At 65.5% G+C, this 111787-nt stretch carries 110 protein-coding genes and 1 riboswitch (2 of these 111 cut by a window edge); of the genes, 67 read left to right on the top strand and 43 right to left on the bottom strand.

What is annotated here, in order from left to right:
- A protein-coding gene (locus ACZY1F_RS01350) for a redox-sensing transcriptional repressor Rex (protein WP_463939874.1) crosses the window boundary here: on the top strand, window positions 1–498 show its 3' portion. Its footprint begins 246 nt before the window's first position; the window shows 498 of its 744 coding nt (coding positions 247–744); its start codon lies off the left edge, out of view; the stop codon is at window positions 496–498.
- Between the two features lie 58 nt (window positions 499–556).
- Here ACZY1F_RS01350 and ACZY1F_RS01345 read toward each other — a convergent pair whose 3' ends face one another.
- The 3 genes from ACZY1F_RS01345 to ACZY1F_RS01335 all read right to left on the bottom strand — a co-directional run bounded on the left by ACZY1F_RS01345 (window position 557) and on the right by ACZY1F_RS01335 (window position 2968).
- Window positions 557–1363 (bottom strand): MFS transporter, encoded by an 807-nt coding sequence (locus ACZY1F_RS01345; protein WP_463939873.1) that lies wholly within the window; start codon window positions 1361–1363, stop codon window positions 557–559.
- Between the two features lie 248 nt (window positions 1364–1611).
- Entirely contained in the window at window positions 1612–2313 is a 702-nt protein-coding gene (locus tag ACZY1F_RS01340; RefSeq protein WP_463939872.1) for a hypothetical protein, read from the bottom strand.
- A gap of 106 nt (window positions 2314–2419) precedes the next feature.
- Window positions 2420–2968 (bottom strand): YceI family protein, encoded by a 549-nt coding sequence (locus ACZY1F_RS01335; RefSeq protein WP_463915948.1) that lies wholly within the window; start codon window positions 2966–2968, stop codon window positions 2420–2422.
- 202 nt (window positions 2969–3170) lie between these two features.
- On the opposite strand from ACZY1F_RS01335, the gene ACZY1F_RS01330 reads away from it, so the two are divergent.
- From ACZY1F_RS01330 to ACZY1F_RS01285, 10 genes are all read left to right on the top strand, one after another.
- The gene (locus ACZY1F_RS01330; RefSeq protein ID WP_463939871.1) at window positions 3171–3851 is read left to right on the top strand and encodes a histidine phosphatase family protein; all 681 of its coding nucleotides are present in this window, start codon (window positions 3171–3173) and stop codon (window positions 3849–3851) included.
- A gap of 31 nt (window positions 3852–3882) precedes the next feature.
- On the top strand, window positions 3883–4488 hold the full coding sequence (locus ACZY1F_RS01325; RefSeq protein WP_463940379.1) for a TlpA family protein disulfide reductase: 606 nt from the start codon (window positions 3883–3885) through the stop codon (window positions 4486–4488).
- Between the two features lie 15 nt (window positions 4489–4503).
- The gene (locus ACZY1F_RS01320) at window positions 4504–5259 is read left to right on the top strand and encodes a cytochrome c biogenesis CcdA family protein (protein WP_463939870.1); all 756 of its coding nucleotides are present in this window, start codon (window positions 4504–4506) and stop codon (window positions 5257–5259) included.
- Window positions 5259–7001 (top strand): cytochrome c biogenesis protein ResB, encoded by a 1743-nt coding sequence (resB, locus tag ACZY1F_RS01315; RefSeq protein ID WP_463939869.1) that lies wholly within the window; start codon window positions 5259–5261, stop codon window positions 6999–7001. The genes ACZY1F_RS01320 and resB overlap by 1 nt, the downstream gene beginning before the upstream one ends.
- Window positions 7001–8149, top strand: a complete 1149-nt coding sequence (gene ccsB / locus ACZY1F_RS01310; RefSeq protein ID WP_463939868.1) for a c-type cytochrome biogenesis protein CcsB — start codon at window positions 7001–7003, stop codon at window positions 8147–8149. The genes resB and ccsB overlap by 1 nt, the downstream gene beginning before the upstream one ends.
- A 154-nt stretch (window positions 8150–8303) precedes the next feature.
- Window positions 8304–10751 (top strand): Hsp70 family protein, encoded by a 2448-nt coding sequence (locus ACZY1F_RS01305; protein ID WP_463939867.1) that lies wholly within the window; start codon window positions 8304–8306, stop codon window positions 10749–10751.
- Window positions 10752–10754: 3 nt separating this feature from the next.
- Window positions 10755–12824, top strand: coding sequence for a LuxR C-terminal-related transcriptional regulator (locus ACZY1F_RS01300; protein WP_463939866.1), 2070 nt, complete (start codon window positions 10755–10757; stop codon window positions 12822–12824).
- Between the two features lie 165 nt (window positions 12825–12989).
- Entirely contained in the window at window positions 12990–13940 is a 951-nt protein-coding gene (locus ACZY1F_RS01295) for an IniB N-terminal domain-containing protein (RefSeq protein WP_463939865.1), read from the top strand.
- Between the two features lie 177 nt (window positions 13941–14117).
- Entirely contained in the window at window positions 14118–16007 is a 1890-nt protein-coding gene (locus ACZY1F_RS01290; RefSeq protein ID WP_463940378.1) for a dynamin family protein, read from the top strand.
- Window positions 16004–17491 carry a dynamin family protein gene (locus ACZY1F_RS01285; protein WP_463939864.1) on the top strand — a complete coding sequence of 496 codons (1488 nt, stop codon included), beginning with the start codon at window positions 16004–16006 and terminating at the stop codon, window positions 17489–17491. The genes ACZY1F_RS01290 and ACZY1F_RS01285 overlap by 4 nt, the downstream gene beginning before the upstream one ends.
- Window positions 17492–17502: 11 nt before the next feature.
- Here the strand turns inward: ACZY1F_RS01285 and ACZY1F_RS01280 are convergent, their stop codons facing one another.
- Both ACZY1F_RS01280 and ACZY1F_RS01275 read right to left on the bottom strand, forming a co-directional pair.
- Window positions 17503–18096 carry a hypothetical protein gene (locus tag ACZY1F_RS01280; protein ID WP_463939863.1) on the bottom strand — a complete coding sequence of 198 codons (594 nt, stop codon included), beginning with the start codon at window positions 18094–18096 and terminating at the stop codon, window positions 17503–17505.
- Between the two features lie 7 nt (window positions 18097–18103).
- Window positions 18104–18493 (bottom strand): PLD nuclease N-terminal domain-containing protein, encoded by a 390-nt coding sequence (locus ACZY1F_RS01275; RefSeq protein WP_463939862.1) that lies wholly within the window; start codon window positions 18491–18493, stop codon window positions 18104–18106.
- A gap of 60 nt (window positions 18494–18553) precedes the next feature.
- On the opposite strand from ACZY1F_RS01275, the gene ACZY1F_RS01270 reads away from it, so the two are divergent.
- Window positions 18554–18880, top strand: coding sequence for a DUF4229 domain-containing protein (locus ACZY1F_RS01270; RefSeq protein WP_463939861.1), 327 nt, complete (start codon window positions 18554–18556; stop codon window positions 18878–18880).
- On the opposite strand, the gene ACZY1F_RS01265 is transcribed toward ACZY1F_RS01270, so the two are convergent.
- The 5 genes from ACZY1F_RS01265 to ACZY1F_RS01245 form a co-directional block, all read right to left on the bottom strand.
- On the bottom strand, window positions 18877–19758 hold the full coding sequence (locus ACZY1F_RS01265) for a 1,4-dihydroxy-2-naphthoate polyprenyltransferase (protein WP_463939860.1): 882 nt from the start codon (window positions 19756–19758) through the stop codon (window positions 18877–18879). The two genes, ACZY1F_RS01270 and ACZY1F_RS01265, sit on opposite strands and share 4 nt — an antisense overlap.
- Window positions 19759–19837: 79 nt before the next feature.
- Window positions 19838–21046 carry an AMP-binding protein gene (locus tag ACZY1F_RS01260; protein WP_463939859.1) on the bottom strand — a complete coding sequence of 403 codons (1209 nt, stop codon included), beginning with the start codon at window positions 21044–21046 and terminating at the stop codon, window positions 19838–19840.
- Between the two features lie 81 nt (window positions 21047–21127).
- Window positions 21128–22093: a 1,4-dihydroxy-2-naphthoyl-CoA synthase gene (locus ACZY1F_RS01255; protein WP_463939858.1), complete on the bottom strand. Its 966-nt coding sequence runs from the start codon at window positions 22091–22093 to the stop codon at window positions 21128–21130.
- A gap of 21 nt (window positions 22094–22114) precedes the next feature.
- Window positions 22115–22555 carry a VOC family protein gene (locus ACZY1F_RS01250; RefSeq protein WP_463939857.1) on the bottom strand — a complete coding sequence of 147 codons (441 nt, stop codon included), beginning with the start codon at window positions 22553–22555 and terminating at the stop codon, window positions 22115–22117.
- 136 nt (window positions 22556–22691) lie between these two features.
- Window positions 22692–23453, bottom strand: coding sequence for a CPBP family intramembrane glutamic endopeptidase (locus tag ACZY1F_RS01245; RefSeq protein WP_463939856.1), 762 nt, complete (start codon window positions 23451–23453; stop codon window positions 22692–22694).
- A gap of 160 nt (window positions 23454–23613) precedes the next feature.
- On the opposite strand from ACZY1F_RS01245, the gene ACZY1F_RS01240 reads away from it, so the two are divergent.
- The 3 genes from ACZY1F_RS01240 to ACZY1F_RS01230 are packed head-to-tail and all read left to right on the top strand — an operon-like array spanning window position 23614 to window position 26324.
- Window positions 23614–24627 carry a metal ABC transporter substrate-binding protein gene (locus tag ACZY1F_RS01240; RefSeq protein ID WP_463939855.1) on the top strand — a complete coding sequence of 338 codons (1014 nt, stop codon included), beginning with the start codon at window positions 23614–23616 and terminating at the stop codon, window positions 24625–24627.
- Window positions 24624–25442: a metal ABC transporter ATP-binding protein gene (locus ACZY1F_RS01235; RefSeq protein WP_463939854.1), complete on the top strand. Its 819-nt coding sequence runs from the start codon at window positions 24624–24626 to the stop codon at window positions 25440–25442. Before ACZY1F_RS01240 ends, ACZY1F_RS01235 begins: the two co-directional genes overlap by 4 nt.
- Before the next feature lie 3 nt (window positions 25443–25445).
- Complete coding sequence (locus ACZY1F_RS01230) at window positions 25446–26324, top strand: metal ABC transporter permease (RefSeq protein ID WP_248758922.1); 879 nt, start codon at window positions 25446–25448, stop codon at window positions 26322–26324.
- A 12-nt stretch (window positions 26325–26336) separates the two neighbouring features.
- Here ACZY1F_RS01230 and ACZY1F_RS01225 read toward each other — a convergent pair whose 3' ends face one another.
- Together ACZY1F_RS01225 and ACZY1F_RS01220 are read right to left on the bottom strand one after the other, a co-directional pair.
- The gene (locus ACZY1F_RS01225) at window positions 26337–27200 is read right to left on the bottom strand and encodes a DUF4097 family beta strand repeat-containing protein (protein ID WP_463939853.1); all 864 of its coding nucleotides are present in this window, start codon (window positions 27198–27200) and stop codon (window positions 26337–26339) included.
- Entirely contained in the window at window positions 27200–27715 is a 516-nt protein-coding gene (locus ACZY1F_RS01220; protein WP_463939852.1) for a histidine kinase, read from the bottom strand. Before ACZY1F_RS01220 ends, ACZY1F_RS01225 begins: the two co-directional genes overlap by 1 nt.
- A gap of 221 nt (window positions 27716–27936) precedes the next feature.
- Between ACZY1F_RS01220 and ACZY1F_RS01215 the strand changes: the two genes are divergently transcribed.
- The 5 genes from ACZY1F_RS01215 (at window position 27937) to ACZY1F_RS01195 (ending at window position 34790) form a co-directional block, all read left to right on the top strand.
- Window positions 27937–29682, top strand: a complete 1746-nt coding sequence (locus ACZY1F_RS01215; RefSeq protein ID WP_463939851.1) for an ABC-F family ATP-binding cassette domain-containing protein — start codon at window positions 27937–27939, stop codon at window positions 29680–29682.
- A gap of 244 nt (window positions 29683–29926) precedes the next feature.
- Window positions 29927–30274, top strand: coding sequence for a molybdopterin oxidoreductase (locus ACZY1F_RS01210; protein WP_463939850.1), 348 nt, complete (start codon window positions 29927–29929; stop codon window positions 30272–30274).
- Window positions 30274–32790: a nitrite reductase large subunit NirB gene (gene nirB / locus ACZY1F_RS01205; protein WP_463939849.1), complete on the top strand. Its 2517-nt coding sequence runs from the start codon at window positions 30274–30276 to the stop codon at window positions 32788–32790. The genes ACZY1F_RS01210 and nirB overlap by 1 nt, the downstream gene beginning before the upstream one ends.
- Window positions 32787–33140 (top strand): Rieske (2Fe-2S) protein, encoded by a 354-nt coding sequence (locus ACZY1F_RS01200; RefSeq protein ID WP_463939848.1) that lies wholly within the window; start codon window positions 32787–32789, stop codon window positions 33138–33140. The genes nirB and ACZY1F_RS01200 overlap by 4 nt, the downstream gene beginning before the upstream one ends.
- Window positions 33141–33329: 189 nt before the next feature.
- A complete protein-coding gene (locus ACZY1F_RS01195) occupies window positions 33330–34790 on the top strand; it encodes an amino acid permease (RefSeq protein WP_463939847.1) in 1461 nt (486 codons plus the stop codon).
- Between the two features lie 182 nt (window positions 34791–34972).
- On the opposite strand, the gene ACZY1F_RS01190 is transcribed toward ACZY1F_RS01195, so the two are convergent.
- Both ACZY1F_RS01190 and ACZY1F_RS01185 read right to left on the bottom strand, forming a co-directional pair.
- Window positions 34973–35698, bottom strand: coding sequence for a dienelactone hydrolase family protein (locus tag ACZY1F_RS01190; protein ID WP_463939846.1), 726 nt, complete (start codon window positions 35696–35698; stop codon window positions 34973–34975).
- 103 nt (window positions 35699–35801) lie between these two features.
- Window positions 35802–35981, bottom strand: coding sequence for a CsbD family protein (locus ACZY1F_RS01185; RefSeq protein ID WP_463939845.1), 180 nt, complete (start codon window positions 35979–35981; stop codon window positions 35802–35804).
- Window positions 35982–36115: 134 nt separating this feature from the next.
- Here ACZY1F_RS01185 and ACZY1F_RS01180 point away from each other — a divergent pair, with 134 nt between their 5' ends.
- From ACZY1F_RS01180 to ACZY1F_RS01140, 9 genes are all read left to right on the top strand, one after another.
- Complete coding sequence (locus ACZY1F_RS01180) at window positions 36116–36574, top strand: SRPBCC family protein (RefSeq protein WP_463939844.1); 459 nt, start codon at window positions 36116–36118, stop codon at window positions 36572–36574.
- A gap of 20 nt (window positions 36575–36594) precedes the next feature.
- Entirely contained in the window at window positions 36595–37236 is a 642-nt protein-coding gene (locus tag ACZY1F_RS01175; protein ID WP_463939843.1) for a pentapeptide repeat-containing protein, read from the top strand.
- Between the two features lie 90 nt (window positions 37237–37326).
- Complete coding sequence (locus tag ACZY1F_RS01170) at window positions 37327–38538, top strand: thiolase family protein (RefSeq protein ID WP_463939842.1); 1212 nt, start codon at window positions 37327–37329, stop codon at window positions 38536–38538.
- Window positions 38538–39371, top strand: a complete 834-nt coding sequence (locus ACZY1F_RS01165) for an enoyl-CoA hydratase/isomerase family protein (RefSeq protein ID WP_463939841.1) — start codon at window positions 38538–38540, stop codon at window positions 39369–39371. Before ACZY1F_RS01170 ends, ACZY1F_RS01165 begins: the two co-directional genes overlap by 1 nt.
- A complete protein-coding gene (locus ACZY1F_RS01160; protein ID WP_463939840.1) occupies window positions 39368–40228 on the top strand; it encodes a 3-hydroxyacyl-CoA dehydrogenase family protein in 861 nt (286 codons plus the stop codon). Before ACZY1F_RS01165 ends, ACZY1F_RS01160 begins: the two co-directional genes overlap by 4 nt.
- Window positions 40229–40237: 9 nt before the next feature.
- Window positions 40238–40846 (top strand): GNAT family N-acetyltransferase, encoded by a 609-nt coding sequence (locus ACZY1F_RS01155; RefSeq protein WP_463939839.1) that lies wholly within the window; start codon window positions 40238–40240, stop codon window positions 40844–40846.
- A 74-nt stretch (window positions 40847–40920) separates the two neighbouring features.
- The gene (locus ACZY1F_RS01150) at window positions 40921–41637 is read left to right on the top strand and encodes a tyrosine-protein phosphatase (protein WP_463939838.1); all 717 of its coding nucleotides are present in this window, start codon (window positions 40921–40923) and stop codon (window positions 41635–41637) included.
- Window positions 41634–41882, top strand: a complete 249-nt coding sequence (locus ACZY1F_RS01145; protein ID WP_463939837.1) for a hypothetical protein — start codon at window positions 41634–41636, stop codon at window positions 41880–41882. The genes ACZY1F_RS01150 and ACZY1F_RS01145 overlap by 4 nt, the downstream gene beginning before the upstream one ends.
- A 22-nt stretch (window positions 41883–41904) precedes the next feature.
- Window positions 41905–43977 (top strand): S1 family peptidase, encoded by a 2073-nt coding sequence (locus tag ACZY1F_RS01140; protein WP_463939836.1) that lies wholly within the window; start codon window positions 41905–41907, stop codon window positions 43975–43977.
- Between the two features lie 62 nt (window positions 43978–44039).
- On the opposite strand, the gene ACZY1F_RS01135 is transcribed toward ACZY1F_RS01140, so the two are convergent.
- Window positions 44040–44486 (bottom strand): PaaI family thioesterase, encoded by a 447-nt coding sequence (locus ACZY1F_RS01135; protein ID WP_463939835.1) that lies wholly within the window; start codon window positions 44484–44486, stop codon window positions 44040–44042.
- A 131-nt stretch (window positions 44487–44617) separates the two neighbouring features.
- Here ACZY1F_RS01135 and paaZ point away from each other — a divergent pair, with 131 nt between their 5' ends.
- Together paaZ and ACZY1F_RS01125 are read left to right on the top strand one after the other, a co-directional pair.
- Window positions 44618–46720, top strand: a complete 2103-nt coding sequence (paaZ, locus tag ACZY1F_RS01130; protein WP_463939834.1) for a phenylacetic acid degradation bifunctional protein PaaZ — start codon at window positions 44618–44620, stop codon at window positions 46718–46720.
- A 179-nt stretch (window positions 46721–46899) separates the two neighbouring features.
- Window positions 46900–47295, top strand: a complete 396-nt coding sequence (locus ACZY1F_RS01125) for a VOC family protein (protein ID WP_463939833.1) — start codon at window positions 46900–46902, stop codon at window positions 47293–47295.
- A gap of 89 nt (window positions 47296–47384) precedes the next feature.
- Here the strand turns inward: ACZY1F_RS01125 and ACZY1F_RS01120 are convergent, their stop codons facing one another.
- The 5 genes from ACZY1F_RS01120 to ACZY1F_RS01100 all read right to left on the bottom strand — a co-directional run bounded on the left by ACZY1F_RS01120 (window position 47385) and on the right by ACZY1F_RS01100 (window position 51236).
- The gene (locus ACZY1F_RS01120) at window positions 47385–48128 is read right to left on the bottom strand and encodes a hypothetical protein (protein WP_463939832.1); all 744 of its coding nucleotides are present in this window, start codon (window positions 48126–48128) and stop codon (window positions 47385–47387) included.
- 169 nt (window positions 48129–48297) lie between these two features.
- Window positions 48298–48591: a hypothetical protein gene (locus ACZY1F_RS01115; RefSeq protein WP_463939831.1), complete on the bottom strand. Its 294-nt coding sequence runs from the start codon at window positions 48589–48591 to the stop codon at window positions 48298–48300.
- 112 nt (window positions 48592–48703) lie between these two features.
- Window positions 48704–49309, bottom strand: a complete 606-nt coding sequence (locus ACZY1F_RS01110) for a TetR/AcrR family transcriptional regulator (RefSeq protein WP_463939830.1) — start codon at window positions 49307–49309, stop codon at window positions 48704–48706.
- 90 nt (window positions 49310–49399) lie between these two features.
- Window positions 49400–50755, bottom strand: a complete 1356-nt coding sequence (locus ACZY1F_RS01105) for an AMP-binding protein (protein ID WP_463939829.1) — start codon at window positions 50753–50755, stop codon at window positions 49400–49402.
- A gap of 7 nt (window positions 50756–50762) precedes the next feature.
- Complete coding sequence (locus ACZY1F_RS01100) at window positions 50763–51236, bottom strand: hotdog fold thioesterase (protein WP_463939828.1); 474 nt, start codon at window positions 51234–51236, stop codon at window positions 50763–50765.
- Window positions 51237–51388: 152 nt separating this feature from the next.
- Between ACZY1F_RS01100 and pta the strand changes: the two genes are divergently transcribed.
- On the top strand, window positions 51389–53467 hold the full coding sequence (gene pta, locus ACZY1F_RS01095) for a phosphate acetyltransferase (RefSeq protein WP_463939827.1): 2079 nt from the start codon (window positions 51389–51391) through the stop codon (window positions 53465–53467).
- A gap of 16 nt (window positions 53468–53483) precedes the next feature.
- Here the strand turns inward: pta and ACZY1F_RS01090 are convergent, their stop codons facing one another.
- Window positions 53484–53978: a DUF1801 domain-containing protein gene (locus ACZY1F_RS01090; RefSeq protein WP_463939826.1), complete on the bottom strand. Its 495-nt coding sequence runs from the start codon at window positions 53976–53978 to the stop codon at window positions 53484–53486.
- A gap of 118 nt (window positions 53979–54096) precedes the next feature.
- Here ACZY1F_RS01090 and ACZY1F_RS01085 point away from each other — a divergent pair, with 118 nt between their 5' ends.
- The 3 genes from ACZY1F_RS01085 to ACZY1F_RS01075 all read left to right on the top strand — a co-directional run bounded on the left by ACZY1F_RS01085 (window position 54097) and on the right by ACZY1F_RS01075 (window position 57982).
- The gene (locus ACZY1F_RS01085) at window positions 54097–56865 is read left to right on the top strand and encodes a winged helix-turn-helix domain-containing protein (protein ID WP_463939825.1); all 2769 of its coding nucleotides are present in this window, start codon (window positions 54097–54099) and stop codon (window positions 56863–56865) included.
- A gap of 122 nt (window positions 56866–56987) precedes the next feature.
- Window positions 56988–57677 (top strand): hypothetical protein, encoded by a 690-nt coding sequence (locus ACZY1F_RS01080; RefSeq protein WP_463939824.1) that lies wholly within the window; start codon window positions 56988–56990, stop codon window positions 57675–57677.
- Window positions 57674–57982, top strand: a complete 309-nt coding sequence (locus ACZY1F_RS01075) for a DUF8691 family protein (protein ID WP_463939823.1) — start codon at window positions 57674–57676, stop codon at window positions 57980–57982. Before ACZY1F_RS01080 ends, ACZY1F_RS01075 begins: the two co-directional genes overlap by 4 nt.
- Window positions 57983–57988: 6 nt before the next feature.
- Here the strand turns inward: ACZY1F_RS01075 and ACZY1F_RS01070 are convergent, their stop codons facing one another.
- Entirely contained in the window at window positions 57989–58273 is a 285-nt protein-coding gene (locus ACZY1F_RS01070) for a hypothetical protein (RefSeq protein WP_463939822.1), read from the bottom strand.
- Window positions 58274–58436: 163 nt separating this feature from the next.
- Between ACZY1F_RS01070 and ACZY1F_RS01065 the strand changes: the two genes are divergently transcribed.
- The 4 genes from ACZY1F_RS01065 to ACZY1F_RS01050 all read left to right on the top strand — a co-directional run bounded on the left by ACZY1F_RS01065 (window position 58437) and on the right by ACZY1F_RS01050 (window position 61016).
- Complete coding sequence (locus ACZY1F_RS01065; RefSeq protein ID WP_463939821.1) at window positions 58437–58880, top strand: hypothetical protein; 444 nt, start codon at window positions 58437–58439, stop codon at window positions 58878–58880.
- The gene (locus ACZY1F_RS01060) at window positions 58877–59182 is read left to right on the top strand and encodes a winged helix-turn-helix domain-containing protein (protein ID WP_463939820.1); all 306 of its coding nucleotides are present in this window, start codon (window positions 58877–58879) and stop codon (window positions 59180–59182) included. The genes ACZY1F_RS01065 and ACZY1F_RS01060 overlap by 4 nt, the downstream gene beginning before the upstream one ends.
- Window positions 59183–59282: 100 nt before the next feature.
- Window positions 59283–60449, top strand: a complete 1167-nt coding sequence (locus ACZY1F_RS01055) for an acetate kinase (RefSeq protein ID WP_463939819.1) — start codon at window positions 59283–59285, stop codon at window positions 60447–60449.
- Between the two features lie 9 nt (window positions 60450–60458).
- Window positions 60459–61016, top strand: a complete 558-nt coding sequence (locus tag ACZY1F_RS01050; protein WP_463939818.1) for a GNAT family N-acetyltransferase — start codon at window positions 60459–60461, stop codon at window positions 61014–61016.
- 35 nt (window positions 61017–61051) lie between these two features.
- On the opposite strand, the gene ACZY1F_RS01045 is transcribed toward ACZY1F_RS01050, so the two are convergent.
- Entirely contained in the window at window positions 61052–62716 is a 1665-nt protein-coding gene (locus ACZY1F_RS01045; RefSeq protein WP_463939817.1) for a PucR family transcriptional regulator, read from the bottom strand.
- Window positions 62717–62846: 130 nt separating this feature from the next.
- On the opposite strand from ACZY1F_RS01045, the gene ACZY1F_RS01040 reads away from it, so the two are divergent.
- The 6 genes from ACZY1F_RS01040 to ACZY1F_RS01015 all read left to right on the top strand — a co-directional run bounded on the left by ACZY1F_RS01040 (window position 62847) and on the right by ACZY1F_RS01015 (window position 67870).
- Window positions 62847–64139 (top strand): alpha-hydroxy acid oxidase, encoded by a 1293-nt coding sequence (locus tag ACZY1F_RS01040; protein ID WP_463939816.1) that lies wholly within the window; start codon window positions 62847–62849, stop codon window positions 64137–64139.
- Window positions 64139–65092, top strand: a complete 954-nt coding sequence (locus ACZY1F_RS01035) for an ABC transporter substrate-binding protein (protein ID WP_463939815.1) — start codon at window positions 64139–64141, stop codon at window positions 65090–65092. Before ACZY1F_RS01040 ends, ACZY1F_RS01035 begins: the two co-directional genes overlap by 1 nt.
- 12 nt (window positions 65093–65104) lie before the next feature.
- Window positions 65105–66076: an amino acid ABC transporter permease gene (locus tag ACZY1F_RS01030; RefSeq protein WP_463939814.1), complete on the top strand. Its 972-nt coding sequence runs from the start codon at window positions 65105–65107 to the stop codon at window positions 66074–66076.
- Window positions 66073–66837: an amino acid ABC transporter ATP-binding protein gene (locus ACZY1F_RS01025; protein ID WP_463939813.1), complete on the top strand. Its 765-nt coding sequence runs from the start codon at window positions 66073–66075 to the stop codon at window positions 66835–66837. Before ACZY1F_RS01030 ends, ACZY1F_RS01025 begins: the two co-directional genes overlap by 4 nt.
- A gap of 50 nt (window positions 66838–66887) precedes the next feature.
- Entirely contained in the window at window positions 66888–67268 is a 381-nt protein-coding gene (locus ACZY1F_RS01020) for a RidA family protein (RefSeq protein WP_463939812.1), read from the top strand.
- A 134-nt stretch (window positions 67269–67402) separates the two neighbouring features.
- Window positions 67403–67870, top strand: coding sequence for an SRPBCC family protein (locus tag ACZY1F_RS01015; protein WP_463939811.1), 468 nt, complete (start codon window positions 67403–67405; stop codon window positions 67868–67870).
- A 34-nt stretch (window positions 67871–67904) separates the two neighbouring features.
- Here ACZY1F_RS01015 and ACZY1F_RS01010 read toward each other — a convergent pair whose 3' ends face one another.
- Window positions 67905–70145, bottom strand: coding sequence for a S9 family peptidase (locus ACZY1F_RS01010; RefSeq protein WP_463939810.1), 2241 nt, complete (start codon window positions 70143–70145; stop codon window positions 67905–67907).
- Window positions 70146–70678: 533 nt separating this feature from the next.
- Here ACZY1F_RS01010 and ACZY1F_RS01005 point away from each other — a divergent pair.
- Window positions 70679–71056, top strand: a complete 378-nt coding sequence (locus ACZY1F_RS01005; RefSeq protein WP_463939809.1) for a hypothetical protein — start codon at window positions 70679–70681, stop codon at window positions 71054–71056.
- Window positions 71057–71079: 23 nt separating this feature from the next.
- Here ACZY1F_RS01005 and ACZY1F_RS01000 read toward each other — a convergent pair whose 3' ends face one another.
- On the bottom strand, window positions 71080–72207 hold the full coding sequence (locus ACZY1F_RS01000) for an LCP family protein (RefSeq protein WP_463939808.1): 1128 nt from the start codon (window positions 72205–72207) through the stop codon (window positions 71080–71082).
- Between the two features lie 175 nt (window positions 72208–72382).
- Between ACZY1F_RS01000 and ACZY1F_RS00995 the strand changes: the two genes are divergently transcribed.
- The gene (locus ACZY1F_RS00995) at window positions 72383–72580 is read left to right on the top strand and encodes a hypothetical protein (RefSeq protein WP_463915838.1); all 198 of its coding nucleotides are present in this window, start codon (window positions 72383–72385) and stop codon (window positions 72578–72580) included.
- A gap of 88 nt (window positions 72581–72668) precedes the next feature.
- Here the strand turns inward: ACZY1F_RS00995 and ACZY1F_RS00990 are convergent, their stop codons facing one another.
- On the bottom strand, window positions 72669–73775 hold the full coding sequence (locus ACZY1F_RS00990) for an LCP family protein (RefSeq protein WP_463939807.1): 1107 nt from the start codon (window positions 73773–73775) through the stop codon (window positions 72669–72671).
- Between the two features lie 161 nt (window positions 73776–73936).
- Between ACZY1F_RS00990 and ACZY1F_RS00985 the strand changes: the two genes are divergently transcribed.
- Window positions 73937–74326 (top strand): hypothetical protein, encoded by a 390-nt coding sequence (locus tag ACZY1F_RS00985; protein WP_463939806.1) that lies wholly within the window; start codon window positions 73937–73939, stop codon window positions 74324–74326.
- 46 nt (window positions 74327–74372) lie between these two features.
- On the opposite strand, the gene ACZY1F_RS00980 is transcribed toward ACZY1F_RS00985, so the two are convergent.
- From ACZY1F_RS00980 to ACZY1F_RS00970, 3 genes are all read right to left on the bottom strand, one after another.
- The gene (locus tag ACZY1F_RS00980) at window positions 74373–75014 is read right to left on the bottom strand and encodes an arsenate reductase/protein-tyrosine-phosphatase family protein (protein ID WP_463939805.1); all 642 of its coding nucleotides are present in this window, start codon (window positions 75012–75014) and stop codon (window positions 74373–74375) included.
- Between the two features lie 111 nt (window positions 75015–75125).
- A complete protein-coding gene (locus ACZY1F_RS00975; protein ID WP_463939804.1) occupies window positions 75126–75485 on the bottom strand; it encodes an ArsR/SmtB family transcription factor in 360 nt (119 codons plus the stop codon).
- Between the two features lie 4 nt (window positions 75486–75489).
- Complete coding sequence (locus ACZY1F_RS00970; protein WP_463939803.1) at window positions 75490–76719, bottom strand: MFS transporter; 1230 nt, start codon at window positions 76717–76719, stop codon at window positions 75490–75492.
- A 210-nt stretch (window positions 76720–76929) separates the two neighbouring features.
- On the opposite strand from ACZY1F_RS00970, the gene ACZY1F_RS00965 reads away from it, so the two are divergent.
- The 7 genes from ACZY1F_RS00965 (at window position 76930) to ACZY1F_RS00935 (ending at window position 83631) form a co-directional block, all read left to right on the top strand.
- On the top strand, window positions 76930–78336 hold the full coding sequence (locus ACZY1F_RS00965; protein WP_463939802.1) for a DUF6421 family protein: 1407 nt from the start codon (window positions 76930–76932) through the stop codon (window positions 78334–78336).
- The gene (locus tag ACZY1F_RS00960; protein WP_463939801.1) at window positions 78333–79064 is read left to right on the top strand and encodes an SDR family NAD(P)-dependent oxidoreductase; all 732 of its coding nucleotides are present in this window, start codon (window positions 78333–78335) and stop codon (window positions 79062–79064) included. Before ACZY1F_RS00965 ends, ACZY1F_RS00960 begins: the two co-directional genes overlap by 4 nt.
- 55 nt (window positions 79065–79119) lie before the next feature.
- Entirely contained in the window at window positions 79120–80049 is a 930-nt protein-coding gene (locus ACZY1F_RS00955) for an ABC transporter substrate-binding protein (RefSeq protein ID WP_463939800.1), read from the top strand.
- Window positions 80046–81029, top strand: coding sequence for an amino acid ABC transporter permease (locus ACZY1F_RS00950; RefSeq protein WP_463939799.1), 984 nt, complete (start codon window positions 80046–80048; stop codon window positions 81027–81029). Before ACZY1F_RS00955 ends, ACZY1F_RS00950 begins: the two co-directional genes overlap by 4 nt.
- Before the next feature lie 17 nt (window positions 81030–81046).
- Window positions 81047–81814 carry an amino acid ABC transporter ATP-binding protein gene (locus tag ACZY1F_RS00945; RefSeq protein WP_463940377.1) on the top strand — a complete coding sequence of 256 codons (768 nt, stop codon included), beginning with the start codon at window positions 81047–81049 and terminating at the stop codon, window positions 81812–81814.
- A 156-nt stretch (window positions 81815–81970) separates the two neighbouring features.
- On the top strand, window positions 81971–82639 hold the full coding sequence (locus ACZY1F_RS00940; RefSeq protein WP_463939798.1) for a DsbA family protein: 669 nt from the start codon (window positions 81971–81973) through the stop codon (window positions 82637–82639).
- Between the two features lie 353 nt (window positions 82640–82992).
- Window positions 82993–83631, top strand: coding sequence for a sigma factor-like helix-turn-helix DNA-binding protein (locus tag ACZY1F_RS00935; protein ID WP_463939797.1), 639 nt, complete (start codon window positions 82993–82995; stop codon window positions 83629–83631).
- A 168-nt stretch (window positions 83632–83799) separates the two neighbouring features.
- On the opposite strand, the gene ACZY1F_RS00930 is transcribed toward ACZY1F_RS00935, so the two are convergent.
- From ACZY1F_RS00930 to helR, 10 genes are all read right to left on the bottom strand, one after another.
- Window positions 83800–84249, bottom strand: a complete 450-nt coding sequence (locus tag ACZY1F_RS00930) for a cupredoxin domain-containing protein (RefSeq protein WP_463939796.1) — start codon at window positions 84247–84249, stop codon at window positions 83800–83802.
- A 49-nt stretch (window positions 84250–84298) separates the two neighbouring features.
- Entirely contained in the window at window positions 84299–84928 is a 630-nt protein-coding gene (locus ACZY1F_RS00925; RefSeq protein WP_463939795.1) for a hypothetical protein, read from the bottom strand.
- A 49-nt stretch (window positions 84929–84977) separates the two neighbouring features.
- The gene (locus ACZY1F_RS00920; RefSeq protein ID WP_498049652.1) at window positions 84978–85673 is read right to left on the bottom strand and encodes a sortase domain-containing protein; all 696 of its coding nucleotides are present in this window, start codon (window positions 85671–85673) and stop codon (window positions 84978–84980) included.
- Window positions 85674–85697: 24 nt separating this feature from the next.
- Complete coding sequence (locus tag ACZY1F_RS00915) at window positions 85698–86462, bottom strand: hypothetical protein (RefSeq protein WP_463939793.1); 765 nt, start codon at window positions 86460–86462, stop codon at window positions 85698–85700.
- Window positions 86463–86640: 178 nt separating this feature from the next.
- Window positions 86641–87114 (bottom strand): hypothetical protein, encoded by a 474-nt coding sequence (locus ACZY1F_RS00910; RefSeq protein WP_463939792.1) that lies wholly within the window; start codon window positions 87112–87114, stop codon window positions 86641–86643.
- On the bottom strand, window positions 87111–87503 hold the full coding sequence (locus ACZY1F_RS00905) for a cupredoxin domain-containing protein (RefSeq protein ID WP_463939791.1): 393 nt from the start codon (window positions 87501–87503) through the stop codon (window positions 87111–87113). Before ACZY1F_RS00905 ends, ACZY1F_RS00910 begins: the two co-directional genes overlap by 4 nt.
- A 257-nt stretch (window positions 87504–87760) precedes the next feature.
- A complete protein-coding gene (locus tag ACZY1F_RS00900) occupies window positions 87761–88684 on the bottom strand; it encodes a F510_1955 family glycosylhydrolase (protein ID WP_463939790.1) in 924 nt (307 codons plus the stop codon).
- A gap of 83 nt (window positions 88685–88767) precedes the next feature.
- Entirely contained in the window at window positions 88768–89397 is a 630-nt protein-coding gene (locus ACZY1F_RS00895; protein WP_463939789.1) for a DUF305 domain-containing protein, read from the bottom strand.
- A gap of 688 nt (window positions 89398–90085) precedes the next feature.
- The gene (locus tag ACZY1F_RS00890; protein WP_463939788.1) at window positions 90086–90472 is read right to left on the bottom strand and encodes a dihydrofolate reductase family protein; all 387 of its coding nucleotides are present in this window, start codon (window positions 90470–90472) and stop codon (window positions 90086–90088) included.
- A gap of 318 nt (window positions 90473–90790) precedes the next feature.
- Window positions 90791–92980: an RNA polymerase recycling motor ATPase HelR gene (helR, locus tag ACZY1F_RS00885; protein ID WP_463939787.1), complete on the bottom strand. Its 2190-nt coding sequence runs from the start codon at window positions 92978–92980 to the stop codon at window positions 90791–90793.
- Between the two features lie 248 nt (window positions 92981–93228).
- A riboswitch (glycine riboswitch) is annotated at window positions 93229–93326 on the top strand.
- Between the two features lie 160 nt (window positions 93327–93486).
- Between helR and gcvP the strand changes: the two genes are divergently transcribed.
- The 9 genes from gcvP to purU all read left to right on the top strand — a co-directional run bounded on the left by gcvP (window position 93487) and on the right by purU (window position 105301).
- Window positions 93487–96339, top strand: a complete 2853-nt coding sequence (gene gcvP, locus ACZY1F_RS00880; RefSeq protein ID WP_463939786.1) for an aminomethyl-transferring glycine dehydrogenase — start codon at window positions 93487–93489, stop codon at window positions 96337–96339.
- A 22-nt stretch (window positions 96340–96361) separates the two neighbouring features.
- Window positions 96362–97474: a glycine cleavage system aminomethyltransferase GcvT gene (gene gcvT / locus ACZY1F_RS00875; RefSeq protein ID WP_463939785.1), complete on the top strand. Its 1113-nt coding sequence runs from the start codon at window positions 96362–96364 to the stop codon at window positions 97472–97474.
- A gap of 255 nt (window positions 97475–97729) precedes the next feature.
- A complete protein-coding gene (gene gcvH, locus ACZY1F_RS00870; RefSeq protein ID WP_160673887.1) occupies window positions 97730–98113 on the top strand; it encodes a glycine cleavage system protein GcvH in 384 nt (127 codons plus the stop codon).
- A gap of 11 nt (window positions 98114–98124) precedes the next feature.
- Window positions 98125–99447 (top strand): serine hydroxymethyltransferase, encoded by a 1323-nt coding sequence (glyA, locus tag ACZY1F_RS00865; protein WP_463939784.1) that lies wholly within the window; start codon window positions 98125–98127, stop codon window positions 99445–99447.
- A gap of 225 nt (window positions 99448–99672) precedes the next feature.
- Window positions 99673–101070, top strand: coding sequence for an L-serine ammonia-lyase (locus ACZY1F_RS00860; RefSeq protein WP_463939783.1), 1398 nt, complete (start codon window positions 99673–99675; stop codon window positions 101068–101070).
- 13 nt (window positions 101071–101083) lie between these two features.
- Window positions 101084–102094 carry a lipoyl synthase gene (lipA, locus tag ACZY1F_RS00855; protein WP_463939782.1) on the top strand — a complete coding sequence of 337 codons (1011 nt, stop codon included), beginning with the start codon at window positions 101084–101086 and terminating at the stop codon, window positions 102092–102094.
- A gap of 41 nt (window positions 102095–102135) precedes the next feature.
- Window positions 102136–102966, top strand: coding sequence for a methylenetetrahydrofolate reductase (locus ACZY1F_RS00850; RefSeq protein WP_463939781.1), 831 nt, complete (start codon window positions 102136–102138; stop codon window positions 102964–102966).
- On the top strand, window positions 102956–104446 hold the full coding sequence (gene cycA / locus ACZY1F_RS00845; RefSeq protein ID WP_463939780.1) for a D-serine/D-alanine/glycine transporter: 1491 nt from the start codon (window positions 102956–102958) through the stop codon (window positions 104444–104446). Before ACZY1F_RS00850 ends, cycA begins: the two co-directional genes overlap by 11 nt.
- Complete coding sequence (gene purU, locus ACZY1F_RS00840) at window positions 104447–105301, top strand: formyltetrahydrofolate deformylase (RefSeq protein WP_463939779.1); 855 nt, start codon at window positions 104447–104449, stop codon at window positions 105299–105301.
- Window positions 105302–105402: 101 nt separating this feature from the next.
- On the opposite strand, the gene ACZY1F_RS00835 is transcribed toward purU, so the two are convergent.
- Entirely contained in the window at window positions 105403–106143 is a 741-nt protein-coding gene (locus ACZY1F_RS00835; RefSeq protein ID WP_463939778.1) for an ANTAR domain-containing protein, read from the bottom strand.
- A gap of 135 nt (window positions 106144–106278) precedes the next feature.
- Between ACZY1F_RS00835 and ACZY1F_RS00830 the strand changes: the two genes are divergently transcribed.
- The gene (locus ACZY1F_RS00830) at window positions 106279–106410 is read left to right on the top strand and encodes a hypothetical protein (RefSeq protein ID WP_463939777.1); all 132 of its coding nucleotides are present in this window, start codon (window positions 106279–106281) and stop codon (window positions 106408–106410) included.
- 7 nt (window positions 106411–106417) lie between these two features.
- Here the strand turns inward: ACZY1F_RS00830 and ACZY1F_RS00825 are convergent, their stop codons facing one another.
- The 3 genes from ACZY1F_RS00825 to ACZY1F_RS00815 all read right to left on the bottom strand — a co-directional run bounded on the left by ACZY1F_RS00825 (window position 106418) and on the right by ACZY1F_RS00815 (window position 108510).
- Window positions 106418–107152, bottom strand: coding sequence for a GAF and ANTAR domain-containing protein (locus tag ACZY1F_RS00825; RefSeq protein ID WP_463939776.1), 735 nt, complete (start codon window positions 107150–107152; stop codon window positions 106418–106420).
- An 80-nt stretch (window positions 107153–107232) separates the two neighbouring features.
- Entirely contained in the window at window positions 107233–108213 is a 981-nt protein-coding gene (locus tag ACZY1F_RS00820) for an alpha/beta fold hydrolase (RefSeq protein WP_463939775.1), read from the bottom strand.
- 96 nt (window positions 108214–108309) lie between these two features.
- Window positions 108310–108510, bottom strand: a complete 201-nt coding sequence (locus tag ACZY1F_RS00815) for a hypothetical protein (RefSeq protein WP_463939774.1) — start codon at window positions 108508–108510, stop codon at window positions 108310–108312.
- A gap of 111 nt (window positions 108511–108621) precedes the next feature.
- On the opposite strand from ACZY1F_RS00815, the gene ACZY1F_RS00810 reads away from it, so the two are divergent.
- Together ACZY1F_RS00810 and ppsA are read left to right on the top strand one after the other, a co-directional pair.
- Window positions 108622–109440: a pyruvate, water dikinase regulatory protein gene (locus ACZY1F_RS00810; RefSeq protein WP_463939773.1), complete on the top strand. Its 819-nt coding sequence runs from the start codon at window positions 108622–108624 to the stop codon at window positions 109438–109440.
- Between the two features lie 151 nt (window positions 109441–109591).
- On the top strand, window positions 109592–111787 hold the 5' portion of the coding sequence (gene ppsA / locus ACZY1F_RS00805) for a phosphoenolpyruvate synthase (RefSeq protein ID WP_463939772.1). 198 nt of this gene lie beyond the right edge of the window; the window shows 2196 of its 2394 coding nt (coding positions 1–2196); it begins with the start codon at window positions 109592–109594; the stop codon falls past the right edge of the window.

Below are 111787 nucleotides of genomic sequence, written 5' to 3'. Positions count from 1 at the left end.
GACCTTTCCTATGTGGGTTCCTACGGCACACGCGGCGTGGGCTACGAAGTGCAGTACCTCAGCCGCCACATCTCCGCAGCCCTGGGGCTGACCCATGACTGGAAGGTCGCCATTGTTGGCGCGGGTAACCTGGGCAAGGCCCTGGCCCGCTACGGCGGCTTCGAGTCCCGCGGCTTTGACGTGGTGGCAATTTTCGACGCCGACCAGATGGTGGTGGGCAATGAGGTGGGCTGGCTGCGCGTCAGCGACGCCGCGGACATGGAGGCCGTGCTGCAGCGGACGGGCGCCAACATGGTGGTCCTGGCGCTTCCGGCCACCGTGGCGCAGGCCGTGTGCGACCGTGTGGTGGCCGCCGGCGTCCACAGCATCCTCAGCTTCGCCCCCGTTATGCTCCAGGTCCCCGAGGGCGTCAACCTCCGCAAGGTTGACATGGCCACCGAGCTGCAGATCCTCGCCTATCATGCACAACGGGCGCAGACCCCGGACCAGACCGCCTAGTTCGTTGGCAGCTGGTGGGGTCCACGCCCGTTAGGGTGTGGATTGGAGCTAGGTGGTGCTACTGGCCGTAGGGGTTGCCAGGCGTTGTGCCCGGGGCCCCGTACGGGCTGCCGAATACCTGCTGCCTGCGGAAATAGGGTGCTGCCGCCGGCAGGTAGAGCAGCACGATGGCCGCGATCCCCGCCAGAGTTCCCAGAGTTCCGATGCTCGGCGGTCCGAAGAGGCCGAAAATGGACAGTGCCGCGAAAACGGTGCCGAGGATACGGGCCCAGTTCTTGCCCTTGCGGACGAAGAAGGCAACGAGTGCGTACAGTCCCGCACCGATGATCGCGAAGACTACGAGCGATCCGGCAATGACGCCCTTGAAGTCGTCGAACGCGAATTCGGCACCAGTGGCGCCGCTGCTACGCATGGCATCGTCGAACGCATCCCGGATCTGAGGATCGTCAAGCATGCCGATGCCCATCAGAAGGCTGATGACATACACAACACCCGCGCCGATCAGCAGCCAGAACGAGATGTTGACAAGCTGGGGAATCCCGTTGGATCCCGCGGCCTGGGGCTGTTCGGACGGGTACTGCGCGTACGGAGACTGTCCGTGCGGCTGCTGGCCATAGGGCGGAGGAGTGGGCTGGCCGAACTGCGGCGGGTTGTTCTGCCCGTACTGCGGGGCAGGGGGAGTCTGCTGGCCGTACTGCGGCGCTGGGGGAGTCTGCTGGCCGTACTGCGGGGCGTTCTGCCCGTACTGCGGTGCCGGGGGAGTGGGCTGCCCGAACTGCGGGCTGTTCTCGCCGTATCGGGGCGCTGGCGGCTGGTTGCCGGGCTCGGGCTCGTTCGGGACGGGAGGCGGGACAGGCGTGCTCATGAGCGGTCCTTTGCAGGTCGGATGTCAGTTCGGCTGCTGGGTGCAGTCCAACTGGCCTGCCCCCAGTACGGCTTAGTTCCCACCGTACCCCCGGCGCGTGCCGCGGGGGATCATTCCAGAGAGGTATTCCGGCGGAACTCAGCCCGGTTGATTCAAGACCCTGTGTCCAGGGGATATTCGTGCACGCGCGGCTGTCTATTCGCGGCCCTCAGCGCCCATCACAGCCCTGCAGGCCGGGTGAGATCCGGCTATGCGCGTCCCTTGACGGAGTTGAACCAGGCCTGCGAGTTCGGCAGCCACATCAGGACGGTTGCCGCGGCGGAGATGAGGAAGCCGAGCCAGTTGTTGCCGATCCCGCTGCTGCCGCCCACACTGCCGCCGATCACGGCGAGCACCAGTGAAACTCCGGCCACGATTGTGAGGGCCAGGCGGGCCCACTCCTTGCCTTCTTTCATTTTCAGGACCAGGACAATCTGGGCCGCGGCCAAGGCGAGGGCCACCAGGACGAGAAGGAGGACCACGGCAGCCAATCCAGGTGCGACGGTGAACAGTGCAAGGGTGGCAAGCAGTCCGAAGAGGCCACCAAGGACTCCCAGCATGCCGCCGATGAGCCAGATCCAGTACGAGACCTTGAGCTCGGTGGGAAGCCCGGTCACGCTGAACATGCCGGAGAAACCGCCCTTGGGCATAACGTCATTGAAGTTGTGGGGGCCGTCGGTGGGCATCGCAAATTGGAAGCCGCCCGGCTGGCCCGGCTGCGAGTAGGCCTGGCCGGGCTGCGGGTAACCCTGCGGCGGCTGGTAGCCAGCGGGAGGAACGTTGCTGGCCGGAGGAGTGCTGCCGGCCGGCGGCTGAGTGGCAGCCGGCTGAATCACAGGCGGCTGGGCCCCGGGCTGGTCAGCGCCGGGCTGCTGGGGCTGCTGGGGCTGTGGTACTTCACTGTTGCTCATGGGTCTCACTGTAGACCGCGTATCCGCCTGTATCTAGGGGACAAAACAAAGCACCCCGGCCGCCAGATTCCAGGGAATGGCGGCCGGGGTGCTTCAGGATGAAAAACTATGCTGCGGGTGCGATGAACGCGAGCTCCAGGTTGATGGCAACCTTGTCGCTGACCAGCACGCCGCCGGCTTCCAGTACGGCATTCCAGGTCAGGCCGAAGTCCTTGCGGCTGATGGTGGTTTCAGCGGAGACGCCGGCGCGGGTCAGGCCGAACGGGTCCACGGCCACGCCGTTGAACTCGGTCTCGAGGGCAACGGGGCGGGTGACGCCCTTGATGGTGAGGTCCCCGGTCAGCTCGTAGCTGTTGCCCTTGGCCACCAGGCCGTTGGACACGAAGGAGATTTCCGGGAAGGTCTCGACGTCGAAGAAGTCCTCGCCGCGCACGTGGCCGTCGCGGTTGACATCGCCGGAGTCGAAGCTGGCCGTCTGGATGGTGGCGCTGATCTTGGAATCGGCCACATTGTCGGCGAGGTCCAGGGTTGCCGCGGCATCCTTGAACTGGCCGCGGACCTTGCTGATGCCTGCGTGCCGGACGGTGAAGGCGATCTCGCTGTGCGAGTTGTCGAGGGTCCAGGTGCCGGTGGTGACGTCTGCGGGAAGAGCCATGGTGTTTCTCCTTGGGTTTGTCGGGTGGTACTTCCGGATAGCTTGACGCTTCATTTATTGAATCCTCAACTATCCGCTGCATCCAGTATAAACATGCATTTGCATGTTTTGTTCCCGGTCCCGGAACATTTTTCAAAAAAATTGAGTTCTACTGGATGTAGAAGATTTCGGATCGCACGCCATCTTTGAGAAACTGGTAAACATGCCCCAATCCACTGTCCATCTGCTCCGCCACGGCGAGGTCCACAATCCTGACCGCGTTCTGTATGGCAGGCTGCCCGAATTCCATCTCTCCGAGCTGGGCCGGGAAATGGCGCAGATGCTGGCCCACCACTTCGCCGAGCGTGCTGCGCGCGGGTCCAGGATCGTCTACTTGGCGGCTTCGCCGCTGGTCAGGGCTCAGGAAACGGCGGCTCCCACGGCTGAGGCGCTTGGCCTGGAAATCCACACGGACGGCCGCATCATCGAAGCGGAAAACTACTTCCAGGGTATGAAGGTCACCAAGGCCGAGCTTCGGAAGCCCAAGCACTGGCCGCATCTGGTCAACCCGTTCCGGCCGTCCTGGGGCGAACCGTATAAGGCACAGGCTGCGCGCGTCAGGGCAGCAGTTGAGGACGCCCGGCTCCGAGCCATCGAACTGGCCGCCGGGGACTACGGCACCGACGGCCCGGAAGCCATCATGGTCAGCCACCAGCTCCCCATCTGGGCCACCCGCCTCAGCGCCGAGGGTAAGCCGCTGTGGCATGACCCGCGCAAACGCGAGTGCACGTTGACGTCCATCACCTCACTGGTTTTCGACGACGACGGCTCGCTCCTGCGTGTTGAGTACAGTGAGCCCGCTGCCGCACTCCTCCCCGGCGCCGCCAGCACCCCCGGAGCCTGACGTGACAGACAACCGAACGATATCCCGCACAATGGCCGGCACCGCATCGCGCCGTGCCGTACTCGCTGCCGGCGGCGCAGCCCTGGCCGCCCTGACACTGGGAATGTCCGCCTGTGCGCAGGAAGACGCCCTCGCCAAGCAGGCAAAAGCCGGCGACAACAAGAACTACGTTGCCGGAGACGGCTCGGTGACCGAGTTCACCGCGGCGGACCGGAAGGCTGCCATCGCCATCAATGGCACGCTGTTCAACGGCACCGCAATAGCCCCTGCGGACTTCCAAGGCAAGGTGACGGTCCTGAATTTCTGGTTCGCCGCCTGTGCACCCTGCCGGGTTGAAGCCCCGATCCTGGAAGAGCTGCACCAGGACTTCAAGGACCAGGGCGTGCAGTTCTTCGGCGTCAACCTCCGCGACGAAAAAGCCACCGCAGAGGCTTTCGACAAGACTTTCAACCTGACCTACCCCAGCTTCGACGACAAAAACGGCGCCGTGCTCCTGGCCGTCTCCGGCCTAGTCCCGCCGGGAGCGGTCCCCACCACGCTGGTCCTGGACAAGCAGGGCCGCGTGGCCTCGCGCGTGCTGGGCGAAATCCAGAAGGGCACCCTCAAAGCCCTCATCACCGCCGCCGTGGCAGAGTAGCGGCGGCCCCGGACCGTGAACAGCCCCTTCGCCGAAACCATCCTGAACGGCTCGCTCCTGCTTGCCATCCCGGTGGCGCTGCTCGCCGGCCTGGTGTCCTTCCTGTCGCCGTGTGTGCTGCCCCTGGTGCCCGGCTACCTGGGCTACGTCACCGGCCTGAGCGGCGTGGACCTGGAGAAGCAGAAGCGCGGCCGGATGCTGGCGGGTATCGGGCTTTTTGTGTTGGGATTCTCGGTGATTTTCGTCCTCCTGGGCGGCGCGTTCGGCCAGCTTGGCACGCTGATCACCGGCTCGCAGAATGCTTGGATCACCCAACTGCTGGGCGTCCTGGTGATCCTCATGGGCGTGGTGTTTATGGGCGGTTTCGGCTGGCTGCAGCGTGATGCGAAGATCCACGCCAAGCCACCCGCGGGCCTGTGGGGCGCGCCGCTGCTGGGCCTCACATTCGGGCTGGGCTGGGCCCCGTGCATCGGGCCCACCTACTCCGCCGTCCAGCTCCTGAGCCTGTCCGGCGGTTCCTCCGCCGCCAAGGGTGCCTTCCTGGCGTTTGTCTACAGCCTGGGCCTGGGCATCCCGTTCCTGCTGATTGCCCTGGCGGTCCGGCGCGGCATGGGCGTGATGTCCTTCTTCCGTACGCACCGCCTGGCCATCCAGCGGATCGGCGGCGGGATCCTGGTGGTGCTGGGCCTGCTGATGGCCAGCGGCGTCTGGGGCACCTGGGTCACCGAATTGCAGTACTGGTTCCAAACCGATGTGAAGTTGCCGATCTGATGAGCGAGCGCGTGAAAGCAAAGAAGAAGTCCCCGGCCCCCGTTGCCGCAGCCAAAACTGAGGCGGCGCTGCCTGTCCTGGGGCCGGTGGAGATGCTGCGGTGGGCCTGGACCCAGCTGACCAGTATGCGCACGGCGCTGTTCTTGCTGCTGCTCCTGGCCGTCGCCGCGGTGCCCGGGTCCCTGTTCCCGCAGCGCCCGGCCAACCCGTCCATCGTGACGCAGTACATCAAGGACAACCCGGACTACGGGAAGCTGCTGGACACTCTGCAGCTTTACGACGTCTACTCCTCGGCCTGGTTCTCGGCCATCTACATTCTGCTGTTCATCTCGCTGATCGGCTGCGTGGTCCCGCGTGCCATCGCCCACTACAGGGCCATGCGCTCCCAGCCGCCGCGAACCCCCAAGCGTCTCTCCCGCCTCCCCGAGTACGGCACCCTGGTGGTTCCCGCCGACGCCGGCCTCCCGGCGTCGGACGCCATCCGCAGTGCCGCCGGGGTGCTGAAGAAGCGCGGTTACCGCGTTGACGTGAGGGACGACGACGGCGCGCGGCCGTCTTTGGGCGCCGAGCGCGGCTTCGCCAAGGAAGTGGGGAACCTGGTGTTCCACACGTCGCTGATCGGCGTGCTGGTGTCCGTGGCCGTGGGCGGCCTGTTCGGCTACAGCGGCCAGCGCATCCTGGTGGAGGGCGACACCTTTGTGAATACCCTGGTGGGCTACGACCAGTTCACCCCTGGCACCAACTTCCAGTCCAGCCAGCTGCAGCCCTACTCCATCCAGCTGGACAAATTCGACGTTTTGTTTGACCGCGAATCACCGGGCAAAATCGGCCAGCCTATCGACTTCAACGCCCAAGTCACCACCCGGGAAACCCCGGACTCGCCTGCCAAGCAGGAAGTCCTGAAGGTCAACGACCCCGTGACCCTGGGCGGCACCAGCATCTACCTCACCGGCAACGGTTACGCGCCTGTGGTGACCATCCGCGACGGCGCCGGCAACGTGGCCATGCAGGGTCCCGTGGTGGCCAAACTCCAGGGTGAGAACTACTACTCGTCCCTGGTGATCAAGGTCCCGGACGCCAAGCCGGACCAGCTCGGGTTCCAGGGGTTCTTCCTCCCGACGGCGTTCGTCAACGATAAGGGCGTGTCCTTCAGCGGCGACCCCGATCTGTTCAACCCGCGGCTGACCCTGAACTCCTACTTCGGTGACCTTGGCCTGGACACCGGCTCGCCGCAGAACGTCTTTGAAATCGACGTCAAGGACCTCACCCCGCTGAACGCCCGCAACCTGGAGGCCGGCGGCATCACCCTGGCGCCGGGCATGAGCTACACCCTGCCGGACGGCAAGGGAAGCATCAGTTTCGACGGCGTGAAGCGATACGTGGGTGTGGACATCCACCACAACCCCGGCCAGCTGTACGTCCTCATCTTCGCTTTGCTGGCCGTGACAGGCCTGATCACGTCCCTCTACGTCAACCGGCGCCGCGTCTGGGTACGGACCGGGACCCACGAGGACGGGCGGACCATGGTGGAGTACGGCCTGCTTGCCCGCGGTGAGGACCACCGGCTCGCCGCGGAAGCCGCTGCCGTCAGGAAGCTGCTCTCCGAAGAGTGGCAGCTCGAGGCTGACGATGCCGATCCTGATTCCGGCGTCACCCAGGAAATTCCCAGCCGCCAGGACGATAATGGCGCAGTCTCGCTCACCACCCCAGCTGGCCCCATCGGGCCGAAAAAGGACCAGTAATGCCGTTCGCCATCAACGAAACCATGGGCCAGTACAGCGAGCTGTTTATGCTGCTCGCCGCCGGCACGTACACCGTGGCCTTTATCGCCTTCGCCTGGGACCTCGCGAAGAGCAGCAAGGCGCTGCGCGCGGTTGACCTTAAGGCGGCCGAAGCTGCCGGGACCAAGGTGCCCGCGATGGCCGGTGCCCGTGCACCTTTCGGTGCTTCGGCTGGCATTTCCGTTGAAGCGGGCTCAGCAGCGGACAGCGTGGCAGTGGACCGGGTGGACTCGCACCTGGCCGGACCGGTGGGACGGGCCGAGCGGCCGTCGTCGTCCGTTGCCAAGCGGGGCGGCGACGCTTCCGGGGCCGGGCAAACCGCTGACGCCGATATGCGCTACGCCGCGGAACGGCGTGTTCCGGCGCGCGTTGCTGTTGCCCTCACCGTCCTCGGCGTTCTGATTCATGCCGCCGGCGTTCTCACGCGCGCCATCGGGTCCGGCCGCGTGCCGTGGGGCAACATGTACGAGTTCCTGACCACGGGAGCTTTTGTGGCCGTGGCTGTGTTCCTGCTGGTACTGATCCGCCGTGACCTGCGGTTCCTTGGCACATTCGTGGTGGGCCTGGCCATCATCATGCTGGTGGCCGCCTCCGTGGCCTACTGGACTCCGGTGGGCCACCTAGTTCCGGCGCTGCAGAGCTATTGGCTGATCATCCACGTGTCCATCGCGGTGATGTCTTCGGCCCTTTTCACCCTCACGTTCGCGATGTCCGCACTGCAGCTAGTCCAGTCCCACCGGCAAAAGACGGTGGCTGCCGGCGGGACTGACAAGCTTGGCTTTATGCGCCTGGTTCCCTCGGCACTGAGCCTGGAAAACCTGTCCTACCGGATCAACGCCATCGCCTTCATCGGCTGGACGTTCACACTGATGTTCGGTGCCATCTGGGCCGAAAAAGCTTGGGGCCGGTTCTGGGGCTGGGACACCAAGGAAGTCTGGACCTTTGTGATCTGGGTGGTTTACGCGGGCTACCTACACGCCCGTGCCACGCGTGGCTGGACCGGCACCCGCGCCGCCTGGCTGTCGATCGTGGGCTACCTGTGTGTTGTCTTCAACTTCACCATCGTGAACCAATTTTTTAATGGCCTGCATTCCTACTCGGGCCTCTGAGCAGGGGTTTCTCCGGCGCACCGATTCAACGCTCACCTAATACACCAATCGATGTACGAATGAGGGTGTTGCCGGGCAGGCGGTGATGCTACCTTGGTTGAAGCTCGTCGGTGATGAAGCTCGCTGACGGCACGCTGCGTTTTTCGAGGTACCCATGAACTACGTTCTCGCCATAGACGTCGGGACCAGTTTCACAGCTGCTGCCCTCCTCCGAACTGATCTGAACGCTTCGCGTGTTCCGGAGAGCCTCCCGCTGGGACTCCGCAGCACGGCAGTTCCCTCTGTGGTCTACTACCCGGAGGAAGGTCCCATTCTGGTGGGAGAGGCTGCCGAACGCCGCGGCCTTGATTCCCCCGAGCGGGTGGTGCGGGAGTTCAAACGCCGGGTGGGCGATGAGGTACCGATCTCGGTGGGAACCCTGCAACTTCCCGCCCAGGACGTGTTCGCCACGATGGTCCGCTGGGTCGCCGACCGCGCTGAAGAGCGCGAGGGCGCACCGCCGTCGGCCATTGTCCTTTCCCACCCTGCCTCGTGGGGCGCTCACCGGACGCAACTCCTCCTCGCGGCCTTGGCCGCAAAGGGCCTCGACCACGTCACGCTGGTCAGCGAGCCGGAAGCCGCAGCGCTGCACTATGCCAGCCAGGTGCGGGTAGAGGACGGAACCACCATCGCCGTTTACGACCTCGGTGGTGGGACTTTCGATACCGCAGTCCTGAGGAAAACCGATTCCGGCCACTTCGAGCTCCGGGGTCGTCCGGTGGGGATCGAGGGCATGGGCGGGGCCGACTTCGACGCTGCTGTCCTGCGGCACGTAGCCGCTCACACCGGGCAGGCACTGGCCGGCCTTGATCCCGCGGAGCCGGGCGCCCTTGCGGCACTGGCGCGGCTGCGGCGCGAATGTGTGGAGGCCAAGGAAGCGTTGTCCGCCGACAGCGAGGCCAACATTCCGGTCCTGCTGCCGGGGATCCAGCAGCAGGTACGGCTGGTCCGTGCCGAGTTTGAGGCAATGATCAGCGAGCAGATCCGGGAGACCGTGGACGCTCTTGAACGTTCCCTGCAGGACCTTGGGCTCACTCCGGAGGACCTCTCTGCCGTGCTGCTGATCGGAGGCTCGTCCCGCATTCCGCTGGTGGCACAGCTGATTTCCGAAGAGCTGGACCGGCCAATCGCCGTGGACGCCGATCCTAAGGCATCCGTCTGCCTCGGCGCCACAGTTGCCGCGCTGCGCGCGCGGCCGGAGCTGACCGCACAACCGGACGTGGCCGCACAGGCGGACGCCGCCGTCGTGCTTCTCGAAACGGGTGGGCACCTTGCCGCCGCTGTGCATGGCGACGCGGTGCAGGGCGGGACAGTCCAGGGGGCCGCCATGGCAGCCGCTGTCCATGAAGCCAACCGTCGAGCCAGTTGGTCCCGGAAGCCGGGGGCCGCTTTTGGTTCCATCGCTGGCGCCTCCGCCGCTGGAACTGGCGCCTCCGCCGCTGGAACTGGCGCCGGAGCCAAGGGACACACGGGTGCCCATGCGGGCGCCCACGCACCTCGCGCCGGACTGCACGGAACGCGGCCCACGGCGCGGCTGACTGCGGTGGCCGCTGCAGCGGCTCTATTTACCGTGCTCAGCGCTACCGCTGCCCAAAGTCCCGGCGGGCTGGAAAGCCTCACGGCCATGTTCGCTCCTCTGGTGCCCGCGGCTCCCACACCCGATGCGCCGGGTGGCACGGATGCCGGCGGGTTAGTGGCCGGAGGAGCTGGCGGCGGCGCGGGAGCCGCCGCCGGTGAAGCCGGGGCCCCGCAGGAACCGAGTGTGGGCATTGAGGTCAGCGCGCAGAAGCCTGCGGCCACTCCCGCCAGCGGGGCCGGAATAGAAGCTGCGGCGTCGCCCGCCAGCAAGCCGTCGGCGTCACCGTCGGCAAGCGGCGCAGCCCCGGGTTCAACCCCCGGTGGTGCAAGTGATCCCACCCGGGCTGCCGCCGGGGCCGGCCCGGGGACGCCCACCGTAAATCCTGGTCCCACAACGCCGGCGCCTGGTACGACCACGCCGACCACCCCGCCGACGACCCCGCCGACGACCGTACCGCCTACCGTTCCGCCGACGACGGTACCGCCTACCGTTCCGCCTACCGTTCCGCCGACGACGGTACCGCCTACCGTTCCGCCTACCGTTCCGCCGACGACGGTACCGCCTACCGTTCCGCCGACGACGGTTCCGCCTACCGTTCCGCCGACGACGGTTCCGCCTACCGTTCCGCCGACGACGGTTCCGCCTACCGTTCCGCCGACGGTTCCGCCTGCGACGACGGTACCGCCTACCGTTCCGCCTGCGACGACGGTACCGCCTACCGTTCCGCCTGCGACGACGGTACCGCCGGAGCCCCTGCCAACAATTGTGCCGGCGTCGGAACCGCTGCCGACGATTGTACCGACAATAGCGCCGCCGCCACCGACGGCTGAACCCCCGGCCCCGGCCCCGGTGCCTGTGCCTGTGCCTGTGCCTGTGCCGACAATAGCGCCGCCGCCACCGACGGCTGAACCCCCGGCCCCTGTGCCTCCACCAGCAACTGAACCCCCGGCCCCTGTGCCTACCGTGACAGTGCCGGCGGCCTGACGCATGGTGACGGGACAGCCTCACATCACGCCCCCTGCAGCAGCCGAACTGGAGCCGGTCCCAACTGAAAGCCCCCAGTACCTGGCGCAGCAGCTTCGCGGTGAGAATGCCACCGTCCGCGAACTCCTGCTTGCCTTGTCGGTGGGCTTCACCCTCCCCGGGCCTTTGCCACACGAACTCGAGCGCAAGGTGACCGGCGACGGCCTGGACTCCCTGGTGGCCAGGGCGGAATCGTCAGGACTGCTCCAGCCCGACGGAACCGTGGTGGGCACCGCCCGGCACGCTCTCCTGACGGCAACGCCGCCGGCCCGCATCCACGCGCTGCAGCGCGAATTGGTGGGATGCTTTGCTGCGGAGGGCCTCCCCTTGGGCGATCTTGCCCGTGATCTGGCACGCAGCGGGCTCGTCGACCAACGTGTTGCAGCTGAACTCGAAAAATCCGGCGACAGGGCATTGGAACATGACCCGGTCCTGGCCGTCCAACTGTTCGATGAGGCCCTGCTGGCGGGTGCCGATGAGCTGGGTACCGCGTCCCGACGGGCACAGGCTGCTTCAGCCACGGGTGATCTGGATGCCGCCGGACGGATCATCGACGGGCTGCTTGTGTGCGCTGACCCGCCGGACCTGCGTGTCGGTGTGGACGTTGCAGCCGCCGTATGGGCCCAGCGCGGGTTGCTGGCCCGTAGTGCGGACGTCTACGCCTGGTTGGGGCCGGAACGGGTTGGCCCGTCCGCGGCATCCGCCGCGGTGGCCATGGCCGGCAGCGGCAACCGTGCCGGTGCCGAAGCGATGTTTCCGGCCGGCTCCGCCCCGACGTCGCCCACACTCCTGGCCGTGGCCCAAGCGCAAACGGGCCAGGGCATCCTTGAGTCACTGGCGAGTGACCCGCACCAAGGCCTTCCGATCCTGATCCACGCATCTGACATGATGAACGCCTCAGGGTCAGCCCTCCCGCTGACGGACACTCCTGGTGCCCTCGCTGCGCTGGTCGCGTTGCACAGCGGCGAACCCCATCTGGGGGAAACCATCGTGCGCGCCGCCACAACTGCCTGCCAGGGCGGCGACGCAGCAAAGCCACGGCTGTTCCTACTCCAGGCCTGGTCCGCAATGCAGCAGGACAACCCGGACGATGCGCGGTTGGCCGTCAACGAGGCCTGCAAGGCCAACCACTGGCCATTGGTTCCCCGCGACGAATTCCTCTGTGCCGCATTGGAAGTCGGCCTGGCACGCCGCAGTGGCGAAGTCCATGACCTGCTCTTGGCGTGGGATCGCGCCCGCGAAGCCATGTTGCACACCTCGGTGGACCTGTACAGCCTCCTGCCGTGGGGGGAACTGATGATCACGGCCGCCCGGCTGCGCGAGACCCGGCGGATCTCGCTCTACCTTGACGAGGCGTGGAAGCTCCTCGAAGACCTTGGGCAGCCACCGCTATGGGCCGTGCCCATGCACTGGGCCGCCGTCCAGGCAGCATTGCTGAGTGACAGCCCGGCGGATCTTGCACCCCATGCAGCGGCGCTGGCACGGGCAGTGGACCATAGCCACCTCGCGTCGGTACTGGCTGCGGCCGGCAAGGCCTGGGTGTCGGTCCTTGCCGGAAAGTTCCGGGCAACGGACGTCGAGATGGCCGCCCGTGGACTCAACGCCGTCGGGATGCCCTGGGAAGGTGCGCGGCTCGCCGGCCACGCCGCCGCCCGCGCGGATGAGCGCAAGGACATGGTGCGCCTGCTCTCCTGCGCCCGGGACCTTCATCCGCAGGGCAGCACCGCCGGAGCGAACGCTGCGGGGGCGAACGCCGCCGGGCAATCCGAGGCGGCCAGCGCGGCTGCAACGGAACAGGGCAACGGCAGCATCCAGCCGGACGGCTCGATGCTGAGCGAACGCGAAAAGGACGTCGCGAGGCTGGTGTTGGAGGGAAAAACGTACCGGGAAATCGGGGAGGCAATCTACATTTCTCCGCGGACCGCCGAGCACCATATTGCCCGGATGCGCCGTCGTCTGGGTGCTGAAAACCGATCCGATCTGTTGGTCCGGCTCCGGCTTGCCCTGGGATCTGAAAACCCCCAACGGGAGTGATCCCCTAGTACCCCTAACAGGACGGCAGGCGGACCCCCGGCGGGGGCCCCGCCGGCAGGGGGAACCGACCCGATGCCCGGTCCGTGGGCCGAACCGTACTTTTGATTCAAGCCCGGCAACGACGCCGGGCTACCCACAACTCAGAGAAGATTTGAGGATCATCCCATGCCTACACTCGCAAACGACCTCGTCCTGTTCCTGATGAGCCTCTTCGGAAACCAGGAGGCGGCAAAGGAATTCCTGGACGATCCAGAGCGGTCCCTCGAGGACCACGGCCTCGGCGGCGTCTGCTCTGCGGATGTTGACGCAGCATTGCCCGTTGTCCTGGACTACGCACCCATCACGGTCAACGCCTCCTCCTTCGACCGTTCGTACAACACGGGCGGCAACGGCGCTACAACCGGCGGTGGCGGCGCCGTTGCCGTCACCCCTCCTCCGACAGGTGGCCACAGCGACCATGAACTTGCTGTTAATCAGCTGACCAACGTGGTGAACAACTACTCGTACACATCATCGGTGGATGACCGGGACACCATCACCGACCAGTCCGTCAACCAGAACATCTGGGCTGACGGCGACGTCGAGCAGTGGTTCGATAATGACTCTGTTGTCGCTTCCGGTGACCGGGCAGTGGCTGCCGGCGACGACGTCGACATGGACGACTCCAACAACATTGAGGACTCCTACAACACGGACAACTCGAATGACAGCTCGACGGACAACTCCGTCAATGCCGGCCGTGACGCCGAGGTCGGCAACACCGATACGGACATTGACGACTCCTTCAACACCGACCTGGATGTCGACGTTGACGATTCGTTCAATGACAACTCGGACAACAGCGTCGACAATTCGGAAGAGACCGACGTGGACGTTGAGGATTCGTTCAACGACAACTCCGTGGAAGTAACGGACAACTCGGACCAGTCCGTCAACACGGACGTCGACGTGGATGTTGAGGACTCCTTCCAGGACAACTCGGAGGTCACCACGGTCCAGGACAACGTCGTTGTTGCCGACAACGAGCTCGAGTTCACGGAGGACAACTCCACCAACGTCGAGGTCGAGGACGTCGGAAACACCGAGATTAACGCCGAGGACGACGTCAACCTTTAGTCAAGTCACAGGTATCCAGGCAGTGTCCGGCAGGAATCAAACCTCCTGCCGGGCCCTTCCCGGCCCACCCCAACGTCCCCTATTCGGGACCTGACCAAAGGACTGGCAGTGGTTCAAACGCAACGACCCGGGCTTCCGGCAACGACGGCAGACTCCCCAGGACCGGCACGGTCCCCGATGCCCACGACGGCGGCACAACTGATCGAGCTGGTGGAACAGGGCATCGAAATCGTCCGCGACGGCGAGCGCACCGATTTGCGGAAGCGCCTGGACCAGACCCTTCGCAGGCTGCGCGATCCGAGCATCCGCGTGATTGTGGTGGGTGAATTCAAGCAAGGCAAAAGCAAGCTCATCAACGCCCTGATCAACGCACCGGTCTGCCCCGTCGACGACGACATCGCCACCTCGGTGCCAACCATCGTCCGGCACGGTGAGCCGGCGTCGGCGTCTGTCCTATTGCCTCGCGCAGACGCTGAACCGGGCGAAGAAGCGGGACTTGAACGCCAGTCCATCAACATTGGGGAGCTCGCCGCCTATGTTTCGGAGCGCGGAAACCCCGGCAACGCCAAGAAGCTGGTGGCCGCGGAAGTGTTCCTGCCGCGTAAATTGCTGGCTGGCGGCCTGACCGTTGTTGACTCGCCCGGCGTCGGCGGCCTGGGGTCCACCCATACACTTTCCACCCTGACTGCGTTGCCAACGGCCGACGCCATGCTGCTCGTTTCGGATGCGTCCCAGGAATACACCGAGCCGGAGATCAGGTTCCTGCGCCAGGCCATGCGCATCACCCCGAGCGTGGTGGGGGTCTTGTCCAAGACGGACCTGTACGCGGACTGGCGCCGAGTGGCTGAACTGGACCGGGGGCACCTCTCCCAGGTTTCGCCTGACATCCCGCTGATCCCCTTGTCCTCGGATCTTCGGCTGGAAGCCACACGGCTCCAGGACGCAGAACTGAACAGCGAATCGGGCTTTCCTGACCTGATCGGCTATCTCCGGAATGAAATCGTGGGAAAGGCCCAACGGATCCAGCGGCGCTCGGTGAGCCAGGACCTCCTCTCCGTCACGGATAACCTTCGACTTTCCCTGCAGTCTGAATTGGCTGCGCTGGAGGACCCTGCGGGGACACCCGCGATGATCGCCGGCCTCGAGTCGGCGAAGCTGGAGGCCGATGACCTCCGCAAACGCTCTGCCCGCTGGCAGATCACGCTCAACGACGGCATCGGCGATCTGATTGCCGATATGGAATACGACCTGCGGGACCGCTTGCGGCGGATCCAACGCGAGGCCGAGACGGCTATAGACCAGGGGGATCCCGGGCCCACGTGGACCGCGTTCACGGCTTGGCTCGAAGAGTGCACGGCAGCGGCGATTTCTGACACTTTCGTGTGGACCAGCGAGCGGGCCCAATGGCTGGCTGCCCAGGTGGCCGAACACTTCTCCGAGGATGAGGTGGCGCTTCCGGTCCTGCGGGTCTCCGATACAGGGGACGCCCTGGACCCCGTGGACGACATGCCGGGCCTGGATGACGGACGGATCAATCCCGTGCAGAAAGTCCTCATCGGCATGCGGGGCTCCTACGGAGGCGTGCTGATGTTCGGCCTGCTGACAGGGATCTTCGGTATGGCCCTGATCAATCCGTTGTCCGTTGGGGCTGGCCTCCTCCTGGGCCGCAAAGCATACCGGGAGGACAAGGAAGGCAGGCTCAAACGTCGGCAGATGGAAGCCAAGGCCCTGGTCCGCCGGCAGGTGGACGACGTGGTGTTCCAGGTGGGAAAGCAGCTTAAGGACAGGCTCCGCCTGGTCCAGCGGTCCACCCGCGACCACTTCACCGAGATTGCCGAGGAGCACCACCGCTCGCTGTCCGATTCGGTGGCAGCCGCGCAGAAGGCCGCCACTACTTACAAGCTGGAAAAAGAAATGCGTATCCGGGACATCAAGGCCGAGCTCAAGCGGGTGGACGCGCTCCGGCAGGCCGCTGTGAAACTGGGCGTCAGCGAACCGGTTGCCAGGGCTGCACAGGGTGCCGCGTCGGTGCCCCGTCGCGTACCGGCGGTGGTGTCGGCCGGATGAGGGAATCTACCATCGCGGGAGTGGCGGACCTCATCCAGGATGCCCTGGCCGTCTACCGCGATGATCCTGCTGCGGCAGCGGCTTTGGAAAGCTACGCGGGCCGGCTGGCTGAACCCCTGCGGATCGCCATTGCGGGAATGGTGAAGGCAGGAAAGTCAACCCTGCTCAACGCCATCATCGGCGAAGAGATCGCTCCGACCGACACCGGTGAATGCACCCGGATCGTCACTTGGTACCGGCATGGCCACACGCCGAAGATCACCCTCTATCCGGTGGCCGGCGAACCGCGCACCCTGCCGCTCAAGCGGGAGAACGGGCGGCTGGTCTTCGTTCTTGGCCGGCACCGTTCGGATGACGTGGAACGGCTGGTGGTTGAATGGCCGGCGGAGAGCCTGCGGGAGGTCACGTTGATCGATACCCCGGGAATTGCCTCGCTGACCGAGGACGTGTCAGCCAAGTCCCTCAGTTTCCTCACGCCGGCCGACTCGCCGTCAGAGGCCGACGCCGTCATCTACCTCATGCGCCACATGCACGCCTCCGATATACGGTTTCTGGAGTCGTTCAGGGACACCGAGACGGGGCGGTCCGGCACCGTCAACGCGTTGGCCGTCCTGTCCAGGGCCGACGAGATCGGCGCGGGGCGGATTGATTCCCTGCTTTCTGCGGGCGAGATCGCGGAGCGGTACCGCCGGGACCCCAGCCTGCGAAAGCTGGCATTGGGGGTGGTCCCGGTAGCCGGTCTGCTGGCCCAAAGCGCGCGGAGCATGCGCCAGGCAGACTACCAGTCGCTGGCCCTTCTTGCAGCCTTGGACCGAGCGGCCCGGGAACGGCTGCTGCTCTCCGCTGACCGGTTCCTGCGCGCCGGTATTCCGGAAGGCCTTGGTCCAGACGCGAGGGCTTCGCTGCTGGAGCGGTTCGGGCTGTTCGGGATCCGGCTGGGCGTGGTCCTGATCCGGGCTGGCTTTACCGACCCCACACCCTTGGCGCGCGAGCTTGCCCGGCACAGTGGACTGGACCCGCTTTTGGCCATGGTGGCCGGCCAGTTCCACGCCCGCGCCGACGCCTTGAAGGCACGCACTGCCCTGGTGGGGGTGGAAACCCTTCTCCGGGCATCCCCGCGGGAAGGCTCCGGGCACCTCGCGGCGGCCCTGGAACGCCTCCAGGCAAACGCCCACGAGTTCCGCGAGCTGCACCTGCTGGCCACACTGCGCACCACCGGAACATCCCTCAGCCATGATCTGGCCGAGGAAGCGGAGAGGCTGATCGGCGGCGTCGGCACGGCGGCGCACCTGCGCGTGGGCCTGGAACCGGAATCATCGCCGGAGGACATCAGCGCAGCGGCCCGGGAGTACCTGAACCGGTGGCGGCTGGCCGCGGAGAACCCCTTGACCGACCGGTCGGGGCTGGACGTGTGCCGCGTTGTGGTTCGCAGTTGCGAAGGTGTGCTGGCGGAGTCCAACGCCCTGCAGCGGCAGGGCGCCTGAAAGCTGAACCGCTACGGGGCTTTCCGTTTCTCCTTGAGCCACCTGCCGGCCGACGGCATAAACAGCGCCACCAGGCCGACGAAGGCCAGAAGCAGCTGGGCTCCCCACAGGAGAAGGACGTTCCGTCCGGCGTCTCCCTCGGGCACGAGGAAGGCGGCAGCCAGCACCATGACCAGGATCTGGCCGGCCAGCAAGAGGATCATCAGCCAGCGGGCCCAGCCGTGGCGTGCAGAGACAACCGCCAGCATGGCCGCCTGCAGCAGGATCACGAGGAGCGACCCGCTGAGGCTGCCCCAGAAAACAATGGCTGCCGACGTGGTCACCGCGTTTGCGTCCCCGCCCGGGGCCATTTGCTCCACCACTGTACGGAGGCGCTCAAGGTGGGAGGTGCGGGTGAGGAAGGAGCCGATGATCACGGCGAGGCCTGCAACGAAGCCGAGCAGCCAGAGTGACCGGGCCAGGCGGACGCTCCGTGGTGTTGGTGGAATGACCACGATGGGCGCCGGCGCGGCGTAGGACAGCCCGGGCCGCGGCGGAGGAGGGGCCGCAGCTGCCCCGGCGGGTGCAACTGGCTGCTGGGATTCTCCGTCGGGGTGCTGGGCCATATGTCTCCTACTTCATGTCGCCGGTATCGCGGGTGTCCGCGTCTCCCGTGCTGGCATCGCCGTCGTGCTTGGCCTTCGACTCAAGGTCATCCTTGAGCTTCTTCAGGCGGGCAGCCTCGGCCTGGTTGCGGCGGCGCATTTCCAGGTTGCGGAGGAAATCGGGATCGTCATCCGGCGCGGTGGGGTGGCTGCGTGGTTGGCGGACCGGTGCTGAGTCACGCGGACGGCCGATCAACAGCCACAGGATGGCGCCGAGCACGGGAAGGACGATCATCACCACGATCCAGGCCGGCTTGGAGATTCCGCGGGTGAGGCGGCCGTCAGTGCGGATCACGTCCACCAGGCCATACACAAAGATGACGAGAACTGCGACGGCGAGAACCACACGGAAGAGCATGCCATCAAGTCTATCGTCCGAAGGTGGGGGGCGTTCAGGCAGGGCGGCTAAACTTGGACCGTGGCTTTTTTGAAATACTCCCTGATCCGGCTGGCGCTGTTTGCGCCGCTCTTTGTGCTTTTTATGTTCCTGCAGCTGGGGGCGGTGCTGTCAGTCATCTGCGCAGCGCTGATCGCGTTTGCGGTCAGCTACCTTTTCTTCCAGAAACAGCGCGACGACGCCGCTGCCGCCATTCATGGCCGGCTCTCCGGCAACGCCAAGCCGCTGCGCAGTGAAGGCGAGGTGGCCGATGCCGAAGCCGAGGACAGCCTCCTTGACGCCAACCCGGACATCACCATCCGGAACAGCGGCCCGAAGGCACCCGAAACGAAGGCGCCCGAGGCCTAAAATCCGTGGCTGAGGACCAGTCCCAGTGAGAACAGCAGGCTGTAGCCCAGGTTGATCAGGCCGGTCTGCTTGAGCACGGGGATCAGGCTCTTGCGCTTGCGGCCGTTGATCATCAGCCAGGCGGGCATCAGGCAGGCCGGGATGAGCAGCAGCACGATCAGCATCCACGGCCGTCCGGGAGCCAGGACAACCACCAGCAAGATGGCCACGGCCAGCATCAGCACGTAGCTTTCACGGGCGTGTTTGTCGCCCAGCCGCACTGCCAGGGTCTTTTTCCCGGCCTGGATGTCCGTGGGGATGTCGCGGACGTTGTTGGCCATCAGCAGGGCGCACGCAATCAGGCCGGTGCCGATCGCGCCGATCACGGCCGGCAGGTTGACCTGGCCGGCCTGGGTGTAGGTGGTGCCGAGCGTCGCCACCAGGCCGAAAAAGACAAACACAAAGACGTCTCCCAGGCCCATGTAGCCATAGGGGTTCTTGCCGCCGGTGTAGCCCCAGGCGGCCATGACGCAGCCAACTCCCACCAGGATCAGCCACCAGCTCTGGGTGATCACCACCAGCGCCAGGCCGAACAGCATGGCCACGGCGAAGGCGCCGAACGCTACGTATTTCACGTGTTGCGGCTCGGCGGCGCCGGAGCCCACCAGCCGCAGCGGCCCTACCCGGTCCTCGTCGGTGCCCCGGACGCCGTCGGAGTAGTCGTTGGCGTAGTTCACGCCGATTTGCAGCAGCAGCGCCACCAGGGCGGCCAGTACTGCATTAACCGGGCGGAACGAATCCAGCTCGTAGGCCGCGGCGGTGCCGATCAGTACCGGCGCGATGGCGGCCGGCAAAGTGCGGAGGCGGGCGCCTTGGATCCATTGTGCGGCTGTGGCCACGGTCAGTACCTCGTGTTGGGTCGGGAGAACGATGAAACAGTCGTGGCGGCCGCGAACGGGCCGCCGGTGCAGGTCTACTCTACTTTCCCTGATGCAGGGCGTTGAGCCGGTCGATCATCGCCAGGCGGTCCGGCTTGCCATTGGGAAGCATCAGCAGTTCCGGGCCGGCCAGCACGGTTTTCGGTGCCACGAGGCCCAGCCGCCGGTGCCATTCCTCTTTGAGTACGACGGCGTGATCCCCCGTTGGGGTGCCGGTGGCACCGGCACCAGAACTGGCACCGGCACCAGAGCTGGCGCCGTCGAGGGCAACAAAGGCGGCCACGGCCTGGCCCCATTCCGCGGACGGGACGCCCGCCACAAAAGCCGCCGCGACGCCGTCGGACTTTTCCAGCTCTTCCTGCACATGCGCGGCGGAGACCTTGACGCCGCCGGTGATGATGACGTCGTCGGCGCGGCCCAGCACGGTGAGCCGGCCGTCCGCGTCCAAAGTGCCGAGGTCATTGGTGCGGTACCAGCGGACGCCGTCCTCCTCGAAAAAGGTGTCCGTCGCTTCGGGCGTATCCACGTATCCGGCGGCCACGGTGTCGCCGCCGAGCAGGATGCGGCCGTCCTCGGCCACCCGGACCTGGACGCCTTCCAGCGGCACGCCGTCGTACACGCAGCCGCCGCAGGTTTCCGCGGACCCGTACGTGGTGATCACCCTGACGCCGGCCTCGCGGGCCGCGTCCAGCAGCCCGGCCGACGCCGGTGAGCCGCCCAGCAGGATGCCGTTGAACCGCCGCAGGACGGCCAAAGTCTCCGGCGACGGCGCCTCCAGGAGGCGTTGGAGCTGTGTGGGAACCAGCGACGTGAAGCGGAACTTGTCGGTCAGCTCCAGGGCGCCGGCCGTGAAGGCTTCGGGGGTGAAGCCGCCGGACATGTCCATGACCCACGGCCGGGTGCCGGCGAACAGCGACCGCACCAGGACCTGCACGCCGGCCACGTACTGCACCGGCAACGCCAGGAGCCACTGGCCCTCACCCTTGAGCGCCAGGGCGGTGGCCATGGATGAGGCCGCCAGCGCCTCGACGGTCAGGATGGTAGCCTTTGGCGCGCCCGTCGAGCCGGACGTGCGGACCACCGCCACTGCGTCATCGCAGCCGGGCGTCTCGGTGTGTCCCACCACCAGTTCGCCGTTGGGGCCTACGGAAAGTTCGACGGCGGGTCCCTCACCGTGGAGGGCGGCGGCCAGGGCTTTGAGCACCGGGTCGATGTCCGTGGGACCGATGGTCTGGGTTCCGAGATTCATGTGCCGTCCTGCCTTTGAAGTCAGCCGGGGCCTGGAGGCCGGCCGGCTTGGAAGTTTTGTGCCTGGGAGGTGCCAGGGTGCCTAGAAGTAGTGCGGGAAGCGGGACCAGTCCGGGTCCCGCTTCTCCAGGAAGGCTTCCTTTCCTTCCACCGCCTCGTCCGTCATGTAGGCCAGGCGCGTGGCTTCGCCGGCGAAGACCTGCTGGCCGGCCAGGCCGTCGTCGGCAAGGTTGAACGCGAACTTCAGCATGCGGATGGCCTGCGGTGACTGCCGGGCGATGTCCGCGGCGTATTCCAGCGCCACCTCTTCGAGGCGCTCGTGGTCGACGGCCTCGTTGACGGCGCCCATGCGGACCATGTCGTCCGCAGAGTACTCGCGGGCCAGGAAGAAGATCTCGCGGGCGGACTTCTGGCCGATCTGGCGGGCCAGCAACGCAGAGCCGTACCCGGCGTCGAAACTGCCCACGGTGGCGTCCGTCTGCTTGAACTTGCCGTGCTGGCGGGAGGCGATGGTGAGGTCCGAGACCACGTGCAGGGAGTGTCCGCCGCCGGCAGCCCAGCCGTTCACTACCGCGATGACCACCTTGGGCATGGTGCGCATCAGCCGCTGGACCTCGAGGATGTGGAGGCGGCCGGCGCGGGCGGGGTCGATGGTTTCCTGCGTCTCGCCGTCGGCATACCTGTACCCGTCGCGGCCGCGGATGCGCTGGTCCCCGCCGGAGCAGAAACTGTGTCCGCCGTCCTTGGGCGAGGGGCCGTTGCCGGTGAGCAGGACTGTGGCGACGTCTGGCGTCATGCGGGCGTGGTCCATGGCGCGGTAGAGCTCGTCCACGGTGCCGGGGCGGAAGGCGTTGCGGACTTCCGGGCGGTTGAACGCGATACGGACGGTGGGCAGGTCCCTGGATTCCGTTCCGGTTGTTGAGCCCGTCGAAACACGCTCGACCTGCCGGTGGTAGGTCATGTCCTGGAAGTCGTCGAAACCGGACACGGTGCGCCAGCGGGTGGGGTCAAAGACATCGGACACCTTGGCGGGAAGTTGGTTGCTCACCGGACAAGTCTAGTAATCGGCTCAGCTGATGCAGAACTCGTTGCCCTCGGGATCGGCCATGGTGTGCCATTCGTGCGGGCCCTGGCTGGCCGTCCACAGGAAGCTGGCGCCGCGGGCTTCCAGCTCTTTTAGTACGTCAGCCTTGTCCCGGCCATCCAGGCGAACGTCCCAGTGGACGCGGTTCTTGACGGTCTTTCCTTCAGGTGCCGTTTGGAACAGGATGCGTCGGGCGGGGGCGGCTGCGGCGATTTCCTCCGGCGGGCGGATGGCCTGACCTGTCCGCCACACGAGTCTGCCCTTGTGGACCAGCGTCTCCGCTTCCGTGGCATAGCCCTGGCTGATCATCGACCGGATGAAGCCCTCGTCCTGCGGTTCCACCGCCCAGTCCAGGGTTTCCGCCCACCAGTCGGCGAGCTCATGCGGGTTCTTGCTGTCCACAACGATCTGGATGTTTAGTCCCATCCCACCAAAATACGACGGCGGGCGGCTGGTGGGTAGGGTGGGCGGCCCCATCACTGCAACGCGGGGTCACTTACGGCCCATCTGGAGGCTACGCAGCGGCTATATCTGACCCCGCGTTGGTTGGGTTGACATGCTGTTAGGGCTGAACCTGCTGGAGCTGCTCGAAGACCTCAGGCGGGATGGCGTAGATGAAGATGACCGCCAGCAGGTTCTTGGCTGCGTGCACAAAGTAGGAGAACATCACGTTCTTCCCGGTCCACACATATACAAAGACCAGAGTGGCGCCCATGGCCAGATACGGCAACAGGGCGGTGAAGGTGATCTCCTCCTGGCCCGCGATGTGGATGCCGGCAAAGAGGACCACGGACAGGGCGCAGCACAGCCAGATGTTGAGCCGGTGGCTGAGCTTGCCGATCAGCAGGTGCCGGAAAATGTACTCCTCCACAAATGGGCCCACCACCACCAGGACCGGCACTATCAGCCAGGCAGGCACCTGTTGCATCAGCGCCTGCAGACCGGCCTGGTTCGCGGAGGTCTGAACCCCGCCGCTGGCCGCCACCACCACGGCCGTGAAGATCATCATGGCCACCACCGCCGCGGGCACCATCAGAAGCGTGAACCACGGGCGGGTGGCAAGTACGCGCAGGTCCCGGGCCACCACCCGGCGGGCGGCGGTCAGCGCCAGGATCCCGATCGAGCCATAGAAGATGAGGTTCACGGCGTACGAGGCCGCGGCCGGGCTGGGGGCAAGCTGGCGGATGAACGGTACCAGCAGTTCCCCGGCAACGGCGAAGAGTCCGGCCACGGCCACGTAGAGGCCGACCGCGGTGAAATCAAGCGCGGAAAACCGGTACAGGTCGGGCTGCGGCGCGGGTGGTTTCCGGTGTGTGGTGGCCATACGTTCAGCCTAGCTCCAGCCCAACTGGGTAGCAGTAGGTGTCGTTTTGAGCGCTGAAAACGACATCTGCTGCTACCTAGTTGGGAGGGGAGGGGCTGAGGGTGGCGGCGGGTGGGCGTCACATTGCGGGGCCAGAACGGCGTCCCGTAGAATATTCGGCATGCCTAACTTTTTGTTTCGGCGCGCCAAAGTAGCCGCCCGAACCCTCGCCCGGGGATCAGCGGCGTTCCGCGCTGCTGGCGCCGCCGTCGTCGTCGTCGTTCTGTCCCTCTCCCTGACGGCGTGCGGGGGTGACGCGTCAGGCAACAGCGACAGTGACAAGCCAGTGGTCCTGACAACGTTCACGGTGCTGGCCGACGTCGCCCGGAACGTTGCGGGGGACAAGCTCACCGTTGAATCGATCACCAAGGCGGGCGCCGAGATCCACGGCTACGAACCCACCCCCGGCGACATCCGCAAGGCCGCCAAAGCGGACCTCATCCTGGACAACGGCCTGAACCTCGAGGCCTGGTTCGGCCAGTTTGTGGAGGGCCTGGACGTGCCGCACGCGGTGGTCAGCGACGGCGTGGAGATCATGTCCATCAGCGAGGACTCCTACCAGGGCAAACCTAACCCGCATGCGTGGATGTCGCCCGTGAACGTACAGATCTATGTGGACAACATGGTTAAGGCGTTCAGCGAGCTTGACCCGGATAATGCAGCGGTGTTCAAAGCCAACGGTGACGCCTACAAGGCCGAACTGCAGGGTGTGCAGGACGAGATGAAGGCAAGCCTCGCCGGCCTCCCGGAGAACCAGCGGGCCCTCGTGACCTGCGAAGGAGCCTTCTCCTACCTGGCCCGCGACGCCGGGCTCAAAGAGGTCTACATCTGGGCGGTCAACGCCGAACAGCAGGCCACGCCGCAACAGATCACCCGCGCCATCGAGTACGTCAAGGCCAACCAGGTTCCCGCCGTGTTCTGTGAATCCACGGTGTCCGACGCCCCCATGCGGCAGGTGGTGGGCGCCACCGGAGCGAAGTTCGGCGGCACGCTCTACGTGGATTCGCTGTCCGAGGCTGACGGCCCGGTACCCACCTACCTGGACCTGATCAGGCACGACGCCGACCTCATCACCAAGGCACTGGCCGGGACCTCCGCCAGCGCCTCCACAGGGTCCCCGGGAGCGAAATCATGAGCACCCCAGCCATCCTGGTTGAAAACGTCACGGTCCACTACGGCGAGTTCCTGGCGCTCGATTCCGCCTCACTCACCGTAGATGCCGCCCGGATCTGCGGTCTGATCGGCATGAACGGGTCCGGTAAATCCACCCTGTTCAAGGTAATCATGGGAATGATCAAGCCCGACGCCGGCCGCGTGCTGATCGGCGGGCAGTCACCTACCAAGGCGCGCAAGGAGGGCGGGATCGGCTACGTGCCGCAGAGCGAGGACGTTGACTGGCAGTTCCCGCTGTCCGTCCGCGATGTGGTGATGATGGGCCGCTACGGGCACCAGGGCTTCACCCGGCGCCCCTCCAAGGCCGACCGCGCCGCCGTCGACCAGGCACTGGACCGCGTGGAACTGGGCGAGTTTGCGGACCGGCAGATCGGTCAGTTGTCCGGCGGGCAGAAGAAGCGTGCCTTTGTGGCCCGCGGCATCGCCCAGGGCGCCACCATGATGCTCCTGGACGAACCGTTCGCTGGCGTGGACAAACGCTCAGAGGCCACCATCACGCGGCTGCTGCGCGAGCTCGCCTCCGACGGCTGCACTATCCTGATCTCCACCCACGACCTGCACGCGCTCCCAGGACTGTGCGACGAAGCCGTTCTACTTATGCGTCGGGTCCTGATGCACGGCGCCCCCGAGCAGGTGCTGCAGCCGGAAAACCTGGCTATGGCGTTCGGCTTGGACGTGCTGAACCGCGACCTCCCGGAACCTGCCCATCCCGCCGTCGCGGCCGCCGTCGTCCATCCCGCTGCCGCCAGCGCCGCCACCACCGAGAGCAGGGGCTGACCCATGGAACTCCTCGACATCCTGCTCGAACCGCTCAGCTACGACTTTATGGTCCGCGCCATCGTCACCACCGCGCTCGCCGCCGTCGTCTGTGCCGTCCTCAGCTGCTGGCTGGTGCTGATCGGCTGGTCCCTGATGGGCGACGCCGTCTCCCATGCCGTGCTCCCCGGCGTGGTGCTGGCCTACATTGTTGGCGCCCCGTTTGCGCTCGGTGCGCTGGTGTTCGCGCTGATCGCGGTGACCCTGATCGGCGTGGTGCGCAACACCAGCCGGGTGAAGGAGGACGCCGCGATCGGCATTGTGTTCACCTCGCTGTTTGCGCTGGGTTTGGTGCTCATCTCCGTCACACCCAGCCAGACTGACCTGAACCACATCATTTTCGGCAACCTGCTGGGCGTCAGTATCCCGGACCTCATCCAGGTGCTGGTGCTCGGTGTCGTGGCCTTCGTCATCCTGATCCTCAAGCGCCGCGACCTGACCCTTTACGCGTTCGATCCCACTCACGCCCACGCGATCGGACTCTCGCCGAAACGGTTGGGGGCGCTGCTGATGGGGCTGCTGGCGCTGACTTCGGTGGTGGCCCTGCAGACCGTGGGCGTGGTGCTGGTGGTGGCCATGCTCATCATCCCGGGCGCCACCGCCTACCTGCTCACGGACCGCTTCAACCGGATGCTGGTCATCGCCCCGGTGATTTCAGCCGTGTGCTCCATCGCGGGCATTTATTTCAGCTACTACCTGGACACGGCTTCGGGCGCCATGGTGGTGCTTACGCAGGGCGTGGTGTTCGCCGCCGTCTACCTGTTCAGCCCGCGGCAGGGACTGATCGGCACCCGGCTGGCGAAGGCCCGCCGCAGGAAAGCCGCCGCGGTCCTGGTCGGCTAAACCCCGCGTTGCTCACCTGGTGGGAACGGGGGAGCGCCGCACAGTAATGTCGCCGTAGGCACTGCGGGCGCGGATCTCCACCTTGGCGTCCGTCTCGCTTGGCCCGGTGGTGGCATCGAGCCCGTTGCGGACGCGCCCGTACTTGGTGCTGAGATCCAGCCACGCGGCGCTGCCTTCGCGGACGCCGATGGCCAAAGAACCCGCGGCGGTCTGGACGGTAAGCGTTCCGCGAGCCACTTCGCCTACCGTGATGTCACCGCTGGAGGCCCTGATGGTGGTCGTGTCGCCAGCGCGTTCAACGGATACGTCCCCGTTGGCGGCACTGACCTTGAGTTCACCGGCGGCATCCACGATGTACGTGCTGCCGTTGCCGTTCTTGACGTTGGCGGTCCCGTCGATTTCCCGGATCCGGATCTTGCCCGAGCCGGTCTTGATTTCGGCCCGCCCCGCGACGCGTTCCACGGTCACATCGCCCATGCCTGTGTGGGCGCGGAGTTCGGTGCAGTGATCGAGGTGGACGTGGCCCATGTCCGTCTTCAGTTCGGCGGAGCTGAATTCGCCCTCGCAACGGAGGTCGCCCATGCCGGACTTCAACTCCAGGCTGCAGCCGATGGGCACTTCAACGGTGATGTCCACGGCGCCGCCGTCGCCGAACCAGCTGTGGCGGCGCTGGGGACGCAGCCGTACCTGCAGGCGTCCATCCGCATAGTCCACTGTGGTCTGCTCCGCAGCCTTGATGTCCATGGCCCGGGTTACCTCGCGGGGCCGGATGTTGACCGCGGTGTCGGTGCGGTTGCCGGCGACAACCATGATGTCGGCACGGACGGAGACGTCCACCACGACGGCGATTGGTTGGGGGGTCTCGAAAGTTGTCATTAGCGTGCCCATCCTGTGAAGGTCTGCTCGCCCGGATCGCGGCGAATGGTGCGTTGGGTGGTTTGGCTGCCGTTGAGGGCGTCCGCGACGGCCCGGATCAGCCAGGAGTTTACGGACAGGCCTTCGAGGCCGGCGGCCTCTTCAACCTGCTGCTTGAGGTGATCCGGAAGGCGGAGCGTCGTACGGGAGGTGCTGGCGCCGTCGAACTCTTCCGGGGCCGGCCGTGCCGGCGGGGCGGACCGTTCCGTCACCGCTTCGAAGTCGCTGGCGGCGGGCGGGCTGGTGACCACAAACTCCGGATCGCGGCCCCGGAGCCGTACCTCCACCGACGCCGGGGCAAGTTCGAGGGTGATCTCGCTGGCGGCGTCGGAGAGGGCTTCGAGGAGGACGAGCCGGACGGTGGACTCGAGCGCGGCCGTGAGGCGTTCGCTGAGTTCCCGGGCCTCAGGGCCACCGGCTTCGGCGGCGACGCCCAGCTGGTGCTGGACGGCTGAGACGTACTGGCTGAGTTGCATGACACCATGTTGACGTCATTCTGGTGTCACGTCAATACCTTCTGGCAGATTATGGTGTCAGCGATGGCGTCCCGGCTTGACGCTGCGGCTTCCGACGGGGAAGCTGGAGCGATGAAGTCCTGAGCAGCGGCCCGGCAAGACCGGGCTGTTTCCCCGAATCCAGGGCCGCCGTCGAGCATCAGTTCCGGCGGCCACACTGCGGAATCTTGCGAGGACTTGTCTTGACTGAACACCTGAACCTTTCCGGCGTCTCCCATGGCTATGGCGACCGGCAGCTGCTGGACGGAATCGGCCTGATCATCACGGCGGGCGAGCATGTTGCCATCGTCGGCGAAAACGGCGCCGGCAAGTCGACGCTGCTCCGTATCCTGGCCGGGCTGGAAGCGCCTGACGAAGGAACTGCGGTCAGCCACGGCCGAGTTGGCTACCTTGCCCAGACGCACGGGCTGCCGGAATCCTTCACCGTGGGGGCCGCCGTCGACTCTTCACTGGCCTCACTGCGGGGCCTCGAAGCCGAGCTTGACCGGCTGGAGGCTGGCCTCGCCGATGCCGAGGACGACGAGCTGGAAACCTACGGCCGGCTGCAGACCGAGTACCAGCTGCGCGAGGGCTACGCCGCGGAATCCCGTGTGGAGGCGGCCCTCGACCGGCTGGGCCTGGGTGGCCTGGACCGGAAGCGGACGCTGGGATCGCTCTCCGGCGGCGAGCAGGAACGCGTGGCGCTGGCCTGTGTCCTGGCTGATCCGGCAGACGTCCTGCTCCTGGACGAACCCACCAACCACCTCGATGCCCGTGGAACTGCCTGGCTGGAGGACCGGCTGGCTGCCCATCGCGGGACGGTGGTGGTGGTGTCCCACGACCGCGTGCTGCTGCGAAAAGTTGCCAGCACGGTGATTGAGGTTGACGCCGAGCGCCGTGCTGTGACCCGCTACGGCAACGGTTACGACGGGTACCTCCGCGAGAAGGCCGCCGAGCGCCAGCGCTGGGTCCAGCAGTACCACGAGTGGATCGATGCGATGGATGCCGAGCAGCGGCAGGCGGACACTGTGGCCGGGAAGATGGGCTACGCCCGCCAGCGCGACAATGACAAGGTGGGCTTCGACTTCAAGGCCGGCACCTGGCAGAAGGCGGCGAGCAGCAAGGTCCGCAATGCGCAGGAACGGCTCCGTCGGCTGGAAGCGAGCCCCATCGACCGCCCGCCGGTGCCGCTGCGGCTTGCGGCCGAGCTGGCAGTGGATCCTGAGACTCTGTCTGCGGCGCCTGGTGCGGCTGCGCGGTCCGGGGCGGCTGGAGCCCCCGGGGCGGCTGCGGGAACCGGGGACTCGCTCCTGACCGGTCCGGCGGTCCTCGCGGCCCGCGGCGTCGCTGTTCCCGGCCGCCTGGGCGTCACCGATTTCGCGGCCCGCACGGGCGAGAAGATCCTCATCACCGGCCCGAACGGCGCCGGAAAATCCACGCTGCTCTCCGTGCTGGCGGGAACCTTGGAGCCGGTCGAAGGGTTGGTCCAGCGGCCGGCGCGGGTCGGCTATCTGCAGCAGGAACTCGAACTGCCGCAGCGGCCCACCCTCCGCCTGCTGCCGGCCTTCGCGGCCGGTCTTGGGGGCAACATTGATAAGCATGCCGAAGCCCTCCTGCGCCTGGGGCTGTTCCGCACCAGCGAGTTCCACGTCCCGGTGGGCAGCCTGTCTGCCGGCCAGCAGCGCAGGCTTGCCCTGGCCCGCCTGCTGCTGGGCGGCTACGGCACCCTCATTGTGGATGAACCCACCAACCACTTGGCTCCGGTTCTGGTGGAGCAGCTCGAGGAGGCGCTCGCCGGCTTCACGGGGACCCTGGTTATGGTCAGCCACGACCGCGCCCTCCGGGACTGGTTTGCCCGGTGCGCGAAGAAGAGCGACACCTCGCGCACGGACGAATCCGGCCGCTGGATCCGGTACTCGATGGACAAGGGCGTTCTGGCCCCGGCCTGACACCGCACTGCCCGTTTCGACGGTTCCCTGCCCGCTCGACGTCGGCGGCCATCGTACCGGCAGGGAACCGTCGAAACGGCGCCGCCAGCAGGGCAGGGCAGGCCCGCCTACCCGCCCACACAGCGGCGCCCCGGAAACGGTGAGTTTTGCGTAAAGGGATCGTTACGCACGGACCGGCGGGTGGAAACATCGGCGGCGGAAGATTGGCCTATGCCAGTTTCCCGCCGGCCGAAAGGATCTGTCCGTGATCACCAAGAACCTTTTCCTGCAGGGCATCTTCCCGTTTGTGGGCACCGGCCTGGAAAAACCCGTCCCTATCCACCGCGAACTCTCGCACTACGTTCCGGATGGCGTCATCAACCAGACGCTGTATTTCCGGGGTGGCAACTCCAGCAGTGAGCTCATCACGGTGGTCCTGATGCGCAACGGTGTGCCCATGCGGTACTTCCCCATAGGCGCCAAGAGCGAAGTCCATGTGCCGCTGCGGGTGGTGGAGGACATCGACGGCGGCTCGGTGGTGGAGCTCTATCTCGCCGCCCCGGATGGTGTTGGGGGATCCGTGGTGGTGGACCTGGGCATGGTGGAGCACTGATGACCAGCGTGCTGGACCGGCAGCAGGGCAGGCACGCAGGTGCCGCGCCGCGCCGTCGGCTGGTGGTGGTGGGCAACGGGATGGCTGGCGCACGGGCGGTGGAGGAGATCCTCGCCCGGGGCGGCGCCGGCCAATTCACCATCACCATGTTCGGGGACGAGCCGTATGGGAACTACAACCGGATCATGCTCAGCCACGTCCTCTCCGGTGAGGAAAGCGACGCCGACATCTTCCTGAATGCCCTGTCCTGGTACCGCGAGAACAGCATCACCCTGCACGCCGGCGTCCGTGTCGACCGGATCGACAAATTTACCAAGCATGTCTTCTCCAGCGACGGCCGCGTGACGCCGTACGACACCCTCATCATCGCCACCGGCAGCCGCTCCCACATGCCGCCGATGGATGGCCTCTACACGCCGGGTGGGTCCGTGAAGCACGGTGTGTTCGGGTTCCGCACCATCGACGACACCCGCAAGATGGTCCAGCATGCCCAGCAGGAACACCACCGGCGGGCGGTGGTGATCGGCGGCGGCCTGTTGGGCCTGGAGGCGGCGTACGGCCTGAAAAGCCACGGGATCGAGGTGGAGGTGGTGCACTCCGGCGGGCACCTCATGAATGCGCAGATGGGGCCCGACGGCGGTGCGGTGCTGCGCAGGAGCGTGGAGGCCCTGGGCATCCGGGTGCACACGTCCAGCCGTACCACTGCTGTCCTCGGTACGGACCGGGTCACCGGCGTCAGCCTCCGCGACCGGGACGACATCGCCTGCGACATGGTGGTGGTGGCCGCCGGGATCCGGCCGAACGTGGACGTGGCCGTGCTGAGCGGGCTGCCGGTGGAGCGGGCCATCGTGGTGGATGACCGGCTGCGCGTCCAGGACGAGGACGACATCTATGCGGTGGGGGAGTGCGTCCAGCACCGCGGCGAGGTCTATGGCCTGGTGGCGCCGCTGTGGGAACAGGCCGTGGTGCTAGCCAACCACGTGACCGGCGCCGATACGTCGTCGGCCTACCTCGGCTCGCGGACCGCCACGAAACTGAAGGTTGCCGGCGTCGACGTCGCATCCATGGGACTACACGGTCCCGAGCTCGACACGGATGAGCACATCGTCTTCTCGGAGCCGAGCCGCGGCGTGTTCAAGTCCATCGTGGTCCGAGACAACAAGATGGTGGGCGCCACGCTTCTGGGGGACAGCCGGAAGGTGGCCTACCTGACGCAGGCCTACGATCGCGGGCTGCCGCTGCCTGAGGAGCGGATCGCGCTGATGTTCGACGTCGGCGGGCCGGGTGAGGACGTGGGTGTTGCCGAGCTCGACGACGGCGCCCAGGTCTGCAACTGCAACGGCGTTTCGAAAGGGGCACTCGTGGACGCCGTGAAGGGCGGCTGCACCTCGGTCTCCGGCGCCATGGACGCCACCCGGGCCGGCAAGGGCTGCGGTTCCTGCAAACTCCTGGTCAAGCAGGTGGTGGAGTGGGCCGCGGACGGGGCTGTGGTGGAGGACCCGGCCGCCAGCTACTACGTGCCCGGGATCCCGCTGGACAAGCCGGCCCTGATGGCCGCCATCCGCAAGCAGGGCCTGCGCTCCGTTTCCCAGGTGTTCACGGCACTGGCTCCCGGCAGCACCGAGGACGCAAAGTCCAAGATGGGCCTGGCCTCGCTGCTGAAAATGATGCTCGCGGACCGGTACATCGACGAGCGCGACGCCCGCTTCATCAATGACAGGGTGCACGCCAACATCCAGCGGGACGGCACGTTCTCCGTGGTCCCGCAGATGAAGGGCGGCGTGACGAGCGTGCAGCAGCTGCGCCGCATCGCCGACGTCGCCGAAAAGCACAACGTACCCCTGATCAAACTGACCGGCGGGCAGCGGATCGACCTTTTGGGAATCCCCAAGGAGGACCTCCCCCAGGTGTGGGCGGACCTGGACATGCCCTCCGGGTACGCCTACGGCAAGAGCTTCCGCACCGTGAAGACCTGCGTGGGCAAGGACTTCTGCCGTTATGGCACGGGTGACTCCACCAAGCTGGGCATCGAGATCGAGTCGCGGTTCCAGGGGATCGAGTCGCCGGCCAAGCTGAAGCTGGCGGTGTCCGGCTGCCCGCGGAACTGCGCCGAATCCCTGGTCAAGGATGTAGGCGTGGTGGCTGTGGAAGGCGGCCGCTGGGAACTCTACGTCGGGGGAGCAGCGGGGGCCCACATCCGCAAGGGCGATTTGCTGGCCACCGTGGATGACCCGGAGGAGGTGAAGGTCCTGACAGGCCGCTTTATGCAGTACTACCGGGAGAACGCCAACTGGCTGGAACGGACCTACTCCTTTGTGCCTCGGGTGGGAATCGAGCATCTCCGCGCGGTGATCGTGGACGATTCCGAAGGCCTCGCCGCTCAGCTGGATGCCGCCATGCAGGCGTCCGTGGACAGCTACGTGGACCCCTGGAGCGAACGCGACGATCCGCTCACGCCGGGCCAGTTCCGCACGTCCCTGCCGCTCACCGTCCTGCCCCAGGTGCCGGTCCGATGAGCGCCGATCCGGTCACCACCACCAGCCACATCCTGGGCCCGGTGGACCAGATCCCGTTTGGCGAAGGGCGGGCCTTCGGAGTCGACGGCGAGCAGGTGGCGGTCTTCCGGCTGAGGGACGGAACCCTGCGCGCGCTGTCCGCCGTCTGTCCCCACCGGGGCGGTCCCATCGCGGACGGAACGATCGACCGGCAGGTGGTGATGTGCCCGCTGCACCAGCACGCGTTCAGCCTGGAAACAGGCTGCTCCAGCACCGGCGCCGAACCTCTGCGCACGTACAGCGTCCAGGCGGATGCTGAACAGAATATTGTTCTGGAGTTTCCCCATATACGTGGCAATAGTTTGGCTTAACCGGGCCCGGGTGTAGCCCGCGTCACTAGCTGCGGTTCGGATCTTGTAGGATGGACAGGCCGCGCGAACCTTCGACGCCTGAGAGTTTTTGTCCACATAAGTACCCATAATGCGGGATTATCCCGAATTATCTGGCCAAAAACTCGGGGTTTCCGGTGCCGGCCAATCCGCTACCCACAAGGAATTGTTGTGCCTCAAAGTACCCCCACAGACCTCGAGAGCCCGACGGCGCAATCCGCCGTTGTCGACTCCACCCTCAGCGCCGAGGGCTACAAAAAATCCCTGAGCGGCCGCCAGGTGACCATGATTGCCATGGGTGGCGCCATCGGCGTCGGCCTCTTTATGGGTGCCGGCGGACGGCTGGCCTCCACTGGCCCCGCCCTCATCTTCTCCTACGCCATTGCCGGCGTCATCGCCTACCTGCTGATGCGGGCCCTCGGCGAGCTCATCATGTACCGCCAGACGTCGGGTTCCTTCGTCAGCTACGCCGGTGAGATGTTCGGCAAAAAGGGCGCCTACCTGTCCGGCTGGATGTACTTCATCAACTGGGCCATGACCGGGATCGCAGAGCTCATTGCGATCGGGCTGTACTTCCAGTTCTTCTTCCCCAACGTGCCTGTTGAACTGTCCGCCATCGCAGCGCTGCTGCTGCTCGTGGGCGTCAACCTCCTGAGCGTCAAGGCGTTCGGCGAATTCGAATTCTGGGCTTCCTGCCTCAAGGTCGGCGCCATCCTGATCTTCCTGGCCGTGGGCACCTTCATGGTGGTCACCAACGCCCAGGTGGGCGGCGGCCACGCCTCCGTGAACAACCTCTTCGCGGCCGAAGGCGGTATGTTCCCCAAGGGTGCCCTGGTGATGATCCTGGTCCTGAACGCGGTGATCTTCGCCTACAACGGCATTGAGCTCGTCGGCATCACGGCCGGTGAAATGCAGGACCCCGCCAAGGAAGTTCCCAAGGCGATCCGCGCCGTCGTCTTCCGCATCGTGGTGTTCTACGTCGGTTCCGTGACCCTCCTGGCGATGCTGCTGCCCTCTGACCAGTACGTTGCCGGTACCTCGCCGTTCGTTACCGTGTTCGGGCAGATGGGCCTCGGCTGGATGGGCGACGTCATGAACATGATCGTCATCACCGCCGCACTGTCCTCCTGCAACTCGGGCCTGTACTCGATCGGCCGCATCTTCCGCACCATGGCCAACAACGGACATGCTCCGGAGTGGCTGACCAAGATGTCCAAGAGCCACGTGCCGTACGCCGCCATCCTGGCCATCGGCGCCGTCTACCTCGTGGGCATCCTGCTGAACATCTGGCTGGGCGGCTCACACGCCTTCGACCTCGCGCTCAACTCCGCATCGATCGGCGTGATTTTCACCTGGGGCGCCATCTTCGCCAGCCAGATCGCGCTGCGCAAGAAGAAGGGCAAGGTCTCCTCTCTGCCCGCGCCCGGCGGAACCTGGAGCAGCTGGGCCGGCCTCATTGCGCTGCTGGCCATCACGGTGCTGATCGGCTTCGACACCATGACCAGCAAGACCGGCGAGGTCTTCCACCTCGGTCTCTGGACCCTGGCCACCATCCCGTTCTTCGCCCTGGTCCTGTGGCTGGGCTGGCAGAAGGTCCGGAACAACGAGCCCAAGAGCGAGCTCTTTTGCTAGGACTTTTCGCTTCAGCGACGGGACGCTCAGCGGACTGACGCTAAGAAGTCCCGACGTCGGCGGCGGTCACCTACCAAGGTGGCCGCCGCCGTCGTCGTTCTCCCCGGGAGGAGCGCGAACGTACAGTTGGGGCCCTCCGCGCAGGGCCCCAACTGTACGTTCGCGCCGAGGCCTTCAGATGCCTAGTTCTTGAGGTGCCGGGCAAAGTGGTCTTCTATCCGCTGCCAGGCTTCAGGGGCGGATTCCGGGTCCGGGCCGATGCCCATGACCCGCACCAGCGGCCGGAACACTGCCGGGCCGAGGTCTGTTTCGTTGAGGAACGCGTGCCCTGCGGTGGGGAATTCCTTGACGCTGTTTTCGATGCCGAGGTTGTCCAGGGCAGTCTCGAGCTTGTCCGCCGCGCCCTTGAGGGTGAGGTCCCGGCCGCCGAAGTTGGCCACGACGGGGCAGGCGCCGCGGAGGGCTTCCTCGAGGTTGCCGGGCAGGCGGCCGTAGTTGACCGAGGCCGCGTCGAAACCGTCGCGGGCCACCAGCAGCGCGAATCCGCCGCCCATGCAGAAGCCGATCACCCCGGTTTTTCCGGTGGACAGCGGCGAATTGGCGAGCCAGGTCCGGGCGGTGGCGAGGTCGGTGAATGCCCGGCCGCTTCCCCTGACCATGCTCCGCATGGTGCTGACCAGGCAGCGGCGCGGGCCGCCGTCGCTGAACAAGTCCACCGCCAACGTCAGGTATCCGGCGCGGGCCATCCGGTCCGCGTGACCGCGCACCAGGTCGTTCAAGCCGAAGGCCTCGTGGATCATCAGGACTGCGGGGAAGGGGCCGGGTCCGGCAGGTGTGGCGAGATATCCGCCGAGCGAAGGGGAACCGCCGGCAGCGGAACTCGGGGTACTAAGGTCCACATCAGTCATGGGCCAAGGCTAGCCGCCGCCGTCAACAATCGTCGGGGTGGGCAGACACAGGAACGGCGGCAGAACCCCCATGGGAATCCGCCGCCGTTCGAATGTGGAAGGACTAGTCTTTGTCCTTGAAGGTGTCCTTGACGTTTTCGCCCACCTTCTTGGCGTCAGCCTTGACCTGGTCCGCCTGGCCTTCGGCCTTGAGCTTGTCGTTGTCCGTGGCGTTGCCGGCTGCTTCCTTGGCCTTGCCGCCCAGGTGCTCTGCTTCGTTACCGATCTTGTCTCCGAGGCCCATGAGTCTGGCCACCTTTCGTTTCCCGTTGAACTGACAATGCATTTTCAGCCTAACACAAAGCATGCTTACCATTTCAAGAAATTTCGGAAATGAGCTGCCTGTCGAATGTCAGTACCCCCGACTAGGCTCGATGCATGGAACACAGCACAAGCCTGACCCAGCACATCCATGCCACTCCGGAAAAGGTCTGGGCGGTCATCTCGGATATCCCGGGTTCCGCAGCCACCCTGTCCGGCATCGACGCCGTGCAGATGCTCAGCGACGGGCCCTACGGCGAGGGGACGCGCTGGAAGGAAACGAGGACCATGATGGGCCGCTCGGAAACAGTGGAGATGTGGGTGGCGCAGGCCGATCCTCCCTGCAGTACCACGGTCAAAGCCCTCCAGGGCGGCGCCGACTACACGTCGCGCTTCAGCCTGGCCGAGCGCGACGGCGGCACGGATCTGACGCTGACCTTCGGCGCCGATGTGGTCAAACCAACGCTCTTCAGCAAGGTCACCATGGCTCTCTTCGGCAAGCTGGGCATGAGCATGACGCGCAAGGCGCTCGCCAAGGACCTGGCGGAAATCGCGGCCAAAGCGGAATCGCTCTAGTGGCGGCAAAGGCCCCCAAGGTGACGGCTCCCCGGCTCTCGCCGGTCAGCCTGGAGGATGTCACGGATGATCCCGCCCCGGACTTCCAGCGTGGTGAAAGGTACGACGGCGTCCGGTACAGCCGGGCGGCCGCCGACGGCCTGGAGTTAAGTGGCACGGACTTCGCCGAGTGTGAGTTCCAGGGCGTCTCCTTCAACGACACCCAGCTTCGCGGGGCAACCTTCCGGGACTGCATCCTGTCCGAGCTGTACGCGCCGGTGTTCCGCGCCGCCCGCTCCACATGGCGGGACGTGCAGCTGAACAATCCGCGGCTGGGTTCCGCTGAAATGTACGAGACCGGCTGGCAGTCCGTCCGGATCGACGGCGGCAAACTGGACTTCCTGAATCTGCGCGGGTCCAAGCTGACCGACGTCGTCATCAGCGACTGCATCATTAACGAACTGGACCTCGGATCTGCCTCAGGGACGCGGGTGGCGCTGAAGAACTGCACCATCGGAACCCTGGATCTCACTGGCGCGCGACTGAAGGACTTTGACCTTCGCGGCACGGATTTCCGGACCATCAGCGGCCTCGGGAGCCTGGCCGGCGTGGTGATCGACGACTATCAGCTGAGCCTGCTGGCGCCGCTCCTGGCCGGGCACCTCGGCGTCGTTGTTCTGTGAGTGTACTCTTTATAGAACGAACGGTCGGTAAATAGGACGGTCACTGGACGGTCCCGAATATTCCGGCTCCCTGGCGTAAAGGATGTTCTGATGGTCGAGGCTTTTCTTGTTGGCGGCGTCCGCACTCCCGTGGGCAGGTACGGCGGTGCGCTGTCGGCGGTCCGCCCGGATGATCTGGCTGCACTGGTAGTGCGCGAGGCCGTGTCCCGCGCGGGCCTGGATCCGGAGAGCATCGAGGAAGTCATCCTGGGCAACGCCAATGGTGCGGGTGAGGAAAACCGGAACGTCGCCCGGATGGCAGTCCTGCTGGCGGGACTTCCCCTCCACATCCCGGGCATCACGGTCAACCGGCTGTGCTCGTCGGGACTGAGCGCCATCATCCAGGCCAGCCACATGATCAAGTCCGGCGCCGCGGACGTGGTGATCGCCGGCGGCGTGGAGTCCATGAGCCGCGCGCCGTGGGCCCAGGAAAAGCCGGCCACGGCGTTCGCCAAACCGGGACAGATCTTCGATACGTCCATCGGCTGGCGCTTCGTCAACCCGCTCTTCCAGAAGGGCCAGCTGGCGCGGGACGGCAAGATGACCTACTCCATGCCGGAAACCGCGGAGGAAGTGGCCCGCGTGGATGGCATCACCCGCGAGGACGCCGACGCCTTCGCGGTCCGCTCCCACGAGCGCTCCCTCGCCGCCATCGCCGCAGGGCGCTTCAGGGACGAGATCGTCCCGGTGACGGTCAAGTCCCGCAAGGCAGAAACGGTGGTGGATACCGATGAAGGCCCGCGTGCCGGCACCACCCTGGAGGTCCTTGCCGGGCTGCGCCCCGTGGTTCCAGGCGGTTCCGTGGTCACGGCCGGGAACTCGTCCACGCTGAACGACGGTGCTTCGGCCATCATCGTCGCGTCCGAGGCCGCCATCGCCCGGCTGGGCCTGACGCCGCGGGCCCGGATCATCGACGGCGCCTCCGCTGGCTGCGAACCCGAGATCATGGGCATCGGCCCGGTCCCGGCGACGCAGAAAGTGCTCAAGCGGAGCGGTTTCAGCGTCGGTGACCTGGGCGCCGTCGAGCTTAACGAAGCGTTCGCCACGCAGTCCCTCGCGAGCATGCGCCGGCTCGGGCTGGACCCGGACACCGTGAATAACGACGGCGGCGCCATCAGCCTGGGGCATCCGCTCGGTTCCAGCGGATCACGGATCGCCATCACCCTGCTGGGCCGGATGGAACGCGAGGACGCCAGGATCGGCCTGGCAACTATGTGCATCGGCGTGGGCCAGGGCACCGCGATGCTGCTGGAGCGTGTCTGATGCCCGCCCCGGAAAGCGCGAACGGACAACGCGCGAACGGACACTTGAGCACCCTTGACTTCAGCACCCTCCTGGTCGAGGAGCGGGAGGACCGTGTGGTGGTCCTCCTCAACCGCCCGGAGGTCCGGAACGCCATCGACCAGCAGATGGTGGACGAACTGCACATCGTCTGCGCTGCCCTGGAACAGAATCCGAAAGTCCTGATCATCTCAGGGGTCGACGGCGTCTTCGCCTCGGGTGCGGACATTGCCCAGCTGCGCGAGCGGCGCCGCGATGATGCACTGCAGGGCATTAATTCCAGCATTTTCGTGCGGATCGCGAAGCTGCCCATGCCGGTCATTGCCGCCCTGGACGGGTTCTGCCTGGGCGGCGGCGCGGAGCTCGCCTATGCGGCGGATTTCCGGATCGGAACGCCAAGTGTCCGGATCGGCAACCCCGAAACAGGGCTGGGGATCCTGGCCGCGGCCGGTGCCAGCTGGCGCCTCAAGGAGCTGGTGGGGGAGCCGTTGGCCAAGCAGATCTTGCTGGCTGGCCTGGTGCTCCGGGCTGAGGAGGCGCTGGCTGCCAGCCTCATTACCGAAATCCATGAGGCACCGGACCTGATGGATGCCGCGCACAACCTGGCGGACAGGATCGGCCGCCAGGACCCGCTGGCCGTCCGGATCACCAAGTCGGTGTTCCATGCCCCGGCAGAGGCCCACCCGCTGATCGACCAGCTGGCGCAGGGGATCCTTTTTGAATCCCAGGCCAAGTTTGACCGCATGCAGTCGTTTCTTGACAAAAAAGCAGGCAAAAAATCAGGCGACAAGAAATCAGAGAAGACGAAATCATGACGAACCCGAACCTTCCCTCCACCGTCGGTGTCTTGGGCGGCGGCCGCATGGGCGCGGGAATTGCCCATGCGTTCCTGATCAACGGGGCCAACGTCCTGGTGGTGGAACGCGATGAAGCGTCCGCCGAAGCCGCCCGCGAACGTGTGGAATCCGCGGCCGCTAAAAGCATCGAGCGAGGTGCCACCGATGCCAACCTCGATGAGATGGTCTCGCGGCTCGCTGTCACGGTGGACTACGACGACTTTAGGGACCGCCAGCTGGTGGTCGAAGCCGTGCCCGAAGAATGGGACCTGAAGGTCACCTCGCTCCGCGGCATCGAGGAGCGCCTGGCCGATCACGCGTACCTGGCCTCCAACACCTCGTCGCTGTCGGTCAACGGCCTGGCACGCGAACTCAAGCGCCCGCAGAACTTCCTGGGCCTGCACTTCTTCAACCCGGTCCCCGCCTCAACGCTCATTGAAGTGGTGCTCGGCGAGCAGACGTCCCCGGACCTCGCTGCAGCGGCGAAAAGGTGGGTCGAGGCACTCGGCAAGACCGCCGTCGTCGTCAATGACGCACCGGGCTTTGCCTCCTCACGGCTGGGCGTGGCCATAGCGCTGGAGGCGATGCGCATGGTGGAAGAGGGCGTTGCGTCCGCGGCGGACATCGACGCCGCCATGGTCCTGGGCTACAAACACCCCACCGGCCCGCTTCGAACCACGGATATTGTGGGCCTGGACGTGCGGCTGGGCATCGCCGAGTACCTGCATTCAACGCTGGGGGAGCGGTTTGCCCCGCCGCAGATCCTCAAGGACAAAGTGGCCCGCGGCGAACTGGGACGGAAGGCAGGCAAGGGCTTTTTCGACTGGGCTGAGTAAGATTTCCGGGTGACCCTCTTTGAAGCCCTCACCCTGACCGGCCGGCACGTGGTGCTCAAGCCGCTGCAACGCGATCACCATGATGGCCTTGTGGCGGCCACGCAGGATGGCGAGCTGTGGAAGCTCTGGTACACCTCGGTCCCGGCGCCGGACGGGATGGCCGCGGAGATCGACCGCAGGCTGGGACTGCAGGAGCAGGGGTCCATGCTGCCCTTCACCACGCGGCTGATCGATCCGGCCACCGGGGGCCCGGGCCGGATCATCGGGATGACCACTTACATGAATATCGATTCCGGCACTCCCCGTGTGGAGATCGGCTCCACGTGGAATGCGGCGTCAGCACAGGGCACCGGAACCAATCCAGATTCCAAGCTGCTGCTCCTGCGCCACGCGTTCGAGACCCTTGGCTGCCCGGCGGTCGAGTTCCGGACGCACTGGCTCAACCACCAGTCCCGCGAAGCCATCGCCCGCCTTGGCGCGAAACAGGACGGCGTACTCCGCAACCACTCCCGGACCGCGGATGGAGTGCTTCGCGACACCGTGGTGTTTTCAATCCTGGAGCACGAGTGGCCCATGGTCCGGAACGGTCTGGAGTACAGGCTCGCCAAGCACGCGTAACGCGTACTACCTTTTGTGCCCCACTACGCGCCCAGTGCGTGCAGGCAGTGGCGGCTTTGTGGTTAGCTGAGCGAGTGGAGACGACAGGGGGAGCCGTGGGCTGGGACGGAGCCGTGAACGCCTGGCATGTTGCCGGCCGCGTTTACCGGATGGGACGCCGCGAATGGCTCACCGAAGCGGGTTGGCGGCAGGCGTACGACGACGGCGTCCGCACCGTGATTGATCTCCGTAACTCCCGTGAAGCGCGGCGCCGGGACACCGACCCCGCCGTGGCCGAATCGGCATGCTCCGGCGTCACGATCGTCTCGGCACCCACAGAAGAACCCGACGATCCGCGGTTCACCGCCGTCTGCGGGCCGTACCTCAACGACCCTGCCCACTACCTGCACAATGTCCGGCTCTACCCGGAGAAGTTCGTGGCGGTGTTCCGCGCTGTCGCGGCAGCCGAAGCCGGCGGCGTCGTTGTTCACTGCGCGGCGGGCCGGGACCGGAGCGGCATGGTCGCAGCCATGCTGCAGGACCTTGCCGGCGACCCGGACCACCTCATTGCGGACGGCTACACCAAAGCCGCCCGCGGCATCAACGAACGCTTCCGAACACACGGTCCGCCCCACGCTGGCGAACGCTACATCGACGACGCTGAACTGACACCCCTGCTGGAGCGGCGCGGCCGTGCCGTGGTGGAGTTCGTCCGGGAACTGGATACGCGTACCTTCCTGCTGCGAAACGGCCTGTCCGAGGCCGAACTGGGCGCCGTCCTGAGCCTGCTCGGCAGCCGGGTGGCGCCATGAATTCCATGAAGTATGTGGCGGCCTCGCTCGCGTTGGCGGGAGTGGTGATGCTTGTGGCCGGGCCGTTCTGGGCCGTCCTCGCTTCGGATTTCGGGACCACGGAGGAGAACTTCGGGCTCGGCGATGGGACCGTCGACGGCGAGTGGCTCCCGGGTCAGATCTTCCTCATGGTGGGCGGTGCAGTTTTGTGCCTGGCCGCGGTGGTCGCCGCGTACGTTGCACGGCGGGGCGATACAGATGAATAGAACGAAAGCGACGGCACACAGGTTGAAACGCGTATTTGCAGCCGCAGCGGCTGCCGGAGTGGCATTTTCCGTGGGGCTCGGGGCCGTGCCGGCTTGGGCTGCTGAGCAGCCGGCTGTCGAGCCGCCGCCGGTTGCGTCGCCGGCCGCCGTGTCGCCGGACGCTGTGGAGGGCCCGACGGCGGGAGGTTCCGGAGCCAGTGACGTGCAGCCGAGTGACGTCCAGCCGAGCGACACCAAGCCCAGCGACGCCGGCCTTCGGGAAGCTGCCCGCCGCGATCTTGGCCTGACCCCCGACGAGTTCGCGGCCGCTGGCGAGCTGGGCAAGCAGGCCGCGGACGTTGCCGCGGCCCTTCGGGACATCCCCGGCTACCTTGGAACCCGGATCCACGGCGCCAGCATCCTTGTTGCTGGCTCTGGGGCCGAGTTGGAGGCGGAGATGGCCCGGCTCAGCGTGACTATCCCGGCCGTCGCCTTTGACACGCCGTCTGGCGCACCGCCGTCGAACGCTCCTACTGACGGTGCTGACACACCGGCTGTGACGGGCACTCAGGCGACCGGGACCGAACTGGCCCGGAGCACCAAGGAGTTGTACCAGGCGTACCTCCGGGACGTGGGCGCGGCCGGGTTGCAGGCCGTGGCGTTCACCGGCAGCAGGTTCGTAGTCCGCATGGGAGGCATCAACGGAGCCGAGGCAACGGGGCCGGACTCGGCCGGCGCCGGAAATCCGGGTCTCACGGACCCGGGCCTCACCAGCCCCACCACAGACGGCAAGATCTCGCCGGCCGAGTTTGTGGCCCGCTACGCCAACGTGGAACTCGACGCCGGGGCGCCGCTGGCGCCCGAGGCGGACGTCCCCGGAGGATTGGGTTACGCCGCTGACAACGGCATTGTCTGTTCCACGGGTTTCTCGGCCTTTGACCCCGCAGGCCTCCCCGCAGTCCTCACGGCCGGCCACTGCAGCGCTGACGGCGCCGCGGAGACGGCCACGCTCCAAGTCCAGGGAGTGCCTGCCGGGCTGCTCGGAAAGTTCGGTTTCAGCCAGTTCGGCGGACCCGGAAACTCCACAGTCCTGAATCCGCTGGACCTGACCAACCCCGGCAACGTCGGAACGGATATCGCCGTTATCGAGAAACTCCGCGCAGGCCTGAACCCGTTGCCCGCCGCCAGTACGTGGGGCGATCCGTCAGAGCCGGGCCCCGACGTTAAGATCGTCGGAACGGCCGCCCCGGTTGTGGGCCAGCCGGTCTGCCGCTCCGGCCGCACGTCAGCATGGTCCTGCGGAACCATCGACGAGGTGGGGATCTACATGGTCCAGGGCATCACCTCGGCCCCCGCAGACCTGCGGGCCTTCAACGGTTTCCTCTCCTTCGACGTCCAATCCAGCGGCGGAGATTCAGGCGGGCCCTGGGTCAGCGGGAACTACGCTGTGGGCACACACTCGGCCGGGGATACCCCCGATGCGAATGGCAACTTCGTCAAGAACTTTGCCATCGCCGCCACGCTCGACGACGCGATGGCCGTGCTTCCCGGCTACCAGTTGGAACTCTTCCTCAACAAGCCGACGGTGTCGTCGCCCGCGCCGGGGGCAACGTTCGACGCCGGCCAGACCGTCACGGGTGTAGTGGCCGCGGCTCCGGCATCGGCTGTCGCAGCGGGTTCGAAGATCAGGATCACCGTGAGTGGACAGGCGCCCCTTGAGGTCCCCGTGGACGCTGCTGGGGCGTGGTCCTTTACTGCCCCTGCTGTGGCCGGGCCGCTGCGTTTCACGGCCGAAACCGTCAACGGCTTCAGCACATCGGGTGCCGCGGCCTTCGAGTTCGCCCCTGTCGCCCCTGTCGCCCCGCCCGCCCAGCAGGCCCCGCCATCCGCGCCGCCGGCTAACGAATCAACCGCGAACGGTGCGTTGCCTCCGGCGAGTGATAGTGCCGCCGTCGTACGTCCGCTGGGTGACAGCCGGGCGGCCAGCCTCGCCAACACCGGCGCATCCGGGCTGGTCCTGTTTGCCGCGCTCGCCGCTGGTGCGCTCGCCGTTGGCGGTGTGTTGCTGATGTTGGTGAAGCGGCGGAAGCGGCAGCGCTCCACCCCAACTGAGTAACAGCAGATGTCGGTTTGAGGGCTGAAACCGACATGTGCTGCTACCTACTTGGGGCTGGGGGGCTACTTCTTCGGCTTCATCAGCAGGTTGGTGATGCGCAGCGTGCAGAGGCGCTGGCCGGCGTCGTTGGTGATCAGGACCTCGTGGGTGGTCAGGGTGCCGCCGAGGTGGATGGGCGTGGCGGTGATGGTGATCTGGCCTTCGCGCGCGGAGCGGTGGTGCGTCGCGGAAACGTCCACCCCCACTGCGGTTTTCCCCAGCGTGCTGGCGTGGATCACGGCCGCCCAGGAGCCCACGGCCTCGCCCACCGCCAGGGAGGCGCCGCCGTGCAGCAACCCAAACGACTGCCGGTTGCCCTCCACAGGCATGGTGGCCACCACGCGCTCGACCGATTCCTCCAGGATTTGCACACCCATCTTCTCGTCGAGCTCGCCGAGTACGATTTTCCACGGTGTGGCGGCATGGGCAGCGGCGTGCGGCGGAGTGTCGTCGGGGGATAGGGCGGTCATGGATCTCCTTAGGCGAGGCAGAACTTCCAGTGTGCGGCACGGCACAGTCATGTACTGTAGACATATTACCGAACGGACGGTCAGTAAAGCCCTGGCCCCGTTTGTCCCCGTGTTGGAAGGACCCGTCAACGATGACCACCACTGCCGAAGCCACAGTCGACACAGTCCAAACCGTTCCCAGTTTCATCCAGGATTCCTGGTGGACTCCCGACGACGGTTCGGCAGCTTCCGCTGTCCCCGTGCGGGATGCGAGTACCGGCGAAGTCCTGGCCAAGGTGAGCACCGACGGCCTGGACCTTGCCGCCGTCGTGGATTACGGCCGCACCACCGGCCAGGCGGAACTGGGAAAGCTGACCTTCCACCAGCGCGCGCTGAAGCTCAAGGAGCTGGCGCAGTACCTGAACGCCCGGCGCGAGCACTTCTACACGTTTTCGGCCCAGACCGGTGCCACCAAGATCGACTCGATGATCGACATCGACGGCGGCATCGGCGTCCTCTTCACGTTCGGCTCCAAGGGCCGGCGCGAGCTGCCCAATTCGCAGGTGGTGGTGGACGGCCCCATGGAGGTGCTGTCCAAGGACGGTTCGTTCGTGGCCGAGCACATCTACACGCGCATCCCTGGTGTTGCGGTGCAGATCAACGCGTTCAACTTCCCGGTCTGGGGCATGCTGGAGAAACTCGCGCCCGCCTTCCTCGCCGGAGTGCCCACCATCGTCAAGCCGGCCACCCCCACCGGGTATGTGGCTGCGGCCGTGGTGAAGGCCATCATCGAATCGAACATTCTGCCGAAGGGCTCACTGCAGCTGATTTCCGGCTCGGTCCGCGGCCTCCTGGACGTGCTGGACTACCGCGACCTGGTGGCCTTCACCGGTTCCGCGTCCACCGCGCTGGCCCTGAAATCGCATCCCAACGTGGTGCAGGGCGGCGTCCGGTTCACGTCCGAAACGGACTCCCTCAACGCCGCCATCCTCGGGCCCGACGCGGTGGAGGGCACCCCGGAATTCGACGCCTTCATCAAGTCCGTGGTCACCGAAATGACGGTCAAAGCCGGCCAGAAGTGCACGTCCATCCGCCGCGCCATCGTCCCGCAGGAGCTGGTGCCGGCGGTGATCGCCGCGATCGGCAAGCGCGTGGATGAGCGTGTGGTGTTGGGGGATCCCCGCGCAGACGGTGTCACCATGGGCGCTTTGGCGTCGCTCGAGCAGCTCGCTGACGTCCGTGCCGCGGTGCAGTCAATGCTCGATGCCGGCGGGGAGCTTGCGTACGGAACGCTTGATTCGCCGTCGGTCACCTCTGCCGGCGGCGCCACGGGCGTAGTGGATGCTGGCGCGTTCATGTCGCCGGTGGTGCTCAGCTGGGCTGACGCTGAGGCTGACGCGATCCACTCGCTGGAGGCGTTCGGCCCGGTGGCCTCGGTGATCGGATACAAGGACCTGCCCGACGCCGTCCGCCTCGCCGCCCGGGGTGGCGGCTCGCTGGTGGCTTCGGTCTGCACCAATGATCCGGCCGTGGCGCGCGAACTCGTCACCGGGATCGCCGCCCACCACGGCCGTGTCCTGATGCTCAACCGCGAGGACGCCCGCAGCTCCACCGGCCACGGGTCGCCGGTTCCGCACCTGGTCCACGGGGGCCCTGGCCGCGCCGGCGGGGGCGAGGAACTGGGCGGCATCCGCTCGGTGATGCACCATATGCAGCGCACTGCCATTCAGGGTTCGCCCAACATGCTCACCGCCGTCACCGGCCTCTGGCACACCGGGGCGGACCGGAACTTCACGGTGGAGACCGAGGGGACGCACCCGTTCCGGAAGTCGCTGGCCACGTTGAGGATCGGTGACGCCGTCCGGTCCGGCCTGAGGGAAGTGTCCCTGGCGGACATCACGGCTTTCGCCAACTCCACCGGAGACACCTTCTATGCCCACACCAACCAGGAAGCGGCTGAAGCCAACCCGTTCTTCCCGGGGATCGTGGCGCACGGATACCTGCTGCTGAGTTGGGCCGCCGGGCTTTTTGTGGAGCCGGCACCGGGACCGGTCCTGGCCAACTACGGTCTGGAAAACCTCCGCTTCATCACACCCGTAGCCGCCGGAGATTCCATCCGGGTGACCCTGACGGCGAAGAAGATCACGCCGCGGGAAACCGACGAGTACGGCGAGGTGGCCTGGGACGCGCTCCTGACCAACCAGAACGACGACATCGTGGCCACCTACGACGTCCTCACCCTCGTCGAAAAGTAACCCCACCCCCGGACGCTCTCTCACCTTTGGCGGGTTTTTGACCGATGCTCTCTCACTTTCTTGAGGAAAGTGAGAGAGCATCGGGGGTTTTCCTGCATTACGTGAGAGAGCGTTGGGGTCTTTCCAGGTCGCTCAGGCGTAAAATTTCCACCGTAGGAGGTGGCCAAATGAACCTAGCCATGAACACAGCCACAACCATCCTGCCCGTCGATGACGCAGCGCGCGCCCGCAGTTTCTACACCGAAAAACTGGGCCTCCCGCACCGCGGAATGACAGACGATGGAAGCGAATTACTCGGTAGCGACGGCGGCCCGATGCTGCAGTTGTTGCCGGTCTCGGACGGGAAACACTCCGAGCACACCGCCCTCAGCTTCGAGGTGCGTGACATTGAGCGGATCGTGCAGGACATGGAAGCCAAGGGCGTCCGGTTCCAGGATTACGACCTGCCCAACCTGAAGACCGAGAACCACATCTGCACCACGGACTCAGAGAAGTGCGCCTGGTTCATGGACACGGAGCACAACATCCTCTGCGTTCACGAGACGTTGGGCATGCAGGCCGAATACCAGCTCTGACCGCTTCAGTAGGTCGCCCTTGGCGCGTGGGAGCACTCCCTAGTGCTGCGCGTGGAGCCCGTGATCAAACGCGCCGTCCCGGACTTGAATTACTCGGACCAGACGATCGGGTTCTTACGGAACGGGTTATCGCTGTAGCTGGCATAGACGAAGCCAGCATCCGTGTAGTCCGCCTTGGTCACTGCATCACCGGCGGGAGCCAGGAACACCTGGCATGAGGTCATGGTGCTGCCCACTTTGAGGCTGAGGTCATCGCCCTTGCCGGTTGTTTCGAAGCGTTTGTCCTTGCACTGGTCCATGGCGCCGAACACAATAAGCTTTTGCGCGTCTGTGCCGTCTTTGAGCTGTGCACCCACCTTGGGCTCACTGATACCGGCTGAGGGCTTGCTCAGGCTCTCCAGCGTGTGGTCAGTGAAGACGTAATAGGGCGTCTGGCCGGCAAACTTGGCAGCGTCCTTAAAGCTGGCGAGGTCCGCCTCGGTGCCGGCAACGATCTTGGTGACGGTGGACGTGAAAGTGGCCTCGACGTACTTGGGGTCCGCCGGGTCCTTGCCCGTGTTGGTATGCGTGTTTGCCGTTTTGCCGAAGGTCAGCTTGGTGCCAGGATCGGTAATTTCTTTGGCGGTTCCGCTTCCGCCTGCAGATGCCGCGGCTGAGCTGGATGCCGTCGCGCTGGGACTGGCCGACGCGGTAGCCGACGGAGTGGATGACTCAGACGCAGATGCTGTTTCGGAGGCGGCCGGTGAGCCCCCGCAGGCCACCATTCCCAGCCCCATAACGGCGGCGAGGCCGAGAAAGGCGATTGGACGCAGTGCAGATTGATTCTTGATCATGATGGTTTCCCCCTGGGTAAGTGATGCGACATTAATTCTAATGTATGGATTAATTGGTGCGCGATGGGCAGGGCTGCCCATCCTGTGCCAAATCCACAGCTATGAGAACAGAAATGATCCCCGCCATTGCTGGCGGGGATCATTGGTGATGGCGCGTCGGGGGAAGGGGCTAGGACTCGGCGCCGTCGTGGAGGCCGTCGTCGCTGCTGTCTTCCTCGCGCTCCGTGGCGGCCTGGTCGGACAGGTCTAGATTTTCCCGCGCCTCATCGATGCTGGGTTCGCCGGCGGGCACACTGTAGGTGTCCGGGCGGATGCCGTGGGCCTGTTCTTCGATGAGGGCCTGCTCTTCGCTGAAGCGAATGGCATAGGCTTCGTCGCCTGCGTCTCCAGCAATATCCTCGCGGAGGCCGGACGGGTCCGGGACGATGAAGCCAGGCTCTGCTTCTTCCTTAGGGTGGCTCATTGTTGTACCTTCCTGTCGGTGGCGCTTGAGCTTTCACCGTAGCGGGGAAGACCAGCGATTACCAAGCACGCTTAGTTTCCAGGTGGGCGCGGTGGTTGAGCGCGTGGAATGCCTAGTGCTGCGCGTGCAGCCCGTCGAACGCGATGGTGATGACGTCGTCGGCCAGTTTTTCCGGCGTGAGGGAGCCGCCCGGTTTGTACCATTCCACGATTGAGTTGATGGTGCCGAACAGCAGGCGCGTGACGGTGCGCGGATCAATGTCCTGGCGCAGCGATCCTTCGTCGCGGGCTGCGGAAATGAGGGCGGCCACCTCGTGATCAAACGCGCGACGCCGTTCCAGGGCATCGCGCTCAATATCAGTATTGCCCCGCAACCGCAGGAGCAGCGTGACAAACGGCAGCCGCTCCACGAGCACCGCCACGGTCTGCCGCAGGACAAATTCAAGCCGCGCATCGGCCGCGCCGCTTTGCGCCCCGGGCTGTTCGAGAATTGATTCCAGGCCGCCCAGCGCGTGATCGAGCGCGAGCTTCAGGAGGTCGCCCTTGGACGGCACATGGTGGTAGATGGCCGATTTTGAGATGCCCAGGTTCTCGGCGAGGATTCCCATGGACGTGGCGTCATAGCCGTGCCGGTTGAAGACTTCGACGGCGATGAGCAGCACCGACTGCTGGTCGTAACCGGGACGGCCGCGCTTGTTGGGGGCTGCTGTAGTGGGCATACCGGCTATTTTCCCATGAACGTTCGGTAATCCCGGTAGCGGCGCTTGGGGCGGGGGCTTAAGTGTCCGTTCGCGCAGGGTTGGTGCGGGCTACGCCTTGGGCCGGAGGTCGTAGATCCGGCGCAGCTTGCCGTTGGACCGCTCCAGCGAGCCCGGCTCCACCACGTCAACGGCGCACGAAGAACCTACGTGGATCTTGATCTGCTCCTGCAAGGCGCGCGCCGCCGTCGTACTCTGCTCGAGCGAAACCGCGTCCCGGCGTTCGATCCTGACCGTCAGCTGGTCCATCCGCTGGCCCTCCGGGCGGGTGAGTTCGAGCTGGAAGTGCGGGCTGAGCTCGGGGATGCGCAACGCGATTTCCTCGATCTGGGACGGGAACAGGTTCACGCCGCGCAGGATGATCATGTCGTCGCTGCGGCCGGTGATGCGGCCCATCCGGCGGTGTGCAGGGCGGGCGGTGCCGGGCAGGAGGCGGGTGAGGTCCTTCGTGCGATAGCGGATGATGGGCAGCGCTTCCTTGGTGAGCGAGGTGAACACCAGCTCGCCGTGTTCGCCGTCGCGCAGCACGTTTTCCTTGCCTACTACGGGATTGAACGCGTCGATGATTTCTGGGCGGAAATGGTCCTCCCAGATGTGGCTGCCGTCCTGAGTCTCCACGGCCTCGCCGGCGACGCCCGGGCCCATCACCTCGGACAGGCCGTAGATGTCGCAGGCCTTGATGTTCATGGTCACTTCGAGCTCGTGCCGCATCTCCTGCGTCCACGGCTCCGCGCCCAGGACCGCGTACTTGAGGGAGGTCGACGTCGGGTCGATGCCCATGTGCGCCATGGCGTCGGCGATGGTGAGCAGGTAGGTGGGCGTGGCCAGGATGGCGTCCGGCTGGAAGTCCTGGATGAGCTGGATCTGGCGTTCGGTCTGCCCGCCGGACATCGGGATCACCGTGCAGCCCAGTGCTTCGGCGCCGGCGTGCGCGCCCAGTCCGCCGGTGAACAGGCCGTAGCCGTAGGCGTTGTGGACCTTCATGCCGGGACGGATGCCGGACGCCCGGAGGCAGCGCGCCACGAGTTTGGCCCAGTCGGCGAGGTCCTGTTTGGTGTACCCGACGACGGTGGGCCGGCCCGTGGTGCCCGAGCTCGCGTGCACGCGGGCGACTTCGCTCTGCGGGACGGCGAACATACCGAACGGGTATTCGGCGCGCAGGTCTTCCTTGGTGGTGAAGGGGAAGTTGCCGAGGTCGCTGAGTTCACGCAGGTCCGTGGGGTGGATGCCGGCGTCGTCGTACTTGCGCTTGTAGAGCGGCACACGGCTGTAGGCGTAGGCCACCGTGTGCTGCAGGCGGGTGAGCTGGAGTGCTTCGAGTTCGTCGCGGGAAATGGTTTCTTCGCGGTCCAGGACGGGATCTGCAGTTGCCTGCGGCGAGGGGGTTTCGGGGGCGTGGAGGGTCATGGTTTTCCTACTTCTTGGGGATGGTTCGGCTGCGTCCGCGGAACTCGGCGATGAGTTCACCCGGCGTGCCGGAACTGGGCAGTGAACCGGGCTGCGCACCGGCGTCGGCCGCGAAAATCTGGATATCGTAGAGCCCGCTGCGGCCCGAGCTGGAACGGCGGTCCGCGACGGCGGTGATGACCTGGCCGCGGTAGGCGGGCTTGAGGAAGTTGATGTCGACGCCGGCGGCAACGGTGATGTTGTTGATTTCTTCCGGCGTGGGGTTCACCGGATTGCAGGCCAGGGCGAAGGCGGAGTCGGCGAAGGCGAAGATCATTCCGCCGTGGGCCATGCCGAAGCCGTTGAGCATTTCCTGCCGGAGCTTCATGCGGATGGTGGCGTGCCCGTCGCTGACGGCGAGGACTTCGATGCCCATCCATTCGGAGGCGTAGTCGTTTTCGAGGATGGGGTGGGTGGCCCCGGAGAGTGCTGCTTCAGCCATGCGTCATTGCCTCCAGCTTTATATACCGAATGTTCATTAGGTAATCCCAGATGTGGTGCCGGTGTCAAGGGCCGGGCCGTTTTCTGGACACTGCTCTGCCGGGGAAGTGCAAGGATGGAGGGACCGGCACCACGCACAGCAAAGGGCGGACCATGGCCAAAGGCATCTACGTCAGCGCGACCACCCCGGGATCGGGCAAGTCGCTCGTGGCCCTGGGCCTCGCGGACACGCTCCACCGGCACGCGGACCGGATCGGGTTCTTCAAACCGGTGGTCCACGGCCCGGATGCCGCCGATGACCCCATGGTGGCGCTGATGAAATCACGCTTCGCGCTCGACGACGACCGTTGCCGTGGCGGGCTGACGTCCGCCGAAGTGCGTGCCCTCCTGGCCGACGGAAAACGTGCCGACATCGATGCGCGCTGCGTGGAGATCTTCGCCGAGATCGCCAAGCATTGCGACGTGGTGATTGTGGAGGGGACGGACCTCACCGGCCAGGACGCCGCCGTCGAGTTTGACCTCAACGCCCGGCTGGCCAACAACCTGGCCGCGCCGGTGGTCGCCGTGGTGGGCGCCAAGGGTCTCAGCGTCGCGGAGGCAGCGGCCGCCGTCGAGGTTGCCCGCAAGGAACTGGTGGCGGAAAAATGCTCCCTGCTGGCCATCATGGTGAATCGCGCGGACCCGGACTTGGTGGAGGAAATCGCCGCCGCCATCAAGCCGGGTGCATCCAATCGGCCCGTCTATGTGCTGCCGGAGCTGGATGAAATCGCCCGGCCCACCACCGGCGAAGTAGCCACAGCCCTCGGGGTACGCCAGATCGCCGGTCTTGCGGACATGGAACGCGACGTCCGGGACATCAAGGTGGCGGCCATGAACGTGGGCAACTTCCTGAACGTTCTGGACGAGGGCGCCCTGGTGATCGTTCCCGGCGACCGGGCGGACGTGATGGTGGCCTGCCTAGCGTCGTCGTTCTCGCCGGAATTCCCGGTTCCGTCGGCGCTGATCCTGACCGGTGGCTTGTCCCCGGACGCCAATATCTACCCGCTCCTGGCGCAGGCTCCGTTCCCTGTGTTTGCCGCCAGCGAGGACACTTACACCACGGCCAAGCGGGTTTCCGAGGTCCGCAGCGAGATCTGGTCCGGGCACCGCCGCAAGGTGGCATCCGCGCTGGGCCTGTGGTCCAGGCGGGTGGACGAGACTGAGCTGGTGGAACGCCTCCACTTGCCGCGCCTGGAACGGATGACCCCGCTGCGGTTCCTGCACGACCTCATCGAACGCGCCAGGGGGCAGCGCCGGCACGTGGTGCTGCCGGAGGGAACCGACGTCCGGATCCTGCAGGCCGCCGAAATCCTGCACCGCCGCGACGTCTGCGACCTCACTCTGCTGGGCCGGGAAAGCGACGTCCGCGAGCTGGCAGCCGCCAACGGCGTCGACCTCGCCGGGATCAACATCGTGGACCCGGCCACCTCGGAACTGCGGCAGGGTTTCGCCGAGAAGTACGCCGAGCTGCGCGCGCACAAGGGCGTGGACCTGCCCAAGGCGCTGGAAATCATGCAGGACGGCAGCTACTTCGGCACCATGATGGTCCAGCTGGGCGTGGTAGACGGCATGGTGTCCGGCGCCGCGCACACCACGGCGCACACCATCCGCCCGGCGCTGGAGTTCGTCAAAACGCGCGACGGCGTGAAGATCGTGTCCTCCGTGTTCCTGATGCTGATGCCGGACCGGGTGCTGGTCTATGGCGACTGTGCCGTAAATCCCGATCCCAACGTGGAGCAGCTCGCCGACATCGCGCTCGCCTCGGCCGAAACCGCGGTGCAGTTCGGCGTGGAGCCACGCGTGGCCATGCTGTCCTACTCCACCGGCGGCTCGGGTTCCGGTGAGGCCGTGGACGAAGTCCGGCAGGCCACCGAACTGGTGCGCGAACGCCGCCCGGATCTCGCCGTCGAAGGCCCCATCCAGTACGACGCCGCCGTGGACGCCTCGATCGCGGCCTCCAAAATGCCGGGCTCGTCGGTGGCAGGGCAGGCGACCGTGTTCATCTTCCCGGACCTGAACACCGGCAACAACACGTACAAGGCGGTGCAGCAGAGCTCCGGGGCGGTCGCCGTCGGGCCCGTCCTGCAGGGCCTGCGCAAGCCGGTGAACGACCTCTCCCGCGGCTGCACCGTGGAGGACATCGTGAACACGGTGGCCATCACGGCCATCCAGGCGCAGGTGCCGGTTTCCTGAGCAGCAAGCCCAGGGGTCAGCGCTTCTTGCCCCCAACACCCGGCACAGACGCGACTTGTTTCATCCACGCCGCGATCTGGGGTTCGTCGATGTCGTCCAGGGATTCGAGCTCCACACCCCGTGTCGACTTGCCCATCCCCACCGGTGTCACCGGCGGCACCGGCTCGAGCGCCGCTCCATTCACAAACCTGAGCTTGACATGGCCGGCAAAACCGCCGCAGCTGAAGCACCACCCGTCGCCGACGCCGTAGTACGACATGCCCCACTTCACGGAGCGCCGGAGGCCGGGCAGGGTCTTTGCCGCCAGCGCATCGACGGCTTCGGCGATGCCGCGCTGCGGCTGTGGCAGGCTGGCGATATATGCGAAGACCGGCTTGTCGCCGACCGCCGCTTTCGCGGGGCTTGCCCGGCCGGTCATGGCTTCCGGCAGCGTGGTGGCGACGTCGACATGGGCCGCTGTGCGCGTGGCAGGCTTTTGGGCGTCCCCATTACCGGTGTCCCTGCTGGTCATGGAGAGTATTATTCCCCACGCAGCGAGAGAAGGAGCCAGAGGCATACGACCCGGTCAGCAATGTTCACCAACCGGATCAATTGCGCTCTCGCGGGAGGCTAGGCTGGAGCCGGATCCCATGAAACGTTCGATGATGGCCACCAAGCTTTATGTCCCCACGCCGCGCCGGGGCTGTGTGGTGCGCCCCCGGTTGAGGGAGAAACTGCGCCTCGGCGCGGATGCCGGACTGACGCTGCTGTCCGCCCCCGCCGGATTCGGGAAGACCGCGCTCCTGGCCGACTGGTTTGGTGAAACATCCGGCCAGGACCGGTGCGTGGCCTGGCTGTCCCTGGATCCGACGGACAGCGAGCCGGCCTCATTCTGGACTTGCGTTGTCGCCTCGCTCCAGAGCGCGGTGCCCGGCGTCGGCTCCTCGGCGCTGGAGCTGATCGCGTCCCCACCCTTGGCAACCGAGCTTGTCGTCACCGCACTTGTGAACGACCTCGCTGCCGTGCCGACGGACCTATGGCTGGTGCTGGACGATTACCACGTGGTGGACAGCCACGCGGTCGGCACCGGCATGGCCTACTTCCTGGAGCACCTTCCGCCGCAGGTGCACGTGGTGGTGAGCACCCGGTCCGACCCCAGCCTGCCGCTGTCCCGCTGGCGCGTGCGGGGAGAGCTGGTGGAGATCCGCGCCGCAGATCTGCGGTTTACTCCTGACGAGACCGCCGCTTACTTCAAAGACATTGCGGGACTGGATCTGGCCGCCGGGCAGGTGTCCACGTTGGACCAGCGGACGGAGGGCTGGATTGCGGCGCTTCAGCTCGCCGCGTTGTCGCTCAGGGGACGTGAGGACGCCGCCGGATTCATCGAGCACTTCGCCGGAGACGACCGATACATCGTGGACTACCTGGTGGAGGAAGTGCTGCAGCACCAGCCGGCAGCCGTCCGCAGTTTCCTGTTGCACACCGCGGTGCTCGACAGGCTCACCGGGCCGCTCTGTGATGCCGTGACCGGCCGGGAGGATGGGAGCACCATGCTGGTGACCCTGGAGCGCGCCAATCTGTTCGTCATCCCGCTGGACGACCAGCGCGAGTGGTACCGCTACCACCACCTCTTCGCTGATGTCCTGCGGGGGCGCCTGCTCAGCGAGCAGCCCGGGCAGATTCCGCTGCTGCATGAGCGTGCCAGCCGCTGGTATGAGGCGCATGACCACGCCGAGGACGCCGTCCGGCACGCGTTGGCCGGCCAGGACTTTGACCGGGCCGCGTCCCTGGTGGAACAGGCCGTGCCGGTTCTTCGGCGCACCCGGCGGGACGCCATGCTGTTCGGCTGGCTGAAGGAACTGCCCGACGCCTTCATCCGGCGCAGTCCGGTGCTGAGCGTGTTCTCCGGCGGGGCGCTGTTGGTTGCCGGCGATCTCCGCGGGTTGGAGCGGCGGCTCGACGACGCTGAGCGGGCGCTCGCGGACGCCGCGCCCGCCGTCGATGAGCGCGCGGCGCCGGACGGATCGAAGCCTCCGGACGACGAGGAGCTCCAGATGCTGCCCGCGACCATTGCCATGTACCGGGCTTCGCTCGCGCAGGCCGGGGGAGATGTGGCCGGCACTTTGGCCTATGCCCGAAAAGCGCTGGACCTGGCCGGCCCGGAGCACCATTTTGCGCGCGGCGCGGCGGGGGCTTTCCTGGGGCTTGCAGCGTGGGCGGACGGCGATGTGCGCGGGGCGTTGGGGACGTTCCCTCCTGCTGTGGCAAGCCTGCGCGCGGCCGGAAACCTGCTGGACGAGCTCAGCACCACGGTGATTCTCGCCGACATGTGGCTGGCGGCAGGCCGGCCCAGCGAGGCGCGCAGGATTTGCGAGAAGGCGCTGCAGCAGGCCGACGCCCGCGGCAACGCAATGGCACGGGCCAGCGCCGAGCTGCATGTGGGGCTGAGCGAGATCTGCCGGCAGGCCGGAGACCTCAGCGAAGCCAGAAGGCACCTCGAATCCGCCGCAGCGTTCGTGGAACGGGGGCCGATGACCGAAAGCCGCTACCGGTGGTTCGTTGCGATGGGGCTTCTTGCCCAGGATGAGGGCAACCCGGACGCCGCCATCAGCTACCTGGACCAGGCGGAGCAGCTTTTCCGGCCGGGCTTCTTCCCGGAGGTGCGCCCCATCCCGGCCATCAAAGCCAGGGTCTGGGTACGCCAGGGCAACCTGTCCGGGGCCGCCGGCTGGGCGAGTGGACGCGGGATTTCCGTCACCGACGACGTCAGCTACATGAACGAATACAGCCACCTCACGTTGGTTCGCCTGCTGATTGCCCAGCGGCTGGTCCACCCGGATACCCGCGTGGCCGAGGGTGTGGTTGACCTGCTGCACCGGCTTCTCGCCTTGGCCTCGGCACAGGGACGGGCGGGCAGTGCGGTGGAGATCCGCGTGCTGCAGGCTCTTGCGTACAACCTACTGGGCGACCGCCGGCAGGCGCTGGAGGCGCTCGGATCTGCGCTGGCTGGCACGCCCGAACCGGACGAGTACGTGCGGCTGTTCCTGGACGAAGGGCCATCAATGGTCGAGTTGCTGGGTGAGGCCAGGTCTGAGGCAACGGTGCAGGCAACGCACGACGGCGGTGCTGACGCCCGCGTCCGGGACCGCGCCCGCCGCCTGCTCAGCTTGGGTGAGCCCCCGCAACCGCCACGTTCCGGCCAGGGAGACCGGCCGACGTCGGACGTTGATCCGCTGAGTGAGCGGGAGCTGCAGGTCCTCAGGCTCCTGGACAGTGAACTGAGCGGGCCGGAGATCGCCCGCGCGCTGTTCATTTCGCACAACACACTGCGCACGCACACCAAACACATCTTCACCAAGCTCGGCGTCAGCAGCCGCCGGGCGGCAGTGCGCAGTGCCCGTGACCGCGGCCTGATGTAGCTGACCTACCAGGTTCACCCTGTCAGTCACATCATCGGGTGACGCCGGCTCACCCCGCCGGTCCCTACCTTGGAGTTATCCGGCAGCGCCCGCCGCCGCCCGCAAAACTCAGGGAGCCAGACATGTCCATCACCACCACCAAACTCACCCGCTGGGCAGGCCTCTCCGCGGCCGCGGCAGGCCTGCTGTTCATCGGCGTCCAGATCAACCACCCCCAGTTGGATGCAGAGTTCGCCACCACTACCGAGTACACGGTCCGCCAATCCTTGAAGGTGCTCATGGCCGGACTGTCGCTGATCGGCATCACCGGCATGTACCTGCGCCAGGTGACGCAGGCCGGAGTGTTGGGGCTGATCGGCTACCTCGTGTTCGGTGCCGGCTATCTCATTATGATCAGCATGGAAGTCATCGGGGCGGTTGTCCTGCCAACCCTCGCCCACACTGAACCCGGCTACGTCAACGACGTCTTTGCCACCGTCATGGGGGACCCCCTGAGCGGCGACATCGGCCTCATGGTCGGCCTGAACCTGGCCTCCGCGATCACGTTCCTGGGTGGTGGCCTCCTCTTCGGCATCGCTCTCTTCCGAGCCAGGGTGCTGGCACGTTGGGCTGCGGCACTGCTCGCGGTCGGGTCCGTGGCAACACTTTTCCTCCCGCTGCTGCCGCAGGTCAACGACAGGCTGTTCGCCCTTCCCATCGGCGTCGCCCTGACAGGCCTGGGGTACTCACTGTGGAGCGGGCTGCGCACCCCGGCTGACCGGACCGTGCACGGCACCGTCGGTTCGCCGGTCCATCCGGAAGGGGCCCAGTGACAATCCGGGCAGCCACCGCCGGATCCGGGCCACTACGGTCGGGTGAGAACCTCAGGACTGCGCCCCCAGAACACCAGGTGCCCACCCAATACCGGATTCGGATCGGCGGGCACCTGGACCGGCACTGGTCTGCCTGGTTTGATGACCTCACCCTGACCCACGAAAGCGACGGCACTACAAGCCTTTGCGGTTTCGTCGCAGATCAGGCAGCCCTGCACGGGCTGCTGATGAAGGTCCGGGACCTCGGGATCGTTCTCATCTCCGTGGAGGCAGTCGACCCGGCGGTTGAGGGCCCCGGACGGTAGGCGGAATCAGCTGTTTTCCGGCTTGGCCACGCTGTCCGGGTCTTCCTGCTTGGCGGGCTCGTCGGAGAGTCCTTCGGGCGTGAGGTCCAGGTTTTTCGGATCCTTGGGTTGCTCTGCGGCTTCGCCCACCTCGCCGGCTTTCGGGCTTCCGGTGTCGTCCAGGGCCGGGTTGGAACCCTCGACGCCGGTGGGGTCCTTGGTGCCGGAGCCTGCGGTGCTGGGCTCGGCGCCGGGCGCGGGTTCGGCGGTCTCGGGTTCGGTGTTGTCGGGCTGAGTAGTGTCGTTCGGCATGGAAGTCCCTCTCTGCGTAGTGCAACGTGTCCGCCGACTCTAAGCGCCTGCCGCGGCTGATGCAACGGCAGGCGTTATGCCTCGCAGATGGAAAGTACTTGACGCAATGGAAAGTACTTTCCTATGATGAGTGCATTACTCAGCAGCTGCGAAAGGCAACACCATGGACGAGGCAACGGCAAGTCCCACTCCTGCCGAGGCGCAGGAGCTCCTGGCGAAGGCGCAATCGATCGGAGCCACGTCCATCAACGCCGCGGCATGGCCCGTTGCGATGGTCTTCACCAGCCTGGCCATCCTGGGATCGATGCTGATGATCGGCATGCACATCGTGTCCCACACCGGGTACGGCGCACCGCTGCTGGCCACCGCAGTCGGAATCTGGGGGGCGGCAACGGCCTGCATCTGGCCGATGTTCCAGACGTCCACCAAAGCCGGGTACACCAGGCGGTTCCTGACATCCCTGATTGCCTACTTTGCGCTGTACGGCGTCGCGCTGGGGGTAGGAGCCAGCCTCTTCCGCGACGGGAACATCTGGTTCTACGTGAGCGCCGCCGTCGTACTTGCCGGAGTTGGCCTGGCCGCCGCCTTCCGCGAGCTGCGCGCATGAGCAGCTCGGCGGAACACCCCCGTCACCGGCTCGACGACCTGATCCATCAGCCGGTCCGCTTCTCCATCATGGCGGCGCTGGCAGGTGCTGAGTCGCTGGACTTCAAGGACCTGCGGGACGCCATCCAAGTCAGTGATTCCGTGCTCAGCAAACAGCTCACCGTCCTGGAGAAGGCCGGGTACGTGAAGATCAAGAAGGGGTTCGCGGGGAAGATGCCGCGGACCTCGGCGAGCGTAACCGCTGCAGGGCGGAAGGCCTGGGACGGGCACCTGCAGACCCTGCGGGATATCGCCGGCGGCTGAGGCTGCAACTTATAGAGTGGGACGCAGGGGAGTACTGCGCCAGGCTCCAGCACCACCCCTCGTCAGCTGTGCCCGCGGTACCAAGGCTTCAGGAGGCCCCATGCTTGTGCTCGTCATCAATTCCGGTTCGTCCTCGCTCAAGTACCAGGTCCGTGACGTGGCCGCCGGCATTGTGCTGACCGAAGGGCTGATCGAGAAGATCGGCATGGGCAACGGCGGCGATGGCGACGGCGAAATCGAGGGTCCCCGGGACCATGCGGAGGCGCTGGAACAGGTGGATACCGCGATCCATGCCGAGCTCGGGGACCTTGAATTGGCGGCGGTGGGCCACCGCGTGGTTCACGGCGGCGAGCGGTTCGCCGAGCCGGTGCTGATCGACAACGAGATTACCCGCGCCATCGAGCGCCTCAATCCGCTGGCGCCGCTGCATAACCCCGCCAACGTCCTGGGCATCCGCGCCATCAGCAAAAAGTGGCCGGACCTGCCGCAGGTGGCCGTGTTCGACACCGCTTTCCACCGCACCCTGCCCGAGCATGCCTGGCGCTACGCCGTCCCGGACGAGCTTTACACAAACCACGGCATCCGCCGCTATGGCTTCCACGGCACCTCGCACGAGTACGTCACGCACCGCGCCGCTGGGCTACTGGATCTGCCCGTGGACGAGTTCGACGCCGTGATCGCCCACCTGGGGAACGGCGCCTCCGTCACGGCCATCCAGGGCGGCCATTCGGTGGACACGTCCATGGGCTTCACCCCGCTGGAGGGGCTGGTGATGGGCACCCGCTCGGGCGACCTCGATCCGTCCATCCTGGTCTTCCTCGGCCGGAACGGGTGGACGCCGGAGGACATCGACACCATGCTCAACCGCGAATCGGGGCTGAAAGGGCTCGCCGGGAACAATGACATGCGCTCGGTGGTGGAGGCGTCAGAGGCTGGCGACGCCAAGGCCTCAATGGCGCTCGCGGTCACGTCCTACCGGCTGGCTAAGTACATCGGCGGCTACCACGTGGCCGTCGGGGGTGCCAAGGCCCTCGTGTTCACGGCGGGGATCGGCGAAAATTCGCACCAGTTCCGCGCACTGGTTGCCGACAGGCTGCGTGCGCTGGGGATAGAGCTCGACGCCGGCCTGAACAGTGAGCGTTCCAGGGAACCGCGCGTGATTTCCACGGCCGCGTCCGTCATCCCCGTTTTAGTGGTGCCCACCGACGAGGAGCGCGCCATCGCAGAGGCGACGGCCGCCGTCGTCCACTCCGCGCCTATGGCATAGCCTCAGTCCATGCCCGAGATCACTTTGCCCATCCGCACCGAGCGGCTGATCCTGCGCCGGTTCGACGCTGCGGACCTGGACGCCTTCCACGCCTACCATTCGCTGCCCGAAACAGCCCGCTTCCTGCCGGGGGAGGCCAAAAGCTACACCACATGCATGGAGTCCGTGGGCAAGTACGCCAACTTCGTCTTCGAAAAGGAAACCGACTGGGTGTGCCTGGCCATCGAGGCGCAGGGATCGCCGGGGCTGCTGGGCGAAGTGGTGCTCAAGTGGCTTCCGGGGCGTGGGCAGGGCGAGGTCGGATGGACCCTGGCGCCGGCCGCGCGGGGCAAGGGCTACGGGGCCGAGGCCGCGGACGCGGTGCTGAAGCTGGGGTTCGAGGAGCTGGGGATGCACCGGATCGAGGCAAAGCTCGACGCCCTGAATACCGCCTCCGCCGCTCTGTGCGAACGGCTGGGCATGCGGCTGGAAGCCCGGCTGGTGGACAAATGGCACTACAAGGGCCAGTGGGCCACCGAGGTGTCCTACGCGATCCTCGAGGACAACTGGCGCGCCCGGCGCCGGTGACGGAGCGGTTGGGAGCGAGATCGGTTTCGGCAGGCTCAACCACCGGAGACAGCGAGATCCATGGTGGTGAGGCGCAGCCAGAGCCAGAGCCGCTTCTGGGGGTCGTCCAGATCGAGGCTGAAGTCCTTGGCCAGGCGTGAAACCCGGTAGCGGACGGTGTTGTTGTGCACGTGCAGGCGCTCGGCCATGGCGGAGATATTTCCGTTCGAGGCCAGATATGCCCGCAGCGTGTCCAGGTAGTCGGTTTGCTGGTCGGCGTCGTGGGCCTGGATCCTGGTGATGTCGTCGGCGCCGGACAGTCCGGATTCGGCGATGAACGCACCGATCTTCAAGAGATTCAGCGGAACCCGGAAATCTTCGAACAGCCCGGCGGTGGTGGTTTGCACACCGCCGGAACGCGGGGCTGCCGCTTGCTGACGGAGCAGATATTGCAGCGTTTGCAGCGCTTCGGACCGGGAGCCCGGCAGGTCCTCCACCCGGGGCGCGATGCCGCCCACTGCGGCGATGAGCGGGTAGGAGCTGATGGTGCGGGCGTAGGCGCCGATTTCCTGGACCACCCGCCGGTGCACGGCCCTGGGCGCGGTGCCTTCGCAGGGCAGGAGAGCGTAGACCACTGAGTCGATGAGGGCACTGTGGCTGGTATTGAACTGGATGTTGCAGACAGTTGTGACAAGGTGCAGCAGCCGTTGGATCTCGCGCACCGATTCAAGGTTTCCTGTCTCGGGGCGGACGATCGAGAATGCCGCGACGGCGAGCCCGTTGGCCGCGTCGAGTCCGAGCTGGGCGGCAGCAAACGACGCATGCTCGGGGTCGTGCATCAGCGTGCGGATCAGGTCCCCGTTCCGGCGCTCCCCGAAGTCCGACGCCGAGCGGGCATGGAGCATGTGCAGGCCGGCCAGTGGTGTCATCCGGTCCAGGGCATTCAGGGCCGCCTCCCGCTTGTCTTCGCCCGGGTCGAGGATCCAGATCGAGCCCAACAGTTCCCCGCCGGCCCTCACTGCGAGGGCGAGCCGCGCCATCTCGTCGTCCTGTCCGGGGATGAGCACCGCGCCCGCCGACGCGTAGACGGTTTTGAAATCAGCGTCGAAGGCCGGTGGCCGGATCTCCTGCAGGGAGAGGGTGGTGAGGCGGCGCAGTTCGTCCACCGGCTGGCCCGGCAGGGTTGAGTAGCCGAGCACGCGTCCGAGCGGATCGACGATGCTGGCTGCGCCGTTGGTCATCGACGCGGCCGCATTCGCGAACGCGTAGAGGTCACCGAGCCGGACTCCGGAGACCGAATCTGCGGCCGCCCCCATAACGGATGCCCTGGCCAGTGCCACCAGGCGGGTCCAGTCCACGTTGTTGGGTGCGACAAGGACGGCCAGGCTGTGCAGGACGGCCGCGGACCGAAGCCGTTCCATCGGTGTGCCGTGGGCTTTGACGATCACTGCAGCAGCGTTGCTGTTGGAGGCCCGGTGCAGCAGTTGGTCGAAATCCACGGATCCGCAGGTCAGGCCAACGGCCAGGATGATCCGGCCGTCCACGTTGGTCCATTCGTCCAGCGGGTCGTACATCAGGACGTCCGAAACAGGATGATCAAGATTTTCCGGCGTGGGGTTGGCGTGCACCAGATCGGCCTGCATCAGCTGGATGCAATCCGACAGCCGTACCACGGCGCCGTGAAGATCGCCCTCCGTCAGTCCGGTTTTCGCAATATCCATAGCTGGAAGTTATCACAAGCAAGCGGGAAAATATTTAGGGGAACTCACATATAGACGCAAGGAGATCTGGGTCACTATTGGGGAAGGAAGTGGCAGGGAAGTCCTGCAAGAAAACCCCAGAGGACAATCAATGAAATTCAAGGACATCAAGGCGCTGGCAACGGTTCAAGGGCTGGCCCGGACCGAGTCGGAACGCCTGTCCCGTCGCTGCTACAGCGTCGAGGACATGAGAAAGCTGGCCGCGAAACGCCTGCCCGGAAGCATTTTTGATTACATCGAAGGCGGCGGAGAGGACGAGGTCTCCCTGCGGCGCAACCGGTCATCCTTTGATGACTGGTCCTTCCTGCCGAAGTGGGGATCAGTCGAAAACTTTGACCTCAGCTCAACCCTCCTGGGCGGCCCGGTTTCCATGCCCTTGACGCTCGCCCCAACCGGCGGCACCCGGCTGTTCCATCCGGCCGGAGAGAACGCGGCCGCCCGGGCAGCCCAGAAAGCCGGTGTTCCCTACGGGCTGGCACACTTGAGCACGACGCCGATGGAACAGGTCAGTGCCGCAGCTCCCGGACTCCGGCGCTGGTTCAACATCGAACCGATCGGGGACAAGGTGGAGCTGCAGGCTGTCCTGGACCGGGCCGCGGCGGCGGGCTACGAAGCCCTCCTGGTCAACGTCGACTGCCGGGCCATCGGCCACCGGGAACGGGATTATCGCAACGGGTTCACCGCGCCGCCGTCGATCAAGTTGAAGACAGTTGTGGAAGGGGCTCTGCATCCGCGATGGGCGCTGGGGTTCCTCGGCAATGACGCGATCGCCTTCCCCAACCTGGATGCCGAGATTCCCGAAGGTCCCCTGTCCAGTACGCCTGACATGTGGCGGACTCTGCTCGCCGGTTCCTACGAACCCACCGACTGGGATGACATCCGGGATCTGCGAGCCCGCTGGAACGGCCCCATCATCCTCAAGGGAGTGGTCAATCCCCACGACGCCGTCACTGCGGCCGACATGGGCATTGACGCCATCCAGGTCAGCAACCACGGCGGCCGGCAGCTGGACCACATGGCCTCGCCCCTGGACGTGCTTCCGGACATCGTGGACAGGGTGGAAGGCCGGCTTGAAATCATCGTCGACGGCGGCATCCGCCGCGGCTCGGACATCGTCAAGGCCATCGCCCTCGGCGCCGACGCCTGTTCCATCGGCCGCCCGTACCTTTATGGCCTGGCGGCGGCAGGCCAGGCCGGTGTGGCCCATGTCCTCCAAATGTTCCAGGCCGAAATGACGCGCACCATGATGCTCCTCGGAGTGTCCACGATCCAGGAACTTCGGCTGGAAGGCCGCGACCTGATCCGGCACCGCAACGCACCCTTGATCCGCACCTCACCGGGCACTGACGCCCGCAAGGGCCTGGCAGAAATGAGCACCCCCTGATGAAAACTCCTCCAGTAACCCCGCGAACTACGCGCACCCAGCGTGGCGGGCGGGCCGCCGTCGGACGTGCCGCCATTGTGACGGCAGCTCTGATTCTGTCCGTTACGGCCTGCGGGACCACGGCGCCCGCTGCGACAACGTCCGACGCCGGGAACGGCACCGGCGTGCCGGCGCTCGCGGTCAACGAGGCAGCCGCGCAGCTGCTCCCGGACTCGATCAAGTCAACGAAGGTCCTGCGCGTGGCGATCCCCACCAACGAGCCGCCCACGCAGTTCTACCGGGAAGGCACCCAGGACATGACGGGCACCAACCCCGACGTCGCCCGCCTTATCGGCGAGGCACTGGGCGTGAAGGTGGAGATCCAGGTGGCCAACTTCGACTCCATCATCCCCGGCATCGCCGCCGGCCGGTATGACATGACCGTCTCATCGATGACCCCCACAACGAAGCGGATGGAGGTCCTGGATTTTGTGGACTACATGCAGATGGGCAACTCCATCGCCGTACCCAGCGGCAACCCGCTGGGCGTCAGCAGCGAGAGCTCCCTGTGCGGCAAGAAGGTGGGCCTCCTGACTGGTTCCTACCAGCTCGCGGTGAACGTCCCCGCGGTCGACGAGGACTGCACCGCGGCCGGCGGCGGCACCGTCCAGAGAAGCGAATTCCAGGACACACGGCAGGCAATCTCCGCGCTGACCAGTGGACGGCTGGACGCCGTCCTGGCGGATTCACCCATCCTGGACTTTGCTGCCACGCAGAACCCCGCGATCGAGATCGCCGCCAAGTACGACTTCACGCCGGTCGGGATTGGCATGCCCAAGGACTCAGGCCTGGTCGAGGCAGTTTCCGCAGCACTCAATGCCGTCATCAAGAGCGACTCGTACCTCAAGGTGCTTGGGAAGTACGGCCTCGAATCCAGCGCAATCACCGACGCCCGCGTCAATTTCGCCCAATAGGACGTGACCACCATGCAGCAACACTCAATCCCTGACACAAAAACAGAAAGCCCGACGGCGGCCGCGGACTCGATCCCGGTGGTGCCCCTCCGGCACCCCGTCCGGTTAGCCACCGCCGTCGTCCTGATTCTTGTTGCCATCGGCGCCGCGTGGGATGTGGCAGTGAATCAGCGGTACCACTGGGACGTCGTCGTTTCCTATCTCTTCGCCCCGCAAATCATGGCCGGTGCCGGGCTAACGGTCCTGCTCACCGTGGTGTCCATGACGGCCGGCATTGCCCTGGGCACGGTCCTTGCGGTCATGCGGCTTTCCGCGAACCCGATCCTGAGCACCATCAGCAGGGGCTACATCTGGTTCTTCCGCGGCACACCCCTGCTCGTCCAGCTGATCTTTTGGTACAACATTGCCGCCCTGTATCCGGTGATTGCCCTCGGCCTTCCCTTCGGTGGTCCGTCGGTGGTCCTGGGATCGGCGAACGTTCTGATCTCCCCGCTGGCCGCCGCGCTGCTGGGGCTGGCGCTGAACGAGGCCGCCTACATGGCCGAGATCATCCGCGGCGGCATCGGATCCGTGGACAAGGGCCAGTACGACGCCGCCAGGGCCCTGGGGATGGACGGCGGAAAGCTCATGCGCCGGGTCATCCTGCCGCAGGCGATGCGTGTGGTCCTCCCGCCCACCGGCAACCAGGTCATCTCCATGCTCAAGGGCACATCCCTGGTCAGCGTCCTGGCGATTTCGGACCTGCTGTACTCGGCCCAGATCATCTACGCCACCAATTACCAGACCATCCCGCTGCTCATTGTGGCCAGTCTCTGGTACCTGCTCATGACCACCATCCTGAGCTTCTTCCAGACCAAACTCGAACGGCGGTATGGCCGCGGCTTCGACGCAGCGCCGCGCAAGCCCCGTCAGCCAAAAATCCAGCCAGACACCCAGCCAGAGACCCAGCCAAACACCCAGCCGGAGACAAGGACAGCGTCATGAACACCGCCATGGTGGAAGCCCAGGGAGTCCGCAAGAGCTTCGGTTCAACGGAAATCCTCAAGGGCATTGATCTGAGGATCGAACGCGGCTCGGTAACCTGCCTGATCGGACCATCCGGCTCCGGGAAGACCACCTTCCTCCGGTGCATCAACCACTTGGAAAAGGTCGACGCCGGCCGCCTCTACGTGGACGAGCACCTGGTCGGCTATACCGAACGCAACGGGAAGCTCTACGAAATGAAGGAACGCCAGACGGCGCGCTCACGGCTCAATGCGGGCATGGTCTTCCAGCGGTTCAACCTTTTCCCTCACATGACAGTGTTGGAGAACATCGTGGAAGCGCCCGTGCATGTGCTCGGCAGGCCCCGGAACGAGGTGACCGCCGAAGCTCAGACGCTGCTGGACCGCGTCGGGTTGGGCAACCGCGGACACTCCTACCCCCAGGAACTCTCCGGCGGCCAGCAGCAGCGGATCGCGATCGCCCGGGCGCTGGCCATGAAACCGAAACTGATGCTTTTCGACGAGCCCACCTCAGCGCTCGATCCGGAGCTTGTGGGCGAAGTCCTCGACGTCATGAAGTCCCTGGCAGAGGCCGGGATGACCATGGTGGTGGTCACCCACGAACTTGGCTTCGCCCGCCAGGTCAGCGACCAGGTGGTCTTTATGGACCAGGGCGTCGTCGTCGAAAGCGGTCCACCTGAGCAGGTCCTTGGCTCCCCGCAGCACGAACGCACGCAGGCGTTTCTTTCCAAGGTCCTCTAAATCACCAACCCGGCCGTCCCAACACCGGCCACCCGAAAGGAAACAGCACCATGCTTCGACAGCAGGTCACCACAAAACTCGCACCCATGCCCGCCGGACCCTATTCACAGGCCATAGCTGCCAACGGGTTCCTCTTCACCGCAGGCCAGACACCGCACCATCCCGTCACCGATGAAACCGTCGGCGCCACCATCGAGGAGCAGACAGTCCAGGCGATGCAGAACCTGGCTGCCGTCCTGGGAGCACACGGTCTGGACTTCTCGCACGTCGTCAAAGCAACCGTGCACCTCCACCACCCGGGCCGGGACTTCGCAGGCTTCAACGCCACGTACGAAAAATTCGTCCAAGCCCCCTACCCGGCGAGAACAACCGTGGGCTCGTTCCTGGGCGACTTCCTGGTCGAGATCGACGCCGTGGCAGCCATTCCCTAGAAGCCGGGAACCTCTCGATTCCTACGGCGCGCAGCCGTGGGCCATTGACGGCCTCAAGCGCCGGGGACAGACTTTTCCTGTGCCTAGCTGCCGGCCAAGCCGGGCTGGCAACAGGTGCGTCCAAGGAGAATCCGATGCCCACCGTGGAAGAAAACGTCTACATTGCCCGCCCGCCACAGGAAGTCTTCAATTTCCTGTCAAAGGGCGAAAACATCCCCGTCTGGGACTCCTCGGCCGTCCATGCCGAAACGGTCGGGACCGAGCCCGTTGCAGTCGGCACCCGGGTTAAGGGCGCAAGCAAGGTGGTGGGCAGGAAATTCGACTGGACAACGGAGGTCATCGAATTCCAGCCTCCAACCCGCTTTGTGTCCCGCTCAGTGGAAGGAAAGCTGGAATTCACTATCACCAATGTCCTGGAGCCTGAAGGTGACGGGACCCGCCTGAACTTCCGGATCGATGCGGCGTCTGGCCTGGGCGGGGTATTCGGCAAACTGGCCGACCGGTTCGTGGAACAAGCCCAGGCCAGGACGGTCCGCGCCAACCTCGAGACGCTGGCGGAACTGCTGACTGAGCATCCGGAGCTGGGGGGTGGCGACGCCTGACGGCGGTTGATCGAGCTTCTTGAGCCTCGATGGGCTATTTGAGGCCGGCCCCCGGAAGTAGCTCAACCGCGCCGAGGGAATCGGCGATGAACGCGTAGTCCCATGCGCGCTCGTGCCACTGGACGTAACGCCCGGATGCGCCGCCGTGGCCGCCGTCCATTTCGATCTTCATCACCACAGGCTCCGTACCGGTGGTTTTGTTCCGCAGCTCCTGGACCCATTTGGCCGGCTCCACGTACAGCACTCGGGTGTCGTTGAAGGACGTCACGGCGGCCACCTTGGGGTACGCCACGGCACGCACATTCTCGTACGGTGAATAGGATTTCATGTAGGCGTACACGTCCGGGTCTGTGATGGGGTTGCCCCACTCCTCCCATTCCAGCGCGGACAGCGGAAGCTCCGGATCCAGGATGGTGGTGAGCGCATCCACAAAAGGAACCTGCGCCACAACTGCGGCGTACTTTTCCGGTGCCAGGTTCGCCACGGCGCCCATCAGCAGCCCACCCGCGGAGCCGCCCATTGCCGCAATCCGGGACGGATCCACCCAGCCGGACTTGGCCAGCCAGTCGGTGGCGTCCACAAAATCGGTGAAGGTGTTCTTCTTGGCGAGCTTTTTGCCATCCTCATACCAGTGCCGGCCCAGCTCGCCGCCGCCACGGATGTGCGCGATCACAAACACCACACCGCGGTCCAGCAGCGACAGCCGCGCGATGCCGAAACCGGGATCCATGCTCAGCTCGTAGGAGCCGTACCCGTAGACCAGGCCCGCCGCCGTCGAATCCTGTTTGACGTTCTTGTGCCGCAGCACCGACAGGGGTATCCGCGTCCCGTCCGCGGCGTCGGCCCATTCGCGGGTGGCCACGTAGTCGCTGCCGGAGTAGCCGCCGAGCACCGGGCTTTCCTTGCGAAGGAGCAGTTCACCAACCGGCAAAGCGGTGGTGGGCAGCACAAAGTCGTACACCCGCGACGGCGTGAAATAGGACGTGTAGCCCAGCCGGATGACCGGGGCTTCGTAGTCCGAACCCCCGACGCCGGCCGTGTACAGCTCCTCGTCGAATGCAGGTTCCACCGGGGCCTCCTGCGCGGGGGTGCCGAGACCGGCCAGCCCGATCACCTGGACGCGTTCGATGGTGTCCTTCCGGATGGACACAATCAAGTGTGTGGAGGTGACGCCGGCACCGTTGACGCGGACGTCGCCGGAATGCTCGACGACGGTGCTCCAGTGCTGCTCGGCCAGCGGCTTGGTGAGCTCGGCGGGGTCCATCAGGGAGACCATGGAGTTCACGGCGTTGCGGTTGTGCGTGATGATGATGCGCTCGGACTTTTCGCCGTCGGGGCCGGTGAGCAGGAACGGTTCGGCCTCGTAGAGGACGCGCTCGTCCCGCGAAATCACGGTGGTGAGGGCCGCCGTCGGGTCATCGAAACGCAGCAGGCGGGTCTCGCTGTACTCGGAGCAGCCGATGCCCAGCACAAGGTGACGCCTGTCAGAGGAGAGCTCAAAGCCCAGCCACATGGCGACGTCGTCCTCCTGGTAAATCACTTCGTCGTCGGTGACCGGTGTGCCCAGGACGTGGGACTTGACCTGGTACGGGCGCCACGAATCGTCCACCACGGTGTAGAAAATGCGGGTGCCGTCGGGGGAGAAGCTGACGCCGTAGAAGATGTTCTCGATGACGTCCGGCAGGAGTTCGCCCGTGCGGAGGTCCTTGATGTGGAGGGTGAAACGTTCATCGCCGGCGTTGTCCACGGCGTAGGCGTAGAGGTTCCCGTCCACCGTGACGGCCGAGCCGCCCACCGAGAAGAACGGCTTACCTTCGGCTTCGATGTTGCCGTCCAGCAGAATTTCCTCGCCGGGAATTTCGACGCCGGCCTCCACCGCGGGGGGAGTCCAGTCGGCCACGGGGTTGCCGGAGTCCTGGGCACGGACGCGGCACTGGATGCCGTACTCCTTGCCCTGAACCGAGCGGCTGAAGTACCACCAGCCGTCCTTCCGGTTTGGGACAGACAGGTCTGTCTCCTGCGTGCGGCCCTTGATTTCCTGGAAGATGGCCTCGCGCAGCGGTTCCTGGTGGGCGGTGACGGTTTCCTGGTAGGCGTTCTCGGCCTTCAGGTGCTCAACCACCTCGGCGGACTCCTTCTCGCGCAGCCACTCGTAGTTGTCCACGAAAGTGTCGCCATGGTGCGTCCGCTCGTGCGGGACCTTCTTGGCCACTGGGGGAGCGGGGGAGGCGGCGGCGGACGGGTTGGCGGCATCCTGCAGCGGAGTCTGGGTCATGCCTTCAATATATAGAGCCGTGCGGACAAAAAGGCCGCCGTTCGCTACCGGGGTAGCCCCCTCCGGACGCTCTCTCACATGATGGGCTTGAATAGCCGACCCTCTCTCACTTTCCTGAGGAAAGTGAGAGAGGGTAGCTGTAAAACCCGCATTATGTGAGAGACCGTCCGGGGGGCAGCTAAGTTACCCGCGAGAACCCCTTGAACCATCCTCCGTCCAGTGCTAAAACGGCATTACCGGGAGGATCCGGACGCGTTCTTTTTCATCTGCCTTCATAGGGCGGTTAGCCGTTTTGGCACGCCACAGCGCCAGTCCGCGCATCGGCAGTCTGCGGGCGACCCTTCCGATACGGTGACCCCCGGCATTGCCGGGGGTCACTTTTTGGCGCCTGCAGCCACGCTGTTGTGGGTTGCCACAGAACGCTGGCCAGGGACCTTGACAGAGCGTCGTTACCGCGGGGTAATTGAAAGCACTCTTAGTAATTTTTGGGGGCGATGATGCGAAACCTAATTCCGAAAGGCATCCTCCGGAAGATGCTCCTGCCGCCCACGTACGGCCTGCACCTGACACCCGGAGCTGAGTTCACGGTGCTCTCCGTCGAAGTCTGGAGCACGTGCCTGGTGGTCAACATCCACGTGGAATCCGCTGCGGGGCGAGCCGCCCCTGAGATTGCCATCGAAGATCATTGGGGCACCCGCTACACGCTCCGGGATTCAGCCAGTGTGGGCACCCGGAACCTGCAGGTCTTCACTCCGTCCCTGCCGCCAGGCACCCGGAGCCTGACCATCAGGTCAACGGATGACACCAACGCCCGCCTGGTGGTGAGCTTCGCCGTCCCGCCGATGCGGGAAGCCGGCGAAGCAGCGAAAGCGCCCGTTTCCCGCCCGGTGCGACTGCGCCGTCCGGCGTAGAAAGTCCCGCCAGAAGGTCCCGGCTAGGAACCTGCCAGCCCCTTGACGGCGGCATAGTCGCCCAGGGTGTCCCCGGCCATGGCGGCCGAGATGGCGCCGATGGCTGACGGATCGGCCAGCACAATCGACTGCCCGTCAGCCGAGGTCCCGATCCCGCTGGTGGGGAGAGCGAACATCACCATGTCGTTGGTCCGGACTTCCTTGAGTTCCAGCGCCAGCCCCGCCAGGGTGCCAGCGTCCAGCCCGGCATCCACACTGATGAACGGGGCTATCGCGCTCACCACGTTGTGCACCTTGAGCGGGTTCAGGAGGGTGTCGGCACTCAGGTTCTTGGCCAGCAGCGCCCGGATGAAGGCTTGCTGGTTGCGCACGCGCTGGTAGTCGCCGTCGGCGAAGGCGTAGCGCTCGCGGACAAATTCAAGAGCGTGCTCGCCGTCGAGCGTGTTCGGGCCCGCAGGGAAGGCGATCTGGTCGTGGTAGGAAACAAACGGCGCCGGGATGTTGACTTCCACCCCGCCGAGGGCGTCAGTCATCCCCACGAATCCTTCGAAGTTGATCATGGCGACGTGGTCGATGCGCTGCCCAAAAAGAGCTTCCACTGTCTGCACCATCAGCGGGACACCGCCGTATGCCATGGCGGCGTTGATTTTGGCGTGGCCCCGGCCCGGGATGGGAACCCAAAGATCTCGCATCAGCGAAATGGAGTAAATCTTGTTCCGGTCGGCGGGGATGTGGACCAGCATCAGGGTATCCGCGCGCTGATTCGACCCGACGCCGGAAGTGGCTTCCTCGGGGGTGGCGCCGCGGCTGTCGCTGCCCATCACCAAGATGTTCAGGGACCGTCCCGTATCCGACGGCGTTCCACCGGCCGGTGCCGGACCAGCACCGGGAATGCCGCCTGTGCCACCAGCACCGGTGGCCCCTTTGGCAACGGACGGCAGCGGGCGGGTGGATTCGGCGGGGAAGACGTTTTCGATCTTGGTGGTTTCGGAATCGAAGATCCTGCCCAGGTTGTATAGGTAGACGCCCGCTGACGCAGGAATGAGCAGGGCTAAGGCCAGCAGGACCAGCAGGACGGCCCGAAACGTGTGGCGCCGGTGTGCTGGTGTGCCGTGGTCAGTAAGGCCCGGGTGAGCGGACAGGATGCCCATTTCCGAAAATTAGCACCGGCGGTGCGGCGTTACATCGGGGGAATCCGCAGAATCGCCGCACAGTAGTCCGCAGGTTTAGGCACGGCGGAGGCCGGCCGGCCAAGGTGCGCGATCCGGGGTAGGCGTATCCTGATCACGCAAAGGCGCACGCGCCCAGAGTGAGAGGGGAATTTCCATGACCATCCCGCCAGTGCACGAACCCGAGCCGTTCCCGCCCGAACCTGGCCCGGACCCCTTCAATCCGGAGCCCACCCATCCCGGCCACCCGGGACCGGAGAGGCCGAGCCCCATCCCGACGCCGGAACCTCCAGGCCCGCTGCCCGTCCCGGATCCGGGGCCGGCACCGCTGCGCCCGGACCCCACCCGGAGCTAAGCCGACGATTGGAACGGCCCCCGGCATTGCCAGGGGCCGTTCCACTCAGTGCCGGGCGCTTAGTGCCCGCCGGACAACAGCCCGGCAACTACCCGCCCGCGTACGCGGGCAGCCGGCCTTCCCGAAGGGCAGCCGCCATCTGGGCGATCCCTGCATAGTCCGGGAACAGCACTGACGCTCCGCCGGGCGTCATGCCCGGGCCGGCCGTCGGCAGGGTGAGGGACACCACGGCATTGGGATCGATGCCGCGCATGCCGTAGGCCAGGATCGCCACCCCCACAGGATCAAAGCCCTGGTCAACGGTGAGGTATCCGCCCGCAAAATTCACCAGGGCGCGCACCGCGGTCACATCGTGCAGGGCGCCGCCGCCGGTCAGCCGGGCGAGGATGGCGCGGAGGAACGTCTGCTGGTTCCGGACCCGCTGGTAGTCGCCGTCGACGAACGCGTAGCGCTCGCGGACGAACTCCATGGCCGCCTGGCCATCGAGGTGGTTCACCCCCGCCGCGAAGACGTGCTGGGTTTCGTGGGTGGACTGGAAAGGCACGGTGACGTCAACGTCGATTCCGCCCAGCCCGTCCGTGAGCGTCCTGAAACCGTTGAAGTCCAGCATGACGGTGTGATCGATATGGGTCTCCATCAGGGACTCCACCGTCCGGGTGACCAGCGGGACGCCGCCCACCTGCAGGCTGGTGTTGATCTTGGCGTAGCCGTAGTCGGGGATGTTGACGTACAGGTCCCGCATGAGGGAAACCACGTGGACGCTGCGGCGGTCGGCCGGGATGTGGACGAGCATGAGAGTGTCGGCGCGGTGGTCCTGGGATTCGCCAGTGGTTGCGGTGGCCGCCGACGCCTCCCGGGCGCTGGCGCGGCTGTCGCTGCCGATCACCAGGATGTTCATGGGCGCCGCCGGGAGTTCCGCGATGGGCTCGGGCGGAGGGGGAGGGGCCGGTGCCGGGGGCGGCGGCGGCGTCTCCGAAGGAGTAGGGGTGGCGGTGTCGGTGATGGTGGGCGCCGGGGCCGCAACTTCCGCGGCAGGCCGGCTGAACAGCAGGGCCGACACGGCGACGACGGCCACCAGTACCAGCGACAGCACCGCCGCGATCACGCGGTGCCGTTTCAGCGCGGCAGGCGCGGCAGGCTCGGGGCCAGAAGGGACCGGGCCGATCGGATCTGGACCGCTTGGGGTGCTCACCATGACTTAGTGTCCGCCCCCGGACCCGGTTACGGCTACAACGCGGAGCGTGTCGTTTCCGTGCTGTGACGTACGACGGCGGCGCGCCGGGTTCAGCGGCAGGCCGCCGCCGTACGGGGCGCACTAGGCTCTTGGTCAGGAACGGGATATTTGTGGGGGATCTGATGGAAAATACGAAGCCAATTCTGCTTGTCACCAGCCGTGAGGCCTGGGAGAAGCAGTACGAGCGTTACAGAAGAACGGGCAAGCGGCTGAATACCATCCAGGGGCTGCTGTTTATCCCGCTCTTTGCGAGCCTGCTGTTTCTGGCAGGTGTGCTCTTCCCCCTGGCTGCAGGGGACATTACGTTTGGCCACCCGGGCTACTACTGGTACCGCGCGGCGAGTGACTCGGCCCTGCTGATCGGCGCCATATCCGGCGTGCTCTACGCCGTTTACGGGTTTCTGCAACGGCATTTGGTACGCCGGGCTCATCTTGCCATGGGGCTGAAGGCAGACGGCACGTTCGCGGAAGTGCGTGAAGTTACCCCCGAGGCGGCGCAGTCCAGTCTCTAACGCAGGGACCCTCGTTGGTGGCGTCAGTGCCGACTAAGCGGGAACGCTAAGCCGGAAGGTTCAGCCGGGCGTGCCGCAGGACAGAAACGATGGCCGGGGCCAGTTCGTCCTCCATCTGGCGGTAGATCTCGGGGCTGCGCCGGTAGGGGTCGATGATGTCGTTTTCGGAGGAATCCGCGGGCAGCGACAGATGCCGGACGGACGCGGCGCGCGCGGGCAGTCCCCGCCAGAAGGCGGTGTTGGCACTGAGGGGACTGCCGCCGTCGTCCGCTACGGGAACCATTGCGGCACTGTCCGCACGCTTGTCCAGGACGTCAAGCATCCGGGCGAACTCGCGGATGGTGAAGGTGCGCTTGAGCAGGGAAGCGTCCAGCTGAAGCACTTCGCCACGGTGGCCGGAGGTCATGGTGAGCACCAGGTCCACGCCGCGCAGGATCTTGCCGGTCAGCTGCCGCGAGACGAAACCATCCGGGTTCCCGCCAAAGGTGCGCACGATGTCGCCGGACAGCGGCTGCATGCGGTCGCCCACCATGGCGCGGGTTCCGGCGCTGGTGACCTCAAATCCGCCCGGCATCACCTGGTCCAGCCCCGCTTGCAGCAGCCGTTCGGCCACGGGGGAACGGCAGATGTTGCCGGTGCAGACCGTCAGGATCCTCACGGGTGCGGGGGCAGATGCGGGGGATTCCACGGAACTTCTCTTTCCAGCCGATGCGCCGGACCGGTGCGGCCCGTCGTGTCTTTCAACTTAACACGTGCGGGCGGGGCCGGGCCTAAAGCGGCCGACGGCGGGGCGGTGCGGTCAGCCGTGGCTGGGTTCCCCGGTGACGGTGTGGTCGGCGTGGTTCAGGCCTTCAAGGACGAGCCGGGCAAGGTGGCCGTCCGCGATGCTGTAGACCACCCTGCGGCTGACTTTTTGGGTGCTGACGAGGCCGCTGAAGCGGAGCTTGGCCAGGTGCTGACTGACGGAGGTCCGGGAGGCGCCGGTGCGTTCCACCAGGGTGCTGACATCGGCCGGTTCCTGCGTCAGGAGCCAGAGCACGTGCAGGCGGGTGGGATCGGAGAGCATCCGGAACGTGGCGGTCGCGGCATCCAGCCGGCGGGCATCCGGGAGTCTGGGGTGGTGAAGGCTCGGTGTGTTGACGCGCTGGGTCTCTTGCACCGGATCACCCTTTCCTGCTGGCCGGTTCTGCGCCGGTCCTGGAGGCAGCCGGCCAGAATTTCAGGGCCGCTGCTGTACTGATCATAGCCACCACCGCCAGGACTGCGGCGGCCGCGGGCTGGCCGGCGGACGCGCCGATCCAGCCCGCTACAGGGTAGGTGATGATGAAGCACGCGTGCGATAGGGAGAACTGGGCAGTGAAGATATAGGTCCGGGTGCTTTCCGTCGCGGCTCGGCGCAGCAGCCGGGCCGACGGGGTGCTGATCATCGAGGTCCCGGCCCCCAGGGCAACCCAGAGCCCCAGCAGTACGAGCCACGGCCCGGAAGCCGCCAGGACAACAAACGTGCCGGCGAGGCCAAGGGCAAGAAGCGCGGCTCCGGCCATCATCAGTGAACGGTCGGCTATTCGGTCCAGCGCCCTGGGCGCGCTGAGTGCTGCAGCCATTGAGCCCGCGCCGAAACAGGCCAGGGCGATGGCGACGTCGGCGTTGGATCCGGCGAACAGGTCCCGGGCATAGACCACCGTGTTGACCAGCACCAAAGCTGTAGCGGCTGCCACGGCAAGATTCAACGCGAGGAGGCCACGCAGTTCCGGCGTCTTCGCAAAGATCCGGGCACCGAGGGTGGTGCGGTGCCAGAGTGATCCGTCCTGCCGGTGCGCCGGTGTTGCAGGCAGCCTGGTGGTCACCACTAGTGCCGCCGAGAACACAAAGCCTGCCACGGTGCCGAGGAAAAGTTCGTGGAAGCTCAGTACGGAAAGGAGTGCGGCTGCCAGGGCCGGGCTGACCAGGGATTCCAGGTCATACGCGAGGCGGGAGAGTGACAGGGCCCGCGTGTACTGCCGTTCGTCAGGCAGTACCGCCGGGATCAGGGACTGGAAGGCGGGCGTGAACGTCGCCGAGGCGCTCTGAAGCACAAAGACCAGCACATAGATTTGCCAGGCCTGATCCACCGCGGGCAGCATCAGCGCGATTCCACCACGGACCAGGTCCGCGGCAACCAGGACCGGCTTTTTTGGCAGCCTTTCCACCAGTGCCGCCATGACTGGAGCGACGAAGACATAGGCCAGCATCTTGATGGTCAACGCAGTGCCGAGCACGGCCCCGGCCTGGGCCCCGGCAAGGTCGAACGACAGGAGTCCGAGGGCGACGGTCAGCAAACCCGTCCCGAGCAAGGCAACGATCTGGGCTGTGAAGAGCTTTCGAAAGGTGCGGATGGCCAGAACTTCGATCATGAGGATCCCTCATACGAAACAACATGTGCGTACTTATGCACCCATTGTAGACCTGCCGCCTGCGGCGTCCTGCACGGGAAATGCTTGTCCACCGACTCAATTTCCCGGCCGTAGGCTAAGAATTGCTTACCGTGCAGCTGTTTTTAGATAAAGATGTCTTTCCGTTCATTAGTGTTACGCGGGTCACAAAGAAGGAAGGACGCCGTAGCCATGACTGCAACAAAAGCACAAAACTATTCCCGCTCCTCAACAGGGGCACTGCTTGCCTCAAACTCGTCCTGGACCGAGCTGAAACGGGCCGCCACAGCTCTGCAGCAGATCCAGGTTAAGGACGGCTCGATACCTGATCCGGGGGACCACGACCGCGCCCTGTTCGAGGTCGCTACCATCACGGCTTCAATCAGGGATTTGGCCCCCTCGTTTCCGCACGATGCGGAGTATCTGGCTCGGCTCGAAGTTGACTTCGAGCGGTGGGCTGCTTCCTCGTTCGGGGTCCCGGACTTCCTGGACTCTCTGCTGGCATTCCAGCCGCAGCAGCACCGAATCGACGGACTGCCGCATCTGGTGGTCTTCCCCATGTATACGCAGAACGGCAGCCCGAACCGATTCGTGGAGGCCGTGCTGTTCGAAGTCGTGTGGCCGGAGTTCATCGCTGACCTCGAAGGTGGAGAGTATTCGAACCAGCTGTTCGTACCCATCCGGTTCATCGACTTCACACCTGGCTATGACACGAACTCGGCCGTACTGTTTCCCGAGAGCGTAGCCGTCCGTGAAACCCCGCAGTTCACCTGGGGTGGCATTTTCGCGGATCGAGAGGCTGAGCGGTTCCGGAGGGTGGTGGCCGCAGCCAGCGACATCACGTCGCTCACTCTGCCCGAAGGGGCTCGGCGGCTCCTTGAAGACCCGCAACTGGCCATGGAAACCTTCGTGATGTGGGACCTGATCCACGACAGGACGCACATGCGCGGGGATCTGCCGTTTGATCCATTCATGATCAAGCAGAGGATGCCGTTCTTTCTCTACACCCTGGAAGAGCTGCGGTGCGATCTGACGGCATTCCGCGAATCCGTCCGTATCGAGAGGGATGAGAACGCGGCGCCGGAGGCGCGAAACCACGCGAAACTCGTCCAGTATGCCGTCATTTTCGACCGGATTTTCCGGTTCGCGATGACAGGAAACCGGGTCCGTAATTACGACGGCCTTGGCGGTCAGCTCCTTTTCGCCTGGATGCACCAGCACAAGGTGCTTCATTGGACGGACTCGAAACTGTCTATCGACTGGGCGGAAACGGCCGACGTCGTCATCGAACTCGGCAAGCGGATCGAGGAGCTGTACTGGCGTTCCATTGACCGCCCGAAAACCGCTCACTGGCTCGCGGCCTATGAATTCATCAGCGCGACAGTCACCCCGAACCCCGCATCCCTCTGGGCCAAGGGGCCCGACGCGCTGGCCCTTGACGGCCCGCCTCGGGGCCTCACCGACCAGGTGCTTGATGACGAGTTCCCGCTGTCAATGTTCTACGAAGCACTGGAGAAAAAGATGAGAAACGTCATCGAATCCACGGCCGGAATCACCGGTGAGCCCAACGGCGGCAACAGCCTCAAGGATGCCGCATGATGGCTCCCGACGGACCCAGGACAGTCATGGTGGCGGGCTCCACCAGCGAGGCCGGGACCGCCGTCGTATCGGCCCTGAGCGGCGCCGGATTCCGCGTCGCCGCCGTAGACCTGGACACTGAACGCGTGCAAAATCTCGCACGGTCCCGCCCCAATGTCACCGGCTATACCTGTAACCTCGCAGAACCTGCGGCAGTCCGGGAACTGGCGTCCTCGGTACGGCGGGACCTTGGACCCCTCGATGGCCTGATCCACCTGGTGGGCGGCTGGCGCGGCGGCGACGGCATACCGGGGCAGCAGGACTCGGACTGGGACTTTCTGCACACCAGCGTCCTGACGACACTGCGAAACACCAGCCGCGCCTTCTATGACGACCTTGAAAAGTCCCCGGCCGGCAGACTGGCCATCGTGTCTGCCCAGGCAGCTGCCAATCCCTCCGCAGGTGGTGCCGCCTACGCAGCGATCAAGGCCGCTTCAGAGGCCTGGACTTTGGCGGTGGCCGACGGCTTCCGCAGCTCACAATCCGGCAGCACTGACCACCGGGAACCGCAGCGGTCCGCTGCCGTCGTGTTCGTGGTCAAGGCCCTCGTCGACGACAAGATGAAGGCTGCCCAGCCCGACCGGAAATTCCCGGGATTCACCCATGTGAAGGATCTCGGAGCCGCTTCGGCCGCGCTGTTCAGCGGGTCCGCAGCCGAACTCAACGGTTCCCGCCTGCCCCTGGTCTGATCTTCCAGCTATCCCGCAATCCCATCCATGGGCCACACAAACCAAGAGGTAAACAATGTCGTTTTCTCCGACCAAGAGGACCAAGGTACTGGCGAGTCTCGCCATCGGCCTTCTTTCCCTGACCGGCTGCACCAATGCATCACAGAACCAGGGGGGAGCTGCCCCGGGTTCCACTGGCTTTGATCCCGCCTCTGTGGCCAGGGACGATACCCTCGCCGCGAGCGTCCCTGAGGCCATGAGGAGCAAGGGAACCCTCACGGTGGGTGCCGACACATCCTACGCACCTGCCGAATCCCTGGGCGGCGCCGACGGCCAGACCCCCGTGGGCTACAACGTGGACTTCGCCAAGGCCATCGGGGCGACCCTCGGCCTGGACGTCCGGGTCCAGACCTCGGAATTCACGGGAATCCTGCCCGCACTCGGTGCCAAGTACGATCTGGGAATCTCCTCCTTCACCATCAACGCGGAGCGCCTGAAGGCCGTCAATATGGTCAGCTACTTCAATGCCGGCACGTTGTGGGCAGTCCAGAAGGGGAACCCGAAAAATTTCAGCGTCGATGACATCTGCGGCAAAACCGTGGGGGTGCAGACCGGCACTACCCAAGAGGCCCCTGACGTCTCCGCCCGGTCCAAGGCCTGCACAGATGCCGAAAAACCAGGCGTCAACGTGGTCACTTTGAAGACCCAGACAGATGTGACCACCCGTCTGGTGAACGGCAGCATCGACGCCATGGCCGCTGATTCCCCCATCATCGGCTACGCCCTCTCGCAGACCGGCGGCAAGCTGGAGGCCCTGGGCGATGTCTACGATGCCGCACCGCAAGGTATCGCGGTGGCTAAAGGCGACACCGCGCTGTCCGAGCTCATGAAAAACGTCATGAACAAGCTCATCAGCGACGGGACCTACGGGAAGATCCTGGACACCTGGAGCAACACCAAGGGCGCCGTCACGAAGTCCGAAGTGAACCCGGCGGTAGGCAATTGAGCACCCTCACACACGCCGATACCAGCGACCTCAGGACCGGGGCCGCGCACCGGAAACCGGAACTTATCAACGCCGTTCCGGTCCGCCATCCCGGCCGCTGGGCCGGCGCCGTCCTCATCCTGCTCTTCGCCGCGCTGCTGGGCCAGAGCCTGGTCACCAACACCAATTTCCGCTGGGACATCGTCGGCACATACTTCATGGACGTGCTCGTCATCCAGGGCATCGGCTGGACGATGCTGCTGACAGTCCTTTCGATGGTGATCGCCGTCGTGCTGGCCATTCTCCTGGCCTTCATGCGCCAGTCGGACAATCCCCTGTTCCGCGGCGTCAGCTGGACCTGGGTCTGGTTCTTCCGCGGCACACCGGTCTACACCCAGCTGGTGTTCTGGGGTCTCATTTCCGTTCTTTATCCCAAGATCGCCTTGGGCATTCCGTTCGGACCGGAACTGTTCAGCTTCAGCACCCAGGACGTGATCACCGTTTTCGTGGCAGCAATCCTGGGACTGGGGCTGAACGAGTCAGCCTACCTGGCCGAAATCTTCCGCGCCGGCCTGAAGTCCGTGGACTCCGGCCAGATGGAAGCCGCCGAGGCCCTGGGTATGCGCAAGTCCAAAATCATGTGGCGGATCATTCTGCCCCAGGCCATGCGCGTGATCGTGCCACCCACCGGTAATGAGACCATCGGGATGCTCAAGACCACCTCACTGGTGCTCGCGGTGCCATTCACCTTGGACCTGACATTCGCCACCAACGGCATCGCCAACCGCAGCTACCTGCCCATACCGTTGCTGATCGTGGCCGCCCTCTGGTACCTGGTGATCACCAGCATCCTGATGGTGGGCCAGTACTACGTTGAGCGCCACTTCGGAAAGGGCGTGGACAACCTCGTCCCTGCCCCGGTCAAGCCAACCCAGGCAGCCGCGGCGGCCGCCGCCGCCAAAGCAGCCAAAGCACCCAAACAAGAGGACAAGCTACCGTGACCATCACCAACGACGTCATGACGAAGGAGACCCTCGTCCGTATCGACGGGGTCCACAAGTACTTCGGAGAGCACCATGTGCTCCGCGGGATCGACATGACGGTCCGGCAGGGCGAGGTCGCTGTCCTCATCGGCCCGTCCGGTTCCGGGAAGTCCACGTTGTTGCGCTGCATCAACATGCTGGAAACCATCAGCGCCGGCCGGATCCACCTCCGCGAAGAACTGATCGGCTACCGCGAGACCCGCGGGCGCCTGCATGACCTGACTCTCAAAGAGATCGCCGCCCAGCGCCGGGAGATCGGCATGGTCTTCCAGCGCTTTAACCTCTTCCCGCACCGTACGGCGCTACAGAACATTATTGAGGCGCCCACCCAGGTCAAGCGGCAATCCAAGCTGCAGGCCAGATCACGAGCGATGGAACTTCTGGACCGTGTCGGTTTAGGCAACCACGCCAACCACTATCCGGCGCAGCTCTCCGGCGGCCAGCAGCAGCGCGTGGCCATCGCCCGTGCACTGGCGATGGAGCCTGAACTGATGCTCTTCGACGAGCCCACCTCCGCACTGGACCCGGAACTCGTGGGCGAAGTGCTCAGCGTGATGAAAGACCTGGCCAAGTCCGGCATGACCATGATCGTGGTGACCCACGAGATCGGCTTCGCGCGCGAGGTAGGAGACACCCTGACCTTCATGGACGGCGGCGTCGTCGTCGAAAGCGGCAACCCGCGCGACATCATCGCCAACCCGCAGCAGGCCCGCACCCAGGAGTTCCTGTCCAAAGTGCTCTGACGGCTCAATCCAAGCGGTCCGGGCGGTGATGTGCGAAACGGATCCCGCCCGGACCGGCATCGGTGTCTACGGCCGGGGCGCGCTGGCCGACGGCGGCGCGGCCAGCTCTGGCTATGATCGAGCTACCTGGTTTCTGATCTGAGGGGACACCAACCAATGAGTGCCGTCACTGTTGCGCGCAACGTTCGAGTAGCAATCTGGACCCTGCTGGGGGTCCTCGTGATTGGCGGCGTGATCTGGTTCGCCTTGTTTACCGCGAACAAACCCGCGGCGCCCGCGCCACAGGCATCCGCTGATCCCGCGTTTGTCAGGGAAGACAGCCACCGGCTCACCGCCCCGGCGGCCGAGAAAGCCCAGCTCGTTGAGTTCCTGGACTTTGAATGCGAAGCCTGCCGCGCTGCCGAACCCCTGGTGAGCCAACTGAAGAAGGATTACGGGGACCGCATCACCTTCGTCCATCGCTACTTCCCGCTGCCGGGCCACCTGAACTCCGGCACCGCAGCGCTCGCCGTCGAAGCGGCCGCACGCCAGGGCCAGTACGAGGCGATGGTCGCGAAGCTTTTCGAGACCCAGCCGGAGTGGGGCGGAAAGCAGAACTCGCAGGGCGCCCTGATCCGGACCTACGCCGAAGGTCTCGGCCTCGACATGGCCAAGTTCGATCAGGACGTTGCGGCCGAAGATGCGAAGGAACGGATCCGCCGGGACATTGTGGACGGCAAAACGCTCGGCGTCACCGGCACCCCGACGTTCTTCCTCAACGGCAAAAAACTCACCCTCAACACCGAAGCCCAGTTCCGGCAGCTGCTCGACGACGCCGCTCGGTAGCGACGCCGGTGCCGTCGGGTTCATTTTCCACGCGCTGCCTGTAAGAAACCAGCACTTCGCGCAAACATGAGGGGTATAGGACACCAGCCCTCAAACGCGTTGCGGCCGGCTGGTTGTCGGCATCGACGACATCCGTAACCCCCACCTTGGCCTCGCTCGACGAAGCCACGGCGTTCATGGAAACGGACCAGTACCGGACGTGCAAGCGGATGCTGTCTCCGTCCGCAACATCCAACCCGAGTAGGGAGCGGGCCTTGTTCAGCCAAGCGGGTGCCTCGCCAGCAGAATTCGACAGACTCAGCTTGTTCCTGGCCCGCAGGACGGGCGATGCCGAATACGCCTAGGTACTCGCCGTGGACGCCTTCCGCTGGGCCCTGAGCCGGAGGCAGGAAGGAATTGACGTCTCGTTTGGAGCACTGCTGGCCGCATCGGCACACCCGGCGGCCGCAACCATCCGGGAGCGGGACAGCGACTTGGCTCAGCAGGAATCCGTCGCCGGGATCATCGCGTCACTCCATCCTGTGGAGCGCGAAGTACTGCGGCTGGTCTACTGGGACCACCTCAGCATAGGCGAACTCGCGGACTACCTGGGGTGCTCCATGACGCGCGCGGGGGCGCTCCTGGACAGGCCTTTGTTGCCGTTCGACGCCGGTGCAACAGTTGCACCCGACGGCGTCGAAGCGCTTGGACCCCGGTTATCGGTGACCCGATCCCGGCAGGGCGGCCTTGGGCGGAGACTCGTGCACACTGGCGGACCGCTACTTAGGTCACCCCGTGGGCCGATGCCTCCAGCGCTATCGACGCAAGCATCGAAATGCCCGTCGCTTGGAGCGTGCACCGGCATCAGCCCTCGGCTGCGTCTCCCGGACAGCACGCAACGGCGGGACATTCCGACATCGCGCGACCTGAGCAGCGGGTTCGCCGCCTTCGACCAGGCGGACCCCTCTTGGCCATCCTGTCCACGACTACTGCCATGCAGTCGGAGGCTATAGTCATGGCCTACTGTAGCGGCAGACCTACGCGGAAGTCGCTGCGGCCCTGAACCTGAATCTCCCGGGGGTCAAGGCCAGGATCCGGGAGGGTTCTGCAATTGCGCCAGTCAGTGGGCGCAGCAGGCACCGACTGACTTGAGTTACTCCTGCAGCGGTATCTGTGGGGCCCTATTTCACGATGAGGGTGCCTTTCATGTTGCCGTGGAAGTTGCAGTGGTAGGGGTAAGTCCCGGGTTCGGCGGGGGCGGTGAAGGTTCCGGTGCCGACTTTGACGTTGACGTCGAACGTGGTGCCGGTGTCCGCAGTGATGGTATGCGCTTCGATGTCTTCGTTGGTGACGGTGATCTCCGCCCCGGGGCTCACGGTGTCCGCACCCTGGTATTTGAAGCCTGTAATCAGGATTTCTGCCGGCGCCGCCGCAGTTGTTGAGCCGGTGCCTGACGTGGAGGGAGCGGAAGCTGTGGTGGCGGCCGTAGCTGTCGGGAATTCTTCCGTCAGTGTGGGGGCAGCTGTCGTGCCGGACCCGGACACCCCGGAAGCACCGCAGCCGGACAGGACCAGCACTACTGCTGCCGCCGCGAGTCCGAGTGCGCTGCCGGTTCTGGTGGTTGCTTTCATGGTGAAACCTTTCGTGGAAACTGCCGGTGCCGTACTAAAAAGCAGATGGTCAGGGGTGTTCGATCCAGCAGGCGAGAATGGTGGTGGAGAGCTGGTAGGCCAGTGCGTTTCTGGTGATGTTGTCCGGTCCAAGGTTTGGGGGCAGGTCGCTGGCGTTCACGTGCAAAACGAAGTTGTCTTTTTGGAACACGGCTGATCCGTCGGCGGTTTCGTAGGCCGGGAATCCGAGGTTCGCCAGGCCTTCGATGGGTGTTGCGTCCTTGGCGAGGGCCTGCATCGCGTCGAAGTATTTGCGTGCGGATGCCTTGTCCGTGGCTTCCTGGACGGAGATGACCAGCGCTCCTTCGGCCAGGTGGTAGGTGCAGGTGAAGGTGCTGTTGGCCCAGGTATTGATCGTGTGCGGGTCCGAGCCCAGATCCATGATGGACCGAAGCCTCTCCTTGGGCTGGTCCCCGCAGACCATCAGGGCAGCGGCGCTGGGCGCATTCGCCGTCGTGCCCCGAGTCGGCGAGCCCTGGCCGTGATGCCCGCTGCTGTGGCTTGCTTCAGGCGACGTGGCTGGCGGGGCCGCGGTCGAAACGTTTGGCGCTGCGGTGACGGATCCGGCTGCTGTTGCGCAGCCTGAGAGCAGCATGGCGGCCATGCCCAGGGTGGCCAGCAAGGGCTTGGGCTGTTTCATGGCGCATCCAATTCTGGCCGCTCCCTTTTTGTGGGTGCGCGGCCGGTGTCTAGGCTTTGAGTTTGGCGTAGATGACGTAGTTGTCATCGAAGAGTCCGGTGGCAGGGTCGTAGCCATCGCAGGTGATCAGGCGGAGTTCAGCCCCTGGGGTGTTGCCGTAGACCTCGAGGGTGGGGAATTCGTTTTTGGGGTACAGGGCGCCTCGGTCAACGATGAAGACCGCAGTGGTGCCGTCGGTCCGCGAAACGTTGATCTCGGCGCCGGGGGTGAGTTTGCGCAGGTCGGCGAAGACGCCCGTGTGCCCTCCGAGGGCGTTTACGTGGCCCAGCATCACTGAGGGGCCGCGTTCCCCGGCGGTGGGGGAACCTTCGTACCAGCCGGCCGGGGCTCCGTTGCCGGTGTCCTGCGGGACTGTGAGGGAGCCGTTGTCCTCCAGCCCCAGGTGGAGAAGGTCTGTGCGGACCCCGATTGAGGGAATGCTCAACGTGACAGGAGCCGAAGCGGCCAGTTCCGCCGGAAGCTGCGCTGCGGGCAGGGGCGCGGCGGCAGCAGGCGGCGGTCCGGGTACTGTCGGGGACGTGAGCGCGGGGGGAGCCATGGATGAGACGGAGGCGGAAGGTGCCGTTCCGGCGTCGGGAGTGGTGGCGGGTCCGGCGGCGCAGCCGGCTAGGGAAAGCATGAGCAGAACCCCGGCCGCCGTGGGGGCCCCGAGACCTCTACGGCGGCCGGGATTCTTGGTTGTCACAGTATTGATCCGTTCAGCTTTGGCTTAGGCTGCTGCGTTGCGGCGGCGGACGGCGTAGGCGCCCCCGGCGAGGGCGACCAGGGCCAGGCCGGAACCGATGGCAAGGGCTCCGGTGTCGGTGCCGGTTTCGGTGGCGATGCCGGTCGCTGCACCGCCGGCAGGCATCTTCATCTGTCCGGCAGTCAACGTCCCGCACAGTGCAGGGGAGGTGGCGGCAAGGGGAAGCGTGGGGGCGAGGTCGCTCTTTGCGGCCTGGCCTGCTGCGCTGAGGGTGGCGGGGTCAAGGCCGTGAACAACTACCACTGCGGTGCCTGCGTCAAGTGCGGCCTTGGTCTCAGCGTTCAGTTCGAACGTGCGGTCCACCGTGTAGGAAGCGCCCTGTCCGCCGACCTTCAGGTCAAGGCCTGCTGCGGGGCTGGTGTCGCCGCTGGTGGACAGGGTGGTGACGATGCCGCCGTAGGACGGGGCGCCTTCGGTAGTGGAGATGACCTGGTCGCCGTCCTTATCAGCCGAGGGGTCCGGGCAGACGCCCTTGGCTCCGCCGTGGATGTGCTGCACGTGCGGGTACGGGGCGTCCATGAAGGTCGCCGGCATGCCCGAAACTTTCAGGACGACGTGGGCCTGGTTGCCGGTGACATCAAGGGTGATCGTGCCCGAGCCGGCGCTGCCGTTGAGCTGCTTCAGGGTGGACTGGTAGGACCCGTCGGCGGCCATCGCGGGGGAACCGGACAGGGCAAGAGCGGCCAAGGCCAGGGTGGGGACTGCCATAAGGCGAAGTGTCTTATTCATTGGAAAAATCTCCTCATACACGCGCGGGTGATGTTGGCGCCCCCGGGAAGGGGGTCACCAGTACTTCGCAACAACTCCGGGAAAGGATGGGAACGAAAGTGGCCGGGTTCACATATTTTTGGGGAGGCAACCGCCGGGAGGTCCCCCGTGTGATTCTGCAGGCCGTGCTCTGGCTGGGTTAAGCCGGCGAAGCGCCGCGGCGTCTGCCCCGCGTAGCTTTCCCTGACCCGGTACGGGTTTTCTGCAGCAGGGCGCACCCGGCCATCGCCATCGCCCCCGCGACAGCTTCAGCGATAGCCGTTATGGTCTTGGCGGTGTACCAGACGGGTTCGTACATTGAGGGCAGCGGCCCGATAGCGGGTACCTGGACATACCGGTAGAGGATGACCGCGGCCAGGGAGGACAAAGCCACCGCAGCGGCGGCAGCGAAAGCGGTCCGGGATCCTTTGAGCAGCACGAACACCGCTGCCAGGGCCGCGGCTCCGGCCTGGGCCAGAAACAGGGTCCCCTGCCCGATGCCGCCCGGGGCGGCCTGCTGGTAGCCGGGGGCGAGCTGGACATGGATCACGGCGCTGACCACCAGGGCCACCGCGACAGCGACGCGCAGCACCCAAAGAGAACGCGCAGGCCGGTTCAGTTCCTGGCGGTTCATTTTACGACCAGCGTCCCGGTCATCTGCGGGTGGAAGGTACAAATGATTCCGTACTCACCGGGGGCATCCGGTGCCTGGAAAATCACCGTTGCGCCGCCCGGGACCTCAATGTCGAACCCGCCCTTGTCCTTGGAAGTGAGGGTGTGCGGGGCGCTGTCCGCGTTCGTCACCGTCACCATCGAACCCGGCTTCACCGGCGCCGGAATCTCAAACTTGAAATTCTTGATGGTGATGACCGCTTCAGCTGTCTGGGCTGATCCTTGAGTTGACTGGGCAGCGGAACTGGCCGCGGGAGGGGCGGAGGAGTCGCCGCTTTGGGCTGCGCATCCGGTGATGCCCGCCAGCGACACGGCCGCGGCTACAAACCACATACGGGTAATGATTTTCATGACAATCCCCTTCAAGGGATGTGTCCTCCACCCGCCGGACGGCGCGCCCATCAGGAAACTACCCCACAGCTTATTCGTCACCCCCGCCCTTACGGACTGCCCGCGCAGCGCCCGTTCCTGCGCTTGGGAACGAGCAGGGCCCGGAACGGGTCAGGTGGAGGCGGCCAGCAGTTGTTGGGCTTCGCTGACTGCTTCGTCACTCCGGCCCAGAAGGGACAGCTCTCCTGATGCTCCATCCGCCTAGGCTGCCATGATCATCAGCTCACAGGTGACACCGGTGAAGGCGCTAGTCCCGGTGATGTTGGTCGGACCGGGTTAGGGGCATGGAACACCCGGCCGCCGTCGTCGGATACGAGGAGTCCTTCAGTGGTGGCTGCCCAGATCCATGGTTTGCCTACTGTCTTTTTCACAGCGGTTATCGCCTGGACCTGTCCATCGATATGGCCTGTCTGGATCCAGGTACTCCCCGCGTCGGTTGAATACTGGACTGAACCGTTGGGCTCGATGCCGACGACTTCGGTGCCGCTGGCGAACGCAACGAATTGAATGATCGGGGCTGTGGTGTTCAGCTTCCAGGTTTTCCCGCCGTCGGTGGAGCGCTGGAGCCCGTCCTGGGTGGTGGCGAGGACGGTTTCACTTTCCGGGGTGCCTGCCAGAACGGCGGGAACGAACCCGGCCGTGGCCGGGGACCAGGATTTCCCGTCGGAGCTGGTCAGCAGTGTCCCGTCGTAGGCGACGATTCCGGATTTGGTTGCCGTGAGGGCATGGAAGTCCGATTCACCCTGGCGGGACTGCTGCTCCCAGGTCTTACCGCCGTCCACAGATTTGATCAGGCCCATGGGGTTGGGCAGATCCGAGCCGGGGCCCGGGTGCCCGGAGGCGTAAAAGACGCCCTGGTCGGCAGCGGCGGTGAACCCCATCAGGTCGTTGGTCTCCCCGATTTTGGTGGCGGGTGACTTGGCGACGTTGAACAGGCCTTCATGGGTGGCCAACAGGACCTGATCGGTTTCGCGGTTCACGCTCAGGCCGTGGACGTGCGAGCTGGGCAGACCCGCGGCCGCCTTGGACGGTTGGGTGCCGGTGGTTGAGCCGGAGGAACAGGCGGAAAAGGTAAGTAAGAGGGCGGCGGCCGCGGTGAGCCCAGCGGCGGGACGTCCTCGGTTCATAGAGTGCAGGGGCACGGGGAACTCCAGAGTGATCCGGGAAATGTGTATGGGGGAGGCACCGACCCTCAGGGGGCGGGGCCGGTGCCGTGGTGTGCTGGCTACAGGGTGGCCAGCAGGTCTTTCATTTCCTGGATTTCGGCTTCCTGGGAACTGACGATGTCCTTGCTGAGCTGGACCGCGTCAGCGTTCTTGCCGTCGGTGGTCTCGGTCTTGGCCATCATGACGGCGCCTTCGTGGTGGGCGATCATCTGGGTGAGGAACAGTTTGGCGGCCTCGGTGCCCTGGGCGGCCTCGAGTTTGGCCATGTCTTCCTCGCCCATCATCCCGGACATGCCGTGTCCAGGGGCCATGCCGGTTGGCATTTCGGTGGGCTGTCCCCAGCTCTTAAGCCAGCTGGTCATCTTCTCAATCTCCGGTCCCTGGGCGGCCTTGATCTTCGTGGCCAGATCGGTTACCGCGGCGGGAATTCCTTCCTTCTTGAGCATGATGTCGCTCATGGACACGGCCTGGGCATGGTGGGGGATCATCATCTGCGCGAATATGCTGTCCGCGTCGTTGAAGTCAGCCGAGGCTGCTGCCGAAGTTGCCGGGGCTGAGCTGGAGCTCCCGTGGTTCATTCCGGGCATGCTGCCGGTCGCCGAACTTCCGGCTTCCGGTCCGGCGGAGCATCCGGCGAGGGCGATTGCTGCGGCAATGGCGGCAGCGGAAATGGTCAGGATCTTTCTCATGAAAATCAGGGTCCTCAAAAAGTATCAGCGGGCGCGTGGTGCGCCTTTGGGTTTGCGTGCAGTGACGGCCGCTTCCTGGGCGCGGGCCTGTTTCATGCGTGCCGTATGACTGGATGGTGCGCCGGGAAGGACACGGCGCCGTCGAGCAATTTACGTCCGGCTGATACAGAGGTCACCAGGGGAGGGGCTACCCGGCGAATAGGAATAGTTCGTGCTGGCTGCAGCCGCGACCCCTAAGTGCGGTAACGCGTAGGGTGCTGTTCCAGGCGCAGGGGCTGACAGCGACGTGTTCCCCGGGGACAACACGCAGGCACTGCCCCCGGCGGACATCTCGGGGCAGGAACCTGCAGGGGCACACGAGGACGACGATCCAGTTACTGCTTGAGTAACTGCCCTCCCGTCCGGCGACGCCCCTGTTGCATGGGAGTGGCCGGCGGGAATGCTTGGCATGTGCATCGTTGACTCGCCGCCGACTGCTGCCGGCATGCTGTGCGCGGCACTTATATGGTGCCCCCCTGTCATGATGTGCATGCCGAAGATGCCGGCGATGATGGCCAGGGTCGCCGTCAAAAATCCTGCACGTAGGAGGAACGCGGTGAGGGGACCACGGGATGGTGCGGTCATAACGATTCCTCCCTTCCGTGCAGGTTCGAAGCTTTAAGCCTACCGGCAGGAGTTTTCCTGCCGGTCAGGATTTCTGGTTCAACGTACCTGGGCGGGATTGAGCGGCTCTGGACACGACAGTGGTGCTTTTCGCCCAAGGACTGTCGGACGAGATTCTGAGGCTATCTGAAACGACTCCTTTAGCGAGGGAGTTGTACGCGCGGCTGGTGCGCCGATTGTCCTCACTGAGTGCGCGGTTGCCGGGATCGGCCGGAGCTTCGGCCACGTGCGGCCAATAAGTGCTAAATCCCTCGAACGACTTCCGTCCCAAGAAGACAATATCTGCGGCTTCCATTCGTTCACGGTTGTATTCGTCAAAGGCTTCGTCCATGTTCAGTACGAGCGGATTGCCATCGGGGGCGGCATAGAATCCGTCCAGGGAAACGATGTTGCTGACAACGGCGGCGCGCATTGAGCTCCCTTCGAAAGTTGCACCGCGACACTCCCGCCTTCACCAGACAACGATGTAGCCGCGAAATGCACTCGACGCTTGCGAGCGTACTCACTATGTGGCCATTTGGGAGAGTCAGTGCCCGGCTAGTGGTGTGGGGCAGTTCCTAGAACGCATTGGGCAGGAACGCATATGCGGCATCGCCGGGCTCGCCGCTGCCCGGGCCCGCGGGAGGCCGCACTATTCGGCCGGGCGAATCACCCCCGTGATCGGCGTCGTTGCCTGCACTTACTTGACCCTGCCATGGTCTTCCGGCCCCGGGTGGAACCAGGTGAAACGTCACGGGCTTGTCAGGACGACAAGTTGCCGGGTGGCCCGGGTCATCGAGACGTAGCGGTCCACCGCTCCTTCGATGCCGGAGCCGAAGGCCTCCGGGTCCATAAGGATCACCAGGTCGAACTCGAGTCCCTTCACCAATTCCGGGGTCAGCCACCTGACGCGGGACGTCACCCCGAGTGAGCCGCGTCCCGCGTCAGGGGCGCCGATCACGCAGGCGGTCCCGTCGTCGTGCGCTGCGAGCCATGTGGCAAGGATCGGGTCCAGCTCCGACGTCGATCCGTGGACAACGGGGATTCCGCTGGTCCGGATCGAGGTGGGCACCTTGGCGTCCGGTAGGGCGGCCCTGATGACCGGCTCGGCTTCGGCCATGACCTCCTCAGGCGTCCGGTAGTTGATACTGAGGCTCGCCAGATTCACATCGGCCATTCCGATCCGCTGGAGCCGTTCTTGCCAGGACTCGGCGAACCCGTGCCTGGCCTGCGCGCGGTCCCCAACAATCGTGAAGCTCCGGGACGGGCAGCGGAGCAGCAGCATCTGCCACTCTGCGTCGGTCAGCTCCTGCGCCTCGTCCACCACCACATGGGCGAACGGCCCGGCGAGCACATCCGGGCCGGCCGTGGGCAGCGCGTCCCCGTCCACCAGCTTCTCCTGCAGGTCCTGCCCGCGCAGCATCCGCATCACCAGCAGCTCGGAGTCGTCGGCCGCGATCAGGTCATCCACCACCCGGTCCATCAGCTCCTTCTCCGCAGCCAGGGCAGCGTCCTGCCGGCGCTTGCGCCGTGACGCCTCGGGGTCACCGAGCCGTTGCCGGGCCGCGTCCAGGAGCGGCAAGTCTGATGTGGTCCAGGCCCCAGGGTCCACGCGTTGCAGCTTCTGCACCTCGTCGGGACTGAGCCAGGGGGCGCACAGTCGCAGGTAGGCGGGCACGCGCCAGAGGTCGCCCACCAGCGCGGCGTAGTTGAGCAGTGGCCACGCCTCGTTAAATGCAGAGACCAGCTCCGTGTTACGCGCCAGCGCACGGCGCAGCATACCTTCCGGGAGGTCGCCGCCGTCGTGCTTGTCCTCGATGATGGTGAGCAGCTCCTCCCAGACCTCGTCGCGTGCCTCGTTGTGCGGAGTGCCGGGACTAGGGGAGTCGAACGCCTCGGCCCACTCTTCGGCGCTGAGCCAGATATCGGCGTACGGCGTTTCGACGTTCATGCCCTCGGTGGGCGGCCGCTCGTAGTACTTGACGGCCGGCTCGATCGCCTTGATCATGTCCGCGGACGACTTCAGGAAGGCCACCTCCGGGTCGGTTTCGACCGCTGCCGCGGCTCCCTCGGGGACGAGGTCCCGCAGGGTGCAGGTCCGCACGCCCTCCTCGCCGAGGCTGGGCAGGACGTCCGCCACGTAGGCCAGGTAGGGCCGGTGCGGACCGATGAACAGCACACCGCGGTTATGCTGACTGCCGCGGTGGCCAATGCGGGGGTCGGCGTAGAGGAGGTACGCGGAGCGGTGCAGGGCGACGACGGTTTTGCCCGTGCCCGGACCGCCGTCCACCACCAGGGCACCGCGGGATGAGGCTCGGATGATGGCGTCCTGGTCAGCCTGGATGGTGCCCAGCCCGTCCTGCATCCGCGCGGACCGGCTGCTGCCCAGGCTGGCGATGAAGGCGGACAGGTCTTCGAGGGCGGCGTTCCCTTCCATCTCGTCCGGCATGAATGCGCCTGGCACGAACACCTCGTCCCAGTAGTCGCTGATTCTGCCGCGCGTCCACCGATACCGACGGCGGCTGGCCAGGCCCATGGGATTGGCGTACGTTGCGCCGAAGAACGGCTCAGCCGCCGGGGAGCGCCAGTCAATGAGCAGCCGGCCGCCCTCGCTGTCCGTGAGGCCAAGCCGCCCGATGTACAAGGGCTCGGGGTGGCCTGCGCTGACCAGGCGTCCGAGGCAGAGGTCCAAACCGTAACGGCGCAGGGCGCGCAGGCGGGCCGTCAGCCGGCGGATCTCCACGTCCCGCTCCAGTGCCTCCTGGCCCAAACGGCCGGGCGCTTTGCGCGCCGCGTCGAGGCGGTCGGACAGGTCGGCGATCGAGTGCTCGAGGCTCACTGCGATGGCCGCGAAGTGCTGCTCGTCGCCACCGATCAGCGCCGGGTTGGCCTTGGGTGCGAGGTTGTGGGGAAGGTTGAACGCGCTGGTAGTCAGGGGCACGTCAACAATTTTGCTGCCGCACAGGGGCCTTGCCGCAAGCCCCCCTGTGAGCTATAGATTGAAAATAAGAAGGGACCTTTCCCTGATCCCAACTAAGTAGCAGTAGATGTCGTTTTGAGGGCTCATAACGACATCTACTGCTACTTAGTCGGGGGACTTGGCGACGCCGTTGCCACTCGAAATCTTGCACGCGGCCCGGAATCGGGCTAACCTGTGAGTCGTGTCACTGATCAAGTGGCACGTGCTTTTGATCTGCGGCGGGAGAGTCCTGCCGGTACGTTCAGCAGGCGCCGTAGGAGCAAATCCTCTCCGGGAATCTCTCAGGCCCACGTACCGCCGCGGTTAGGCAACTCTGGAAAGTAGTCCGGCAACGGGCTCACCGACGGTGCAAGCGTCACCCTGTAAAAGCAGGTGGGCGCGGAAACTCTCAGGTCCAATACAGAGCGGGGAGGAACCCGAATCAATGTGGCGTACCCAGCGCGCCACCTGAATTATGGAGTTCCTTCATGACCGTTCAGTCAGCACCAACCACCTTCGCGGATCGGCATATCGGTGCCCGCCGCCAGGCCGATATCGACTCCATGCTCAAAGCCGTTGGCTATGACAGCGTTGACGGACTCGTGGACGTTGCCGTTCCAGACTCCATCCGCCAGGCCAAGCCGCTGGCCCTCAAGGACGCCCTCAGTGAGGTTGAGGTCCTTGCGGAGCTGCGGAAGCTGGCGGCGAAGAACAAGACGGCTGTGCAGATGATCGGCCAGGGCTACTACGACACCGTCACTCCCGCCGTCATCCGCCGGAACATCCTCGAGGCCCCGGCCTGGTACACCGCCTACACCCCGTACCAGCCGGAGATTTCGCAGGGCCGGCTCGAGGCGCTGCTGAACTTCCAGACCATGGTCCAGGACCTGGTGGGCCTGCCGATCGCGAACGCGTCGCTGCTGGATGAAGCTACGGCCGTGGCCGAGGCTGTGCTGATGATGCGCCGGGCGAATAAGAATAAGGAGGCCCGGGATGGCAAGACGGTCCTGGATGCTGATTGCCTGCCGCAGACCATCGCGATCGTGAAGGGCCGGGCCGAGGCGCTCGGGTTCGAGGTGGAGGTCGCTGACCTCTCCGCCGGCCTGCCCGAGGGTGTTATCAACGGCATCGTGCTGCAGCAGCCGGGCGTGTCCGGCCGGGTCTTCAACCACGCCGAGGTCATCGCAGCCGCCAAGGAACGCGGCGCGCTCGTCACGGTCGCGGCTGACCTGTTGGCGTTGACGCTGATCACCCCTCCGGGGGAGCAGGGCGCGGATATCGCCGTCGGCTCGACCCAGCGTTTCGGGGTGCCGTTGTTCTTCGGCGGCCCGCACGCGGCGTACATGGCCGTGGCGAAGGGGTTGGAGCGGTCCATGCCGGGCCGTCTGGTCGGGGTGTCCAAGGACGACGCCGGGACTCCCGCGTACCGCCTGGCGCTGCAGACCCGTGAGCAGCACATCCGCCGTGAGAAGGCCACGTCCAATATCTGCACCGCGCAGGCGCTGCTGGCCATCGTCTCCTCCTTCTACGCCGTTTACCACGGCCCCGACGGCCTCAAAGCAATCGCCGAGCGCGTCCACCACAACGCCCGCACCCTGGCCACCACGCTGAAGGTCGCCGGCCGCGAACTGGTCACCGAGACCTTCTTCGACACCGTCACCGTCCGCGTCCCGGGCAAGGCCGCCAAGGTCATCGCCGCCGCCGAGGCACGCGGGATCAACGTGCGCCACATCGACGAGGACACCATTGGCGTCTCCGCTGATGAAACCACGACGACGGATGTCCTCTCCGCGATCGCCGTCGCCTTCGGTGCCGGTCCCGTGGTGGACGCGAAGGGCTTTGAACTGCCCGAATCGGTGCTCCGCACCTCCGAGTACTTGCAGCATCCGGTGTTCAACACGCATCGTTCCGAGACCCAGCTGCTGCGTTACATCCGCAGGCTGAGTGACCGGGACCTGGCCTTGGATCGGACCATGATCCCGTTGGGTTCGTGCACCATGAAGCTGAACGCCACCGCGGAGATGGAAGCCATTTCCTGGCCGGAGTTCGCCTCGATCCACCCGTTCGCCCCGGATTCCCAGACCGTGGGCTGGCGCGAACTCATTGGCGGGTTGGAGGCTGACCTCGCGGAAATCACCGGCTACGACCAGGTGTCCCTGCAGCCGAACGCGGGTTCCCAGGGTGAGCTTGCGGGCCTGCTGGCGATCCGCGGCTACCACCTCTCCCGCGGCGATGACCAGCGCACGGTCTGCCTGATCCCGGCCTCGGCGCACGGCACCAACGCCGCCTCCGCTGTCCTGGCGGGCATGAAGGTGGTTGTGGTCGCCACGGCACCGGACGGCAGCATTGACCATGCGGACCTGAACGCCAAGATCGAGGCCCACCAGGATGTCCTCTCGGCCATCATGATCACATACCCCTCCACCCACGGCGTGTACGACGCGGACGTGACGGAGATCTGCGACGCCGTACATGCGGCCGGTGGCCAGGTTTACGTGGACGGCGCCAACCTGAACGCCCTTGTGGGTCTGGCGCAGCCGGGCAAGTTCGGCGGTGACGTCTCGCACCTGAACCTGCACAAGACGTTCTGCATCCCGCATGGCGGCGGCGGTCCGGGTGTTGGCCCGGTCGCAGCCAAGGCGCACCTGGCACCGTTTATGCCTGGTGATGCCAACAAGGCAGCCCACGAGTCCGGTCACGGCGTGGCCATCTCCGCGTCCAACTACGGCTCCGCCGGTGTCCTGCCGATCTCCTGGGCGTATGTGAAGCTGATGGGTGCCGAGGGTCTGACCGAGGCGACGAAGTCGGCGCTGCTCGCGGCGAACTACGTCGCGGCCCGGCTGAACGAGTACTTCCCGGTCCTCTACACCGGCGAGGGCGGGCTGGTGGCGCACGAGTGCATCCTGGACCTCCGTGAGCTGACGGCGAAGACCGGCGTGACCGCCGAGGATGTGGCCAAGCGCCTGATCGACTACGGCTTCCACGCCCCCACCCTGGCGTTCCCGGTTGCCGGCACGCTGATGGTGGAACCCACCGAGTCCGAGGACCTGGTGGAGATCGACCGGTTCATCGATGCGATGATCACCATCCGCAAGGAAATCGACCAGGTCGCCAACGGTGACTTCACCGTGGAGAACAGCCCGCTGCGCCACGCACCCCACACCGCGTCCGCCGTCGTATCCTCCGACTGGACCCGGGAGTACCCGCGTGAGCAGGCCGCCTTCCCCCTCGCCTCACTCAAGCAGGACAAGTACTTCCCGCCCGTCGGCCGCATCGACGGCGCAGCCGGGGACCGCAACCTCATCTGCTCCTGCCCGCCCATCGAGGAATTCGCGAACTAGTTTCGTGTGAAAGGCTTTCATAATGACTGAGAACTACACCGCTCTTTACGAAGAGCACAAGAAACTCGGCGCTTCCTTCACCGATTTCGGTGGCTGGCAGATGCCCCTGAAGTACAGCTCCGAGCTGGCCGAGCACCACGCGGTGCGCAAGGCTGCCGGCCTGTTCGACCTCTCCCACATGGGCGAAGTCTGGGTCTCCGGCCTGGAAGCCGGCGCGTTCCTTGACTACGTGTTGGTTGGCAAGCTCTCCGCCATCGCGGACGGCAAGGCCAAGTACTCGCTCATCTGCGACTCCGATGGCGGCATCATCGATGACCTCATCGTGTACCGCTTCGGCGACGAGAAGTACCTCGTGGTCCCCAACGCGGGCAACGCCCCCACCGTCGCCGTCGCCCTGGCCGAACGCGCCACCGCGTTCAACGTCAAGGTGGAGGACGCCTCCGCCATCACCTCGCTGATCGCGGTCCAGGGCCCCAAGGCCGAGGCCATCCTGCTCAAGCTGACCGACGAGGCCCAGCACGCACTGGTCACCGACCTGAAGTACTACGCGTTCAACGAGCTCACCGTGGCCGGCCACAACGTCATCCTGGCCCGCACCGGCTACACCGGCGAGGACGGCTTCGAGCTCTTTGTAGCGAACGACGGCGCCGCCTCCCTCTGGGCGTCCGTCGCCGAAGCAGGGGCCGAGTTCGGCATCGTTCCGTGCGGCCTCGCCTCACGCGATTCACTCCGCCTCGAAGCCGGCATGCCGCTCTACGGCAACGAGCTTTCGCTCGAACGGTCGCCGTTCGACGCCGGCCTGGGCGGCGTTGTGGCGCTCAAGAGCAAGGAAGGCGACTTCGTGGGCCGCTCCGCCCTGGAAGCCGCCAAGGAAGCCGGATCCAAGCGTAAGCTTGTGGGCTTGAAAGGTCTCGGCCGTCGTGCCGGCCGCGGGCACTACCCGGTGCTCAAGGACGGCGCCGTGGTTGGCGAAGTCACCTCCGGCCAGCCCAGCCCCACCCTCGGATACCCGGTCGCGATGGCCTATGTCGACGTCGAGCACGCCGAGATTGGCACCGCCCTGGACATCGACCTGCGCGGCAAGGCAGAGCCGTTCGAGGTTGTCGCCCTGCCGTTCTACAAGCGCCAAAAGTAGTCCTCCGGGCGGTGAGGCTGACATCCTCTGCATGCTGCTCCTTCGTCGCTCTGACGCATGCTGCCGGATGCCAGCCACACCGCCTGCTCCGGTGGTTGAGCTTGTCGAAACCCTGGATCTCGACAAGCTCGATCACCGGCCCCTCTAGACGCTCTCTCACTTATTGCACGTTTTGGACCGACGCTCTCTCACTTATTGCGGTGTTTGGGCGAACGCTCTCTCACTTTTGAAGTCCAAACTTAAGGAAACACACACATGGCTAAGGTTGCCGCTGAACTGAAGTACTCCGCCGAGCACGAGTGGATCGCCTTTGATGGCTCTGGTCCGTCCGTTGTTGGCGTGTCCGCTGTTGCCGCTGAAGCGCTGGGCGACATCGTGTATGTGGACCTGCCCGAGGTTGGTTCCACGGTGACCGCGGGGGAGACCTGCGGTGAGATCGAGTCCACCAAGTCCGTTTCTGACCTTTACTCCCCGGTGACCGGCGAGGTCACGGAGATCAATGACGGCGCCGTGAGCGATCCCGCACTGATCAACTCCGATCCCTATGGTGCCGGCTGGCTGTTCAAGGTCACCGTTGAGTCCGAGGGCCCGCTGCTGTCCGCGCAGGAATACGCCGAAGTCAACGGTGGCGAGCTGTGAGCGCGGGGGCCATGGGCACAACAACTGCCACCGCAGTCTTTGAGCAGGTAGTCTCCGCGAGCCTGGATACCGACCTGTCGGTGCTGGACCCGGAGATCGCCGCCAAGATCGACGACGAATTGGGCCGCCAGCGCGATGGCCTGGAAATGATCGCCTCCGAGAACCACACGGCCGTTGCCGTGATGCAGGCGCAGGGTTCGGTCCTGACCAACAAGTACGCCGAGGGCTACCCGGGCAAGCGCTACTACGGTGGCTGCGAGCACGTGGACGTCATCGAGCAGCTGGCCATCGACAGGGTCAAGGCCCTGTTCGGTGCCGAATTCGCCAACGTGCAGCCGCACTCCGGCGCCCAGGCCAACGCCTCGGTCATGCACGCGCTGATCAAGCCGGGCGATACCATCATGGGCCTGAACCTGGCCCACGGCGGCCACCTGACCCACGGCATGAAGATCAACTTCTCCGGCAGGCTCTACAACGTGGTCCCGTACCAGGTCCGCGAGGACACCCACACCATTGACATGGCCGAGGTGGAGCGCCTGGCGCTGGAACACAAGCCGCAGCTGATCGTTGCGGGCTGGTCGGCCTACGCCCGCCAGCTGGACTTCGCCGAGTTCCGCCGGATCGCCGATCTGGTGGGTGCCTTCCTGATGGTGGACATGGCGCACTTCGCCGGTCTGGTGGCAGCTGGCCTGCACCCGAGCCCGGTGCCGCACGCCCACGTCACCACGTCCACCACACACAAGACCCTCGCCGGTCCGCGCGGCGGCATCATCCTCTCCAACGACGCCGCGATCGCCAAGAAGATCAACTCGGCTGTCTTCCCCGGACAGCAGGGCGGCCCGCTGGAGCACGTCATCGCCGGCAAGGCTGTGGCCTTCAAGATCGCGGCAACGCCTGAGTTCAAGGAACGCCAGGAACGCGTCCTGGCCGGTGCCAGCATCCTGGCCGACCGCCTGGTCCAGCCCGACGTCACCGCCAAGGGCATCAACGTGATCTCCGGCGGCACCGACGTGCACCTGGTCCTGGTTGACCTGCGCAACTGCGAGCTGGACGGCCAGCAGGCCGAGGACCGCCTGGCCGCGATTGACATCACCGTCAACCGTAACGCAGTGCCGTTCGACCCGCGCCCGCCGATGGTCACCTCCGGCCTCCGGATCGGCACCCCCGCGCTGGCCACCCGTGGGTTCGGCGAGGCAGCCTTCCGTGAAGTTGCGGACATCATCGCCGAGGCATTGATTGCCGACGCCGACGCGGACCTTTCGGATCTGCGTCACCGGGTAGAGGCACTCGCCGCTGCCCACCCGCTGTACCCGTCTGTCGCCAACCTCGGGTAGTGTCCGGGACCGGCGGACCGGACTTTTCACGCGTGCTGCGCCCCACCGGCACCCTAGCCTCGCAAGCTCGGCCAGGGAACCCTGCCGGTGTGGGCCCAGTACCTCGCTTTGACGCACGCTTTCGAAAAGCCCGGCTCCGCCAGCCCCTACAGGGAGTTCGGACTTCCTGCCGCTTACGCAGGATGCCCGGCTCGTCATTAGTAATTTTTTAGTTAGGAAACGCACATGGCCGTTGGAGTCTTTGATTTGTTCTCCGTCGGGATCGGGCCTTCGAGCTCTCACACCGTTGGACCGATGCGCGCTGCCGCGGTGTTTGCTGAAGAGGTCAAGGGCTCCGGCAGCCTGGACAAGGTGGCGGGGCTGCGGGTGGACCTCTATGGGTCGCTCGCAGCAACTGGCCACGGCCACGGCACCATGACGGCCATCCTGCTGGGCCTGGAGGGTTTTCACCCGGAAAAGATCCTGCCGGCCGAGGTGGAGGAGCGGCTCGCCGCGATCGCCGATACCGGCACCCTCCAGCTCGCCGGGTCCGTGCCCCTTCCGTACGGCGTCAAGGACATGGTCCTGCGCCCGCTCACTGTCCTGCCGCGGCACACCAACGGCATGACCTTCACAGTCAGCGACAACGAGGGGGAAGTCCTGCACAAGGCCACGTTCTTCTCCGTGGGCGGTGGCTTCATTGTCCGCGAAGGCGAAGAGGACGCCGCCCTGAAGGAACTGGACGAGTCCAAAAAGGAACTGCCGCTGCCGTTCCGCACCGCTGCGGAGCTCCTGGGCCGGTGCCAGTCCAAGGGCCTGTCCATCGGCGACATCATGTTCGTCAACGAGCGCGCCTCCCGCACCGAACAAGAAATCCGCGAAGGCCTGCTGCACATCTACTCCGTCATGGAGGAATGTGTGGCAACCAGCCTCAAGCGTGAGGGGCTGCTGCCCGGCGGACTGAAGGTCCGCCGTCGTGCTCCGGACTGGCATGAGCGCCTCGAAAAGGAGGACAAGGACCGGGACCCGAAATACTGGCAGGAATGGGTGAACCTCATCGCCCTGGCAGTGAACGAGGAGAACGCGTCCGGCGGCCGGGTGGTCACGGCGCCCACCAACGGCGCTGCGGGGATCATCCCGGCAGTCCTCTACTACGCACTGCATTTCGCACCCGGAATGGACAAGGCCACGCAGGAAGACCGCGACGACGTTGTGGTCAAGTTCCTGCTCACGGCCGGTGCCATCGGGGTGCTGTACAAGGAACAGGCGTCCATTTCGGGTGCCGAGGTGGGCTGCCAGGGCGAGGTGGGATCGGCGTCGTCCATGGCGGCCGGTGCCCTCGCGGAGGTGCTGGGCGGCACACCCCAGCAGGTGGAAAACGCGGCGGAGATCGCGATGGAACACAACCTGGGCCTGACGTGTGATCCGATCGGCGGGCTGGTCCAAGTGCCGTGCATCGAACGCAACGCGATCGCGGCGGCGAAGGCCATCAACGCCGCGAAGATGGCGCTCTGGGGGGACGGAACGCACCGCGTTTCTTTGGATGAGGTGATCGTGACCATGCGCGAGACCGGCAGGGACATGAGCTCCAAGTACAAGGAAACAGCCATGGGCGGCCTCGCCGTCAACGTAGTTGAATGCTAAGGGAAGAGAACTGATGACACTGGCACCAGAAGGCCGGAAGCTGCTGCGCGTTGAGCAGCGGAACTCTGCAGTACCTGTGGAGCGGAAGCCGGAGTGGATCAAGGCGAAGGTCCAGATGGGACCCGAGTACGTCCAGCTCAAGAACCTGGTCAAGAAGGAAGGCCTGCACACGGTGTGTGAGGAGGCCGGCTGCCCCAACATTTTTGAGTGCTGGGAAGACAAGGAAGCCACGTTCCTGATCGGCGGGTCCGAATGCACCCGCCGCTGTGATTTCTGCCAGATCGACACGGGCAAGCCCTCCCCGGTGGACATGTTCGAGCCCACGAAGGTGGCCCGCTCGGTCCTGGCCATGCAGCTGCGCTACGCCACCGTCACGGGGGTGGCCCGGGATGATCTGGCCGATGAGGGTGTGTGGCTGTACGCCGAGACGGTCCGGAAGATCCACGAGCTGAACCCGGGCACCGGCGTCGAACTGTTGATCCCTGACTTTTCCGGCAAGCCCGAGCACATCGAGGCGATCTGCGATTCCAAGCCCGAGGTCTTTGCGCACAACGTGGAGACGGTGCCCAGGATTTTCAAGCGGATCCGGCCGGCGTTCCGGTATGAGCGGTCCCTGGATGTCATCACCCAGGGCCGGAAGCTCGGGATGGTGACGAAGTCGAACCTGATCCTGGGCATGGGCGAGACCCGTGAGGAGATCTCCGAGGCGCTGCGGGACCTGCACGAGGCCGGCTGCGACCTGATCACCATCACCCAGTACCTGCGCCCGTCCGAACGGCACCTGCCGGTGGACCGGTGGGTCAAGCCGCAGGAGTTCGTGGACCTGCAGGACGAGGCCAAGGAGATCGGCTTCCTCGGCGTCATGTCCGGGCCGCTCGTCCGTTCCTCGTACCGGGCCGGCCGGCTCTGGGCCACCGCGATGCGGAAGAAGGGCTGGGAAATCCCGGCCCAGCTGGCCCACATCGAGTCCTCCGGCAGCACCCGCCAGGAAGCCAGCTCACTCCTGGCAGCCCACGCCAGCTGACCGCCCCGTTTTCAGAGCCGATTTTCAGGAAAGGACCGAAGATGCTCCCCACAAGAATCGAAATCATCCCCTCAACCGGGATCGTTGACCAGGTCCAGGCGCTGGTTCCGCTGACCACCACGCTGACCATGACGTGCCTGCCGCACCACGGCATCGAGCGGACCATGCGCACGTCGGTGGAACTGAGCACCCTCGGCTACACAGTCATCCCGCATCTGGCCGCGCGCAGCATCCATGACCGGGCCGAACTGACCCGGATCATGCGGGAGTGTGATGGTGCCGGCATCGGCGAGGTGTTTGTGATCGGCGGCGACCGGAAGCAGCCCGCCGGACCGTACCACTCAGCCCTCCCGCTGCTCGAGGACATCGCCCAGTACACCGGCGGCCGGATGCGCGCCGGCGTGGCAGGCTACCCGGAAGGCCACCCGACCGTGGCCGCGCTGGACCTGGTCGATGCCTTGCAGGACAAGAAGGACCTGGCCACCCACGTGGTCACCCAGATGTGTTTCGACGCGCCCAAAATCCTCGACTACGCGGCGCTCCTTCGCCGGGAAGGCGTGAACCTGCCCGTCTGGGCGGGCGTGGCGGGGTCCGTCCCGCGGACCAAGCTGCTGGCACTTGCCACGCAGATCGGCGTCGGGAGTTCCCTGAAGTTCCTCAGCAGCAAAGGGACGCTGGCGCGCAAGCTGCTCAGCGGCGACCGCTACTCACCCCACACCCTGGTGGCCGGGCTCGAAAGCCAGCCCGGCATCGCCGGCATCCATCTTTACAGCTTCAACAACCTCGATGCGGTCCCCAACGAAGCGGGCCTCGCATCATCCCCAACGGCACTCCAGCCAGCATTGAATCGAGGAGCAGCACGTGAGCAGTAAGACCACCGTTTCCCCCCAGACTCCCCACCTTGAACGCCAGCTCAGCAACAGGCACATCCAGCTGATCGCCATTGGCGGCGCCATCGGCACCGGTCTGTTCATGGGCTCAGGCAAAACCATCTCGGCCGCCGGCCCGTCCGTCATTTTCGTCTACATGATCATCGGCTTCATGCTGTTCTTCGTCATGCGGGCCATGGGCGAATTGCTGCTGTCCAACCTGAACTACAAGTCCTTCAGCGACTTCGCGGCCGACCTGCTGGGCCCGTGGGCCGGCTTCTTCACCGGCTGGACCTACTGGTTCTGCTGGGTGATCACCGGGATCGCGGACGTGATCGCCATCGCCGGCTACTCGAAGGAACTCTGGCCCTCGCTGCCCCTGTGGATCCCCGGCCTGGTCACCATCGCCATCCTGCTCCTCCTGAACCTCGCAACGGTGCGGGCGTTCGGTGAGACCGAGTTCTGGTTCGCGCTGATCAAGATCATCGCCATCGCCGCGCTCATCATCGTGGGCCTGTTTATGATCTTCAGCGGTTTCCAGTCCGACGCCGGCCCGGCCACCTTCACGAACCTGTGGAGCCACGGCGGGATGTTCCCCAACGAATTCATGGGCTTTGTTGCCGGCTTCCAGATCGCCGTCTTCGCCTTTGTGGGCATTGAGCTCGTAGGCACCACCGCCGCCGAAGCCAAGGACCCCGAGAAGAACCTGCCCAAGGCCATCAACTCCATCCCCATCCGCGTGCTGCTCTTCTACGTAGGCGCCCTCATCATCTTGATGTCCGTCACACCCTGGACCCAGTTCCAGGCCGGCCACAGCCCGTTCATCGCCATGTTCTCCCTGGCCGGCCTCGGCGCCGCAGCCACCGTGGTGAACCTCGTGGTGCTCAGCTCGGCCATGTCCTCGGCCAACTCCGGCATCTACTCCACCTCCCGCATGGTCTACGGCCTGGCCCAGGAGGGCGACGCGCCCACCGTGTTCAGCCGCCTGTCCGCCCGCAAGGTCCCGCAGAACGCCCTGTTCCTCTCCTGCATCCTGCTGCTCTCCGGCGTCATCCTGATGTACGCGGGCTCGGACATCGGCAAGGCCTTCGACATGGTCACCACCGTGTCCGCCGTCTGCTTCGTCTTCGTCTGGTCCATCATCATGGCCAGCTACCTGAAGTTCCGCTCACGCCGCCCGCACCTGCACGAGTCCTCGAAGTACAAGATGCCCGGCGGCGTCCCCATGGTCTGGGTGGTGTTCGCGTTCTTCGCGTTCGTCCTGTGGGCGCTGACCACACAGCCGGACACGCTGGTGGCGCTGCTGGTCACCCCCATCTGGTTCGTCCTGCTGGGCATCGCCTGGGTCATCCTGCGCAAGCGCCCGTCCCACCTGGCCCGCTATGCGGAGTTCCAGAAGGACCTCGCCGGCGAAAAGGTGGTGGCAGACGAGAAGGCCGCGGAGGCTGAGCTCGCCGACGCGAAGGCTTCGCGGGAGAGCTAAGTGGAAACCGAACACGTTCTGACGGTCAACTGCGCGGAGTCCCCGGGGATCGTCCACGCGATCACCGGGTACCTGCTGGATCACGACCGCGACATTATCGACACCAAGCACTTCGGCGACCGCCAGGCCCAGCAGTTCTTTATGCGGTTGCACTTCGCAGCCGGGAAGACCGCCTTCAGCACGGAGGAGCTGCGCCGGGACTTCAAGCCCTTGGCCGCTGAGTGGGCCATGAACTGGCAGCTGGAGCCGCACGGCCGCAAGCGCCGGGTCCTGGTGATGGTGTCCAAGTTCGGGCACTGCCTCAACGACCTGCTGTTCCGGGCCCGCACGGGCGATCTGCCGGTGGAAATCGTGGCCGTGGTCTCCAACCACACGGACCACGAGGAGCTGGTCAAGTGGCACGACATCCCGTTCTTCCACCTCCCGGTCACCAAGGAGACCAAGCCGGCGCAGGAAGCGCGCCTGGTGGAGCTCGTGGACGAGTTCGACGTGGAACTGGTGGTCCTGGCCCGCTACATGCAGGTCCTCAGCGATGAGCTGTCGGCGAAGCTGACGGGGAAAACCATCAACATCCACCACTCGTTCCTGCCCAGCTTCAAGGGCGCCAAGCCGTACCACCAGGCCTACGACCGTGGAGTGAAAACCGTGGGCGCCACGGCCCACTACGTCAACGCGGAGCTGGATGAGGGCCCGATCATCGCCCAGCAGGTCATCGACGTGGACCACACGTACACGGCGGACGACCTGGTCCGCGTGGGCCGCGACGCTGAATGCAAGGCGCTGAGCAACGCGGTGCGGTGGCACTGTGAGGGCCGGGTAATGCTCGACGGCGGGCGGACAGTGGTTCTGCGCTGACCGTTCTGTGCGTCCCCACCCAACTAGGTAGCAGCACATGTCGTTATGAGCCCTCATAACGACATGTGCTGCTACCTACATTCGCGGGGTGGGGAGCCGGCTCAGCCGCGCTGCTGGAAGTGTGTGGCCGGAACGCCGCCGGGCAGGGTACACAGCATTCTTTCGGCGACGTCGCGGAGGGTCACGTTCCGGTGGCTGGAGGCGGCGGTGAGGATCTGGAACGCCGCCTCGTAGGAGCACTGGTTCTGGCCCATGATCACCCCGCAGGCGGTGTTGATCGCGGTGCGGCTGGCCATGGCTGCGCGGAGATCCGCGGATTGGGCCAGGCCCGCCCGTACCTGCAGGGCCAGGACCAGGCTTTTGGCCGCCACGTCGGAGAAAGCCAGCGCCTGGGCGGCCACAACCGGGGTGAACACGTTCGTTTCCGCCGAATACAACGTCAGTGCGGCCCGGTAGCCGCGTTCCAGCTGTAATGGCACGGCGACCGCGGACCGGAAGCCGGCTGCCCTGAGAGCGGCCGGGTACTCATCCCAGCGCTTGTCCAGGGAGTGGGCATTGACAATGATGGTTAGGCGCCCGCCCAGTGCCCGCGAGGTGGGGCCCCGTCCGGTGAGCTGGTCCCAGCGGGAAAGGCCGCCGGCGCCGTCGGTGGTTGCCGCTGTGAAGGGCGCCCCGTCCGGCCGCATGATGCTCACCGTGCATTCCACGGGGGAGTCTGCCATGTCGCTCACGACGGAAGCCGCGATCCGGGCAAGGGCACACGCCGATGCCGCTTCCGAGTGTCCCCGGATGTCCAGCAGGACGCCTGAGCCGCGCCAGTCCACCAATTGATCGATCATCATGCCCCAGTCCTCATGTGTCGGTACGCCCTCATCGTAAGAGCCTCGGCGGGCAAGTACACGAGTAGTGAGTACTCGCTTTTTCCTGCAGAGGAGCAGCAGGACCGGGAACGGAGCGTCGCGGAATAGACTGTGCATGTGAACACTGAACCGGACGTCGAAGTCCTGCAGCAGCTCGACGACGCGGCGGACCTCGCCGAATTCCGTGCCGCCAAGGCCGAGGACGATGGCCAGCACGTGAGCCTGGCTGTACTTCAGGCGGAGCCCTAACCCGGCCCTACATGTCGAAGTAGGTGCTGGCTTCCTCGCCGGAGACCTTCCGGACGATCTCGTCGGCTACGTCGCGGAGCTTCTGGTTCCGGTGGCTGGAGACCTTCATCAGGATTGACATCGCCTCGGTCTGGCTGCAGCGGTTCTGGGCCATGATGATGCCGCTGGCAAGGTTGATAGCTGTGCGGCTCATCATCGCCGCGCTCAGGTCATCCGCGGCGTTTTCGGCGGTTCCCACCCTGACGGCCAGGCGGACGGCATTGCCGGCCACGTCGGCGAAGCTGGCTGCCTCACGGATGGTCGCATCGGTGAACACGCCGGTGGCCGGCGCGAAGAAGTTCAGGACCGCGGCCGCGTTTTGACCGAGTTCAAGGGGGACGCCGAGGGCGCTGTGGATGCCCTCTTCGATCAGGCGTTTCTGATAGGTGGGCCAGCGTGGGTCGGTGTGGACATCGGCCAGCAGCACAGGGGTCGCTACCTTCAACGCTGTGAGGCAGGGCCCCTCGCCCACGGCCTGTTCGATGCGGTCCAGGTGGATGGCGCGCTCTGTGCTGCCGCCCACCGTTGCGGTCTTCCTAGCGAGCTTGAGAGTGACCCCGCATTCAACCGTTGCGCCGGCGGAGCGGCTCAGTGCGGCCGCTGCGATGACGGAGAGCCCGCCCAGGAAGTCCGCCACCGATCCCGTGCCGATAATCAGGTCCTGCAGCTCAAGGAGCAGCTCATGTTCGGGCGAATTGGTCATGCCCAAATCTAAGCCGAACGCATGGTGCCCACAAGCGTGCCATCAGCGCGGTGACACACAGTAGTTGAGCCCTTCGAAATTTACGGATTGTTGCCCAGGAACTCGTCAATCTTTTTCGCCATCTCCTGGGACTGGGTCCAGTGCAGGTAGTGCTGGCCGTCAAGGACCACCAGCTCATGGCGTGCGACGTTGAGCATCTGGCGTTCATGGAGACTCACCCACTCGGGCCGCTCGTCCAGGGTTTTCTGCGCCAGCAACATCAGCACCGGGATCTGGCTGGGGTAGCTGAGGCCCTCCAGTTTCAGGGCGTTCTCGCCCACCCGGTTGGTTTCGTCAGTCACGGCCGCGTTGCCGAAGTTCCAGCCGGTGAGCATGCGCATGTGAGCTATTTCGGCCGGCGTATAGCTGCTGCTGTCCGGGTCCGTCAGGCCCAAGGCCGCCGCCCAGCGGACCAGGCCAGTGGTGGACGGCATGCGTTCCCAGAAATTGCCCGACGGCGGCGCATCAGCGGGTGCCGGAGAGCCCGGAGATGCCGGGGCTGCGGTAGGCACTGTGGCGTCGATGCCGATCACAGCGGACACTTCCGCGGGGTATTTGTTGGCGTAGTACAAGGTGGTGAAGCCCGCGATCGAGTGGCCCGCAAGAACGTACGGGCCCGTAATGCCGAGTTTTGCGAGCACCTCGTGAAGTTCCTCGGAGATGTTCTCGATGGTCCGAGGCCTGGCGGTCATGTCGCTGTAGCCGTAGCCGAACCCCTCCACAACCACCGTCCGGTAGCCGTCCAATTCCCGGATCAGCGGCGCAAAGTCCAGCGCCGGTGCCGGCGTGCCAAGTCCAGTGAGCAGCACCAGGGTGGGGCCGGTTTCGCCGGTCCGGGAGACGTTGATGGTTCCCTGCTCGATCTGGATGCGTTCGCCATAAGGGGTGGAGTTTGAGTGCTCAACTCCTTCGATGACCAGATTGGCCAAGGTGGAGGCCAGCGTCAGCCCCAGCACCGTCAGCGCCACCGCAGCGATGACCCGCAGTCCCCGCCTGCGGCGGAAGAAGCTGCGTAGCGGCATGGCCCACCTCCAAAGGTGCGAACGTGCGGCCCAACTCTCGCAGCTATTGTCTTTCCTGGTGGCCAGCCCTAGCCGGCTGGCCCACCAGGCACCACGTTAGTCCCGCACCCGGATGATCTCCAGAGCGTCCGGGTCCAGCAGCTTCCGCGTGCCGGTCCTGGCGTCCAGGATCCAGATCAGGTCCAGGGAACGCACGACGTCGGTCACCCGGCCTTTGTGGAACAGCTTGCCGTTGTGCCACGCCTCGATGTGGTCGCCGGGTTGGATTTTTGCGGTCTGTACCTGGTCAATCATCATGCTGTGCCCCCTGCTGGTTGTTCCCCTATGCCCAGCATGCCCCGCCCAGGTTGCGGGGGTGTTTCAGCCGGGTGATTTTTCCGTGTCGTCTCTCCGGTGCAGAATGCCTTCATGACCAATCACCAGATTCGGCCTGTCTACTTCCTTTCGGACAGCACCGGCATCACCGCGGAAACGCTCGGCAACACGTTGTTGACGCAGTTCCCCGCCAACAACTTTGACCGCATCACAGTCCCGTTCATCACCACCGTTGAACAGGCCAGATCCGTGGTGGGCACCATCGACAAACTGGTTGCCACCGGCCCGCGGCCCATCGTTTTTTCCACGGCCGTCAGCGGTGACATCAGGCAGGCCATTGCAAAGTGCCAGGGGATCATCGTGGATCTCATCGGGACGCACGTGGGACAGCTGGAGCAGGCCCTCGGCGCGCAGGCCAGCGGTGAACCGGGCAGGGCGCACGGCCTGGGCAACGCGGAGCGGTATCAGTCCCGGATGGCCGCCGTCGAGTACGCCATGGAACACGACGACGGCCAGAGCCTGCGGGCGCTGGAAAAGGCGCAGGTCATCCTGGTGGCTCCGTCCCGCTGCGGAAAAACGCCCACCACCATGTACCTGGCGCTCCAGCACGGCATCTTCGCCGCGAACTTCCCGCTGGTGGACGAGGACTTTCAGCGGGAAGGGCTGCCCAAGCCGCTGCGGCCCTTTGTTGAGAAATGCTTCGGGCTGTCCTCCAACCCGCTGCGGCTGAGCCAGATCCGCACCGAACGGCGCCGCGGCTCACCTTACGCATCGCTGCGGCAGTGCGGCTTCGAGCTGCGCAGCGCGGAGCAGCTGTACGTCTCGCACCGGATCCCGTACTTGAATTCGGCCACCGTGTCCGTGGAAGAAATGGCCGCCACCATCCTGCAGCGCATGAACCTCAAGCATTAGAGAAAATTTTCACAATCCCTGTGTGGCGCACATCATGTTGGAAAGGTGCTCCGGACCTGTCACTGTAGACAGGATTCGCGCCCACCAACCGGCCACAGCCGCGCGCGGGGCGGCGCCCCCGCATGCCATCATCTGCAAAGGAGCAGCAACTATGACGACAGACATCCTGTGGTTCTCAGAACTCGGACTCAAGGACCTTGACCGGGTAGGCGGCAAAAACGCCTCGCTCGGGGAGATGGTGCAGAACCTGACCTCCGCCGGCGTGCAGGTCCCGGACGGTTTCGCGACAACGGCGGACGCCTACCGCACCTTCCTGGCAGATTCCGGCCTGGACCAGAAAATCGTGGACCGGCTGGTTGGCCTGGACACTGATGACGTGACGGCCCTCGCCGCGGCCGGCCAGGAAATCCGGACCCTGATCCGCGAGACGCCCTTCCTGCCGGACTTCGAGACGCAGATCAGGGATGCCTACCAGCAGCTGGTGGACAAGCATGCCGGCTCCGAAGACCTCTCCTGGGCCGTCCGTTCCAGCGCAACCGCGGAAGACCTCCCGGACGCCTCCTTCGCCGGGCAGCAGGAAACCTTCCTGAACGTCCGCGGCATCGAGAACATCCTGATCGCCATCAAGGATGTGTTCGCATCCCTCTACAACGACCGCGCCATCGCCTACCGCGTGCACCACAAGTTCGAACACGCCGAGGTGGCACTCTCCGCCGGCATCCAGCGGATGGTGCGCTCCGACGTCGGGGCCTCCGGCGTTATGTTCACCATGGACACCGAGTCCGGCTTCCAGGACGCCGTGTTTGTCACGTCCTCCTACGGCCTGGGTGAGGCCGTGGTCCAGGGCGCCGTGAACCCGGATGAGTTCTACGTCTACAAGCCCGCGCTGCAGGCCGGCCGCCCGGCCATCCTCAAGCGCGGACTGGGCGAAAAGGCCCTCCAGATGACCTACACGGACAGTCAGGAGATCGGCCGCACCATCGACTTCGTGCCGGTGGAGGCCAAGCTGCGGAGCCGCTTCAGCCTCAGCGACGAGGACGTCGAGCAGCTCGCCCGGCACGCCGTCGCCATCGAGAACCACTACGGCCGTCCCATGGACATTGAGTGGGGCAAGGACGGAACCGACGGCGGCCTGTACATCCTGCAGGCGCGCCCGGAGACCGTGCAGTCCCGCCGCGCCGCCGGCAGCCTGAGCCGTTTCCGCCTCAACGCGACCGGTCGGGTGCTGGCCGAGGGCCGCGCGATCGGCCAGCGGATCGGTGCCGGCAGCGTCCGCATTCTCACCGCGATCGACCAGATGGCCGCTTTCAAGACCGGCGATGTCCTGGTCGCGGACATGACCGACCCTGACTGGGAACCGATCATGAAGCGTGCCTCCGCCATCGTCACCAACCGCGGCGGACGCACGTGCCACGCGGCCATCATCGCCCGCGAACTGGGGATTCCCGCCGTCGTCGGTACCGGAAGTGCCACGGATTCCCTCACCGACGGCCTCGAGGTGACAGTCTCCTGCGCCGACGGCGAGACCGGCACCATCTACGAAGGGCTCCTGGACTTCAGCGTTGAGGAAACCGCCATCACCGAGCTCCCCGAGGCCCCGGTCAAGGTCATGATGAACGTGGGTACCCCGGAGCAGGCGTTTACCTTCGCGCAGCTGCCCAACCACGGCGTGGGCCTGGCCCGGCTGGAATTCATCATCAACCGCCAGATCGGCATCCACCCCAAGGCGCTCCTGAACCTGGACAGCCAGCCGGCGGACGTGGCCGCGGAAATCCGGGAACGGATCGCCGCCTATGACAGCCCGCGCGACTACTACATCAAGCGCCTGGCCGAGGGGGTGTCCACCATCGCGGCGGCCTTCGCGCCGGAGCCGGTGATTGTGCGCATGTCCGACTTCAAGTCCAACGAGTACGCCAACCTCATCGGCGGACCGGCCTACGAGCCGCACGAAGAGAACCCGATGCTCGGCTTCCGCGGCGCCTCACGGTACCTGGAGCCGTCCTTCCGGGACTGCTTCGACCTCGAGTGCGAGGCCCTGTCCTTTGTCCGTAACGAGATGGGCCTGACCAACGTCAAGCTGATGATCCCGTTCGTGCGGACCCTGGACGAGGCCCGCGGCGTCATCGAGCTGCTGGCAGAGAACGGCCTGGTCCGTGGCGAGAACGGCCTCGAGGTGATCATGATGTGCGAGATTCCGTCCAACGCGCTGCTGGCGGATGACTTCCTGGACTACTTCGACGGCTTCTCCATCGGCTCCAACGACATGACCCAGCTGGCCCTGGGCCTGGACCGGGACTCCGCGATCGTCTCGGGCGGCTTCGATGAGCGGGATCCTGCCGTCAAGAAG

The sequence above is a fragment of the Pseudarthrobacter xylosi genome (assembly GCF_055412765.1).
Note: the sequence above shows the minus strand (reverse complement) of the source record. Positions and strands in the feature narration are given on the sequence as shown.

Coding starts and splice junctions, on each gene's coding strand:
- ACZY1F_RS00810 (WP_463939773.1), top strand. CDS start 108,622: ATGACCAATCACCAGATTCGGCCTGTCTACTTCCTTTCGGACAGCACC.
- ACZY1F_RS00995 (WP_463915838.1), top strand. CDS start 72,383: ATGACCATCCCGCCAGTGCACGAACCCGAGCCGTTCCCGCCCGAACCT.
- ACZY1F_RS01295 (WP_463939865.1), top strand. CDS start 12,990: ATGCCTACACTCGCAAACGACCTCGTCCTGTTCCTGATGAGCCTCTTC.
- ACZY1F_RS01285 (WP_463939864.1), top strand. CDS start 16,004: ATGAGGGAATCTACCATCGCGGGAGTGGCGGACCTCATCCAGGATGCC.
- ACZY1F_RS01085 (WP_463939825.1), top strand. CDS start 54,097: ATGAAACGTTCGATGATGGCCACCAAGCTTTATGTCCCCACGCCGCGC.
- ACZY1F_RS00945 (WP_463940377.1), top strand. CDS start 81,047: ATGACGAAGGAGACCCTCGTCCGTATCGACGGGGTCCACAAGTACTTC.
- ACZY1F_RS00850 (WP_463939781.1), top strand. CDS start 102,136: ATGCTCCCCACAAGAATCGAAATCATCCCCTCAACCGGGATCGTTGAC.
- ACZY1F_RS01290 (WP_463940378.1), top strand. CDS start 14,118: ATGCCCACGACGGCGGCACAACTGATCGAGCTGGTGGAACAGGGCATC.
- ACZY1F_RS01335 (WP_463915948.1), bottom strand. CDS start 2,968: ATGGCTCTTCCCGCAGACGTCACCACCGGCACCTGGACCCTCGACAAC.
- ACZY1F_RS00965 (WP_463939802.1), top strand. CDS start 76,930: ATGACTGCAACAAAAGCACAAAACTATTCCCGCTCCTCAACAGGGGCA.
- ACZY1F_RS01005 (WP_463939809.1), top strand. CDS start 70,679: ATGCTCCTGCCGCCCACGTACGGCCTGCACCTGACACCCGGAGCTGAG.
- ACZY1F_RS01120 (WP_463939832.1), bottom strand. CDS start 48,128: ATGATCAAGAATCAATCTGCACTGCGTCCAATCGCCTTTCTCGGCCTC.
- ACZY1F_RS01225 (WP_463939853.1), bottom strand. CDS start 27,200: ATGACAACTTTCGAGACCCCCCAACCAATCGCCGTCGTGGTGGACGTC.
- ACZY1F_RS01045 (WP_463939817.1), bottom strand. CDS start 62,716: ATGGATATTGCGAAAACCGGACTGACGGAGGGCGATCTTCACGGCGCC.
- ACZY1F_RS01160 (WP_463939840.1), top strand. CDS start 39,368: ATGACGAACCCGAACCTTCCCTCCACCGTCGGTGTCTTGGGCGGCGGC.
- ACZY1F_RS00970 (WP_463939803.1), bottom strand. CDS start 76,719: ATGATCGAAGTTCTGGCCATCCGCACCTTTCGAAAGCTCTTCACAGCC.
- ACZY1F_RS00990 (WP_463939807.1), bottom strand. CDS start 73,775: ATGGTGAGCACCCCAAGCGGTCCAGATCCGATCGGCCCGGTCCCTTCT.
- ACZY1F_RS01250 (WP_463939857.1), bottom strand. CDS start 22,555: ATGGGACTAAACATCCAGATCGTTGTGGACAGCAAGAACCCGCATGAG.
- ACZY1F_RS00985 (WP_463939806.1), top strand. CDS start 73,937: ATGGAAAATACGAAGCCAATTCTGCTTGTCACCAGCCGTGAGGCCTGG.
- ACZY1F_RS01220 (WP_463939852.1), bottom strand. CDS start 27,715: ATGCAACTCAGCCAGTACGTCTCAGCCGTCCAGCACCAGCTGGGCGTC.
- ACZY1F_RS00905 (WP_463939791.1), bottom strand. CDS start 87,503: ATGAAAATCATTACCCGTATGTGGTTTGTAGCCGCGGCCGTGTCGCTG.
- ACZY1F_RS01015 (WP_463939811.1), top strand. CDS start 67,403: ATGCCCACCGTGGAAGAAAACGTCTACATTGCCCGCCCGCCACAGGAA.
- ACZY1F_RS01135 (WP_463939835.1), bottom strand. CDS start 44,486: ATGACCGCCCTATCCCCCGACGACACTCCGCCGCACGCCGCTGCCCAT.
- ACZY1F_RS00925 (WP_463939795.1), bottom strand. CDS start 84,928: ATGAAACAGCCCAAGCCCTTGCTGGCCACCCTGGGCATGGCCGCCATG.
- glyA (WP_463939784.1), top strand. CDS start 98,125: ATGGGCACAACAACTGCCACCGCAGTCTTTGAGCAGGTAGTCTCCGCG.
- ACZY1F_RS01050 (WP_463939818.1), top strand. CDS start 60,459: ATGCCCGAGATCACTTTGCCCATCCGCACCGAGCGGCTGATCCTGCGC.
- ACZY1F_RS01330 (WP_463939871.1), top strand. CDS start 3,171: ATGCCCCAATCCACTGTCCATCTGCTCCGCCACGGCGAGGTCCACAAT.
- ACZY1F_RS01115 (WP_463939831.1), bottom strand. CDS start 48,591: ATGAGCCACCCTAAGGAAGAAGCAGAGCCTGGCTTCATCGTCCCGGAC.
- ACZY1F_RS01105 (WP_463939829.1), bottom strand. CDS start 50,755: ATGACCCTCCACGCCCCCGAAACCCCCTCGCCGCAGGCAACTGCAGAT.
- ACZY1F_RS01060 (WP_463939820.1), top strand. CDS start 58,877: ATGAGCAGCTCGGCGGAACACCCCCGTCACCGGCTCGACGACCTGATC.
- ACZY1F_RS01090 (WP_463939826.1), bottom strand. CDS start 53,978: ATGACCAGCAGGGACACCGGTAATGGGGACGCCCAAAAGCCTGCCACG.
- ACZY1F_RS01165 (WP_463939841.1), top strand. CDS start 38,538: ATGCCCGCCCCGGAAAGCGCGAACGGACAACGCGCGAACGGACACTTG.
- ACZY1F_RS01145 (WP_463939837.1), top strand. CDS start 41,634: ATGAATTCCATGAAGTATGTGGCGGCCTCGCTCGCGTTGGCGGGAGTG.
- ACZY1F_RS00820 (WP_463939775.1), bottom strand. CDS start 108,213: ATGCCGCTACGCAGCTTCTTCCGCCGCAGGCGGGGACTGCGGGTCATC.
- nirB (WP_463939849.1), top strand. CDS start 30,274: ATGACCAGCGTGCTGGACCGGCAGCAGGGCAGGCACGCAGGTGCCGCG.
- gcvH (WP_160673887.1), top strand. CDS start 97,730: ATGGCTAAGGTTGCCGCTGAACTGAAGTACTCCGCCGAGCACGAGTGG.
- ACZY1F_RS00895 (WP_463939789.1), bottom strand. CDS start 89,397: ATGAGAAAGATCCTGACCATTTCCGCTGCCGCCATTGCCGCAGCAATC.
- resB (WP_463939869.1), top strand. CDS start 5,259: ATGAGCGAGCGCGTGAAAGCAAAGAAGAAGTCCCCGGCCCCCGTTGCC.
- gcvT (WP_463939785.1), top strand. CDS start 96,362: ATGACTGAGAACTACACCGCTCTTTACGAAGAGCACAAGAAACTCGGC.
- ACZY1F_RS01030 (WP_463939814.1), top strand. CDS start 65,105: ATGCAGCAACACTCAATCCCTGACACAAAAACAGAAAGCCCGACGGCG.
- ACZY1F_RS01020 (WP_463939812.1), top strand. CDS start 66,888: ATGCTTCGACAGCAGGTCACCACAAAACTCGCACCCATGCCCGCCGGA.
- ACZY1F_RS01260 (WP_463939859.1), bottom strand. CDS start 21,046: ATGAATCTCGGAACCCAGACCATCGGTCCCACGGACATCGACCCGGTG.
- ACZY1F_RS01000 (WP_463939808.1), bottom strand. CDS start 72,207: ATGGGCATCCTGTCCGCTCACCCGGGCCTTACTGACCACGGCACACCA.
- ACZY1F_RS01340 (WP_463939872.1), bottom strand. CDS start 2,313: ATGAGCAACAGTGAAGTACCACAGCCCCAGCAGCCCCAGCAGCCCGGC.
- ACZY1F_RS00825 (WP_463939776.1), bottom strand. CDS start 107,152: ATGACCAATTCGCCCGAACATGAGCTGCTCCTTGAGCTGCAGGACCTG.
- lipA (WP_463939782.1), top strand. CDS start 101,084: ATGACACTGGCACCAGAAGGCCGGAAGCTGCTGCGCGTTGAGCAGCGG.
- ACZY1F_RS00890 (WP_463939788.1), bottom strand. CDS start 90,472: ATGCGCGCCGCCGTTGTCAGCAACATCGTTTCCCTGGACGGATTCTAT.
- ACZY1F_RS01245 (WP_463939856.1), bottom strand. CDS start 23,453: ATGGCCACCACACACCGGAAACCACCCGCGCCGCAGCCCGACCTGTAC.
- ACZY1F_RS01080 (WP_463939824.1), top strand. CDS start 56,988: ATGTCCATCACCACCACCAAACTCACCCGCTGGGCAGGCCTCTCCGCG.
- ACZY1F_RS01280 (WP_463939863.1), bottom strand. CDS start 18,096: ATGGCCCAGCACCCCGACGGAGAATCCCAGCAGCCAGTTGCACCCGCC.
- ACZY1F_RS01180 (WP_463939844.1), top strand. CDS start 36,116: ATGGAACACAGCACAAGCCTGACCCAGCACATCCATGCCACTCCGGAA.
- ACZY1F_RS01040 (WP_463939816.1), top strand. CDS start 62,847: ATGAAATTCAAGGACATCAAGGCGCTGGCAACGGTTCAAGGGCTGGCC.
- ACZY1F_RS00860 (WP_463939783.1), top strand. CDS start 99,673: ATGGCCGTTGGAGTCTTTGATTTGTTCTCCGTCGGGATCGGGCCTTCG.
- ACZY1F_RS01185 (WP_463939845.1), bottom strand. CDS start 35,981: ATGGGCCTCGGAGACAAGATCGGTAACGAAGCAGAGCACCTGGGCGGC.
- ACZY1F_RS01235 (WP_463939854.1), top strand. CDS start 24,624: ATGAGCACCCCAGCCATCCTGGTTGAAAACGTCACGGTCCACTACGGC.
- ACZY1F_RS01110 (WP_463939830.1), bottom strand. CDS start 49,309: ATGCCCACTACAGCAGCCCCCAACAAGCGCGGCCGTCCCGGTTACGAC.
- paaZ (WP_463939834.1), top strand. CDS start 44,618: ATGACCACCACTGCCGAAGCCACAGTCGACACAGTCCAAACCGTTCCC.
- ACZY1F_RS01240 (WP_463939855.1), top strand. CDS start 23,614: ATGCCTAACTTTTTGTTTCGGCGCGCCAAAGTAGCCGCCCGAACCCTC.
- ACZY1F_RS00915 (WP_463939793.1), bottom strand. CDS start 86,462: ATGAATAAGACACTTCGCCTTATGGCAGTCCCCACCCTGGCCTTGGCC.
- ACZY1F_RS01200 (WP_463939848.1), top strand. CDS start 32,787: ATGAGCGCCGATCCGGTCACCACCACCAGCCACATCCTGGGCCCGGTG.
- ACZY1F_RS01190 (WP_463939846.1), bottom strand. CDS start 35,698: ATGACTGATGTGGACCTTAGTACCCCGAGTTCCGCTGCCGGCGGTTCC.
- ACZY1F_RS00835 (WP_463939778.1), bottom strand. CDS start 106,143: ATGATGATCGATCAATTGGTGGACTGGCGCGGCTCAGGCGTCCTGCTG.
- ACZY1F_RS01035 (WP_463939815.1), top strand. CDS start 64,139: ATGAAAACTCCTCCAGTAACCCCGCGAACTACGCGCACCCAGCGTGGC.
- gcvP (WP_463939786.1), top strand. CDS start 93,487: ATGACCGTTCAGTCAGCACCAACCACCTTCGCGGATCGGCATATCGGT.
- ACZY1F_RS00815 (WP_463939774.1), bottom strand. CDS start 108,510: ATGATGATTGACCAGGTACAGACCGCAAAAATCCAACCCGGCGACCAC.
- ACZY1F_RS00910 (WP_463939792.1), bottom strand. CDS start 87,114: ATGAACCGCCAGGAACTGAACCGGCCTGCGCGTTCTCTTTGGGTGCTG.
- ACZY1F_RS01275 (WP_463939862.1), bottom strand. CDS start 18,493: ATGCTCTTCCGTGTGGTTCTCGCCGTCGCAGTTCTCGTCATCTTTGTG.
- ACZY1F_RS01230 (WP_248758922.1), top strand. CDS start 25,446: ATGGAACTCCTCGACATCCTGCTCGAACCGCTCAGCTACGACTTTATG.
- ACZY1F_RS00955 (WP_463939800.1), top strand. CDS start 79,120: ATGTCGTTTTCTCCGACCAAGAGGACCAAGGTACTGGCGAGTCTCGCC.
- ACZY1F_RS01065 (WP_463939821.1), top strand. CDS start 58,437: ATGGACGAGGCAACGGCAAGTCCCACTCCTGCCGAGGCGCAGGAGCTC.
- ACZY1F_RS01125 (WP_463939833.1), top strand. CDS start 46,900: ATGAACACAGCCACAACCATCCTGCCCGTCGATGACGCAGCGCGCGCC.
- ACZY1F_RS01305 (WP_463939867.1), top strand. CDS start 8,304: ATGAACTACGTTCTCGCCATAGACGTCGGGACCAGTTTCACAGCTGCT.
- pta (WP_463939827.1), top strand. CDS start 51,389: ATGGCCAAAGGCATCTACGTCAGCGCGACCACCCCGGGATCGGGCAAG.
- ACZY1F_RS00960 (WP_463939801.1), top strand. CDS start 78,333: ATGATGGCTCCCGACGGACCCAGGACAGTCATGGTGGCGGGCTCCACC.
- ACZY1F_RS00940 (WP_463939798.1), top strand. CDS start 81,971: ATGAGTGCCGTCACTGTTGCGCGCAACGTTCGAGTAGCAATCTGGACC.
- ACZY1F_RS01010 (WP_463939810.1), bottom strand. CDS start 70,145: ATGACCCAGACTCCGCTGCAGGATGCCGCCAACCCGTCCGCCGCCGCC.
- ACZY1F_RS01070 (WP_463939822.1), bottom strand. CDS start 58,273: ATGCCGAACGACACTACTCAGCCCGACAACACCGAACCCGAGACCGCC.
- ACZY1F_RS01325 (WP_463940379.1), top strand. CDS start 3,883: ATGGCCGGCACCGCATCGCGCCGTGCCGTACTCGCTGCCGGCGGCGCA.
- ccsB (WP_463939868.1), top strand. CDS start 7,001: ATGCCGTTCGCCATCAACGAAACCATGGGCCAGTACAGCGAGCTGTTT.
- ACZY1F_RS01055 (WP_463939819.1), top strand. CDS start 59,283: ATGCTTGTGCTCGTCATCAATTCCGGTTCGTCCTCGCTCAAGTACCAG.
- ACZY1F_RS01100 (WP_463939828.1), bottom strand. CDS start 51,236: ATGGCTGAAGCAGCACTCTCCGGGGCCACCCACCCCATCCTCGAAAAC.
- ACZY1F_RS01025 (WP_463939813.1), top strand. CDS start 66,073: ATGAACACCGCCATGGTGGAAGCCCAGGGAGTCCGCAAGAGCTTCGGT.
- ACZY1F_RS01170 (WP_463939842.1), top strand. CDS start 37,327: ATGGTCGAGGCTTTTCTTGTTGGCGGCGTCCGCACTCCCGTGGGCAGG.
- ACZY1F_RS00930 (WP_463939796.1), bottom strand. CDS start 84,249: ATGAAAGCAACCACCAGAACCGGCAGCGCACTCGGACTCGCGGCGGCA.
- ACZY1F_RS01300 (WP_463939866.1), top strand. CDS start 10,755: ATGGTGACGGGACAGCCTCACATCACGCCCCCTGCAGCAGCCGAACTG.
- ACZY1F_RS01345 (WP_463939873.1), bottom strand. CDS start 1,363: ATGAGCACGCCTGTCCCGCCTCCCGTCCCGAACGAGCCCGAGCCCGGC.